This window comes from Streptomyces curacoi, from assembly GCF_001513975.1.
GTDB classification, from domain to species: domain Bacteria; phylum Actinomycetota; class Actinomycetes; order Streptomycetales; family Streptomycetaceae; genus Streptomyces; species Streptomyces curacoi.
In genome coordinates, this window is the sequence record NZ_KQ947986.1 from 1 (window position 1) to 112,209 (window position 112,209).

Sequence of the window (112,209 nt, forward strand, 5' to 3'; positions counted from 1 at the left end):
TCGTCGAACACGGCCTGCTTCTGCTCGTTGTGGAACGACATCAGCGGCATCACCAGCGCCGCGGTGGCGTTGCCGCCGAGGAAGCCGTAGCGCTCCACGAGCACGACGTCGGCGCCGGCGTCGGCCGCCGCGTAGGCCGCCGCGGTGCCGGCCGGGCCGCCGCCGACGACCAGGACGTCCGTGCGGCCCCCGTGGCGGGCCGCACGCGGGGGCAGGGTGACGGTCCGGGCGGGCTTGAGTGGTTCCAGGATCGGCATCGCTTCTTCCCGTCGACTCGGGGTCGGTTGCGGACGGCGCGCTCCGGCGGCCCGGTGGCCCTGCGAGGTCCCGGTGTCACCCCCCGTGGCCCCGCAGATCGGCCGCCCGGGAGCCCGGGGTCAGGATCAGGTCGGCGCCCTCCGCCCGCCGTGCGCCGCGTGCGCCGCCGTCGATGGAGTCCAGGAGGACTCCGCAGCGGGCGCAGGTCTCCCGGGCCAGCGCCCGCAACCCCTGTACCCGGGTGTTGAGGTTCTCCTGCCGTTGCGGGAACTCGTCCCAGAGCCGGTCCACCTCGGCGAGCAGGAGTCCGGCCTGCTCCCGCGCCACGCCGACCAGCGCGGGCGCCCCCGTACGGCGGGCGAAGTCGAAGACCTTGCCGGAGTACGGCAGCGGCAGCACGGGCAGGCCGGAGAGCGCGGCGAAGATCACGACGTGCAGGCGCATGCCGACCACCATGTCCAGGTGGCTCATGAAGCCGAGGACCTGGCCGGGGCTGTAGGAGTTGTGCAGGATGCGGCCCAGGTCGGGGGCGCTCATCCGGGACAGCACGCCGTGGGCGTGCCGGACGTCCTGGCGTTCCATCGGCACGAACACCACATGGGCGTCCAGGCGCCGGGCGAGGAAGTCCGCGACGTCGGCGAGCAGGGCGTGGTAGTCGTCCTCGTCGAGTTTCTCCGCCGCCCGGCCGGGCTCACGCACGGACATGCCGACCAGCCGGGCGCCGAGCGGGAGGCCCTCCTGCCGCATCATCTGCTCGGTGAAGGGTTCCGGGGTGAGCAGCAGCGCCGGGTCGGCGGTGACGGTGAGCTCGCACTCGACGCCGACCTCCTCCAGCACGAGGCGTGACTCCTCGTCGCGTACGACGACCTCGTCCATCTCCGGCAGCACCTTGCGTACGGCCTCCCGGTCGTCGGCCTCGCGCAGCGGGCCCGCGCCGACCGCGTAGGCGAAGGTGGGCACGCCGCGCTCCTGGGCCGCGCGCACCAGCCGCAGATAGCGCCGCGCCTCTCCGTCGTAGAGGATCCCGCCGCCGCCCAGCACCAGCAGGTCCAGTCCGGCCAGGGCGTCGAGGACGGGTTTCTGCGGGACGTTCTCCCAGTCGACCACCTCGTCGGCTTCCGGCTGATGGGTTCGGGTGTGGTCGGCGTTCCGGCTGAAGACGACGAGCCGGGCATGCGGCCGGTGGGCTCGCAGGCAGCTCAGAACACACATCAAAATCGCTTCGTCGCCCATGTTGCACCCGCCGTAGGAGCCGAGCAGGCCGATCCGCAGATCGGACGAGGCAGGCGACGGGTGCTGGTTGATCGTCATCCGGAACTCCCGTTCGAAGGAGGCGGGCGGGACCACTGGGCAGTCCTCGACGACTTCCGCGCCCGGGGACTGCCGGGGTCTTCTGGCTGGCAACACGCCGTCATGGCGTCGGGCCCGGGTTGCCCGGGCCTTTCGGAGGAAACCTCACCTCGGACTTTCCGGGGCCGCCGGTCCGGCACGGCGGCGGGGCACGGGCGAAGAGGTGCGCCCGTAGAGACAGTATGGGTGCTTGCGCACCGGCCGTCCTTTCCGCCGCCGAGCCGTACCGCCGGACGGGTACCCGCTCTGCGGCGGCGATGCGTGTGGGCCGCGCCGTGTCACCGGGGTGAGAGGGGGGTACACGGTCCTGCGCTCGACGGTGCCGGGCTCCTCCCCCGCCCCGGGGAGGGCCGACCGACCGTCCCGTGCGCAGGAGGGACCACGATGAGCCACCACACCCCGTCGCAGGCCGAGGGCGAGCGGGAAGACACCGACACCCCACGGGCCGACCATCCGACTCCGGAGTACACGACACCGTCCCAGGCCGAGGGCGAGCGCGACGACGCCCCCGAGACGACCGAGGACCTCGGCGGCCCGGACATGGACCGCCCCGGCACGCTGTCCTGACGCGGCCGGCACCCTGCTCATCCCACGTACCGGCGGGCCGGCGAGGAACGCCGGGCGCGCTGCAGGGCCGTGAGCCGGTCCTCGATCTCCGGCGGTACCGGGTCGCGCTGGCGCAGCACCCAGGGCAGACCGGCCGCCGCGCGGGCGAAGGCGCGGGCCGAGGCCACGTCGTGCGGGACGGTGGCCATCAGATGGGCCGTACGCCGCAGGGCGGGCAGGAGCGGGCGGCGCAGCCAGGTGAACCAGAGGGTGTTGCGCAGCCCGAGGATTCTGCGTGCCGTGCTGTCCCGCAGCACGGAAGCCTGGTGATGGACGGTCAGCTCCTCGGCGTAGCTCAGCCACCAGCCCTGCCGCTGCAGATCGGTGGCCAGGAGTTCCTCCTCGCCGCCGAGCCACAGCCCCGGGTGGAAGCCGCCCCCGGCGCGGAAGGCTTCGGTGCGCATGACGGTGGCGGCCGCGAGGAAGGAGCCGAGGGCCGGTCCGGGCAGCCAGTCGGGTCCCGTCAGCGGTGATTCCCTGAGTTCGGGTACGACCGGATCCTCCGAGCCGTTCGGCTCCACGAGGATGCGGGCGGTGACCGCCGCGAGCCGTGGCCGTCCGTCGAGCAGGTCCGCCGCGCGCCGCAGGCTGCCCGGTTCCCACCAGGTGTCGTCGTCGCAGAAGGCGACGTAGGGCGTACGGACCAGGCGCACCGCCAGATTGCGGCCGACCGCGCCCAGGTTGCGGGCGGGCCGCAGCAGCAGGACGTCCGGGAACTCGCGCCGCACGGCTTGGGCGGTTCCGTCGGTGGAGGCGTTGTCCGTGACGATGACCCGCGGTCGCTCGGGCAGCTCGCGCAGGCGCCGGAGGGTGTGCAGGAGCTCCGCGCACCGGTTGTGGGTGATCACCACGACGGTCGTGCGGTCGTCCGGCCCGCCCAGGGCGGGGTGCGGTGCGTTCATGCGGGCCTGCTCCCCTCCCCCGGCCCGAGCGCACCGCTCCCGTCGAGCAGGCGGGCCGCCTGCTCGACGTGCGCCGGCAGCGGCGTGCGCCGTGCAAGGGCGGCGGGGAGCCGCGCCAGCACTCCGCGCAGGGCCCGGCGGGCGTCGGGCTCACCGGCGACGGCGGCGGCCGTCAGGCGCGCGCTGGCCCGCAGGGCCACGGGGAGCGGTCGGCGCAGCCACAGGGTCAGCACTTCGTTACGGCGTTCCAGATGGCCGCGGCCGTCGCGCCCCGCCGGATCCGGCTGGTGACGGGCCGTCAGTGAGGGCTCGTAGGTGACGCCCCAGCCGCCGGCCGCGAGGTCGTAGGCGAGCAGGGTCTCCTCGCCGCCGAAGAAGAGCAGCGGATGGTAGCCGCCCGCGGTGAGGAAGGCGTCCCGGCGCACCACGCAGGCGCAGCCCAGGAAGCCGAGCACCGGGCGGCCCGGCAGGTCGGGCTCGGCCGGCAGGGGTGAGGCGGCGAGGACGGCGTTGAGCGGGTCCTCGGCCCCGTCGGCGCCGACCAGGGTGCGGGCGGCCAGCAGGCCGAGGCGGGGGTGCGCGTCGAGCAGGTCGGCCGCCCGGCGCAGCGCGCCCGGTGTCCACCAGGAGTCGTCGTCGCTGAACGCGACATAGGGCGTGTCCGCGTGCCGTACGGCGAGGTTGCGGCCCAGGGCGCCGGTGTTCTCGCGGGGCCTGAGCACCCGGGCGGCCGCCGGGTGGCGGCGCACCGCGACGCAGGTCGAGTCGTCGGAGCCGTTGTCCACGACGATGACCGGGGGCCGCTCCGGCAGGGCGGCCAGGGCGTCCAGGGTGCGCAGCACGCTCGCGGGGCGGTCGCGGGTGATCACCGCGACCGTGACTCGCCCGTCGGGTCCGTCCGCGCGAAGGGGCGGCGCGTCAGGAGCGGACTGATGGGCCACGGATGTCATCTCCTTTCGGTGGCTGCGCGGTCGTCCGGTGGGATGGCAGCAGGCTCAGCGCGGCGGTGACGACTTCCTCGGTGCCGATCCGCAGCAGCTGCGGGTCGGGGACGTCGCCGTGCGGGTCGCCCGGCGGGCCGGGTTTCCACAGGGCGATGTGGTGCTCGGCGCGCGGCGGTCCCCACAGCCGGGGGGACACCGGTCCGAACAGGGTCACGGACGGTGTGCCGTGGGCCACCGCGAGATGCGCGAGGCCGGTGTCGCCGCTGACGACGAGCGCGGCACGGGCGACGAGCGACGACAGCGCGCCGAAGGGCAGCCCGCCAAGCAGCATGTCCCGTGGGGGCAGGTCGGCGCGTTCGGCGACGTCCAGGACCAGCGCGTCCTCGGCGGGTCCGCCGGTGAGGACGACGCGATGGCCGGCGGCGCGCAGCCGCCGTACGACGACGGCGTACCGCTCGGCCGGCCAGCGGCGGGCCGCGGACTCCGCCCCCGGATGGACGACGACGGCGCCCGGCGCCGGGGAGGGCGCGGCCGGCGGGGGCAGCCGTACGTCGTCGGGGTCCGCCGGGATGCCGTACGCCCCGAGGAAGCGGCACCACCGTTCCCGTTCGTGTTCGTCCGGCCGCCACACGGGGGGCCGGACGAGGCCGTGGTCCGGTTCGGCGTACGCGAGCAGCCGGCAGGGTTCGAGGGCGGCCAGTGCGTCGCGGCTCTCGGGTCCGTTGCCGTGCAGGTCGACGGCGATGTCCGGGGGCGGCCCGGTCCAGTGCCGCAGCGACGGCACGCCCCGGCCGGGTGCCTCGGCCGGGAGGACGCTGTCGACGGCTCCGGTGGCCAGGGCGGCCTCGCCGAGTGCGGGCGGCAGCGCCAGCACCACCTCGTCCCGGGCGAAGGCCCGCCGAACGCCCCGCAGCGCGGGGACCCCGGCGAGCAGATCGCCCAGCCCGAGCGCCCGCAGCACCAGCACGCGGCGCCGCTGCGGTGGATCGGTCACCGTGACCTCCGTCCACTGCCCGCCGCCGGGCGGGTGCCCGGCGTGCGCGTGCGTGGGGCCAGGGCCGCTCGTTCGGCGATGCCGGTGGTGGAGCGGCCGTCGAGGTAGGGGAACAGCACGACCTGGCCGCCCCAGCTCTCCACGAGGGGCGCCTCGGGCAGGCTGGCCATGGCGTAGTCGCCGCCCTTGGCCCAGATGTGGGGGCGCAGCTCGGCGAGGAGGCGTTCCGGTGTGTCCTCGTCGAACACGGCGACCGCGTCGACGCATTCGAGTGCGCGCAGCACGCGGATCCGGTCGGCCTCCGGGACGAGCGGCCGGCCGTCGCCCTTGCGCCGGCGTACGGAGGCGTCGGAGTTGACGCACACCACCAGGCAGTCCCCGGTGCGCCGGGCGGCCTGCAGCAGCGCGACATGGCCCGCGTGGAGGAGGTCGAAGCAGCCGCCCGCGGCGACGACGGTGCCGCCGGCGGCCCGTACCCGGGCGGCCGTGCGCAGGGCGTCGTCCGTAGGTTCGCCCTCGGACGGCGGACCGGCCGGTTCGGTCGGCGCGGGGTCCGTGGCGAGGGTCCGGACGCCGCCTTCGGCGACGTAGCGGGTGGCGGCGTGCACGGCGCCCCGTACGGCCGTCTCGACGAGTTCGCCGTCGGCCAGGAGCCCGGCGGCGGTCGCCGCGAACCGGTCCCCGGCGCCACAGGCGTCGCCGTCGGCCGTGACCGGGGACGGCACCAGCAGCGGTGTCGCGCCGTGCGACAGCAGCGCGCCGCGCCCGCCGAGGGTGACCGCCACGGAGGCCGCCCGCCAGGCGCGGACGAGCCGGCCGGCGTCCTGCGCGGCGGTGTGCAGCTCGCTGCCGTGCCCGGCTTCCTCGGTGTCGTCGGCGGGGCCCGCGAAGGCGTGTGCCTCGGCGGCGCACGGCGTCGCCAGCCGGACGCCGGGGACCGGTGGCCGGCCCCGGGGATGCGGATCCCAGACGACGGGCACCCGTGCCGCCGCACCGGCCAGCGCCTCGCGCAGGACATCGGCGGTGCCGCGGCCGTAGTCGGCGACGAGTACGGCTCCCGCCTCGGCGATCGCCCGGGCCGCCTCCCGGGTCCCTTCCCGGGCTCTGCCCTCGCCGTCGTCCAGGCGCAGCAGCGGCCGGCCGTCCGCGAGGACCCGGGTCTTGCTGGACAGGGCTCCGGTGAGGGGCAGTTCCACCAGCTCCAGCCGGTCGGCCAGGAGTTCGCGCAGGGTGGCGCTGTCCGGGTCGTCGCCCAGCGCGGTGACGAGGGTGACCGGTCGGCCGTCGGCCGCCGCGAGGCAGGCGGCGAGCGCGGCGCCGCCGGGGCGGGTGGCGCGCCGGGGGCCGCTGACGACCGGTACGGGCGCGTCGGGGGCCAGCCGTTCGACCCGGCCGCAGACGTCGCGGTCGAGCAGGGCGTCCCCGACGACCAGCAGGGGGGCCGGTACGGTCATGTGGCCTCCTCCTCCGTGAGGAACGCCCAGCGCTCCCGGTGCCGCCGCTCCGTGGTCTCGCCGCGATCGACGGTCCCGTACCGCCGCTCCGCCGCCGCCCTGCGTTCGACCGCCTGGTCGAAGGCCTCGCAGAGCATGTGCACGGCCACGAGGTGCAGCTCCTGCACCGTCGCGGAGGTCGCCGCGTCGACGCACAGAGCGTCGTCGGCGGCGCCCGCCAGCGGGTTGGGCGCCGGGCCGGTCAGGGCCAGCACGGTCATGCCGAGGCGGTGGGCCTCGCGCGCCGCGACGAGCAGGTTGGCGCTGGCGCCGCTGGTGGACAGCAGCGCGAGGACGTCCCCGGCGCGGCCGTGCGCCGCGACCTGCCGGGCGAAGATCTCCTGGACGCCGTAGTCGTTGGCGATGGCGGTGGTGGAGGACGTGTCGGCGTGCAGCGCGAGAGCGGAGAACGGCGGGCGGTCGTCCCGGTAGCGGCCGACCAGCTCGGCCGTGAGGTGCTGGGCCTGGGCCGCGCTGCCCCCGTTGCCCGCGACCAGGAGCCGGGAGCCCGACCCGAGCCGGGAGGCGAGGGAGATGCCCCAGCGCTGGACCACGGGGGCGGCGTAACCGCGGAATCCTTCGAGTGCCTTCATCAGGTCGTCGCAGTGCGTGACGTCGGTGGCGAGTTTCATCGGACGGCTCCCGAGAGTGAGGGGACGGAGGAGACGGCGCTGTAGGCGCGGGTGACGCCGTCGGCCACGCGGTCCCAGGTGTAGCGGGCCATGACACGGCGCCGCCCGGCCGTGCCGTAGCGGGCGAGCAGTCCGGGGTCGGCCAGGAGGCGGCGGATGGTGCCGCTGATGTCGTGGTCGTCGTCGGGCGGGACGAGGACGCCCGTGATGCCGTCCACAACGGTGTCGAGCTGCCCGCCGACGGCGGTGGCGAGGACGGGCGCGCAGCAGGCCATGGCCTCGACCGGCACGATGCCGAACGGCTCGTAGCGGGGCAGGGACAGCACGAGGTCCGCGCTGGACATCAGCTCGGGCATCTGCTCCCGGCTCACCCCGCCCAGGAGCGTGACCCGGTCGGCGACCCCGCACTCGTCGGCGATCGCGCGCAGCCGCTCGGCCTCGGGTTCGGCGAGGAGCAGGGCGGCCTCGGGCCCGCCGGCGATGAGGAGTTCGGCGTCGGGGACGTCGGCCAGGGCGCGGATGGCGCGGTCGAAGCCCTTGCGGGGCACGAGCCGGCCGACGGCGAGCAGCCGCCGGGGCGCGGACGCCGGCCTGCGGGCCGCGGCGACCGGCGCGAACTGCACGGGGTCGACCCCGCAGGGGACGACGGAGATGTGCCGCCGTGACAGTCCCATGGCCTCCAGTTCGGCCACCTCGTCCTTGCAGGTCGCGATGATGCGGCTGCACTCCCGGCCGACGGCGGTCTCGATCGCGATGCGGTCGGGCGGGCTGGTGTCGGCGGCGCCCTGGTAGCGCCTCTTGACGGTGCCGAGCGCGTGGTAGGTCTGCACGACGGGCACACCGAGGCCGCGCGCGCCGGCCAGGGCGGCCCAGCCGGACATCCAGAAGTGGGCGTGTACCACGTCGGGCGGTTCGGTGGCCCACTGCCGGGCCAGGAAGTCCCCGAACTCCGGCATGTACGGCGGCAGTTCGTCCTTCGGTATCGGAGCCGCCGGTCCGGCGGGCACATGGACGACCCGGAACCCGTCGGGTGTGGTGACCCGGTCCGGCAGCCGGGGGTCGTCCCGCCGGGTGTACACGGTGACCTCGTGCCCCCGGCGGACCAGTCGCCCGGCGAGTTGCGCCACGTACACGTTCTGCCCGCCCGCGTCCGGCCCGCCGAGCGCGGCCAGCGGACTGGCGTGCTCGGAGACCATGGCGACACGGCCGGCCGAGGGGTGGGTGCTCATCGGGTGACCTCCTTGATCAGGCGTTCCCAGTCGTCCCGGAAACGCCGCTCTCCGTAGCGGGCCTGTACCGCGGCCCTGGCGGCCTCCCCTGTCAGCCGGGCGTCCGCGGGATCCGCGAGGAACCCGCGCATGGCGTCCTGCAGTACGTCGAGCCGGTTCGAGACCACCCCGGCTCCCTCCGGGACGGCCTCGCGCACCTCGGTGGTGTCCAGTGCCACGACGGGCATCCCGAGGAACATGGCCTCCAGCAGGGACAGCCCGAGGGACGTCCACCGGACGGGGTGGAGGTACATGCGGCAGCGGGCCATCGCCGGGTGCAGGCTGCTCTGGGGCAGGTCGCGGCTGCGGAGGCGGTCGGGCGGCAGTCCGAGGTGGTCCCCGAGCCCCTCGGTACGCATGCCGAAGACGTCCAGCGGCACCGCGCGGGCGAACGTCGGCAGCAGGTCGGTTCCCGTGGTACGGCCGCGCCGTACGGGCTCGTTGACGACGACGGCGGCGCGTGGCTCGTCGCCGGTCCACAGGTGTCCGGGGTCGATGATGCCGTGCTCGATCACCGTGGTCGGGGCCCGGCCGTTGTCCCACATCAGCCGGTTGAAGTGGGTGACGTGCACCAGGGTGATGTCGGTCCGGTCGGCCAGCGGGTGCCGGGTGTCGGTGGGCGTCTCGTGCGGGCTGTTGTGCTCGACGTAGACGGCGGGCACGTCGATGCCCGGGCGGCGGCCGGTCCACCGCCGGGCCAGTTCGATCTCGTGCGGCCGTTGCAGCACCATCAGGTCGATGTCCGCCTCGCGCAGTTCGGCGGGGCTCAACTCCCGTACCGTGGGCGGCCATTGCCATGTTCTGGCCCGCCCCAGACCGTCGGGGCCCCGGTCGGGGGTGACGGGGACGAGGAAGGTGTGGGGGCCCTGGACGAACGACGTCAGCCAGGAGCCGTGCACATGCCAGACAAGGACGTTCATGTGGTCTCCCCCATGAGTTTCTGCACCGCGGCCACGACGTCGTGGGCCGTGACCTCGTCGAGGCACGGATGGCCGGGCACGGGACAGCGCAGGGCCCTGGTGTCGGCACAAGGCGCGTGCTGGTCGCCGAGGAGCACGCTCGGAACGCCGTAGGGCGCCCAGCGCTCCGCCGGGACGACGGGAGCGAACAGGGCCACGACCGGCGTGCCGACGGCCGCGGCCAGGTGGGTGGGGCCGGTGTTGCCGCACACCACGACGTCGGCGGTGCGCAGGACCCCGGCGAGGGTGCGCGGGTCGGTCTTGCCGCCGAGGTCGACCGCGGTGTCGCCGCTGACCTTCCGGGTGAGGCCGGCCTCGTCGGGGCCGCCGGTGACGACGACCCGGTGGCCGGCGTCGGCGAGCAACTCGACGGCCTCCGCGCAGCGTTCGGGGCTCCAGGCGCGGGCGGGCGCGCTGGCGCCGGGGTGCAGCACGAGGTAGGGGCCGTTGCCGGTCAGCGCGATGGTGTCGGGCGGCGGCAGCACGCGCAGCCGGCCGTCGTCCCCCGGGTGCGGCAGGAAGCCCATGGCGGCGGCGGTGTCCAGGGCGGCCTCGGCCTCGTGGCGGCCGGGCAGCCGCCGGTGCCGTACGTCGAGGAGGCGGCCGGGATGGTCGACGCTGTCGGCGCCGATGCGCGGGACGCCGGACAGGCGCAGCAACAGCGCGGTGGGCAGGGGGCTTTGATGGAACGAGGTGAGCACGAGCGCGGCGTCGAACGCCGCGTCCCGCAGGCGCCGTACGAGGCCGTCGACGTCGGCCTCCTGGACGGTGGGCGGGTCGAAGCCCTCCCACGGGGCCTCCCACACGATCACGTCGTCCACGCCGGGCAGCAGCCGCGCGGCGGGTTCGCCGCGGGGGCCGCACAGCATCGTCACCTGGGAGGAGTGCGCCGCCACCGCCCGGACCGCCGGTCCGGCGAGCAGCACGTCGCCGAAGCTGTCGAGGCGTACGACCAGTGTCTTCACGAGCGACCACCCCGCGTCTCGGTGAGGAGCCGCCGGACCGCCGTGAGCAGGTCGGGGGCGGTGCTGGGTGCTGTCTCGACCTCCCCCGGCAGGGTGGCCGCGTTGGGCACGAGCACGCCCCGGGCGCCCGCCGCGCGCGCCGCCTGGACGTCGGTCGCGATGTCGCCGATCACCACGCAGTCCGCCGGGGCCACGCCCAGGCGCCGGGCGGCCTCGATGACCAGTCCCGGGCGGGGTTTGCGGCAGCCGCAGCCGGCCTCGGGCGAGTGCGGGCAGTAGAGCCAGGTGTCGAGGCCGCCGAGCAGGGTGTTCGCGCGGTCGTTGACGCGTCGGACGTCGGTGTCCGTGAGCAGTCCGCGGCCGATGCCGGACTGGTTGCTGACCACCCCGGTCGGGATACCGGCGGCGCGCAGCAGGTCCAGTGCCCGCCGGGCGCCGGGCAGCGGGCGTACGCGGGCGGGGTCGCCGTTGTAGGGGACATCCTCGACGAGGGTTCCGTCGCGGTCGAAGAGAACGGCGGCGACGCGCCCGACGTGTGGGGTCGGCGAGTTCACGGCGTGCTCCTCAGGGGCGTGACCCGCCGGTGGCGCAGCAGGCCGTCGAGCCAGTGGCGGATCGCGAGGGGCGGGATGACCACGCTGGTGGCCACCATGGTGGTGATCTCCCGCGGGGTGCGCGGCCCGGGCTTGATGCGGGCCAGGGCGAACTCGGCAGTGCCCAGCGCCCACAGGGCCGCGGCGGCCCCGGCGGCGCGGCGCCGGCCGGCCAGCGCGAGCGCGGGTGCCGTCAGTGCCATGGACGTCACGAGCGCATGCCGGGGCAGTCGTCCTCGGGGGGCCTGGGCGCGCGCCCACCAGTCGGGGCCGTGCAGTCGGGTCATCAGGGCGTCGTCGGCGTTGCCGCGTTGGGCCCGGACCGACACCCAGGGGTCGGCCGCCCGCACCGGATGGCGTGTCGTGCGCCGGCCCCGGTGCAGCGACCATCCGGCCTCGCACACGCGCAGCGCCAGGTCGGCGTCCTCCCGGAAGGCCCGGCCGAACCTCTCGTCGAAGCCCTGGACGCCCGCGAGTGCGGCGGTGCGGTAGGCCATGTCCGCCGTGGCCCAGGCGGCGTGTTCCAGTCCCGCCGTGCCGCGTTCGAAGTCGGTGGGCCGGCGGTCCTCGGGCAGCGGGACGCGCAGCCGCCCCTGGATGCCGCCGGTGGAGGCACCGGCCGCGGCGAGGTCCTGCGCGAGGCGGCGGGACCAGTCGGGCAGCACCTGGACGTCGTCGTCGAGGAAGACGGTCCAGGGTGTACGGACCGTGCGCCAGCCGGCGTTGCGGGCGGCGGCCGGGCCCCGGCCGCCGGTACGCAGCGTGCGGAGCCGTCCGCGCAGTGCGCCGGCCGCCTCCAGGGGCAGTACGCCGCCGGGGTCGGGGCGGTCGTCGACCACGACGACCTCCTCGGGCGGGTGGCCGGTGGCCTCGGCGAGCGCGCGCAGGCAGTCGGCGAGGCAGGGACGCCCGATCGTCGGGATGACGACGGAGTAGGCGGGAGCACCCGTCATGCGAACACCTTCTTCCGCCGGACCGCGAACGGTCCGAGGGCCAGCAGGTCCACGGGCGCGGAGCCGAAGCACTCCAGGGCGTCGCGCGGATCGTCGACCATGGGCCGGCCCGCGGTGTTGAGACTGGTGTTGACGACGACGGGGAGTCCGGTGCGACGCTCGAACCCGTCGATCACACGCGCGACCAGGGGTTCGTCTCGCCGGTCCACCGTCTGGATGCGGGCCGTGCCGTCCACGTGGACGACGGCCGGGATGCGGTCCCGCCACTCCTCGGCGACGTCGTGCACGAACAGCATGTAGGGGCTGGGCAGCGGCCCGTCGAAGAGCTCCGCGGCCCGCTCGGCCAGGACCATGGGCGCGACGGGACGGAACTCCTCGCGGCCCTTCACGGCGTTGAGGCGTTCCAGGTTGGCCGCGCGGCCGGGGTGGGCGAGCAGGGAGCGGTGGCCGAGGGCCCGGGGCCCGTACTCGCTGCGGCCCTGGAACCAGGCCACGATGCCGTCCGCGGCGAGTTCGGCGGCGACGGTCTCGGCGATGTCGTCGGGTTCCTCGTAGGGCACGGCCGCCCGTTCCAGCCAGGTGCGCAGTTCGTCGTCGCTCCAGCCGCGGCCGAGAGCGGCCGTCGGCATGGCCTCCACGGCTTCCTTCTGGTTCGCGACATGGAGCGCGGCGCCGAGTGCGGTGCCCGCGTCTCCGGCGGCGGGCTGCACCCACACGCGGCTGAAGGGTGTCTCCCGGTGGATGCGGGTGTTGGCGACGCAGTTGAGCGCCACACCGCCCGCGAGCGTCAGCACGTCCTCGCCGGTACGGTCGTGCAGCCAGCGTGCGAGGCCCAGCAGGACCTCCTCCAGGCAGGCCTGCGCGCTGGCGGCGATGTCGGCGTGGTCCTGTGTCCAGGCGCCGCCCGGCACACGCGCCGGGACCAGCGTCCCCCAGGGGACGGGGCGGGCCCGGAAGCCGCCCTGGCCGTCGAGGTGGACGTACTCGCGCAGCTGGTCGAGGAAGCGGGGCTCGCCGTAGGACGCCAGCGCCATCACCTTGAACTCGTCGCTGCTGCGCAGGAATCCGAGGTGCTGGGTGAGGTCCTCGTAGAACAGGCCCATCGAGTCGGGCAGGGACTGCGAGCCCAGCACGGTGAGTTCACGGTTCGCATAGCGGCCGGCCAGGTGGGAGCCGCACTCGCCACGACCGTCCAGCACCAGGACCGCGCTGTCGGGATACGGGGCGGCCTGCCCGGCGGAGGCGGCGTGCGCGACGTGGTGGGCGACGAAGCGGACCTTGTCCTGGCCGAGTCCGGGCAGGGCCTCGGCGAGGAACTCGGGGGCGCGGCGGGCGTACTCCTGACGCAGGTGGTCCCAGGGGTCGTACAGACCCAACTGCTCCGGCGGGCGGGCCAGTTCGGGGTCGTAGGAGTAGGCGACCGCGTCCAGGTCGGACGGGGACAGGCCGGCCTGCTCCAGGCACCATCGGGCGGACAGTTCGGGCAGTTCCCAGGCGGAGAAGGGGACGGGCCGCTTGCCGTGCTTGCGCCGGCTGAAGCGTTCCTCCTCCGCCGCTGCCACTATCTGGCCGTCCACGACGAGAGCGGCGGCGGGGTCATGGAAGAGGGCGTTGATTCCCAGGACACGCATGCGATGCCTCCGTGCGGCGTACGGGAAGGGGCTGTCCTGCCTACGGGGCCGGGTCGCCCGCGGACTGTGCCGTGGCGAAGTGGGCGATGGTCTGCTTGATGCCTTCCTCCCAGGGCACGCGGGGCGTCCAGCCCAGCAGTTCACGCGCGAGGCCCGTGTCGGGGCGGCGTCGCTGCGGGTCGTCGGTCGGGCGGTCGACGTACACGATGCGGGAGGAGGAGCCGGTCAGTTCGACGACGCGACGGGCGATCTCGCCCACCGTGACCTCGTCGCTGCCGCCGATGTTGACGGGGCGGACCGAGTTGCTCGCCGCGACCAGCAGGACTCCCTCGACCGTGTCGTCCACGTAGCACAGGGACCGTGTCTGCCGGCCGTCCCCCGCCACGGTCAGCGGTTCACCGGCCAGGGCCTGGCTGACGAACGTGGGGACGGCTCGCCCGTCGTGCGCGCGCATGCGCGGTCCGTAGGTGTTGAACAGGCGGACGATGCCCGCGTTCGCGTCCTTCTCGCGCACATGGGCGGTGACCAGGGCCTCGGCGAACCGTTTGGACTCGTCGTACACGCTGCGCGGACCGACCGGGTTGACGTTGCCCCAGTAGTCCTCGCGCTGTGGATGCCGCAGGGGATCGCCGTACACCTCGGACGTCGAGGCGAGCAGGAAGCGTGCCCCGTCACGCTCCGCGACGGCCAGCATGTTGCGCGTGCCCAGGCTGCCGACGTCGAGCGTCTCCAGGGGCAACCGGAGGTAGTCGGCGGGTGACGCGGGGCACGCGAAGTGCAGGACCAGGTCGTACGGCCCCGGCAGTCGCCGTGGGGCGTCCGGTGCCGAGACGTCGCACTCGACGAACCGGAATCCGCGCCGGTCCTCAAGGTGCGCGATGTTCTCGCGCGCGCCGGAGGACAGGTTGTCGGCGCAGTCGACTTCGACCTCTGAATTCAGCAGGCGCTCGCACAGATGGCTGCCCAGGAAACCGGCGCCGCCGGTCACCAGGGCACGGTGCCATGTGCACGTCGGGACAGCGTTCATGGGGCTTCCTTCGTCCGCGCGCGCAGGCACAAGGGAGCGACGCCCTGGGCACACCGTTCGGCGCGGTACAAGAGGGGTTTTCGGGGATGCGGAAAGCTTCGCGAGCTTTTCCGGAGCTATGGGCGAGAGTGAAAGAGCATGTCGCTGACTGCGCTGAGCGGCGGAGCCGCTTCGGCGGGTCGCCGTTCTCCGGCGACGCAGAGACCGGGGTTCCCGGGTCAGTTGTTTTCACACGTTGATTCCCACTATGCGCCGGTTCGCAGATGCTCGCGACTCCCCGTGTGAGTGCGCCGACCGCGGGCACTCGGAGCCGCGGCGGATCCGTCCGGACCGCCGCCCAAGGCTGGAGGTGAAGGACATGGGTCATGGTGGGAACGTCATCGACGAGCTGATGACCGATCACCGCGAGGTCGAGGAGCTCTTCGGCCGGATCGAGGGGCTGCCGCCCGGGGCCAAGGACCGCAAGGTCTACGCCGACCAGGCCACGATGGAGCTGGTGAGGCACTCGGTGGCCGAGGAGGAGTACCTGTACCCGGCCGTGCGGGAGCACGTGGCGGGCGGGGACGCCATGGCCGACAAGGAGATCGACGACCACTCCAAGGCCGAGCGGATGATGAAGGACCTGGAGGGGTGCGACGCCGACGATCCCGAGTTCGACCGGCTCATCGGGATGCTGATGAGCGAGGTCCGCTCGCACATCGCCGACGAGGAGCAGAACCTCTTCCCCAAGCTGCGCGCGGCGTGTACCGCTCAGACCCTCGACGACCTGGGCGACAAGGTGCGTCAGGCGAAGAAGATGGCGCCGACCCGCCCGCACCCGTCCGCCCCGGACAAGCCGCCGGCCAACAAGCTGCTGGCCCCGGGAGCCGGCCTCGTCGACCGTATGCGCGACGCGCTGACGGGACGCGGCAAGAAGGACTGAGCGCACCGGGCGGACGGCCGTGCGGGCCGGCCGCCCGAGGGCTGTGAGCAACCACACTCGATCACCCAAATACGGGAGCTTTCCGGGCAGTTGGCCCCCGGGACGGCGGCGCGGCAGGGCAGGCGTCGTCGACTCGGGGGTCCCGTCTGTCACGATGGTCCGCGCCGTGACCGACTCGGTGGAACCGCCGCGCAGTGCAGCCGGTGATTCCGGTTCCCCCCGGTCCCTCCTGTGACTCCTCCTGGTTGTCGAGTACCGCACTGTGTCTTCCACCACCCCTGCCCTGCCCCCGCCTGCGCCGAAAACCGTCTCCGTCCCGTCCAAGGGCGCGTCCCGCTCGCCGTGGCGGTCGCTGAGGTACCGCAGCATGCGCTGGTGGTCCGTCGCCAACTTCCTGTCGAACGCCGGTACGTGGATGCAGCTCACGGTGCAGAACCTGCTGGTGCTCCAGATCACCGGCTCGGCCGCGGCGACGGGTCTGTCGATGTCCGTGCAGGCCGCTCCCGCCCTGTTCATGAGCCTGCTGGGCGGCACCGCCGTGGACCGCTGGCCCCTGAAGCTGACGGCCGCCGTCAGCCAGGCCCTGCTCGGCGCCGTCGCCTTCACCACGGCCGTGCTGGTGGCGCTGGACCAGCTGGACATGACGTCCCTGATGGTGCTGGCCGCCGTGACCGGCGTGATCGCCACCGTCGACGGGCCGGCCTGCGCCCTGCTGGGCAACGACCTCGTCCCGGTGGAGGACGTCCCCTCCGCGATCGGTGTCGGCGCGCTGGTGCACAACGCGGGCCGGCTCGTGGGGGCCGCCCTGGCCGGTGTGACGGTCGGCTTCCTCGGTACGGCCGCCGCGTACGCCGCGAACGGTCTGTCGTTCCTCTTCGTGGCCTCGGTCATCCCGTTCCTGCGTGCGGCGCCCGGCGCGGTCCGCCACGCCGCCCAGGTGCGTGCCGCTCGCGGGCGCGAGCGCGGCGAGCCGGGCCACGACCTGACCGTCCGCCAGGGCCTGCTCTTCTTCGCCCGCCGGCCCCGCCTGGTCGCGCTCGCCGCGGTCACCGGCGTCAGCTCGGTCTTCGGCCGGAACTACGGCCTCACCCTGGCGGTGCTCGTCACCGGACCGCTCGCGGGCGGCGCGGGCTCCTTCGGCACGGTCTCCACGGTTCTCGCCGTGGGCGGCATCCTGGGCGCGGTCCTCGGCGCCCGGCTGCGGCGGCCCTCCGTCCGGCTCGTGGGCACCCTGGCGGCCGCGGGCGGTCTGTTGCAGGTGGCGGCCGGGCTGTCCCCCTCGCTGGCGGTGCTGCTGGTCCTGGTCCTCCCGATGGCCGTCGTGGAGTCCGTCTCGGACACCGCCGGAACCTCCGTACTGCAGACCGACCCGCCCGCTCACCTGCGTGGACGTGTGCTGGGCGTGTGGAGCAGCATCGGCACGGTCTGGGGCCTGGGCGGCCCGCCGGCCCTCGGCCTGCTCATGGAACTGGCCGGGGCCCGCGGCGCCCTGGTGACGGGCGGCCTGATCATCGCGGGCGCGATCGGAACGGGCCTCGCCCTGCGCACCCGCCGGACTCCGACGCCGGTGCCCCTGCCGACGAAGGACGGCGACGTCACGGACCGGGCGGCACTGAGCACGGCTGCCTGACGGGGCGGTGCGGCGGCCGAGCCGTATGTGCGGGGCGTACGGCCGCTGCGGGGCGGGCGGCCCGTGACGCGGGGCTCAGGGGACAGGGCCTGGGCCGGGTCGAGGCGCTCGTGGAGCGCGGGGCTGCCGTAATCGGGCTCAGCGGAGTGCAGGGCGGCCGTAACCGGGCGCAGGCGATGAGTTGCGGCGCAAGGCGGCCGTAACGCGGGGGCCAGCGATGAGGGCCTGGGCCGGGTCGAGGCGCTCGTGGAGCGCGGGGCTGCCGTAATCGGGCTCAGCGGAGTGCAGGGCGGCCGTAACCGGGCGCAGGCGATGAGTTGCGGCGCAAGGCGGCCGTAACGCGGGGGCCAGCGATGAGGGCCTGGCCGGACCGAGACGCTCCCGGAACGCCGCACGAAACAAAGCGGGCCACTCCCCCCCCCGGCTCAGGCGATGAGAGCCTGCCCCGGATCCAAGCGCTCATGGAGCGCCGTGCGGTGCAGGGCGGCCACGGGGGCGAGGAGGTCGGGGTGGCGTAGCAGGGCCGCTGCCTGGCGGTCACGGGTGTCGGGGGACACCAGGCGCCGGAACGCGATCGGTGCGCCGGTCGAGTGGCCGCCGTCGGCGAGCGCGGCGACCGCCAGCCGGGCCAGTTCCTCGTCGGTGAGCAGGCAGGCCGCCCAGCTCGCCACGACCTCGTCCACCCAGGTGCGCCAGGCGAAGTCGTCCGCCTCGTCCTGCGGGGTCGCGTCCGCGCCGGTGATCCAGTCCAGGCCTGCCGAGCCGCCGGGGCCGGCCATCTGGACCAGGGCGGCGTCCGTCGGCGTCGGATAGCGCAGCCAGGCCGCGACCGTGACGGCCTGCCGGGCCTGCACCTCGCCCAGGGCGGCGGCGAGCGCGCCGCCGCACGCCGGGTAGGAACGCGTCAGCCACTGAGTCGTGGCGGCGATGAGCGGGGAGAGATCTGCGAGCACTGCCGGGCCGTCCGAGGTACTGGCGATGAACGGGAATCCCTCAAACGGTAGCCCGTCGTGCCGGACGGCGGACATGCCTGTGACCTCGTGAGCGACGTGGCCTCGCCCACACCGGGACAATCCGAAGCACGGCCGGAACGCGATGGCGGCCTGCGGCGCGTGCCGGCGGACGGGGTGCACGACCTGCTCGAAGAGCAGGAGCAGCTGCTCGGCCTAGCGGATCCCGCCGCCGATCAAGACCACGTCCCACGGACGCTCGGTCAGTGACGTGACGAGGGCGGACTCGGCCGATCCGTCCGACACGACCAGCGTCATGGCCGCGTCGATGCCGTGCTCGCCGAACCGGGCCAGCTCCGCGTCGAGAGCGTCGCGAAGGGCCTTGCCGTCGACGCCGGATATCGCCTGCGGGTCGTACCCGACCACCAGTACTGAGGACATGCGGCCCTATCGGGACCCGTCCGAGCATGATCCACCGGTCGGCGCCCCGCTCAGCCCGCTCGGTCGTCCGGGGGGCCGGCCGTCGCCCGCTCGGGTCCCGCGAGGTGGTAGACGTGGAAGGCCCGGCCGATCACCGGCTGCGCGACGTTGCGCACCTTCACACCGCCGCTGGTCATGCCGTGCTCCGTACCCAGGTGCGCGTGCCCGTGCACCGCGAGGTCGGCGCCCGCCGTGTCGATCGCCTCGGCCAGCAGATAGCTGCCGAGGAAGGGGTAGATCTCGGGCGGCTCCCCGGCCAGCGTGTCCGGCACCGGGGAGAAGTGCGTGAGAGCGATGCGTACGTCGCAGTCCTGACCCTCCAGTTCCTGCAGCGAGGCCCGCAGGGTGTCGGCGCGCCGGCGCGAGTACCTGACGAACTCCTTCATGATCGGCTCACCGAACTCCCCGGCGCACCGCCCCACGAATCCGCCGCCGAACCCCTTCGTACCGGCCACGCCGATGCGCGCGTCACCGTTGCCCACGACGGTCGCCTGCCCCTCCAGGACTCGCACGCCCGCGTCCCGCAGCACGGCGGCGACCTCGTCGGCGAGATCGGCGTGGTGATCGTGGTTGCCCAGCACCGCCACCACCGGGACCGCCAGGCCCTCGATCTCGCGCGCGACCACCCGGGCCTCCTCCGGGGTGCCGTGGCGGGTGAGGTCCCCGGCGAGGAGCAGGACGTCGGCGCAGTCGGGCAGGGTCTCGAACGAGGGGCGGAGCGAGCCCTTGCTCTCGGGTCCCATGTGGATGTCCCCGACGGCCGCTATCCGGATCATTCGACCTCCTCGGCGTGGTCGGGCGCGGAGGTGTCCGCGACCATGATGTCGCTGTGGACGAGGGTTCCCGGCAGCTCCTGGCGGGCCAGGCGCAGGACATCGTCACGGCACTGCGCGGACGGCACGGTGCCGGTCAGCAGGACCGCCTCGCCGCGGATCTCGATCCGCACGCCCAGCTCGCCGAGGTCCCCGGCGGCCAGGTGGTCGGCGAGATGGGCCACCCGGTAGTCCAGGCTCGCTCCGCCGGCGCCGGGAGCCGGGTGTGCGCCGTAGCGGCTCATCGGGACTCCTCCCGTGGGGCGATCACGTTCAGGCGTTCGAGGAGGAAGAAGAACGCGGCGGGCATCGGCTCGTCCCCGCAGGAGCGCCGTACGTCCTCCCAGTCGACCTTCTCGCGCAGGGCGCGGGCCGCGGCGAGCACCGGCCCGAAGTCGCAGTAGTGCTCCGAGAAGGGCTCGATCAGCGCGCGCATGAGGTCGGTCGGCGCCAGGACGGGCATGCGCACCGAGTCGACCGGCAGGTCGTGCGCCCGGGCCAGGATGTCCGTGGTGACCGGCCGGTGGGCCAGCTCGAAGAGGATGTCGACGTCCTGGCCGAAGCACGTCGTCTTGATCAGCCAGTCCTCGGGGGGCGTACGGACCGTGAGGCCGGCTTCGGTCAGTGTGCCGGCCACCGCTTGCGCGTCGGAGCGGCGGATGCAGAAGTCGGCGTCGTGCTGGAGATGGCCGCTGCCGCCGTGGGCGTAGACGGCCACGCTGCCGGCCAGGGCGAACTGGTGGCCCGTGCGTTTCAGGAGCGCGCCGATCTGCTTCGCCGCCTCAAGGATCGCCTGGCTGCGATCGCGGGGCAGGTCCTGGTTGGTGCGCGGCGGCGACTCCTGCGGCGCCGACTCCTGCAGCGGCGGCTCCTGCAGCGCCGACTCGTGCAGCGGAGGCTCCTGCATCGGCGGCTCCTGCATCGGCGGCTGGACCGGGCTCTCCCCTACCGGGCGCAGCTCGGGAACGCCGGGTCGCCGCGCGGGCGTCACACTCTCCCGGTTCTGCGTCATGACGACTCCATTCGCCATCCGGCCGTCCGGCGCAGGTCCCTGCCGGGACCCTGGGCGGGCTCGAAAGCCTCCGAGTACCCGGCACCCGCGATTTCGATACGACACGTCTTCGCCACGGTTCGTCCGGCCCGGGCTCCGGCGTCGCTGCCGGCGTTCGGGTGTGAGGATCCGGTCCTGCGCGGTCGGGAGCGTCGCGCGGGGTGCCGGCGGCGCGGTCACTCCCGCGCGGTCCGGCCGCGACCGAGCGGACGGCGTCGACCCCGGCCACCTTCGAGGGCCCGTTCAGCCCCTACGGTCAACCCGCCTCCGCCGGCGTCCTGTTGACGAAGGAACTGGAGATCGCTGCCCGGGATCGCTCACGCCGCCGTGTAGCCGAGCTGGCGTCTCATATAGGGGGTCATGAGGGTCTTGGCCTTGGCGAGGGTGGTGGTGCGGCTGCCGAGGACCGCCGTCTCACCACCCGGCACGGGCAGCAGGGTCACTCCGTCGGCCGGGCCGAACGGGACGATGAGCGGGGTGCGGTGGATCGGCCGGTAGAAGCGGGGCTCCTTGCGGTGCTTGCCTCCGCTGTTGAGGTAGGCGCGGATGTTGTGGGCGGCCAGGTCCGCCTGGGCGAGCGCGGCGGGCGTGATCTTGAGCTCGGTGGCGTCGTTCACGTCGCCGACCGCGAAGACGTCGAGCCACCCCTGGACCCGCAGTGCCTGGTCGACCTTCACGTGCCCCGCCGCGTTCAGCCAGTCCCCGTGTCCGGCCAGGCGCAGCCAGAGCGTGTTGGGCGTGGTGCCGGTCGCCCAGAAGGAGCGGTCGGCCTCGATGATGTCGCCGCGGGCGTCGCGATAGGTGCCGAAGTCGTTGCCCGGCGCCGTGAAGGCGTCGAGCCGCACCTCCACGTCGTGGGACTCCAGCCAGGCCCGCGCCTTGCGCCCGGCCCGTGCGCTGCCCGTGGAGTGCAGCAGCTCCGGTCCGGAGTGGGCGAGCGTGACCCGGGCGTCGGGCCGGGCGAGACGGATCTCGGCACTGAGCTCGACCCCGGAGGGCCCGCCGCCGACGACCAGGATGTGCTCGGCGGCGGCGATGTGCTGCTGGTGCGTGGCGAAGGACTTCGCCGCCTCCTCGGCGGTGGTGCCGGTGAAGCGGGCCGGTTCCGGATAGTCGGCGCCGGTGGCGATCACCAGCACGTCGTAGCGGAGCCGCTCCCCCGTCGCCAGCGCCACCTCCCGCGCGGTGGTGTCGATGCGGACCGCCTTGCCCACGGCCACGCGGCCGTTGCGCAGCAGCCGGTCGTACGGAATGAACGGGGTGGCCGACCACTCCGGACGCACCCCGGCGCGCAGGGAGGCGATGCGGTGGAAGAAGACCTCCTTGCGGTCCACCAGCGTGACCCGCGCCGTCGTGTCCAGTCGCTTCGCGAGACGGACGCCCGCATAGCCGCCGCCGATCACCACTACGTCGCCGTCGAGCACGCCGAGTCTCCTGTGCTGTGGGGGAAGGACCAGAGAGAGGCGAAGCGTAGCTCTTGAAACTTAAAGAGACTGATGGGGCCTGGTGTGCGTTGTGTGAAAACTGCGGCATGTGAGGTGCGAGCGCCCCGCCCGCATACGACGACGTCCAGGCCGACCCGGTGCGGGGCCGGCCTGGACGTCAGGCGGTCGGCGATCAGACGAGGTCGAACCGGTCCAGGTTCATGACCTTGACCCACGCCTCGACGAAGTCCGTCACGAACTTCTCCTTGGCGTCGTCGCTCGCGTAGACCTCCGCGAGCGCGCGCAGCTCGGAGTTGGAGCCGAAGACGAGGTCGGCACGGCTGCCGGCCCACTTCAGCTCGCCCGTGGCGGCGTCACGGCCCTCGAACGTGGTCTGGTCCTCGGACGTCGACTTCCAGGTCGTGCCCAGGTCGAGCAGGTTGACGAAGAAGTCGTTGGTCAGCGCGCCCGGGGTCTTGGTGAGGGCACCCAGCTGCGACTGCTGGTGGTTGGCGCCCAGGACGCGCAGGCCACCGACGAGGACCGTCATCTCGGGCGCGCTCAGCGTGAGCAGGTTGGCGCGGTCGAGCAGCAGGTACTCGGCCGGCAGGCGGTTGCCCTTGCCGAGGTAGTTGCGGAACCCGTCGGCGGTCGGCTCCAGCGCGGCGAAGGACTCCGCGTCCGTGTGCTCCTCGGTGGCGTCGACCCGGCCCGGGGCGAACGGCACCTCGACGTCGAAGCCGGCGTCCTTGGCGGCCTTCTCCACGGCCGCGGAACCGCCGAGCACGATCAGGTCGGCCAGCGAGACCTTCTTGGCGCCGGAGTTCGCGTTGAACTCCTGCTGGATGTTCTCCAGGGTGCGCAGCACCAGGGCCAGCTGGTCGGGGTCGTTGACCTCCCAGTTGCGCTGCGGCTCCAGGCGGATGCGGGCGCCGTTGGCACCGCCGCGCTTGTCGCTGCCGCGGAACGTCGAGGCCGACGCCCAGGCGGTGGAGACCAGCTGCGAGACGGTCAGACCGGAGTCGAGGAGCTTGGCCTTGAGGGCCGCGATGTCCTCGGCGTCGATGGCCTCGCCCTCGGCCTCGGGCAGCGGGTCCTGCCACAGCAGGGTCTCCTCCGGGACCTCCGGGCCGAGGTACAGCGACTTCGGGCCCATGTCACGGTGGGTCAGCTTGTACCAGGCGCGGGCGAAGGCGTCCGCGAACTCGTCCGGGTTCTCGTAGAACCGGCGCGAGATCTGCTCGTAGATCGGGTCGAAGCGCAGCGACAGGTCGGTGGTCAGCATCTTCGGGCGGTGCTTCTTCGACGGGTCGTGCGCGTCCGGGACGATCTCCGGGGCGTCCTTGGCCACCCACTGGTGGGCGCCGGCCGGGCTCTGCTCCAGCTCGTACTCGTACTCGAAGAGGTTCTTGAAGAACCCGTTGCTCCACTGGGTCGGCGTGGTGGTCCAGGTGACCTCCAGGCCGGAGGTGATGGCGTCCGCGCCCTTGCCGGTGCCGTAGGTGCTCTTCCAGCCCAGGCCCTGCTCCTCCATGGTGGCGGCCTCGGGGTCGGCGCCCACGTGGTCGGCCGGGCCGGCGCCGTGGGTCTTGCCGAAGGTGTGGCCACCGGCGATCAGGGCGACGGTCTCCTCGTCGTTCATCGCCATGCGGCGGAACGTTTCACGGATGTCGCGGGCCGCGGCGATCGGGTCCGGGTTGCCGTTCGGGCCCTCCGGGTTGACGTAGATCAGACCCATCTGGACCGCGCCGAGCGGGTTCTCCAGCTCACGGTCGCCGGAGTAGCGCTGGTCGTCCAGCCAGGTGGTCTCGGGACCCCAGTAGACGTCCTCCTCCGCCTCCCAGACGTCCTCGCGACCGCCGGCGAAGCCGAAGGTCTTGAAGCCCATCTGCTCCAGGGCGACGTTGCCGGTGAGGATCATGAGGTCGGCCCAGGAGATGGACTGGCCGTACTTCTTCTTCACCGGCCACAGCAGACGGCGGGCCTTGTCGAGGTTGCCGTTGTCCGGCCAGCTGTTGAGCGGGGCGAAGCGCTGCTGGCCGGCGCCGGCGCCGCCGCGGCCGTCGCTGATGCGGTAGGTGCCCGCGCTGTGCCAGGCCATACGGATCATCAGCGGGCCGTAGTTGCCGAAGTCGGCGGGCCACCAGTCCTGCGAGCTGGTCAGTACCTCGGCGATGTCCCGTTTCACGGCCGCGAGATCGAGGGCCTTGAACGCCTCGGCGTAGTCGAACTCCTCACCGAGGGGGTTGGCCACCTCGGGGTTCTTGGCGAGGATCTTCAGGTTGAGCCGCTCCGGCCACCACTGACGGTTGCCGCCGCCCTGCGTCGGGTGCGCGGCGCGACCGTGCGCGACGGGGCAGCCACCGGTGCCCTCCGTCTTCGCGTCAGTGACGATCGCATCGGGGTTCTCAGCCATGGGAAACCTTCCGGACTAGGTGGATCACAGCGCTCGGGGTGCGCTGTTGGCGGTGGAACAGTCGGGGCACAGGCCCCAGTAGATGACCTCGGCCTCGTCGATGGCGAAGCCGTGGTCGTCGGACGCGGTCAGGCAGGGCGCTTCGCCGACCTCGCAGTCGACGTCGGCGACGGCACCGCACGACCGGCAGACGACGTGGTGGTGGTTGTCACCGACGCGCCCCTCGTACCGGGCCGGGCTGCCGGCCGGTTCGATACGGCGCACGAGTCCCGCCGCGGTGAGTGCGTGGAGGCCCTCGTACACGGCTTGAAGCGAGACATGACCTACGCGATCACGCACTCCGGAGGCGATGGCCTCGACGCCGAGGTGGTCACCGGCCCGGACGGTCTCCAGCAGCGCTACACGCGCCGCGGTCACCCGCAGGCCGGCACCGCGCAGCTCCTCGGCGGGGGCAGGAGTCTGGGATGCGGTCATGGCGCCAACCTACCGGCATAAACACGAATGATTCAAGAAAACGAATGATGAAAGTTTGGTGAGTGACGCCGGGGACGGGAGCCGGCCTCCCGCGAGGGCGGCTCGCGCACGTCACGGCCGGGGCGCAGCTCACGTACCGCCTCTCGTGTGATCACTCCGCAAGCCATGGCGATTTCAGGCACTTTGCCCGTTTAGCATGCGTGATCCGTTCTCCCGGGCCGGCGCCACCGCGCGACGGGGCCCGGGCGCGGACACGTGTGCCGGATCGCCCGGATCCGATGCCGGCGTGCGTGAGGGGCGACCACCCGGGACCCACCGGCCTTGCGTGCCGTTCGCCCCTGGACGTGCCTCGATGCCGTCCGCCGACGCAAGGAGCGCCATCTCTCGGGCGCCCCCCAACGCGCGAAAAATCATCTCTTCTGACATCGATTCACGCCGTTCCGTCAAGGCCTGGACATGGTCGCAATCCCATCCGTATTCGACGGAGGTACATCGCATGCTCGGAAGACATACCGCGGCTGGTCGCCGCATCGCCCTGACCGCCCTCGGCACCCTCGTCCTCACCGGGGTCACCGCGGCAGCGGCGGCCGCGCCGCCACCCAAACCCGCGCCCGCGTCCGACGCCGCGCAGACGGTCGGTGCCGACCGGCCGCCCGCGGCGCTGCTGCGCGCCCTGGAACGTGACCTCAAGCTCAAGCCGGGCCAGGCGGCCGAGCGGTTGGTCAACGAGGCCGAGGCGGGCGTGCGTGCCGGCCGTCTCCGCAACGCCCTGGGCCAGCGCTTCGCGGGAGCCTGGGTGCGCGGGGCGACCTCCGCCGAGCTGACCGTCGCGACCACGCGTGCCGCCGACGTGTCCGCCATCCGCGCCCAGGGCGCGAAGGCCGCGGTCGTCAAGCGCCCGCTGAGCGAGCTCCAGGCCGTCAAGAAGAAGCTGGACCGGGCCGCCGCTCGCATCGGGGCACGCAACACGCCGGTCTGGTACGTCGACGTTCCGGCGAACCGGGTCGTCGTCCAGGCGACCCAGCGGTCGGCCGCCACCGCCTTCATCGAGGCCGCCGGCGTCGAGAGCAAGGGCGTGGGCGTGCGTGTGTCGACGGTACGGCCACGGCTGCTGGAGGACCTCATCGGGGGCGACGCCTACTACATCGAGAGCTCCGCCCGCTGTTCGATCGGGTTCTCCGTCACCAAGGACCAGCAGCAGGGCTTCGCCACGGCGGGCCACTGCGGCAGCCAGGGGGACAACACCGCCGGCGCCAACATGGCCGAACAGGGCTCGTTCCAGGCCTCCACGTTCCCGGGGAAGGACATGGCCTGGGTGTCCGTCAACAGCAGCTGGACCGCCACGCCCGACGTGGACGGGGAGGACGGCAAGCGGACGCAGATCACCGGCTCGGTCCAGGCGCTCGTCGGGGCGTCGATCTGCCGTTCCGGCTCCACCACCGGATGGCACTGCGGCACCATCAAGCAGCACGACACGAGTGTCAGCTACTCCGAGGGCACCGTCGACGGCGTGACCGAGACGACGGTGTGCGCCGAGCCGGGTGACTCCGGCGGCCCGTACGTCTCCGGCTCCCAGGCACAGGGTGTGACCTCCGGTGGCTCCGGTGACTGCACGGACGGCGGGACCACCTTCTTCCAGCCGATCAACCCGATCCTCAGCGACTTCGGCCTCGTGCTGAAGACCGCGTCCGACCAGGCGGGCACGCCCGCCCCGGAGGACAACGGGGCGGCACAGGCATGGGCCGCGGGCCGGGTCTACGAGGTCGGTGCCACGGTGACCCACTCGGGCGTGCGTTACCAGTGCCTGCAGAGCCACCAGGCCCAGGGTGCGTGGTCGCCGGGCTCCACTCCGGCCCTATGGCAGCGGTTGTAGCAGTCGTCGTACGACTCCTCCGGTGCGGGGCCCGGTTCCCGCACCGGCCGCTCCCCTGCTTCCCTTTTCCGTCACTCCCCCGCGAGCAGCGCGTACGCGGTGGGGACGAAGGAGTCACGGGCGCGGAAACGGCGCGTGCAGAGCCCGACCAGGGCGGTGCCCGTGTCGGGGCGGAAGCCCAGGAAGGCCTGCTGGCCGAGGGTCGCCCCGCTGTGGAAGTACATCGGTCCGCCGTTCGTGGGGTGCCTGAACCACGTCACCGTGTGGACGTGCCGGTGTCCGAGGCCGCGCCGGAGCACGGGTGTACGCACCGCCCGCAGTGCGCCGGGCAGCGGGGAGGCGGCCGGGTCGAGGTGGGCTTCGAGGAAGGTCAGCAGGTCGTGCGGGGTGGCGCGGAGCGCACCCGCCGCCTGGAAGCCGCCGGCGTCGAAGGCGGGGGTGGGCGTGCGACCGTCCTTGCCGTGCCCGACGGCGTCGGTCTTGGGGTCCTCCGCCCGCAGGGCGGTGCCGGTCAGGCCGAGCGGTCGCAGGACGTGTGCGCCGAGCAGTTCCTCCCATGCCGTGCCGGTGGCCGCGGCGATGGCGTGGCCGAGTACGGCGACGCCGAAGTTGGAGTAGTACCACCGGGTGCCGGGCCGCTGCCGGGGGCGCCGGCGCAGGAAGGCGTCGGTCACGGCCTCGGCGGGATAGCGGCCGTAGGGGTTGGTACGCCAGGCGGGCAGCGCCCGTAGGTAGAAGTCGGCGGGCAGGGCGGGCAGTCCGGCCGTGTGCGTGATGAGGTGGGCGAGTGTCACGGGGTCCGCGCCGGTTCGCCGCCCCGGGTCCAGGCAGGCGGCGGCCGGTTCGCCCCCGGAGAGCAGGCCGCGCTGGATGAGCTGGGCCAGCAGCAGTCCGGTGAAGGTCTTGGAGGCCGAACCTATCTCGTAGCGCAGGTCCCCCCGGGGGACCGGCGGGGGCGGGGCGGTGCCACCGCATATCAGGGTGCGGCAGCCCGACCGCGAGACGGCGAACACGACGTCGGGCGCGTCGACGGCGTCGACGGCACGCTCCAGCCGCTCCCGCAGCGTCTCGTCCGGGCCGGGGACGCCGTCCGCACCGGCCTGTTCCGTGTCGTCGGCCAGGTCGCCCGGCCAGGGCGTGGACCGGCCGGTCATGAGGTGGCGTGCGTCAACGCGCTGAGGGCGCGGGAGGTGGCCAGCACCGAGGCGAAGGCGGCGACGAGCGTCGGGTGGTAGACGATGTCGAACACCTCGTCGGGCTCGCCCTCGGGCATGGTCCGCACGGCGGGCATGGCGCCGTCGGGCTGCTGCGCGGCGGCGAAGCCCTCCCAGGCCCGTTCGTCCAGGGTGGGGCGGGGCAGGCAGGCATCGACGACGAGGAGTTCGCCGAGCAGGTCCCAGCGCTTCAGGTCCAGCCAGTCGTCGATCCAGACCGGCAGCCAGGTGGCGAGGTAGTCGGCGATGTCCGGCGGCAGGCCGTCGGGGCGCTCTCCCCAGTCGGTGAGGTGGAACACCGCGTGGGTGACGTCGTAGGCGATGTGCCCGCTGACCGTCCAGGGCTCGGGTGTGCGGGCCAGCCAGGTCGGGCCGACGAGGTCCGCCTCGGGCGGGTGGGGCGTCAGGCCGAAGCGGCGCTGGAACGCGGCCAGTCCGAGGCGCCGGGTCGGGTCCAGTTCGAGGGCCGACCAACTCCTCAGCCGGTGGTAGAGGACGGTGGCACGCTCCACCTCGGGTTCGCTGTACCCCATTTCCTTGTACGGCAGGTACACCTCGAACGGGATGGGCGAGAGCGGCTCGATGCGCTGGCCGCGCACCAGCATGCGGCCGCCGTCCAGGGTGTGCCGCCAGGTGTGGTCCAGCAGCCGGCGCGCCAGGTCGGCCTGCCGTGATCCGGCCACCCCTTCGCGGAACAACACCTGGCAGATCAGGGCCAGTTCGCCGATCGGTTTGAAGCGCTCCAGGAAGCCGACCTCCGGATCGACGTCGGGCTCCAGGCGGAATCCGTCGCGATGGGACCACAGCCATTCCAGGGCGCGGACGCCGACGGTGTGCATCAGACGGGTGTCGGTCATCCGGGCACTCCTTGTCCGCCGTACCGGTTGTGTATGCCGTCCAGGTGCGGTCCGCGGCCGTCGCCGCCGGTGCCGTCGCGCTCGCCGGTGAGGCGGTTGACGGTCTGTGCCGCCGCGAAGGCGGCCATCAGGGTGGAGTGGTAGCACCGCAGGAAGTCCGGCTCCTCGTCCGCTCCGGCAGCGTCCTGTGGGGCCTGCTCCGGGAGCGCGCCGGAGTCGTACTGCGCGCGGGCGATGCGCGTCCACGCGTCCTGCAGGGCGGCGGGGTCGGGCGGGTCCGGCAGGCTCGCCGCCACGATCAGCAGTTCGCAGCTCAGGTCCCACATCCCGGCGTCCAGGCAGGTGTCGAGCCAGGGCGGCAGCCAGTGGGCCAGGTAGGCGGCCAGGTCCGCGGGGACGCCGGCGGGGGTGCGGCCCCAGTCGGTGAGGTGGAAGACGACGTGGGTGAGCGCGTATCCCGAGGAGCGCTCGAACGTCCATGGTTCCGGCAGCCCGCCCAGCCAGGTGCGCCGCAGTGCCTGCGCGGCCTGCTCCGGCCGGTGGATGCCGCTGCGCCGCTCGGCGCGCAGGACGCCGAGCCGGCGGGTCGGTTCCTGCTCGGTGAGGCGCCAGCCGCGGGTGCGGGCCGTCGTGGCGGCCGCGGCCTCGTACCCGGGGTGCCTGAGCCCGGCCGCGGCGAAGACGGAGTAGATCTCCAGGGGGTAGGTGGCGAAGGGCTCCAGCCGCTGGAGCCGGAGGAGGAGTTCGCCCCGGCCGGTCTGCTGCCAGGCGAACCGCAGCAGGTCGGACGCGCAGGCGTACAGCGGGTCCGACGGCGGGGTGTGCGCGCGAACGCTCGTGCAGGTCTGGGCCAGTTCCCCGAGCGGTTTCCAGCTGGTGTCCACGTGGCCGTCCGCGGTGAGCGCCTCCTCGCCCAGGGCGAAGTCGCCGCGGTGCGCAGACAGCCAGGCGAACGCGGCGGCCCCCACCTCCCGGATCTCCCTGACGCCCATGGCCGTCATACGAACGCTCCGGCCGCCCGCATGACCCGGGCCGCCTGCACCTGCAGGGCCACACGCGGGTCACTGCCGCCCATCAGCTCCACGAAGTCGAGGCCCGCCTCAAGCCCTAGGGTCTCGGGCACCTCGGGGAGCAGGGTGAGCCAGCGTCCGGCTCCGGCTGCCTGCTGCCAGTCCCTGCGGCGCACCGCCCGTACGAAGCCGCGGGCCACGTCGACCGGGCGGCGCCGAGCCGCACGGGCCACCGCGCAGTCCTCGCCGGGCACGGCGAGCGGGGCGAGGACCGCGAGCTGGTGCGTCAGCACCTGCCAGGTCGCCTCGTCGAGCCAACCGGCGTCGGGTTCCGCGGCCTCCTGCACGGCGGGCGAGCCGGTGAAGGGCGGGTCGAGCCGCGCCAAGGTGCGACTCATGCCCCAGTGGCTCCACTTGACGGTGGGGCCCGCGTCGGCGCGGGGCGGGAACGCCTCCACCGTCGCCCGGAACGCGGTGAGCGCCTCCGGGGCCGGGGGGACGGGGAAGAGCACGTGCGGCAGCAGCGTGTCCGCTCCCAACACCCGTACGGCCGCGAGGGCGAGGCTGCCCTCCGGGTCGTCCACCGCTCCCGTGCCGGACAAGCGCACGTGGTCTCCGCCACGAAGGGCGGAGACCACGTCGGACGCAAGGTCCTGCACCGCGCCCTGCAAGAGAGCCGAAGTGCCTGACTGCTCCATCAGCCGCTCCCGTCGGTCCGCTCAGCCCTTCTTGGGGCGAGGAGTCGGCGGGGACAGGAACAGCTTGAGGTCTGCGGAGAGGAGCGCCAGCCCGGCGCACTCCCGGCTGTCACGGTAGACGCCGTCGGACTCGACAGGGTCAAGTGCCGCCTCTAGGTCGGTCCGGACGCCCGTTATGTCCTCGATCGCCTTGTCCATGGAAGGCATATCACCATCTCCTCTGGGTCAGCCATAGCCTTCACACCTCAGAGCACCACATGGTCACAAAAAGCGCATCTTTTCCCAATAAACCCGCATGTCACTGATTCGGCATTTTTACTGAGCCGCCAGGGTTCCTCACTGCCGAGCGAAGGACGGAACCTGGGCGAACTGTCCTGTGGCAGGAGCCCCTTGGAGGACGTACGTCAACAGCTCGCCACGGCGACGACCTCGCTGAAGTGCGCGAGCGCGCCGATGAGCCGGGGCGCTCCCACCCTCGACGGTCGCCGCTACGCCGCCTGCGGTTGCAGGAAGCGGGCCAGCAGGTCGTCCAGCGTCACCATGCCGGTGAGCCGGCCCGACCCGTCGCGGACCATGGCGAGCGAGGTCCGGCGCCGGCGCAGCAGGTCGATCGCGTCGGCCACCGTGGTGTCCTCGGTCAGCTCGGGCACCGGGCGGGCCAGCGAGCGGGCGTCGGCGGGTCGTTGCTGGGCGCGGGCGACCAGGACGTCACGGGCGTGCAGCGAGCCGACGACGGTGCCCCGGTCGCGGACCAGGAGCCGGGTGCGGTCGTTGGCGGCGGCCAGCCGGAGGATCGCCTCGGCGCCGGCCGCCGCGTCGACCCAGGAAATGTCGTCGGCCGGCACCTGGAGCTCGCGTACCGGAGTCTCGGGCTCGGTCAGCGAACGGGTCAGCAGGACCGAGTCCGCCTCGCTGATCAGTCCGAGCCGCTGGGACTCCTCGACCAGGTGGGTGAGCTGTTCGCGGTTGTGCACCGAGGCCAGCTCGTCGCGCGGGGTGACGCGGCACAGCCGTACCAGGCCGTTGCTCATCTTGTTCAGCACCCGGATCAGCGGACGCACGGCCCTGACCACGCCCCGGAAGGCGGGCGCGAGCAGCATCGCGGAGCGCTCGGGGTGGGCGATGGCCCAGGACTTGGGTGCCATCTCGCCGACGACCATGTGCAGGAACACCACGACGATCATGGCGACGGCGAACGCGACGCCGTAGCTCAGCGCGTCGGGCAGGCCCAGGTCGTGCAGCACGGGGTCGAGTGCGTGCGAGATCGCGGGCTTGGAGACCGAGCCGAGGCCCAGTGTGCAGACGGTGATGCCGAGTTGGGCGCCGGCCAGCATCAGCGACAGCTCGCGCATGCCGGCCACCGCCGCCCCGGCGCCGCGCCGCCCCTCGGCGGCGGCCTTCTCCATGCGGTGCCGTTTGGCGGCGACGAGCGCGAACTCGGCCGCCACGAAGAACCCGCTGCCGATCAGGAGCAGCACGGTGACGAACAGCGCCATCGGGAAACTCATGCCGGCTCCTCCGCCTTCTGTGCCACCCGCTCGACCCGCACCCGTTCGGGCACGTGCCGGTCCAGGGTGCGTACGTCGATCACCACGCCGTCGCCGTCGGGCAGCGCGACCGTCAGCCGGTCGCCGATGGTCGGGAAGCGGCCCAGCCGGTCCACGACCAGGCCGGCCACGGTGTCGTAGTCCTCCTCCTCGGGCAGCTCGATGCCGGTCGCGTCGGCCACCTCGTCGAGACGGCGCCCGGCATCCACCAGCCAGCCCTCGCCGTCCGCCACCGCGATCTCGGTGACGGTGTCGGTCTCGTCGGCGATGTCACCCACGAGTTCCTCGGCGATGTCCTCGTAGGTGACGATGCCCGCCACACCGCCGTGCTCGTCCAGGACCACGGCGAACTCGTCGTCCCGCGTCCGCATCTGCGCCACGGCGTCCGGCAGCGGCAGGGTGTCGGGCAGCAGCAGCGGCCGACGGGCCGCCGAACCGGCCGTGGTGGCCGTCAGCCGGTCGGCGGCCAGTCCCATCAGCTCCCGTACGCCGAGCACGCCCGCGACGTCGTCCGGATGGTCGCCGAGGACGGGGTAGTTGGAGTGGCCGTGCCGGGCGATCAGGTCGATCGCCTCGGCGGCGGTGGCGTCCTTGCGGACGAAGACGGCGTCGGCGCGCGGGACCATCACCTCGTCCAGCGTCCGGTCGGAGAACTCCAGGGCGTGGTCGAGCAGTTCGGCGGTCTCGCGGGGCAGCTGTCCCTGTTCGTGGGACTCGCCGATCAGGTGGCCCAGCTCCTCCAGGGTGGCGCCGTGGTGCAACTCCTCCACCGGCTCGATACCGGCCTTGCGCAGCAGCCGGTTCGCGGCGCCGTCGAAGATCCGCACCACCGGTCCGACGACCTTCAGGTATGCCAGTGTGGACGCGGCCAGCGACTTCGCCAGCCGCTCCGGGACGGCGATGGCGAGGTTCTTCGGGGCCAGTTCGCCGAGCACCATCTGCACGACCGTGGCCAGCACGAAGGCGAGCACGACGGAGACGCCGCTCACGGCGGCGCCGGGGAGGCCGAGTCCGGACAGGGCGGGCCTGAGCAGCGCGGACACCGACGGTTCGGCGATGAAGCCGACGACCAGGCCGGTCACGGTGATGCCGAGCTGGGCGCCCGAGAGCATGAAGGACAGCCGCTCCAGCACCTTCAGGGCGCGGGCGGCCTTCTTGTCGCCGGCCTCGGCGTCACGGGCGAGGGCGAGCCGGTCGGCGGAGACGTAGGCGAACTCCTGGGCGACGAAATAGCCGGTGCCGGCGGTCAGGACGAAGACGGCCAGCAGGCCGAGTGCGGCACTCAACCAACACCACCCCGCCGCGTGCCGTGCTCAGGGGAAACCTGGCGGGATGGTCGGGGACTGTGCCCCGGAGGGTCCGTCGGTCTGGCGGACACGTGCGCGCTCCTAGTCTCGTTGTTCGTCTGTTCAACGATTCTGGCCGAATCTGTGTTCCCGCCCATGGAGGGCATACGCCATGCGGGGGTGCGTCACCCAGCCGAAGACCCGCTGGACAGCGGGGGTGCACAGCGCGGTCATGACCGCCGCCGCGACCAGCGTGACGGTGATCTCACCGAGGGGCCGCCGGATCCAGGCGGGGTCGTACCAGCCCAGGTACTTGGCGCCCTGGGCGACGAAACCGTGCAGCAGGAAGCCGTACAGGGTGCCGGCGCCCAGCACCGTGCACCACGTCCGGCGTCCGGGCACCCAGGCGAGGAAGCAGACGACCAGGACGGTCGAGCAGCCGAAGGTGACCAGCGTCATCAGGGGCCGTACCAGGCGGGCGCGGCGAGTGCCTCGGCGCTCTCGCTGTGGAAGAACCAGGCGTAGTTCATCCGCGGGACCGCCCAGTACGCCACCGCGAGGGCGCCGGCCCAGACCGGCAGGGCCAGGACGCGCGCCGCGCGGCGGCGGACGAGCCGGAAGTGCTCCGGCCTCAGCAGCAGGCCGAGCACGAAGTACGGCAGGAACTGCAGGACGCGTTGCAGGCCGAGGTCGTTGCCGATGGACGGCGAGAGGGTGGCGAGCATCGCGATGGCGAGTGCGAACGGCAACGGCCACCGCAGGAGCCGCCAGAGCGGGCTGGTCAGCCGCCACAGGAACAGCGCCGCCAGGAACCAGGTCAGATACAGCGGGTCCAGCAGGCTGACGGGGCGGTCGGGGCCGTCACCGGCCCATCGGACGAACAGGGTGTACGCCAACTCGAAGAGGACGTACGGCACGGCGACGCCCCGGACGAGACGTGCGAGGCGCTCGGTGCTCGCGTGCCAGTCACGCGAGAAGTAGCCGCACAGGACGATGAACACCGGCATGTGGAAGGCGTACACGAGCATGTACAGCGCGGTGACGGCCCGGCTGCCCTCGCGCAGGGGCTCCCAGGCGTGACCCGCCGCCACCAGCACGATCGCCAGGTACTTGGCGTTGTCGAACAAAGGGACCCGCTCGCCGGCCCGTCTGGCCGACGCCCGTGCGACCGGCAGCGGTTGCTGCTGTCGCTCCGGTGCGCGTGTGGCTACGGGGACTGGCGTGGCGTCAGCGGACATCGCAGCACCCTAAGCACACGTCCGCACGCCGGCTCAACCTCGCCGTGTGCGAACGCACACCTTATGAGCCACCCCAGGCGCCGGTACGCCCGGGGGCCCCACGCCCAGGCGGCAGAAACCCTCCTGCTAACTTCTACACCACTGTAGAAGTCAGGGAGTGGCCGCTCGACCCGGGCGGCCACCGAACCCCCGTACCCGTTTGGAGTTCTCATGGCCCTGTGGGACCGCATCAAGGAGTCCGCGTCGACGATGCAGACCCAGCTGCTGGCGAGGAAGAACGACCTCAAGAGCGGCGCCTTCCGCGACGCGAGCATGGCCATGTGCGCCCTCGTCGCCGCCGCGGACGGCACCGTCGACCCCTCCGAGCGGCAGCGCGTAGCCCAACTGATCGCCACCAACGAGGTGTTGCAGAACTTCGCCGCCGACGATCTGCGCCGGCGTTTCGAGGAGAACCTGCACCGGCTCACCACCGACTTCGACTTCGGCAAGGTGAGCGTCATGCAGGAGATCGCCAAGGCGAAGAAGAAGCCCGCCGAGGCACGGGCCGTCATCCAGATCGGCATCGTCATCGGGAGCGCCGACGGCGACTTCGACCAGGACGAGCAGGCCGTGGTACGCGAGGCGTGCTACGCGCTCGGCCTGCCGCCGCACGAGTTCGACCTCTGACCGACCGGCATCCGTGCCGGGCGCGAGCGGCGTCCGCCCGGCACGGCCGGTCAGCGGATGCCGTCGGGGTCGAGGTCCTTGCCCACGACCAGGGTGACCACGTCCGCCGTGGCGTCCGGCGCCTGCGTGGCCCTGACTCCGGGCAGCCGGGCGGCAAGTGCCTTCGCCGACTTCTCCAGGCCCGCCGGGTAGGTGACCGTCGTGGTGCCGGTGGTCTCCGGAGCGTTGCCCGTACCGGTGACCGTGAGGCCGGCCTCGCGCAGCTTCCCGGCCACGGTGGCGGCCAGTCCGGAGACTCCGGTGCCGTTGAGGACCTGCACCCGCACGGAGGAGGCGTACAGGGGGTCCTTGGCGTCCGCCTCCAGTCGCTTCTTGTCGACCTCCCTGTCCTTGGCCAGGGAGGTGAACAGCTCGGCGGCCTGCGGGTACTGCCAGACGACGTTGGCCCTGTCGGTGGCCACGTCGGCCTCACGCGGGTAGTTGGGGACCGTGAGGAAGGTCAGGCGATCGCTCGGGATTCCCTTGAGCTCCGACGCGAGGCTGTACAGCGGCTTGATTCCGGCCAGATCGGGGTCCGTGGTCAGGGACTTGGTCGCGGACTGCAGGAAGCCGTAGAGCGCGTTCGGGCTGGTCAGCTTGTCCTGGGCCTTCTCGGCCAGCGCGTCCATGAACTCCTGCTGGCGGCCGATGCGTCCGATGTCGGAGTTGTCGCCGACGCCGTAGCGGACCCGCACATAGCCGAGGGCCTTCTCCCCTCCGACCGTCTGGCAGCCGGGCTCCATGTCCAGGCGGGCCTTCTTGGAGTGGATGGCCTCCTCGGGGCAGACCTCGATGCCGTCCAGGGCGTCGACCATGCCCTTGAAGCCCTGGAAGTCGACGGACATGAAGTGGTCGATGCGCAGGCCCGTGTGCTCCTCGACCGTCTTGATGGAGCAGGCGGCGGCCCCGGCGACCTCGCCGCCTGAACCGCCGATCGCGAACGCCTCGTTGATCTTCGCGTGGTGCGGGTCGGAGGTGCTGCCGTCGCCCTTGTCGCAGGCCGGTATCTCCACCCAGGAGTCGCGGGGGAACGACACGACCGCGGCCCATTTACGGTTCGCGGGAACATGCAGCACCATCAGCGTGTCCGACTGCATGGTGGTCAGGTCCTTGCCGTACTTCGCGTTGGCGCCGTCGCGGCTGTCGGACCCGACGACGAGTATGTTCTTCGAGCCCGGGCTGAGGTTCTCCGGACGGTCCCCGCCGATCTTGTCGTCGACGTCGGCCGACCTGATGTTGTTGTTGAGGTCCTGGTAGACCCAGGCGCCCACCCCGGCGACGCCGAGCACGACCGCCGAGGTCACCCCCGCGCTCCACGCCAGTATCCGCCCCCGCCGCGTCAGCCGGGCCTTCCCCGTATCGCCCGACTCACGTCGACGCTTCCCCGTCCCGCTCATCCGCGCCCCCTCTGTAGACATATGGCCGGAAGCCCGGACCCCTCACCATGAACAGACGACGATCTTCGCAACATCCGTTGCCCGCGACCGCACGAACGCACGAATTTCCCGGCGGAACCGCACGCCGCCCCACGGCCGACGCGACGCCCGATCCCTCGCCCCTCGTTCAAAGAGGCGTCGCCGCCTGCAGGATGAGGACCATCGTCACCGCCGCGTTCGCGGACGACATCGCCGATACGGCCGTCCCGGCGGCGGCGCACCATGCCGCCAGGCCCACCGACGTGAACAGCGACGGCCAGCGGCGCACCGCCGGAGCGGGCCCGAGCAGCGCGGCCACCCGGCGCGGCACCGGCCCAAGCGCCGCGAAGCCCGCCAGCGTCGCGACCGGAGTCCCCCGGGAGACCAGCGCCGCCTTGCCGATCGCACAGGCCACCGTACGACGGCTGCCGACCGCCTGGGCCGCGGTTTCGTCAGCCCACCGTTCCGCGGTGTACGACACGGCCGTACGCAGCGGGCGCAGGAACGGGTTGGCGCGGGCGGCCAGTTGGACGGTGAGCAGGAAACGGTGGTGCCGCGCGGCCAGATGGGCCCGCTCGTGGGCGAACAGCGCCCGGCGTTCGGCGGGTTGGAGGTGGTCCAGCAGGGCGGTGGTCACCACCACCCGGTCCCGGCGTCCGCCCGGCAGCGCGTACGCGTACGGCACCGCGTCGGGGAGTACGGCCACGCCGGTCCCCGGCAGCCCGGCCAGTGCCCGATGGGCACGGCGACGCACCCGGCAGTGCCGCCACAGCGTCCGGCCGCAGGCCGCAACCACCGCGCACAGCGCCGGAATCGCCGCCTTGCCGACGACCTCGTCAGTACGGCACCGCCGCCCGCACCTCGGGGTCCGACCAGCCGTCGGGCAGCGGATTGCCGGGCAGTTGGGCGGTGCCCACCACCATCACCAGGCCCAGGCACACCGTGCTGCACATCGCCATGACCGCGGCGACGCCGGTGAGCAGCCTCGTCGCGGTGCGGGGATGAAGATGCTGCTCGGCCAGGCGGGCGATCGGCCAGGCCGTGAGCGGCAGGACGAGCGGCAGAAAGACGAAGACCCCCATGAGGTGTCAGTTCTCCCCTTCGCTCCGGGCCTGCCCCAGCAGCTCACGCAGCAGCCGCTCGTCGTCCGGCCCGAGGCCCGTGACGAAGCTGGCCAGCACCGCCTCCCGGTCGCTCTCGGCGTCCAGCACCCTGCGCATCCGGTGCGCGGCGAGGCCCGCCTGGTCCGACGCCGGCGTCCAGGCGAAGGACCGCCCCGTGCGCTCCCGGGTCACCGCGCCCTTGGCCAGCAGGCGGGTCAGGATGGTGATCACCGTCGTATAGGCGAGATCCCCGCCGAGCCGCTCCTGCACCCAGCCGGCCGTCACCGGACCGTCCGCCTCCCGCAGGGCCGACAGGACCAGCACCTCCAGCTCGCCCTGCCCCCGCCGGGAACGCCGCCGGTCGTCCGCCATGCCCCGTCTCCCTTCCGCTGCCCCGCACGTCACTGCCCTGCCCCGAGCGATACATCGTAAGGAAAGGTGCGCCGGGCCCGGCCACCGTCCCGGCCGCCGCTGCCGCGCCCGGCTCGGCCGTGGGATGCTGCCCTGCCTGCGTCACCACCTCACCCAGCGCACCGGAAGGACAGAACCCAGATGTTCGGACTGAGCGAACTCGCCGTCATCCTCATCGTCGTCGCAGCCGTCCTCTGCGCGAAGAAGCTGCCCGAACTGGCGCGTTCGGCGGGCAAGAGCGCGCGCATCCTCAAGGCCGAGGCCAGGGCGATGAAGGACGAGGACGAGCCGGCCGAGCACCGGGTGATCCAGGGTGAGGTCGTCGCCCCGGACCGGCAGGGCGCGCAGCGGCGTCGGCAGTGACCGGCGGACATCGGACGCGGGACCTCCGCGGCGGGCGGCGGTCCCACGGCACCGGCCACGGCCGCGACCGGCCCGTGTGGAAGACTGCGAGACCGGAGCCACGGGGAGGAGGGGCGCGGTGACCGCCCGTACGCGACTGTCGCAGGCCGCCGTCGAGGAGCGCGGTGAGACCCGCCGGACCGCCCCGTACGCGCACCGCACCGTGGCCGGCCACAACGCCGTCGTCACCGGCACCGCAAGCCCCACCTCCGCACGCGCGGCCGTGCACGGCCTCCCAGTCTCCGTCCAGACCGTCGAGCCCGAAGAGCCCTCCCTGTGATCCACACCCTGTTCGAAACGCCGAGCACCTACCGCCCCAGCGATGCCGAGATGGCCGCGCCCGTGCCACCGGTCCGGGCCTTGCTGTTCGACTTCAGCAACACCATCTTCCAGATGATCGGCCTGGAGTCGTGGCTGCGCCGGGTCGGCGCCGCCGCCGGCCGCCTGGCCGTGCTGGACGAGCCCGGTGCGGTGGCCGAGATCTCCGGCCAGCTGCGCGCCGCCTCCCTGCTGCCCTCCGTCGTCGCCCTCCAGGAAGGCCGTGACCTCTCCGCCGAACAGCACCGCCGCGCCATGCGGGGCTGGTGGGAGCGGGTGGACTTCCTGCGCGGCGCGGAGGAGGCGGCGTACCGGGAACTCACCGCCCCGGACGCCTGGGTGCCCTATCCCGACACCGAGCCGGTCCTGCGTGCCCTGCGCGAGCGCGGACTGCGCATCGGCGTCGTCAGCGACTTCGCCTGGGACCTGCGCGGCCACCTCGCCCACCACGGGCTGGAGGACCTGATCGACACCTGCGTGCTCTCCTACGAGCAGGGCCGCGAGAAGCCCGACCCGCAGCTGTTCCTCAAGGCCTGCGCCGACCTCGGCGCCGATCCACGCGCCACCCTCATGGTCGGCGACAACCCGGTCCGCGACGGCGGCGCGTCCGCCTGCGGTCTGCGCACCTACATCCTGCCGGCGGAACCCCGCACCGGTGAGCGCGGCCTGGCGGACGTGCTGCGGCTCGTGACCTGACCTCAGGTCCGGTGTGCCCCGCGCCGGAGTTCGTGGGCCTCGGCGAGCAGGAGATAGCTGCTGGCGGTCCAGGTGTAGGCGCGGTCGCGCAGGCCCGTTCCGGTGAGGGCGTCGAAGTTCTCGGCGAAGCCGTGGGTTTCGCACAGGGCACGGAAGCGGGCGCTGATCTCGTCCGCGAGGCGGTGATGCCCGGCGCGGCGCAGGCCGTCCTCGATCAGGACGGTGACCGGGGCCCAGATCGGGCCGCGCCAGTAGCCGTCGGCGAGGTAGTGCGGTGAGGTCGTCAGTTCGGTGGCGAGGCCGTACGGCGTCAGGTGCGCCTTGATGCGGTCCGCCAGCGCGCTGCCGACATCGCCGGGCAGATGCTCGCCCAGCACGACGGGCATCAGGTCCAGCAGGCTGGAGCTGCTCCATGTGTCCCCGGTGGCGACGCCCCGCGCGACGAACCTGTCTTCGGTCCAGAGCTGCTCGAACAGGGCCGTCCTCATCTCCTCGGCCGCCCGCGCCCACCGACGCGCCTCGTCCGGCCGGTTCAATTCCCTGGCCAGATCGGCGAGTTCGCGCAGTTGGAGGACGAGAAAGGCGGCCAGGTCGGCGGTGACGACCACGCGCTCGGGGTCGAAGGTGGTGGCGTTGTCCCAGCCGCTGTCGTTGCCGTGCTGGTAGTGGGCCAGTTCGGCCCCGGGGGCACGTCGTGCGGTGAGCCAGAAGTCCGTCCAGCGTCGCAGCCGGTCGTACACCTCGGCCAGTTCGTCCTGGCCGAGGGCCGTCGGCAGCCGGCGGCGCAGGTGGCCGAAGGCCCAGCCGTGGATGGGCGGTTTGACGAAGTTGTGCAGGACCTCGGAGTGGGTGACCGAGTCGGGCAGGGCGCCGCTGTCGTCCTGGTGGTCGAAGGGCAGGGCGAACTGGTCCCGGGCCAGGTCGGGGCGACCGGGGGCAAGGGCCAGGGCGTTGAAGCAGTGGTCCCAGCTCCAGACCTTGTCCATCCAGTGCTTGGACATCAGCACGGCGGGCCGGGTGACCAGCCCCGCCGGGCGCACGGTCGCCGACCAGACGACGTAGGCGGCGAGTTCGGCGGCCGGGGTGGCGGAGGAGCGCCAGGGGGCCACGGCGTCGACGAAGTCCGCGAACGCGTCCCGTGCGGACTGAACGACGGCGTCAAAGGCCGCCGGGGGCGTGTACGGCGGCCGGGCGGTGTCGAGTTCCTCGATCGCGATCTCCCAGGCGCCGTCCGCCTCCCCGGCCAGGACGAGGCCGCGGTCGCCGCTGCCCAGGGCCTGGGCCCCGGCCGTGTCGGCGACGGTGCCGGCCAGCACGGTGACCCGGTAGCGGCGTCCCGTCTCGTACGACGTGAACACGTACGCGTCCGCGGCCGGGTCGTGGAAGAAGTACGTGCCGCTGAACGGGGTCAGCGCCTGCGCGGCCGCGGCGACGCCGAAACCGAGGCCGCTCCCCCGCAGGCGTACGGTGTCCGGCGACTGGTAGGCGAGGTCGACGCGCCCGGCCGGGCCGGTCCAGCTGAGCAGGGCCGGTGTCGCCTGGACACCGGTCTCGGCGCGCGCACCCGTCGCCGCGTCCAGGGGGACCAGGCGCAGGACGGCGTGCATGCCGTTCTGGTGCGAGACGAGGTGGAGGTCCTCGGCGTATGTCTTCTCCGCCACCACGGGCGAGATGTCGAACCAGGATCCGTATGCGCTGAACGGAATGTCGTGGACGGAGAAGGCCGGGCCGGATCGGGCGGCGGTCATGAAGCGTCACTCGTTTCTTCTCGGGCAGGGGCGGCCGGCCGTCCGGGGTGCGGACGGCGGGAGCCGTGGCGAGGTGGAAGGGGTCAGTCCTTGACGGCGCCGGCGGTCACACCGGCGGCGACGTAGCGCTGGGCGAGGACGAGGATGACCGCGGCCGGCAGCGAGGCCACGACGGCGGTGGCCATGATGGCGTTCCACTCCTGGTTGTTGTTGCCGATGTAGTGGTAGATGCCGAGGGTGATCGGCTCGTGGGCGCCGCCGTTGACCAGGGTGCCGGCGAGCACGAAGTCGGACCAGGACCACAGGAACGCGAACAACGAGACCGTGACGACGGCGTTGCGGCTCATGGGCAGGACGACGGACCGGAAGGTGCGCAGAGGTCCTGCTCCGTCCATCTGCGCGGCCTGGAGCAGTTCGCCGGGGATGCCGGACATGAACGCGGTGAAGATGAGCACCGCGAAGGGGACGGCCAGGGTGGAGTCGGCGACGATCAGTCCGGGGACGGACTGGAGCAGGCCGAGTTGGAGGTAGATGGCGTAGAAGCCCATCGCCATGATGATGCCGGGGATCATCTGCGCGGCCAGCAGGAGGAAGCCGAGGAGGCCGCCGCCGCGCGGGCGCAGCTTGGCCAGGGCGTAGCCGGCGGGGGCGGACAGGGCCACGGTCAGGACGACGGTGCCCAGGCCGATGGCGAGGCTGGTGCCGAGGTAGGGCAACTGCTCGTCGAGGACCGTGCGGTAGCCGGCCAGGGTGGCGTGGGCGGGGAACAGGTCCGGTGGGCTCTTGCGCATGTCCTGGTCGCGGGTGAAGGACACGTTCAGCATCCAGTAGACCGGGAAGAGCATGGTTCCGGTCAGCAGGAGGCCGATGGCCGTCTTTCCCCAGGTGCGCTTGCCGCTGCGGCTCATGACAACGCCTGCTTTCTCTGCACCCGGACGTAGACCAGGCCGAAGACCAGGGCGGCGACGACCAGCAGGTTGCCGACGGCCGCGCCCGGGCCGAAGGCGGGCAGGAGGTTGCCGAAGCCGAGCTGGTAGGACCAGGTGGCGAAGGTGGTGGACGATTCCGCCGGGCCGCCCTTGGTCATGATCCAGATGATGTCGAAGACCTTGAGTGTGTAGACCAGGCCCAGCAGCAGCGTGATGGCGGAGACCGGGCGCAGCAGCGGGAAGGTGATGCGCCAGAACCGCTGCCAGGCGTTCGCCCCGTCGAGGGCCGCCGCCTCGTACAGCGAGTGGGGGATCGACTGCAGGCCGCTGTGGAGCACGACCAGGTTGAACGGGACGCCGATCCAGATGTTCGCGATGATCACCGAGGTCAGCGACCAGGACGGCGAGGTCAGCCAGTTCACCGGGTCGATGCCGACGGCGTGCAGGGCGGCGTTGACGACGCCCGATTCACTGTTGAGCATCCACGACCAGGTGGACGCCGAGACGATCAACGGGAGCAGCCAGGGCACCAGGAACAGGGCGCGCAGGGTCGCCGACAGACGGAAGTGCTGGTTGAAGAAGACCGCGAGGGCCAGGCCGATGGCGTACTGGAAGGCCAGGCACACCGCGGTGAACACCACGGTGTGCAGCAGGGCCGGGGCGAAGGTCGGGTCGTCGAAGACGGTCCGGTAGTTCTGCAGGCCCGTGAAGGGGGCGTCGCCCTGGACGAAGGAGCGGACCGTGTAGTGGCGCAGGCTCAGGTCGAGGTTGCGGTAGAGCGGATAGGCGTAGAAGAGGACGAGGTAGAGGGTCACCGGGGTGAGGAAGGCCCAGGCGGCCCACTGCTGGGAGGCGGGGCGGCGCCGTGCCGGGGGCTGTGCGGCGGGGGCCGCACCGCTGCGGTCGGGCACGGGCCGGCGATGCGGGACCTGTGTCGTGTGAGTCATGGGAAAGGGCCCTGGACCGCGGTCACTTGACGGCGGACTGGGCGGCGCCCAGCGCGTCCTTCGGAGACTTCGAGCCGCTGAGGGCGGACTGGACGGCCTTCCACAACTGCTCGGAGATCTTCGGGTACTTGGTGCCCAGGTCGTCGCTGGTGCGGCCCTTGGCCGCCTTGACCGCCTCGATCCAGGGCTTGAGGTCGGGGTCGGCCGCCACCTGCTTGTCCTGGACCTCGGCGGTGGGGGCGACGTAGGACAGGGTGGTGTCGGTGTCGTACAGGTTCTGGGTGCTGGTCAGGCAGGTCGCCAGCTTCTGCGCGGTGGCGTAGCGGCCGGTGTCGCCCTGGACCGGGATGGTGACGAACTCACCGCCCGTGGGGGCCGCGGCGGTGCCTCCGTCGGCGGCGGGTATGGGGAGGACGCCATAGTCGAAGCCCGCCTTCTTCGCGTTGGCCAGCTGCCAGGTGCCGTTCTCGGCGAACGCGTAGTCGCCGCTCGCGAACTCCTGCCAGCTGGTCGTCTGGGTGTTGTTGAGGACCGAGTTGGGCGCGTAGCCCTTCTTCGTCCAGTCGGTCCACAGGGTCAGGGCGGAGGCGGCCTCGGCGGAGTCGAGCTCGGTCAGCTTCGCGCCCGAGCCCCAGAACCACGGCAGGAACTGGAAGCTGCCCTCTTCGGTGCCGATCGCGGAGAAGGTGATGCCCTTCTTGCCCGCCTTCTTCACCTTGTCCAGAGCTGCCGTCAGCGACTTCCAGTCCTTGACGGAGGCCGGGTCGACCCCGGCCTCCTTCAGCACCTTCTTGTTGTAGTAGAGGGCGAGGGTGTTGGCGCCGATCGGGGTGCCGTAGGTCTTCCCGCCCGACTGGCCCGCGGCGAGCAGGTTGGGGTCCACCTTCGAGGTGTCGAGCTTGTTGTCGTCGGTGCTGGTGAGCACGCCCGCCTCGGCCAGGGTGGACACCACCGGGTTGTCGACGATGAGGACGTCCGCGGAGTTGTCCTGCTGCGCCGCCAGCAGGGCCTTGTTGGACAGGTCGCTGGTGTCGAAGGCGGTCCGCTTGATCTTCACGCCGGCCTGGGTGCCGCAGTCGTCCAGCAGCCTCACCCAGGCCGAGCCCTTGGCGAACTGCGGGTACGGGTCCCAGATGGTGTACGTGCCGCTGTCCGCCGCCTTCGCTCCGGTGCTGCCCGAGCCGGAGCCGCAGGCGGTGGCGCTGGTGGCGACGGCCAGGGCGGTCAGGGCGGCGGCGGTCAGACGGCGGCGTCCGGAGGAGCTGTTCATCGCGGGTTCCTTCTGTTCTGGCATGCGGGTGCCGACTGTTTTCGGCATGCGGGTGCCGAGGCGAGGGGTGGAAAGCGGGCACGCCGAACGGCGCTGAGGGGAGGAGGGTGCTCACAGGGAGGAGGGCGAACCTCTGCTGGGGGTGCGGTCAGGCTGTCGTATCGGGCCCGGCGTCCGGGGTGGGCGGGGCGCCCGCGGGTCCGGTGCTGGCCCGCAGGGAGATGGGGGGCGCGAGGAGGTGGTGCCGGGGTGCCGCGTCGGGCTGGTCGAGCCGCTCCACCAGCAGCTCCACGGCCAGCCGGCCCATGTCGGCGGCCGGTACGTCCGCCGCGGTGAGCTGCGGGGTGACCGTCTCGGCCCAGCGGTTGGCCACGACGCCGGTGACGGAGAAGTCGCGCGGCACATGGCGGCCCGCCTGGGCGAGCCCCCGGTAGAGGCCGCCGAGCGCGGCCTCGTTCAGGGTGACCAGTGCCGTGGTGGCCGGGTCGTCGTGCAGGATCCGCTCCACGCAGGCCTGGCCGGAGGCGGCGTCGTCCCCGCAGCAGTACGTCCGGACCGTCAGCCCGCGCTCGGCCGCGGCCTTCGTGAATCCGTCCAGGCCGCGGTGCGCGGACTCGTAACCGGCCCGCAGCAGTTGCTCGGGGCGGTTGACGAAGGCGACCCGGCGGTGGCCGAGGTCCGCCAGGTGGTGGACGCACGCCGCGGCCAGCGCGGTGTGGTCCAGGCCCACCCACCAGCCGCCCTCGGGACGCGCGGTGCGGCCGATGGCGACGGCGGGGAAGCCCAGCTCGGCCAGGTGGTCGACCCGGTCGTCGGCCAGCCGGATCTCCATCAGGATGGCGCCGTCGACCCGCCGCTCCCCCAGCAGCCGCTGGAAGGAGCGGTCACTGTCCACGCCGCTGGGTGACAACAGCACGTCGTAGTCGTAGGCCGCGGCGGCCTCCACGACACTGCCGATGAAATCGAGCTGCATCCCGGTGTAGTGGTTCCCGGCCGGCGGGAAGACCAGGCCGATCGTGCTGGTGCGCCCGTTGGCCAGGGCGCGGGCGCTGGCGCTGGGCCGGTAGCCCAGCTCGTCGACGACCTGCTGGATCTTGCGGCGCGTCTCCTCCGAAACCGGGCGCTTGCCGCTCAGCGCGTAGGACACGGTGCTGCGTGAGACACCGGCCCGCTGGGCGATCTCACCGATGTTCACGGCGACTCCTTGCTCGAACCGGTTCGACAGCTCGCTCGGGGAGCGCTCGCCGGTCGTCAGGCTGGGGGATGGTGAGGAGGCGCGAGGACCGGTCGTCGAACCGGTTCGCGTGAAGCGACGGTAGGAACCGCACGAACGCCTGTCAACACCCCGGGCCGCCCTTTCGGCTCCCCGGCCGGAGCCCGGCAACTCCTGGCGTCGGGGGGATTGCTGGCCGGATCTCCCGGTGCTAGCTTCGCCGAACCGGTTCGATGAAGCGATCCTTCCGGCGACCGTGGCCCTCGCGTGCGCACAGCCCCCGAGGCGTGGGGCCGCCACCCTCAGCACCTCGATGGCTCCCCGCCATCGTGACCCCTGTGATCGAACCGGTTCGGCACGACGCACTCGCCCCGGACTTCCTCGCCGGAACGGCACGGGGAAGAGCCGCCGGCCGGGATGGGCCGACCGGAACCCGTTACTCAAGGATTGAGGACGCAGTCCATGCCATCCGCTGACAGATCCGCGCGGCGCCGAGCTCCGGCCGCCGTGGCCCTCACTCTCGGCGCGGGCCTGCTGGCCGCACCCGCCGTGCCCGCTCAGGCGGCCGAGGCGCCCCAGCCCGCCGCCCGCTACACCTTCGACCAGGACGACCTCGCCTCGGGCAGGATCACCGACAGTTCCGGCAACGGCCTGACGGCGAGCCTGGTGAACGGCTCCACCGCCCAGTCCGTCCCGGGCACCGAGGGAGGCAGGGCACTGGCCCTGCCCGGCGGGGCGCCCACCTCCGACGGCGCGTATGTCCGCCTGCCCCGGGAAGTGGTCGGCACCGCCGCCGACCTGACGGTCTCCGCGCGGGTGAAGTGGAGCGGCGACAGGTCGTCCTGGCAGCGGATCTTCGATCTGGGAACCGACACCTCCAAGTACCTCTTCGCCACCCCGTACAACAACGGCGGGGTGCTGCAGACCTCCGTGACCACCGGCGGAGGGGGCGCGGAGGCACAGGTGCGCGGTTACGCGATGCTTCCCGCGAACGAGTGGCGGACGGTCACCGTCACCCTGGACAGCTCCGCCCGCCGGCTCACCACCTACCTCGACGGCGTGGCGGTCTCCTCCGTCGAGACCGGCATCAAGGCCAGGGACGTGCTGGCCGCTTCCGCCACGGCCGCCGGCTACATCGGCAAGTCCTTCTGGCCGGATCCGCTGCTCAAGGGCGCGATCGACGACTTCGCGGTGTGGCACACGGCGCTCAGCGCGGAGCAGGTGGCCGGTATGGCCGGGGCCGTGCCGACCGTCCGGGAGCTCTCGAAGACGTCCTTCGAGGTCCGCACGACGACCGGCACCGCCCCCTTGCTCCCCACCGCCGTCCGCTCCTCCTTCTCCGACGGCTACGACCGCGACACGCCGGTCACCTGGGATGCCGTACCGTCCGAGAAGTACGCCCGGCCGGGCACCTTCACCGTGGCGGGAACGGCGGCCGGGCGGGCGGTGAAGGCGACCGTCACCGTGGTCCGCGAGGGGCAGCTCACCGTCGACCTCGGCTCGGACACGGGCGCGTTCCACGGCGGCGCCTCCGGCACCCTCTACGGCGTGTACGGACCGGACGTGCCCACCAACAACCTGATGGCGGGCATGGGCCTGCGCACGGTCTCCACGAAGGCCCAGGACGGTCCTCAGCACCCCGGTGCCGACGCGCTGGAGGTGGTCAAGCCGCTGGCCGACTCCACCGACGGCGACGTGTACATCTACATGACGGACATCCACCGCGGCTTCCCGTACCAGTGGCCGGGCGACACGCCCCAGGAGAAGGTCGGGCTCTACGAGGAGAAGATCGCGAAGCAGGTCGACCAGGTCCTGCGGCTGCCGAAGCAGTACCAGGACAACATCGTCTTCGTGCCGTTCAACGAGCCCGAGGGCAACATGTTCGGCACCGGCGAGTGGAGCTACGACAAGGTCAGCTGGCTCGACGACCCCGACGACTTCTTCGCCGCCTGGGACTCCGCCTACAGGCTCATCAAGGCCAAGATGCCGGACGCCCGCATCGCCGGCCCCAACACCAGCGTCCTGTTCAACCAGGTGAAGGGCTTCCTCACGCACACCCTGGCCGCCGGCACCCTGCCCGAGGTCATCACCTGGCACGAGCTGAGCCACCCGGAGGCGGTGCGCGAGAGCGTCGCCAAGTACCGGGCGTGGGAGAAGGAGCTGTTCAAGGGCACCGACAGGGAGGGCACCCAACTCCCCGTCAACATCAACGAGTACGCCTTCAACTACCACACCTCCGTCCCCGGCCAGATGATCCAGTGGGTGTCCGCGATCGAGGAGTCCAAGGTGGACGCCGACATCGCGTACTGGAACATCGACGGCAACCTGTCCGACTCGGCGGTGCAGTCCAACCGGGGCAACGGCCAGTGGTGGCTGCTGAATTCGTACGCCTCGATGAGCGGGCACACGGTGGAGGTGGCCCCGCCGTTCCCCGGTGAGAACTACACCATGCAGGGCGTCGCCACGCTGGACGAGAAGAGGCGGCAGGCCCGGCTGATCTTCGGCGGTTCCACCGGCAAGGGTCACATCACCTTCGCGGGCGTCCCGAAGAAGGTCTTCGGGGGCCAGGTGCACGCCTGGGTGCGGGAGATCGAGTGGAGCGGGCAGGTCGGCGACTCCTCCGGCCCGAAGCTGCTCACGGAGACGAACCTGAAGGTCGGTGACGACGGCACGGTCGTCGTCGACTTCGGCGACGGCACGCTGCCGAAGCTGAAGGAGTCCTCGGCGTACGAGATCGTCCTCAGCCCGGCCGGAAAGGCGAAGGGCACGCAGTCACCGCCCGTGCGCCGGCAGGCGTCGTACGAGGCGGAGGACGCCGCTCACACCGGGTCCGGCTACTCGAAGAACGGCCCCGAGGGGTCGCCGCGCGACGTGTCGAAGTTCTACACCTCCGGCGGCTACGACGTGGGCGGCCTGCGCACCGGCTCGGACGTCACGCTCGACTTCACCGTGGACGTGCCCGAGGACGGCACCTACGACCTGAGCGTGTTCGCCAACTCCCTCAACACCTTCGACAAGGTGAAGGAGCAGGGCCCCACCAATGTCTTCCTGCGCGTGGACGGCAAGGCGGACGGCGAGCAGGAGCTGCATCTGCCGCTCGGCTACAAGTGGGTGGTGTGGGACCACACCGACACCAAGGTCCGCCTCACCAAGGGCAAGCACACGCTGACGCTCGCCGCGAAGAGCCTCGACGGCAAGCGCGCCACCAAGGGCGACGCCATCGTCGACCGCCTCACGCTGTCCCTGCCGGAGGCTTCGGCCGGCACCCAGGTGTACGAGGGGGAGCTGGCCTGGCCGGCCGGCGGGGCGCGGCCCGTCTACGACCTTCCGAAGCACGCCGCCACCCCCGCCACCGGCTCGGGCGCGGTCCGGCTCCCGAAGGAGGGGACCGCCACGTTCTGGGTCTACTCCCCCGCCGACCGTGAGGCCACGCTCAGGGTGGACACCCTCGGCGGCTCGGGAGCCCGGCTCTCCGTCAACGATCATGACGTCCTGCGCCTGGCCAAGGGCAGGCACAGCGTTGCGGTCTCCCTCTCGGGCGGCGTCAACAAGGTGACGTTGACGGGGGGTTCGTCGGCCACCCTCGTCGACCGTCTCACGGTCACGCCGACCGAGGGCGCGCTCCCGTCGCGTACGTACGAGGCGCAGGACGCCGCGCTCGCCGGCTCGGCCACCCTCGCTCTGCTCTCCCTGGCCACCGACGGCACGGCGATCACCGGGATCGGCGGCGACCCGGGCAACGGCAACACCGCGACGTTCACCGTCGACGCCGACCGGACCGGCCTGTACGCGCTGCGCGTCCGCTACTCCAACCCGGAGCAGTCGGAGGCCACGCACTACAACCCGGACCCGCTCGCCCGCCACGCCGACATCACCGTCAACGGCGGCGACAGCCGGCGCGTCGGCTTCCCGCACAGCTTCCACCAGAACAACTTCTGGGAGCTGACCGTCCCGGTCCAGCTGAAGAAGGGGCGCAACACCGTCGCCTTCCGCTCCGAGGAACGGCCCAACTTCGACGGCACCACATACGCCTCGGACACCTTCCCCGGCGTACTGCTCCGCTCCCGCTACGCGCCGCTGATCGACCGGATCACCGTCGCGCCGTATGCGCGGGAGGCGCGCTGAGGTGACTCACCCCCGGCGGCGAGGTGGCACGCGCGGCGGCCGAACGGCGAGGCACCGCCTCCCCACGCCCCGCCCGGCAGTGCCGGGCCCACCTCGCCGCCGGTGCCGCGAGAGCGGGTTGCCCGCCGCCGATCGCGACAGCACCACGTCCCGGGCCGGGAGACCTTCAACGACCGCCCGGGGCTTTCGCGCGCAGCCGTCCATGATGAGGGCCGGCCCTCCTCGGGACCCATGCCCCACCCGCCGGCCCGAGCGGAAAACTGTCCGCTCGCCCGGCGGCCAGGCAGGCGCCGGCCCCGCGAACAACGGGCCGTGAAGTTGCAGGTCCCGGCCGGCGCTGTGGGGCTGCACCGGCGTGACCAGTTGAAGTACTGGTCCGGTTGTTCGTCGTACCGGGGCGACAGGATGTCGTACATGCCGGGCCGGACATGGCCGTATCGATCCAGGAACGCGGCTTTGTCGAGCGTTTCCCGGCCGTCCTCACGGACATGCCTGCGCCGGCCAGAACGTGTGACGCAGGCAGGCGTTGGAGTCGAAGAGGCAGGGGCCGTGGTCGGCCCGGTCACCGGCGGCCCTCTGCCCGCCCACCATCACCACGGTGGGCGGGCAGACTCAAGCCCCGCGCGGTCGCCGACGCGAACCAGGCGGTGCCGGTCAGGTGCCGGGCTTGGGATACAGCTGGTTCAGCACGGCGAAGTCGTCCGACGACGGGTGCTGCGGGAACTCGGGCACGGACAGGCAGCTGTTGGTGGATCCGTTGTGGTCGAGTCCGAGGGCGTGGCCCATCTCATGGCAGGCGACGCTGCGCCGCGCCGCGTAGGTGTTCGGGGTGACCTGGTCGTTGAGCTTGACCGTGACGCTGCCGTCGACGAAGTAGCCGCCCGACGTGGACGCCTCGGTCACGCCGTACCAGGCGGTCCCGTAATTGCCGCTGTACACGTGGACGCAGTGCCGTCCGCCGCCTGGGCATCCGGCGGTGTGCCAGCGGTAGTAGGCGTCGATGCCGGGGGCCTGGTACCAGTCGACCCGGGCGTCGGTCACGGGCCACGAGTCGCCGCTGTGGTCGAGGAAGTACACCTGCGGGTCGTTGAACGGTCCGTAGGCCCACTTGTGGCCGCACCAGGCGGAGGCGGTGCCGACGAAGGGTGCGCAGCCGGCGATGCCGACGTCGGCGGCACTGTTCGCGTCCTGCACGCCGCGGACGCCCTGGCGGCGCAGGATGCTCCGAAGTTCTTCGCCGGTGACGCCCGGAGCGGGTTCGTAGATTGCGGTGTACGTGGTGCCGTCAGAGCGGGGCTGGATCACGTAGACGGCGTCGTCCGCCGCGGCGCGGGCGGGCGTCTGCCCCGCCGGCGCAGTCGTGTCCGCCTGCACGGCTGGGGCCGAGAGCGCGACGACCAGCGCGGTCACCGCCAGTCCGATCGCGGTTCTTGTTCTTCGCAGCACGGTCCTTCCCCCTATCGCCCGCGGCCGCCTCCCACCGCTTCTTCGCGGCGGGACGCGTGAGCGGCCATGGACAGCGGGCGCAAGACTGGCATGTCCTCGACAAGGAGGAAAGCGTTCCGCGCCCGCCACCACAATTGCCCCGCTCAGCAGAGCTACAGCTCAGGCCCAGGCGGTCACCGGCACGAACGAACTGTCCTGCCGGAACAGGTCCGTCCCGTCCGACCGTTGCACCCGCAGCTGGTAGCTGTAGTGCCGCAGGTAGTAGCCGGGATAGTTGTACGACTCGAAGCGGACCGAGCCGCTCGACGTGCCCGTGCGGGCGATGAACGTGGCGTCCTTGGCGAACGTCGACGTCCCGTCGTTGGCGTCGAAACGGGCCCGGAAGTCCCAGTGGCGCAGATACCTGCCGGACGCGTCCCGGAAGGAGTAGCCGTTCGCGTCGGCCAGGCCCGCCACGACCGTGAACGTCGAGGCCTGCTTCTCGGCGGTGGTGCTGGTGCCGCTGACCACGGGGAGGTTGAGCAGGGAGGACTGCACCTGCCAGTACCGGGTGGAGTAGTTGGCCGACCGGAAGGAGCGGGTGACGTTCCTCGCCAGGGTGGGACCGCCCGAGACGGTCTCCTTGATGACCGTGAAGTGGCGGGCCGTTCCCGAGACGGCGGGCAGGGCGGCCGGGGCGGACCAGGTGGCGAAGCCGTCGTAGCTGTCGCTGTAGTAGTAGGTGCCGTCGCCGTAGCCGTCGAAGAAGAGCCGCCAGCCGCCGTTGTCGAGCTGCACCAGGGCGGGGCCCTCGCGGTAGCTGCCCCAGCCCGCCCAGTCGCCCGTACGGGAGATGCGGTAGGGGCCGGCGAGGTTGGACGCCGTGGCGTACTCGATGTACTTGGTCGTCTCGTTCTTGGTGAAGGCGTGGTAGGTCGAGCCGGTCTTCACGATGAAGGTGTCGATGTGATTCGCGCCGATGCCGGACAGCGCCACCGGTGAACTCCACGCCGTCAGCGCGGAGTTCGTGGCCCTCAGCAGATACGGCGTGAAGATCCACTCGTCGTTGGTGGTCGAGCAGGACACGATGATGTTCACGCTGCCGTCGCTGTCGACGAACCACTCCGGCGCCCAGGCCCGGGAGAGGTTCGCGATCGGGACCGTGTAGTCGTACAGGAACGTCCAGTTGACCCGGTCGGTGCTGCGGGCGAAGCCGATGGTGGTGCTGGTGTCCTGCCAGGTGTGGGTCGTGTAGGTGATGTAGTAGGAGCCGTCGGTGTGCTTGAGGATGCTCGCGTCGCGGATGCGGTTGCTCGGCGGTGTGTACGCGGAGGCCTTGGCCAGGCGGAAGTCGGTGGCGTCGTCCGACTGGTAGACGTTCACGGTCCCGTCGTTGCTGTTCAGGAACGGCACGATGGTGTAGCGCGTGGCCGAGCCGCTCGGCGGTGCCGCCGCCAGCGCCGTGCCGAGCAGGCCGGGGGCCTCGCCCAGGATCAGCGCCGAGGCGGGCAGGGCGGCCATCGCGCGCAGCAGGGTGCGGCGGGACGGGGTGTGGGGACGTCTGGTCACGTGCGGCTCTCCCTACGGTTCAAGGGACAACTCCGAATCCGTGTATGCGACATCCGTGTATTCGAAATGCCGAACGCGGTTCGGGAAGTCGATCAGAAGGTAGGGGTGAGGGTCGGGCACGTCAATGGGTTGCGCAGGAGGAAGCGAGACCTGGGATGAACCGCGGGGGCACACCGGGCGAAAACGTTCCGCCACCACCCTCCGAGAGGTTACCGTTCGGTAGACAACGTCGTCCCGGAGGTGCCCCGTATGACACCTGACCGTGCCGCAGGCCTCGTGGAGTCCGCCCGTGCGCTGGCCGCCGGGGAGGTGACGTCGCGGACGCTCGTCGCGCAGGCGCTCGCGCGGATCGAGGCGACCCAGGCCTCCCTGAACGCCTTCCGGGTGGTCCGGGCGGAGGCCGCACTCGCCGAGGCCAAGGCCGCGGACGTGGAGCTCGCCGCCGGAGTGCGCCGGCCGCTGCTCGGGGTGCCGGTCGCGGTGAAGGACGACATGGACGTGGCGGGCGAGCCGACCGCGTTCGGCTGCTGCGGGGAGTTCCCGCCCGTCGCCGAGGACGGTGAGGCGGTACGCCGGCTGCGCGCGGCCGGGGCCGTGATCGTCGGCAAGACCAACACCTGTGAGCTGGGGCAGTGGCCGTTCACCGAGGGGCCCGCCTTCGGCGCGACCCGCAATCCATGGAACCCGGAGCACACCCCGGGTGGTTCGTCCGGCGGTTCGGCCGCCGCCGTCGCCGCGGGGCTCGTCCCCGCCGCGCTCGGTTCGGACGGCGCCGGCTCGGTGCGGATCCCCGCCTCCTGGACCCACCTGATCGGCATCAAGCCGCAGCGCGGCCGGATCTCCACCTGGCCGCGCGGTGAGTCCTTCCAGGGCATCACGGTCAACGGCACCCTCGCCCGTACGGTGGCCGACGCGGCCCTCCTGCTGGACGCGGCCGCCGGCAACCACGCCCTCGACCCGCACCAGCCACCGGCCGTCGACGCCTCCGCGGCGGTGGGCCGCGACCCCGGCCGGCTGCGCGTCGCGCTCTCCCTCAAGCCGCCGTTCACCGCCGTGCCCGCACGTCTGCAGCCGGAGGTGCGGGCCAGGGTCGTCCAACTCGCCGAGCGGCTGAGCGCGTTGGGGCACGTCGTCGAGGAGGCCGATCCGCCGTACGGTCAGATCGGGCTGACCTTCATCCCCCGCGCGACGGCGGGTATCGCCGAGTGGGCGAGCGAGGCGCCGTCCCCCGCGCTGCTCGACCGGCGCACCCGGGACGCCGCCCGGCTGGGCCGGTTCCTCGGCGGGTTCCCGCTGCGGGCGGCCCGGCGCGCGGAGGCGGTCCTGCACCGGCGTATCGGCGCGTTCTTCGAGTCGTACGACGTGGTCCTCGCGCCCACGACGGCCGCTCCCCCGCCCCGTATCGGCGCGATGCTGGAGCTCGGCGGGTTCGCCACCGACCGCGCGATGATCGCCGCCTGCCCCTATGCCTGGCCCTGGAACGTGCTGGGCTGGCCCGGGGTCAACGTGCCCGCCGGATTCGTGGGCGGCCTGCCCGTCGGCGCCCAGTTGCTCGGGCCGGCGAACAGCGAGCCCCTGCTGATCTCGCTGGCCGCGCAGTTGGAGGCTGAGCTGCGCTGGCAGGAGGCGTGGCCGCCGGTCACGGTCGCCTCGGATTCGCCCGCCGCGTAAGGGGGTTGGGCCCGTACTCTTGGCCCATGGCGGATGCGTCGATGGTCGGGCTCATGGGGCGGGTCACCGGCACGATCGGGCCCGGGCTCGTCGGCGAGGTGATCGTGCGGGTGCGCGGGGGTGCCGAGCACTTCCTCGCCTATCCGGCCACCGGCACGGACCGCATCGAACGCGGCACGGTGGTGATGGTGGTGGAGTACCAGCCGCCGCGAACGGTCTACGTCCAGGCGGCGTACGACAGTTGAGACCACTGCTTCGCAGGTGAGAGACGGCTGCGTCAAGGTTGCCACAAGGATCCGTCAACACCTGTACCTCCGCCTCGCACAGGCGCACACTCCCCTCGTTCGGTGCTGAAAGGGCACCAGGCAAAGGGGGCGAACGCGGATGGTCATCGGCGTCGTGGCGGGGGCGGCGGCAGTCGCCGTCCTGGTTCTGATCGGTGTGTTCAAGATGATGTGGCGGGTCGCGGAGCCGAACGAGGCGCTCATCATCTCCGGTTCCAAGCACCGCACGGAGGGCCTGGAAGAGGGCATGGGTTTCCGTATCGTCACCGGGCGCGGCACGCTGGTGCTGCCCGGTGTGCAGGCGGTGCGCAGGCTGTCGCTCGACCTGAACGAGACGGAGCTGCAGGTGGACTGCGTGACCCACCAGGGCATTCCGCTGAAGGTGCGGGGCGTGGTCATCTTCAAGGTGGGCGACGACTTCGTGTCGATCGCCAACGCGGCCCGCCGGTTCCTGGACCAGCAGAAGCTGATGTCGGAGCGGGTGCACAACGTCTTCGCCGGTCATCTGCGGTCCATCGTCGGCGGGTTGACGGTCGAGGACATGATCCGCGACCGGGAGAAGCTCACCGGTCAGACGCGGGCGGCGTGCGGTACGGAGATGGAGAAGCTGGGGCTCATCGTCGACTCGCTGCAGATCCACGAGATCGAGGACCCGACCGGGTACATCCAGAACCTGGCCGCCCCGCACACGGCGGCCGTCCAGCGGGACGCGCGGATCGCGCAGGCGGAGGCGAACCGGCTGGCCACCGAGGCGGAGCAGCAGTCGTTCGCGCGGATGGCGGAGGCCACCCGGGACAGCGAGATCCTCCAGGCCGGCTACCAGGCCGAGCGCGACAAGGTGGCCGCCAAGGCACGGCAGGCCGGTCCGCTGGCCGAGGCCGCCGCCCGGCAGGAGGTCGTCGTCCAGGAGACACGGGTCGTGGAGCTGGAGGCGCACCGGCGCGAGCAGCAGCTCCAGGCGGATGTCCGTAAGCCCGCGGACGCGCAGGCCTACGAGAAGCGCACCCTGGCCGAGGCCGAGCGGGACGCGCGGATCTCGGCGGCGCAGGCCAAGGCGAAGGAGACGGAGCTGGCGGCCGCCGCCGAGGCCACCCGGGTCAAGACGGCCGCGGGCGCCGAGGCCGAGGCGACCAAGACGCGCGGCGCGGCGACGGCCGCGGCGACCCGGGCCACCGGCGAGGCGGAGGCCGCCGCCGCTCAGGCCAAGGGCCTCGCGCAGGCCGAGGCGACCAGGGCGAAGGGGCTCGCGGAGGCGGAGGCCATCAAGGCCCGCGCCGCCGCCCTCGCGGAGAACCAGGAGGCCGTGGTCGCCCAGCAACTCGCGGAGAACTGGCCGGAGATCGTCAGGGCCGGCGCCTCCGCCTTCGGCAGCGTCGACCACATGGTGCTGCTCAACGGCGCCGACGGGATGGCGGACATGTTCGCCAAGGCGCTCACCATGGGCGGTACGGGGCTGGGGCTGGCCCGGCAGCTGCTCGCGTCGATGAACCAGAACGGGCAGGCGCCGAACGGGGCTTCGCCGCTGGACGGGGTGGCGTCGCCTCGCGCGGCGCGGAAGGTGCCGGTGGACGAGAAGTGACCCGGCGCAGGTGTTCACGGGTGGCAGCCTCTAGGGTGCCCCCGTGAGCACCTCCACCGAAGAGAACGTGCCGGGCCGTCACGGCTCGACAGCCACCACCGAGGCCGATCCCCGCGAGGTCGGCCGGGTACGCACCGAGTACTCCCCCGCCCACGACGGCGACCCGGATCCCGGGGAGATCGTCTGGACCTGGGTCCCGTTCGAGGAGAACGACGGGCGGGGCAAGGACCGTCCGGTGCTGGTGGTGGCCCGGGAGGCGGCGGGGACCTTCCTCGCCGTGCAGTTGTCGAGCAAGCGCCGTGACGGGGACCGTGAGTGGGTCGCCATCGGGAGCGGGCCGTGGGACCGGTCGGGGCGCGACTCCTGGGTGGATGTGGACCGGATCCTGCGCCTCCACGAGGAGGGCATGCGCCGGGAGGCCTGTGCGCTGGACCGGGGGCGGTTCAACCTGGTCAGGCACCGGCTGCACGAGCGCTACGGCTGGCGCTGACGCTCCGGGAACGCCCGTAGGAACGCCTCGCGCACCGCGCTCCCCGGCGTGCGGTCCAGGACGCCGAACACCACCTGCTCGAAGGCCGAGGCGAACCGCCCGCCCGGCCCGAGCAGCCCCCGGAACGCCCCCGCCACCTGCGCCGGGTCGTTCTGGAACACCCCGCAGCCCCACGCGCCCAGCACCAGCCGCCGGTATCCGTGCGCCGCGGCCGTCTCCAGCACGCGCTCGGCCCGGGTGGCGAGCGCGCGCGGCAGCTCGGCCGTGCGCTGCGGGGCCGTACGCCGGACCACTCCCGCGTTCGGCGCGGCGGCGGTCAGGAAGCCGGCGGTGTACGGCTCGTCCAGGAGGCGACCGCGGTCGTCACGGAAGACGGGCACGCCGGGCGAGTGGATGACACGGTCGGTGTAGAACGGGTCTCGGTGGGCGCGGTGGTGGTCGTAGAACGCGCGGGCCCCGAGCAGGCAGGTGTACAGCGCCGAGGCGCGGCACAGGGCTTCCTCCTGGGCCTGGGCGCCGTTCAGATAGCCGCCGCCGGGATTGCGCGCCGAGGCGAAGTTCAGGACGGCCACCGGGCCGGGGAGGCGGCGGGCGGCCTCCAGGCTGCTCTCCCCCGTGACCTCGAAGAACGTCTCCGCCGCGGAGATCCGCGGTACCGGCACCGGGTCCGGGCCGTGCATCCGCGTGCCGGCCCGTGCCGCCTCGGTCGCCGCCCGGACGGACACCTCGCGGCCGTCCGGCGCGCGGTACGCGCCCGCCGCCACGATCTGTTCCGTCTGCTGTGCGATGCCGCGCAGGCGTGCGCTCATGGCGCCACCCCCGTGCGCGCCATGACCGTGCGCCTGCGTCGGCCGCGCGCGATCTCCCCCGTCGTGCTCACACCGGCATCGTGAGCGATGCTGGTCCTGCGGTGCAACAGATTTTCCCGTGCCGTACAGACGGCCGGGAACGACCGGGAAAGGCCCTGCGGACGCCTGGACAGCGGAGATTACGGACCTCGGAACGTATCGGGACGCACCCTTGTGCGAAACGACGCGAGGGTTTTGGGTGGGACGAGTGCGCCGGCCCGCCCACAAGATCCGGGCCGGTGACATCGTGGACTCTCAGGAGGATTTCGCGACATGTCCGATTCGGTAAGTGGCTGTACGGAGCAGCCGCGCTCCGCGGTCACCGAAGCCGAGGTGGAGGCCCTGGTCCGGGGCATCTGCTTCAAGACAGGCCCGCCCCGCACGCTCGGGGTCGAAGTGGAATGGCTCGTCCATGAGCTGCGCCGCCCGCAGCTCCCCGTGACACCCGAACGACTCGAAGCGGCCTACGCCGCACTGCGGACCGTGCCCCTGAGGTCGGCGCTCACCGTCGAGCCCGGCGGCCAGCTGGAGCTGAGCTCGCCGCCCGCCGCCTCGCTGATGGAGTGCATCGGCACCGTCTCCGCCGACCTCGACGCCGCCCGCGCGGTACTGCGCCGGCACGGTCTCGGCCTCGTCGGCATCGGCAACGATCCCTGGCACTCGCCCCGCCGGTTCCTGCGTCAGCCGCGCTACGACGCCATGGAGACGTATCTGGACCGCGCGGGTCCGGCCGGTCGCGCCATGATGTGCACCTCGGCCTCCGTGCAGGTGTGCCTGGACGCCGGTCACGAGGAGCCCGGCCCGCTCGGGCACGGACGGCGCTGGTGGCTGGCCCACCAGCTGGGCGCGGTCCTGGTCGCCGCCTTCGCCAACTCCCCGCTCGCCGGGCACGAGCCCACCGGCTGGCTGTCCACCCGGCAGCTGCTGTGGATGGAGATCGGCGCGGACCGCGCGGGCGCGCCCCCGCTGGACGGCGATCCGCGGGCCGCCTGGGCCCGGCACGTCCTGGACGCACCCGTGATGTGCGTACGGCGGGACGGTGGACCGTGGGACGTCCCGGACGGGCTGACGTTCCGGGAGTGGACCAGGTCGCGGGCGCCCAGGCCGCCGACGCACGAGGACCTCGACTACCACCTCACGACGCTGTTCCCGCCGGTCAGGCCGCGCGGCCATCTGGAGCTGCGGATGATCGACGCCCAGCCCGGCGAGGACGGCTGGATCGTGCCGCTGGCCGTGACCGCGGCCCTCTTCGACGATCCCGAGGCCACCGAGACCGCCTACCGGGCCGTGAAGCCGCTGGCCGAACGCGCCCTGGCGCTGCCCGCGCCGCACAACCCGCTGTGGATCGACGCGGCCAGATCCGGGCTGGCCGACCCCGAACTGCAGGAAGTCGCCCTGGAGTGCTTCGCGGCGGCCCTGGAGGCGCTCCCCCGGCTGGGAGCGACAGCGAAGGTCACGGACGCCGTGGCGGCGTACCGGGACCGCTATGTCGGCGCGGGCCGCTGCCCCGCCGACGACCTGCTGGACGAGCTCCGCGGCACGGACCGCACCCTGATGCACGGGAAGGACATCCGCTCATGACCGACCCCGCCCTCGACGCCGAGACGCTCCGCGAGCGGGCCCTGACCACCCTGATCACCGCCCGTGCCCGTACCACCCTGCTCACCTCCTGCGTCGACGACCCCGACCTCACCGCCCAGCACTCGCCGCTGATGTCCCCGCTGGTGTGGGACCTCGCCCACATCGGCAACCAGGAGGAGCAGTGGCTGCTGCGGGCGGTCGCCGGGCGGGAGGCGATGCGGCCCGAGATCGACGGCCTCTACGACGCCTTCGAGCATCCGCGCGCCGAACGTCCCAAGCTGCCGCTGCTCCCGCCGGCCGAGGCCCGCCACTACGCGGCCGAGGTGCGCGGACGCGTCCTGGACGTGCTGGAGCGCACCGCGTTCCACGGGACGCGGCTCACCGAGGCGGGTTTCGCCTTCGGGATGATCGCGCAGCACGAGCAGCAGCACGACGAGACGATGCTGATCACCCATCAGCTGCGCACGGGCCCGCAGGCCCTGACCGCCCCCGACCCGGACCCGGCACCCCTGTTCACGGGACCGTCCGAAGTCCTGGTGCCCGGCGGTCCGTTCACCATGGGCACCTCCACCGAGCCCTGGGCGCTGGACAACGAACGCCCGGCGCACCGGCGCGAGGTGGCGCCGTTCCACATCGACACCACGCCGGTGACGAACGCCGCGTACCAGGCGTTCATCGAGGACGGCGGCTACGACACCGAACGCTGGTGGGCGCCCGAGGGCTGGGCGCACATCCGGCAGCACTCCATCCACGCCCCGCTGTTCTGGCGCCGGGACGGCAAGCAGTGGCTCAGGCGCCGCTTCGGCGTCACCGAGGTGGTACCGCCCGACGAACCCGTGCTGCACGTGTGCTGGTACGAGGCCGACGCCTACGCCCGCTGGGCCGGCCGCCGGCTGCCCACCGAGGCCGAGTGGGAGAAGGCCGCCCGCCACGACCCCGCCGGGGACCGCTCGACGCGCTACCCGTGGGGCGACGCCGACCCGGCGCCCGAGCACGCCAACCTGGGTCAGCGGCATCTGCGCCCGGCGCCGGCCGGCAGTTACCCGGAGGGCGAGTCGCCGCTCGGGGTGCGGCAGTTGATCGGTGACGTGTGGGAGTGGACGGCGAGCGACTTCCTGCCGTACCCGGGGTTCCAGGCGTTTCCGTACAAGGAGTACTCGGAGGTGTTCTTCGGGTCCGAGTACAAGGTGCTGCGCGGCGGTTCGTTCGCCGTGGACCCGGTGGCCTGCCGGGGCACCTTCCGCAACTGGGACTATCCGATCCGGCGGCAGATCTTCTCCGGGTTCCGTACGGCCCGCTCCGCGGGAGACGTCTGATGTGCCGCCACCTCGCCTACCTGGGTCCCGAGGAGCCGCTCGGCAGACTGCTCGTGGAGCCCCCGCACGGCCTGTACCGCCAGTCGTGGGCGCCCCGGCGGCAGCGGTACGGGACCGTCAACGCCGATGGTTTCGGGGTCGGCTGGTACGCCGAGGGGGATCCGGTGCCGGCGCGGTACCGCCGGGCCGGGCCCGTCTGGGCGGATCTGTCCTTCGCCGATCTGGCCCGGGTCGTCCGGAGCACCGCGGTGCTCGCCGCCGTGCGGGACGCGACGGTGGCGGGCGCCGACGGGGAGGCCGCGGCGGCGCCGTTCGCCGCGGGCCGCTGGCTGTTCAGCCACAACGGCGCCGTGGCGGGCTGGCCGCATTCTCTGGCCCCGCTCGTGCCGAGCCTGCCCGCCGTGGACCTGCTGTCGCTGGAGGCCCGCAACGACTCGGCGCTCGTCTGGGCGCTGGTCCTGGCCCGGCTGCGCGGCGGTGACGACGAGGGGCAGGCGCTGGCCGACACGGTCGTGGAGGTCGCCGAGGCGGCCCCCGCGTCCCGGCTGAACCTGCTGCTCACCAACGGCGAGACCATCACCGCGACCGCCTGGGGCGACACCCTCTGGTATCTGGCCCGGCCCGGCGGCGGCACCGTCGTGGCCTCCGAGCCCTACGACGACGATCCGCACTGGCGGGAGGTCCCCGACCGGACCCTCCTCGTGGCGAGCCGCACCGATGTGCTGCTCACCCCGCTCAAGGACCCGAGCGACACCCTGGCCCCCGCACCTTCCAAGGAGCCCAGCACGTGAGCCCGTTCGTTCTCACCCGCACGCTGCCCGAGGACGCCACCGACGCCGCACTGCGCGCCGACGTCCTGAAGGGCCTGACGAGCACGCCCAAGACGCTGCCGCCGAAGTGGTTCTACGACGCGCGGGGCAGCGAACTGTTCGAGCAGATCACCGAGTTGCCCGAGTACTACCCCACGCGCGCCGAGCGCGAGATCCTCATGGACCGGGCCGGCGAGATCGCCGCGGCGACCGGCGCCCGCACGCTCGTCGAGCTGGGCTCCGGCTCCTCGCGGAAGACGCGGTACGTCATCGAGGCGCTCACCGGGTTGCACACGTACGTCCCCGTCGACGTCAGCGAGAGCGCGCTCGGCCAGGCCGGGCACGCCCTCATCGCGGAGCGGCCCGGACTGGACGTGCACGCGCTGATCGCCGACTTCACCGGGGGGCTCTCCCTGCCGGACACGCCGGGGCCGCGGCTGGTGGCGTTCCTCGGCGGCACGATCGGCAACCTGCTGCCGGCCGAGCGCGCCGCCTTCCTCGCCTCGGTCCGGGCCCTGCTCGCCCCCGGTGACGCGCTGCTGCTCGGTACGGACCTGGTCAAGGACGAGAAGGTGCTGGTCGAGGCCTACGACGACGCGGCCGGGGTGACGGCCGCGTTCAACAAGAACGTCCTGGAGGTGATCAACCGTGAGCTGGGCGCCGACTTCGATCCCGCTGCCTTCGAGCACGTGGCGCTGTGGGACACGCGGAGCGAGTGGATCGAGATGCGGCTGCGCTCCCGCACGGCGCAGACGGTGAAGGTGCCCGCGCTCGACCTCGCCGTGGACTTCGCGGCGGGCGAGGAGATGCGCACCGAGGTGTCGGCGAAGTTCCGCAAGGAGGGTATGCGCGCCGAACTGTCGGCGGCGGGGCTGGAGCTGGCGCACTGGTGGACGGACGGTCAGGGCCGTTTCGCGCTGTCACTGAGCGTGGCGCGGTGACGGACGGCTCGCGCGATGTCCCGCCGTGGGGCACGGTGGAGTGACGCGTGTGAGAGGAGCACCCACATGTCGAACCACACCTACCGGGTCACGGACATCGTCGGCACCTCGCCCGAGGGCGTGGACCAAGCCATCCGCAACGGCATCGCGCGCGCCTCGCAGACCCTGCGCAATCTGGACTGGTTCGAGGTGACCGAGGTCCGGGGACAGCTCGACAACGGTCAGATCGCGCACTGGCAGGTGACCATGAAGGTCGGCTTCCGCCTGGAGGACGCCGAGTAGCACGCCAGACCTCAGGTCCGCCCCTCCCGCTCCTGCGCCACCTTCAGCGCGGCGGACGGGGCGGTCCAGCGCGCCCGTACGACGGTGAACCCGGCCCGCTCGGCGTCCTCGCAGACCAGTTCGTCGTCGTCCACCAGGACCCGGATCTCGCGGGTGGCGGCGAGGCGGCGCAGGATCTCCAGCTTGGTGCGCCGGGCGGGCCTGCGGTCGTCGTTGCGCCGCATGTACACGCGTCCCTCGGGCAGCCCGTGCGCCGCGAGCCAGGCGAGGGTGTCGCGCCGGCAGCGCTCGGGCCGCCCGGTCAGATAGCGCACCTCGCACTCCTTCGCGCTCTCCAGCACCAGCGCGATGCCCTCCGCGAGCGGCGGATCCTGCGGGGCGGCCGCGAAGAAGCCGTCCCAGTCGCGGGGTTTGCGCTCCAGGAAGTGCTGCCGGTGTGCCGTGTCGGCGAGGGTGTTGTCCAGATCGAACACGGCGAGCGGGCGTTTGCTGCTGTCGGTCACACGGCTCACCCTAAGGGCCTGTCCGGCGGATCATGCCGGCGTCGCGGGTTCTGCTCGGCCGGTCAGCGCTGTTCCTTGCCGCCGGCCCGATCCGCCGGACAGGCCCCGGACGGGTCCCGCAACCCGGCAACCTCCGCGCCCCCGGCGGCCACTGCTGTGCGACACGGCACGCAGGCGGAGGCGGGAGGCCCCATGCGCAACACGGCGAGCGGCATGCGCGGTACGGCGATCTGGACGGCGGCAGCGGTGGGCGCGGCCCTGCTGACGGTGCTGGGCCCGGCGAGCGAGGCGTCCGGCGCGACGACCCTGGTGGTGGCGACCGACGGGAGCGACTCGGCGCCGGGCACCGTGGACCGGCCGCTGCGGAGCATCCAGCGGGCCGTGGACCTGGCGAAGCCCGGTGACGTCATCTCCGTGCGCGGCGGCAGGTACGCCCTCACCGACAACATCACCATCACCGCCTCGGGCACCGCCTCCCAGCCCATCACCCTCGGCGCCCACCAGGGCGAGCGCGTGATCGTCGACGGCGAGCAACTGCCCGCCAGTCACACGCCGGTCGGCGGCAGCATCCCGCGGGCCGAACGCGGCGCGATCCACATGGAGGCCTCCCACTGGCGGATCTCGGGCCTGGAACTCGTCAACGGCCCGTACGGCGTCTACTGCGACGGCTGCAACAACAACGTCTTCTCCCGGCTGTCCACGCACGACAACTACGAATCCGGCTTCCAGCTCCAGGGTTCGTCCAGCAACAACCAGATCCTGAACCTGGACAGTTACGGCAACCGCGATCCGCGCAAGAACGGCGAGAGCGCCGACGGTCTGGCCGTCAAGGAGGGCAGCGGAACCGGCAACGTGGTGCGCGGCGCCCGCCTGTGGAACAACGTCGACGACGGGTTCGACGCCTGGAAGTTCGCCTCGCCGATCGTCATCGAGAACACGGTCGCGTACGGCAACGGTTTCAACCGCTGGAACTTCCCGGACTTCGCGGGCGACGGCAATGGCTTCAAGATGGGTGGCGGTACCCCGGCCCCGGCTGCGGGCCATACGCTGCGCAACACCGTCGCGTTCAGGAACGCGGCGCACGGTGTCACGGACAACGGCAATCCCGGCGCCCTGGCTCTGACCCGCAACACGACCTGGGCCAACGCCGGCACCGGCTTCGACGCCGATGTGCCGGGCGGCACCGCCACCCTCACGGCCAACCTGTCCGTCGCCGACGCACGCCCGGCGGCCGTCGGCTCGGGGACGGTCGTCGGCGGCAACTCCTGGAACCTCGGCGGCACTTGGAACGCCGCCTCGGTGCTCAGCACCGACCCGGGCGCGATCACCGGTGCGCGCTCCGCCGACGGCTCACTGCCGTCGGCCCCGAGCTTCCTCGTGCCACACAACGGCGCGGCCGTCGGCGCCCGCTTCTGAACCGCTCGGCCGGGCCGTCCCGACGCGGGATGTCCGCGACAGCCCGGCCGAAAGAAATGGTCCGGACTATTTCCCCGATGCCTGCAATTCGCCTTGCCCGGTTGATTGTTCAAAGAGCCCACTGCCATACTCCGGCTTCCGGCTTCACCGCCGTCCCCTCTTCCCCGTACCCAGAGCCCGCCCCCCCATATATCCGGCATGCCGCAGCAAAGAAGGTGCGCCTGTGCCCGAGTTTTCACCATGGCACGACAATTCCCCCACATACAGTCCCCCCAATAATGGGCCCGCTCCTTCGCAGCGCATATCCGAGGACCCCGAGTTCCACTCGCTGCGCCGCGCCCAGCGCAGGTTCGGGATCCGCGCGACGCTTCTGTCGGTGGGCGGATACCTGCTGTACGTCCTGCTGTCGCATTCAGTCCCCGGTCTGATGAACCAGCGCCTGCTGGGCCATCTCACGCTCGGCCTCACCCTGGGCCTCGGGCAGTTCGTGGTGATGGGCGTGACCGCCTGGTGCTACGTCCGGCACATGCGCGCCCGGGTCGACCCGCTCGCCCGTGGTCTGGGCTCGCGACTGCACCAGCACGAAGCGGCCTCGCTCCGCGCGAGCGCACCTCCCGCCGAGGCGGGGCAGTCCGTCCGGCCCGGCGCCAAGGAGTACCGCACGTGGTGACCCTGTCCGAAGGCATCGTCGACCGGTTCAGCCTGCAGCTGACGCTCGTGCTGTTCCTGTCGGTGGTCGTTGTCACGCTGTTCATGGCGCTGCTGACGGCCCCTCAGCGCGACGAGATCAGCGAGTTCTACCTCGGCAACCGCACCATGTCCCCGCTGCGCAACGGCCTCGCCATGTGCGGCGACTACCTGTCGGCCGCCACCCTGCTGGGCAGCACCGGGCTGGTCGCCCTCACCGGGTACGACGGACTGCTGTACCTCGGCGGCACGGTCGTCGCCTGGATGATGGTGCTGCTGCTGATCGCCGAACCGCTGCGCCGCGCGGGCAGATTCACCCTCGGCGACACGCTCGCCCTGCGCCTGACCCGGCTGCAACGACCGGCGCGGCTCGCCCTGGCCGTGTGCACCCTGGCCATCGCCACCCTCTATCTGGTGGCCCAACTCGTCGGCAGCATGGCCCTGTTGACCCAGTTCACGGGCGAGCCCAGCGCCAGCACACGCACCCTGTGCGTGATCGTGATCGGCACCGTCGTCATCGTGTACGCCGCGATCGGCGGCATGCCCGGCGCCACGGTCATCCAGATCATCAAGGCCGTGATGCTGGTGGCCGGCGTGACGGTCACCGCGGTCATGGTGCTCCACCGCTACGACTGGAACCCGGGCGCGCTGCTGACCGCCGCCGCGGACCACAGCGGAACCGGCACCCGGTTCCTCGAACCCGGGCTGCGCTACGGCGCCAGCACGACCAGCAAGGTCGACTTCTTCAGTCTGCAACTGGCCATCGTCCTGGGCCTCGCCGCACTCCCCCATGTGCTGATGCGGCTGCTCGCCCCGCGCAAGATCGACGTGCTGCGCTCCTCCGTGGTGTGGGCGGTGGGCCTGGTCGGCCTGGTCTGCCTGGGGGCCGGCATCCTCGGCCTCGGCGCCACCGCCGTCGTCGGCCGGGGCACCATCGCGAGCACGGACCCCAAGGGCGACGCCGCCGTCCTGCTCCTCGCCAACGCCCTGGGGGGCGGCATCCTCACGGCCCTGCTGTCCTGCCTCGCCTTCGTCACCCTGCTCGCCGTCGCGGCCGGCCTGACTCTCGCCGCGGCCTCGTCGCTCGCCCACGACCTGTACGGCGAGGTGATCCGCAAGGGCCGCGCGAGCGAGACCGAGGAGCTGACCGTCGCCCGGCTGTCCGCGGCGGTCATCGGCGTCCTCGCCATGATGCTGGCCCTCGTCTCCTGGGGCGCCAACACCGCGACCCTGGCGTTCCTCGCCTTCGCCATCGCCGCGTCCGCGATCCTGCCGACGATCGTGTACACCCTCTTCTGGCGCCGCTTCACGGGCGAGGGGGCCCTGCTCAGCCTCTGGGGCGGCCTGGTCTGCTCGGTGCTGCTGGTCCTGTTCTCCCCCGTGGTCTCCGGCGCCCCCGGCTCGTTCTACCCGGACGCCGACTTCGCCTGGTTCCCGCTGCAGAATCCCGGCATCGTCTCCATCCCGGCGGGCTTCTTCCTCGGCTGGCTCGGCACGGTGCTGAGCGAGCGTCAGGACGCGCGGGAGGACGCGGCCTACGAGGAGTTCGAGGTGCGGATGCTGGTGGGCGCCAAGGAGTGAGACCCGCCGTGACGCACCGCACACCCACCCCCCGCGCGGCGTGATCGACGCACCCCGCATGCTTCTGTCATGCCTACTCGTACGTTCCTGATCGGCGCCGCCCGCGAGCGCCCCTGCACCCTCGTCGTCTGCCGGGGCTGCTGCTGCGGCAATCCCCGCAAGCACCCCCGCACCGACCACGCCGGGCAGGTGGAACGGCTGCGCGCCGCCGGGGCCGAGCACGGCTTCCAGGTCCGTACGACCGACTGCCTGGGCCCCTGCGACCAGGCCAACGTGGTCGTCGTCCAGCCGTCGGCCGCGGGGCGCCGATCCGGCGGGCGGGCCAGGTGGGTGGGTTTCGCGATGGACGACGACTGCACGGAGGAGCTCGTGCGGTGGGCCGCCGCGGGCGGGCCGGGCCTCGCCGAGCCGCCCGCCACGCTGGAGTTGCAGTTCATCCGGCCGCCGCGGGACGCGCGCGTACGCTCGCGTCGCTGATGCGCGGCCGGGCGGCCGAACGAATTGTTAATGGGATCCATTTTCATGTAGCGTCCTCGGTGTTCACCCACCGAGGAGGTCCGTCATGGCTGTCCCCAAGCGGAAGATGTCCCGCAGCAACACCCGCCACCGTCGCGCCCAGTGGAAGGCGAGCACGCCGCAGCTGGTGCCGGTCACCATCGACGGCGTCAGCCATCTCGTGCCGCAGCACCTGGTCAAGGCGTACGAGCGCGGGCTGCTGCGCCCCGAGGGCTGAGCGGGGATGCCGTACGAGAGCCGTCTGCCCGTCACCGTCCTGTCCGGCTTCCTCGGGGCGGGCAAGACGACCCTGCTCAACCACGTTCTCGCCAACCGCGAGGGCCTGCGCGTGGCGGTCATCGTCAACGACATGAGCGAGGTCAACATCGACGCCGCGCTGGTGCGGGGCGGCGAGGCCGCGCTGTCGCGGACCGAGGAGCGCCTGGTCGAGATGACCAACGGCTGCATCTGCTGCACCCTGCGCGACGACCTCCTGGAGGAGGTCGACAGGCTGGCCCGCGAGGGCCGCTTCGACCACCTCCTCATCGAGTCGTCCGGCATCTCCGAACCGATGCCCGTGGCCGCCACCTTCGCCTTCGCCCGCGACGACGGCGCCACCCTCGGCGACCTGGCCCTCCTGGACACCATGGTCACGGTCGTCGACGCCGCCAACTTCCTGGCCGAGCTGGACAGCGGCGACGAGCTCGCCGAGCGCGGCCTCGACCAGTACGAGGACGACGAGCGCACCGTCAGCGATCTCCTCGTCGACCAGGTCGAGTTCGCCGATGTCCTCGTGCTCAACAAGCTGGACCTGGTGGACGACGCGACGGCGGACCGGCTGCGGGCGGCGCTGGGCCGGCTCAACCCCGCCGCGCGGATCGTCGACGCCGTACGGGGACGAGTGGCGCTCCAAGAGGTGCTCGGCACCCGGCTGTTCGACCTGGAGCGTGCCCAGCAGGCCCCGGGCTGGGTGCGGGAACTCAACGGCGACCACGTCCCGGAGACCGAGGAGTACGGGATCTCGTCCACGGTGTTCCGCTCCGAAGCGCCTTTCCACCCCGGCCGCTTGTGGACGTTCGTCACCGAGCGGCTCGACAGCGGCGCGTACGGGAAGGTGCTGCGCTCCAAGGGCTTCTTCACCCTCGCCAGCCGCCCCCAGGTGACGGGGCTGTGGTCACAGGCGGGTTCCGTCGCCCGCTTCGAACCCAGCGCCGCGCGGGACACGGACGCCCCGTACGCGCAGGAGCTGGTCTTCATCGGCACCGGGCTGCGGGCGGAGGCGCTCCGGGCCGCCCTGACCGACTGCCTGACGGCGGACGGCGAGGATCTGCCGGCCGACGACCCGTTCCCGGCCTGGGACACCTACGGCATCGACGACGCCTGCGACCACGAGCACGCCGCCGAGCTCCACGTGTCCGCTCACTGACTCCCCCGGCACCCGCCCGCCTGTTCTGGTGAGGGGCCGGTCCTGCTCGCAGCGCGCGAGAAGGGAGCCGCGGGTGACCGAGCGGACGATCGACAGGGCGGCCGCGGACACCTTGCGGCAGGCCAGGGACGCCGCCGCCCATGAGGCGTGGGCCGAGGCGTACCGGCTGCTGGGCGGCTTGGACGCCGGCCGCCTCAGGCCCGACGATTTCGCCGCGTTCGCCGACGCCGCCTGGTGGACGAGCCGGATCGACGAGTCGATCGTCCAGCGGATGCAGGCCTACTCCGGATATGTGGCGGAGGGGGCGGCCCGGCAGGCGGGGCTGATGGCCTGGCTGCTCTTCTACGAGCACCAGCTCGCGGGACGCACGGCCGTGGCCGCCGGCTGGCTGCGCCGGGCACGGCGGCATCTGCGGGGCGAGCCGGAGTGCGTCGAGCAGTGCTATGTGGCCTGGGTCGATGCCGAGGACGCTCAGCAGCGGGGTGCGTTCGACGAGGCGATGGCCGCGGCCCGGCACATGGCGGGGATCGCGCGGCGCTGCGGCAGCCCGGATCTGCTGGCCATGAGCGTGCAGGCGCAGGCGGGCGTCCTGGTGGCCCAGGGGCGCCTGCGTGACGGGCTCGATCTGCTGGACGACGCCATGTGCTCGGCCATGGCTGGTGAGCTCAGCTCCTTCTTCACCGGCTGGACCTACTGCCTGGGCCTCCAGCAGGCCAAGGCGTGCATCGACCTGGAACGCGCCGCCGAATGGACCGACGCGGCCATGCGCTGGTGCGCGGCCATGCCGGAGGAGAACAACTACCGGGGCCTGTGCCGGGTACACCAGGTCCAGGTGCTGGAGCTGCGCGGCAGCTGGTCCGAGGCGCTGGCCGAGGCCGGACGGACCTGCGAGGAACTGCTGCCGTACGAGCGGCGGAGCGCCGCCGAGGCGGTCTATCTCGTCGGCCAGATCCAGCGGCGGCGCGGAGAGCTCACCGCGGCCGAGGAGTCGTACGACCGGACGCACGAACTCGGCCGCGACCCGCAGCCCGGACTCGCCCTGCTGCGGCTGGCCCAGGGGAAGGCCGACGCCTCGGCCACGGCCCTGGCACTCGCCGTCGCGAGGCGGACGAGAGTCTCGGCGCCGTGTTCGTCGTCGGCCTCGGGCCGCCGGTGCCGTTCCTGCCCGAACGCTGGCACGGGCGACCGCTGTGCGGCATGGTCGCCTGCTGGACCGGTCCGGAGGACGAGGACGACAGGATCCGGGACCGGGTCGCCGCGCTCGGGCCAGTGCTCGGCAGGCACCTGGAGCGCATGCCGTATCCGGTGATCAACACCCTCTTCGACGACCTGGTTCCCGCCGGGCTCCACCACTACTGGAAGGGCTCCTTCACCCGGGGCCTGCCGGACGGCGCCATCGACGCGTTCGTCGAGTACGGGGCCGACACCCCGTCCATCCAGAGCGTGACGGTCGTCTTCCCCCTCGACGGCGCCTGCCACCGGGTCGGACCGGAGGAGACCGCATTCTCCTACCGCGACGCCGACTTCTCGATCGCGCTCAGCCCCACCCTGACCACACGTGAGGAGTGCGAGGCCCAGAAGGACTGGGTGCGCGCCTACCACCGGACGCTCGAACGGCACTCCATGGGCGGTGGGTACGTGAACTTCATGGACAGTGACGACCAGGACCGCGTACAGGCCAACTACCGTGACAACCGTGCCCGTCTGACTGCCCTGAAGCGGCGCTACGACCCGGGCAACCTGTTCCGCCTGAACCACAACATCGCACCGTGAGGAATCCTGCGGCGGCGTCGTTGTTGAACACCGCATGAGCTCCGTGATCGCGGCGACCCGCTTCTCCGTCCTCGACCGCTCCCGCACCCGCGAAGGGCATACCAACGCCGAGGCACTGCGCGACACCGTGGCGCTGGCGCGCGAGCTGGAGGACCTGGGCTATCACCGCATCTGGGTCTCGGAGCACCACGGTGTGCCCGGCGTCGCGGGTTCCGCGCCGACCGTTCTGGCCGCAGCCGTGGCGTCCGCGACCCGCACGATCCGGGTGGGGACCGGCGGGGTGATGCTGCCGAACCACCAGCCGCTGGTCGTGGCCGAGCAGTTCGGGGTGCTGGAGTCCCTCTTCCCGGGGCGGATCGACATGGGGCTCGGCCGCTCGGTCGGCTTCACCGACGGGGTGCGCAAGGCGCTCGGGCGGGACAAGGGGGACGCGGAGGACTTCGCGGCCCAGATCCGAGAGCTGCTCGGCTGGTTCCGCGGCACCTCCCCGACGGGGGTGCACGCACGGCCCGCCGAGGGACTGGCCGTGCCGCCGTTCGTGCTGGCCATGGGGGAGGGCGCGGACATCGCCGCCCGCGCGGGCCTGCCGATGGTCATCGGCGACCTCAGGAACCGGGCGAAGATGCAGCGCGGCATCGATCACTACCGCGACCGCTTCCGGCCCTCCCCCTGGGCGAGCGAGCCGTACGTCGTGATCTCCGGCACGGTCGCCGTGGCCGCCACGCCCGAGGAGGCCCGGCGGCTGCTGATCCCGGAGGCCTGGTCCATGGCGTACTCCCGGACACACGGCACCTTCCCGCCGCTGGCGTCCGCCGAGCGCGTCGAGGCGCTCACGATGACCGGCAAGGAGCGCGGCTTTTACGAGTCCGGGCTCGCCGGGCACATCGCCGGCACCGAGGAGCAGGTCGCGTACGAGCTGGAGACGGTGCTGAAGGAGACGGGGGCGCAGGAGGTGCTGGTCACGACCAGTACGTACGACCGTGCGGCGCTGCTGGACTCCTACCGGCGGCTCGCCCGGATCACCGGCTCGGCGTGATCCGGGCGAGCCTGGGGCGTCGGTTCAGTCCGCGTCGCGCGGGTCGAACGACTCGGTGTCGATCGTCAGCGGCTTCGGGAACGCGCCGGCCACCGACTCCCAGCCCGTCAGCTTGAAGCCGGTGCCCTCCCGGTCGCCGTCCGCCGGGGTGGCCTCGCCGTCGTGGGTGACCAGCAGGCCCTCGGGGAAGGACCGGCCCAGCGGGACGTTGACCACGGTGGAGCCGTCGGAGTGCTGCACACCGTCGGTCGCGGGGCCGTCGGTGACGGCGAAGGAGCCGAGATAGCGGTTGGCGCCCTGGCGCTCGTACACCGCGAAGGTGTTGTCGCCCTGGCTGGAGGCGAGCAGATAACCGGTGCCGTCGGCGGCGTGGTAGATCGTGGCGCCCTCGGCGTCGGCGCTCAGGTGCTCGCCGCCGAAGCCCGGGTCACCGGCGGTGTCGATGACGCACTCCTCTTCCTCGGCGTCGTACGTCCACGGGGTGCCGTACTCGCGCACCCGGTCGATCAGCTCCGGCCGCTCGAACTCCTCGTCGTCGAGGCCGACCCGCCACAGCCCGACGTCCTCCTGCGCCGCGTACAGGACGTGCTCCTCCTGGTCGACGACCATGCCCTCGACCTGGGGGCGGTCGCCGGGGTCGGCGCACGGTGTCCAGTCGGTCCCGTCCGGCAGGGTGAAGGAGGCGGGCAGGTCGAGGGTGTCCTCGGTCCGGTAGCCGATGCGCCCGCCCCGGTCCTCCAGCCGCAGCAGTCGTACGCGGGTCTCCGAGCGGCGCGACACCACCACATACGCCTCGTCGTCGTCGCTGAACGCGGCCAGACCGTAGGCGGTGCGCTGGTCGTCCACCTCGGCCTCGCTCGCGGAGAAGACCGGCGCGGCATCGGCCGCCGTCACGTCCTTCAGCGGGGGACGGCCCGCCGCCACGGCGGCCGGGTCGATCGCGTAGGCCCGGACCCGGTCCCGGCCGCGGTCGCTGACCAGGGCCAGGTCGGTCTTCCTGCCGCCCAGGGAGAAGCCGTAGACGACGTCGACGTTGTTGAAGCGGCCCGGCGCGGTGTCCTCGCCCGGCGCCGTGGGCGCGGCTATGTGCTGCAGGCGCCTGCCGTCGAGGCCGTAGACGTCGAGGCCGGCCTCCTTCAGGGTGCCGATCACGAGGCTGCGCCCCGGGCGGTCGGGGTCGACCCAGACGGCCGGGTCGTCGGCGTCGGCATGGCCGCCCGCCTCGTCGTCGTGGACGGCGGGCGTCTCCACGCGCGCGGCGACGGAGACCGGCTGGGGGGCGGGGGCGCCCGTGACCATCAGCAGCGCGGCGGTCAACGTGCTCAGAGCAGAAGCGCTCACGATACTCCTCGGTGAGAAGAGGGACTGCCGAGACGTTATGGGCAGTCGGTGTGGGTGATCCGACGGCCTCATGAACGCCAGGTGGCCCGCCGCAGGGCGCCCGTCCCGTTCGCATAGAATCGCGGGGTTTGCCCGCGCCCCTCGATCCCCGACCCGCGCCGATCCGCACCGCCCCGGAGCCTTCACCCCATGTCTTCCCCGCACGACCCGTACATCCGCGTCCGCGGCGCCCGTGAACACAACCTCAAGGGCGTGGACGTCGACATCCCACGGGATGTGCTGACCGTGTTCACCGGCGTGTCCGGCTCCGGGAAGTCGTCGCTGGCCTTCGGCACGATCTACGCCGAGGCCCAGCGCCGCTACTTCGAGTCGGTCGCGCCGTACGCCCGCAGGCTGATCCACCAGGTCGGCGCGCCCAAGGTCGGCGAGATCACCGGGCTCCCGCCCGCCGTCTCCCTCCAGCAGCGCCGCTCGGCACCGACGTCCCGCTCCTCCGTCGGCACGGTCACCAACCTCTCCAACTCCCTGCGGATGCTGTTCTCCCGCGCCGGCCACTACCCTCCCGGCGCCGAACGGCTCGACTCGGACGCCTTCTCGCCCAACACGGCGGCCGGGGCGTGCCCGGAGTGCCATGGGCTCGGACAAGTGCACCGTACGACGGAGGAGTTGCTGGTCCCCGACCCGGCGCTGTCGATCCGCGAGGGGGCGATCGCCGCGTGGCCGGGCGCCTGGCAGGGCAAGAACCTGCGCGACATCCTCGACGCGCTGGGCCACGACGTCGACCGGCCCTGGCGCGACCTGCCCGCCGAGCAGCGGCAGTGGATCCTGTTCACCGACGAGCAGCCGGTCGTCACCGTCCACCCGGTACGCGGCGCCGACCGCATCCAACGGCCCTACCAGGGGACGTACATGAGCGCCCGGCGCTACGTCATGAAGACGTTCTCCGACTCCAAGAGCCCGACGCTCAGGGCCAGGGCGGAGCGGTTCCTCACCTCCGCGCCCTGCTCGGCGTGCGGCGGCAGCAGGCTGCGGCCCGAGGCACTGGCGGTGACCTTCGCCGGCCGCACGATCGCCGAACTGGCCGCACTGCCGCTCACGCAGCTCGCGGGCACCCTGGACGGCACTGCGCAGCCGGCTCGCGTCCTCACCGAGGACCTCAAGTCCCGTATCGCGCCCGTCGTCGAGCTCGGCCTCGGCTATCTCAGTCTCGACCGCGCGACCCCCACCCTCTCGGCGGGCGAACTGCAGCGTCTGCGGCTCGCGACCCAGCTCAGGTCCGGGCTGTTCGGTGTCGTGTACGTCCTCGACGAGCCGTCCGCGGGGCTGCACCCGGCGGACACGGAGGCGCTGCTGAGGGTGTTGGAGCGACTGAAGGCCGCCGGGAACACGGTGTTCGTCGTCGAGCACCACCTCGATGTCGTACGCGCCGCCGAGTGGCTGGTCGACGTGGGCCCGCGTGCGGGTGAGCACGGCGGGCAGGTGCTGCACAGCGGGCCGGTGGCGCAGCTGGCGGCGGTCGCGGAGTCGGCGACAGCGCGGTACCTGTTCGACGGCTCCCCAACCGCGGTACGCCAAGTGCGCACACCGAAGGCCCGGTTGAAGGTCGGACCGGTCACCCGGCACAACCTGCGCGGGGTGACGGCCGAGTTCCCGCTCGGGGTGTTCACGGCCGTCACCGGTGTCTCGGGCTCGGGCAAGTCCACGCTCATCGGCGAGATCACCGAGGACCTGGCGGGTGTGGGCCGGCTGGTCTCGGTCGACCAGAGGCCGATCGGCCGCACCCCGCGCTCCAATCTCGCCACCTACACCGGGCTCTTCGACGTCGTACGGAAGGTGTTCGCGGGGACGGACGAGGCACGGGCGCGTGGCTACGGGGTCGGGCGCTTCTCCTTCAATGTGGCGGGAGGGCGCTGCGAGACCTGTCAGGGCGAGGGGTTCGTCGGCGTGGAGCTGCTGTTCCTGCCGAGCACCTACGCCCCGTGCCCGGACTGCGGCGGGGCGCGCTACAACCCCGAGACGCTGGGCGTGACCTACCGGGGGCGGAACATCGCGCAGGTACTGGACCTCACGGTCGAGGCGGCCGCGGACTTCTTCGCGGACACCCCGGCCGCGGCCCGCAGCCTGGGCACCCTGCTCGACGTCGGCCTCGGCTATCTGCGGCTCGGCCAGCCCGCCACCGAGCTGTCCGGCGGTGAGGCCCAGCGCATCAAGCTGGCCGGTGAGCTGCAGCGGGTCCGTCGCGGCCACACCCTCTACCTCCTCGACGAGCCCACGACCGGACTCCACCCGGCCGACGTGGAGGTGTTGATGCGCCAGTTGCACGGGCTCGTCGACGCCGGGAACACGGTCGTCGTGGTCGAGCACGACATGTCCGTCGTCGCGGGGGCGGACTGGGTGATCGACCTGGGTCCGGGCGGCGGTGACGCGGGCGGGCGGGTCGTCGCGACGGGTACGCCGGCGGAGGTGGCACGGGTGGAGGGGAGCGCCACGGCGCCGTATCTGGCCCGTGTGATGCCCTGAAACCCTTGGTGGGCGCGGCACTTGTGCCTCGCCTCGTAGAATCACACTGTGCGTTGATCCTCGGTGCGGCGGCATGTGCCGTCGCGGACGGTGTGGGCGCCCGGACGTTCCGTGGCCGCCCCGGTAGGCATATTCGTCACCCTTTCCCACCGGAGATCACGCATGCCCGCGCAGCAGCCCCTCGCCTACGACGCGTTCGTCGAACTCGCCACGGCCGACCCGGCCGTGGTCGGCCTCGTCCTCAAGGGCTCCCGGGCCCACGACGGCACGGCCACCGAGCACTCCGACCACGACCTGTACGTCGTCCTCGCGGACGGCGCGGCGACGGACCTCCGTCGCTTCGCCGGCCACCGCACACCACAGCTGGATCTGATGATCGTCTCCCTCGGCGAGTTCCGGGCCGCCGGAATGCCGGGACACGAGCGCTACGCCCTCGCGCGGGCGCGGATCGTGCTCGACCGGCTGGACAGCGAGATCGCCGAGATCCTCGCCGCCAAGGCGCGACTCGGCGCCGACGAGGCGTTCCGGGCGGCCGGCGGTTGGCTCGACGCGTACGCCAACTCCCTCTACCGCTCCGTCAAGAACGACCGGGACGGCGAGCCGCTCGCCGCCCGGCTCGACGCCACCGACAGCGTGGGGCACCTCCTGGAGCTGCTGTTCGCCCTGGACCGGCGGCCTCGCCCGTACAACAAGTACCTACGCTGGGAACTTGCCCGCCATCCGCTGCCCGGGTGGGACGGCGACGCCCTGCTGCGGGACGTGGACCGCATCTGCGCGAGCGGCGATGTGGCGGTCCAGCGACGGCTGTTCGCCCGCGTGGAGGCCTCGGCCCGCCGGGCGGGCCACGGGGCGGTACTGGATGCCTGGGGTGAGGATCTCCGGCTGATGCGCCCCCGGTAGTGCGGACCGTTCGGCGGCCCGGGCCAGGCAGCGGCGGTCGGCATGACGGCCCGGCGCGATCGCTTCCCCGACCTGTACCTCGGCCACCAGCCCCCGCGCCGTCGCCACCCGCCACACCGAGGTGAGCAGCGAGTCCTCGCCGACGAAGGCCGCCGCCGTGCTGGGCCCGCCCCCGGCCACCCGGCGGTACCGCAGGTGCACCGGCTGCACGGCGACGCCCGCGTCCAGGGCGGCCTGGAAGGCGGCCCGGCGGAAGCGGCCCTGGGCGCGGCCGCACCAGGTGCTGCCCTCGGGGAAGACGGTGACCGCTTCGCCGGCCCGCAGCGCCTCGGCGATCCGGGCCACCGTCTCGGGCAGTGCGCGGATCCGGTCCCGGTCGATGAACAGGGCGCCGCTGCGGGCGGTCAGCCACCCGGCCACGGGCCACTGCCGGATCTCCGACTTGGCGAGCATCCGGGCCGGGCGTACGGCGGCGAGGAGCGGGATGTCCAGCCAGGAGACGTGGTTGGCGACGAGCAGCAGCCCGCCGTCGGGCACGGCGCCGCCGTCGATGCGTACCCGGACTCCAGAGGCGCGTACCACCCAGCGGCACCAGCGTCCGACCAGTCCCCCGGGGATCCGGGCGGCGAGCGGGCCGGCCAGGAACCCCAGGACCAGCAGGGACAGCACGGCCACGATCCGCAGAACGGCAAGCGGTACGGCCCTGGCCGTGCCCGCCGTGTCCACGCACGCCTGTGGGGTGCAGGGGGCGCTGGGCCGCCAGAGGTTCGCCGCCTCGCCGGGGTGGGCGCCGGTGGTGCCGAGGGCGGGGGTGGTGCGTATGGCCGCCGCCAGGTCGTTCACGCCGGTACCAGGGAGAGGAAGTGCCGCAGATAGCGCGGGTTGACCCGGCGCATCGACAGCAGCACATACAGGTCGGCGACCCCGAACTCAGGGTCGTGCGCCGCCTCGCCGCACACCCAGGCGCCGAGGCGGAGGTAACCGCGCAGGAGGGCCGGGAGTTCGGTGCGGCCGGCGGGGGGCTCACCCGGCGTCCAGGGCCGCAGCGGCCGTACCCGGTACTCCTCCGGGGCCAGGTGCCTGTCCTGCACCCGGTCCCAGGTCGCTGCCGCGAGCGTGCCGCCGTCGGCCAGCGGGATCGAGCAGCAGCCGGCCAGCCACTCGTGGCCGCGGTCGACCATGTAACGGGCGATGCCGGCCCAGATGAGGCCGATGACCGCGCCGTCCCGGTGGTCGGGGTGGACGCAGGAGCGGCCGACCTCGACCAGGTTCGGGCGCAGCGCGTCGATGCGGGAGAGATCGAACTCGCCCTCCGAGTACAGCCGGCCCGCGACCGCGGCCCGCTCCGGCGGGAGCAGCCGGTAGGTGCCGACGACCTGCCCGGAGACCTCCTCGCGGACGAGCAGGTGGTCGCAGTACGCGTCGAAGGCGTCGATGTCGTGGCCCGGCTGCGGGGTGGCCAGCAGGGCACCCATCTCGCCGGCGAAGACGTCGTGCCGCAGCCGCTGGGCGGCGCGCACGTCCTCCTCGTCGCGGGCGAGGCCGACGGTGTAGCGGGTGGGTGCCGTGGGCTGCGGGGGACGTTCGACGGTCAGTACGCCGGTCATGGCTACTCCTGGTCACGGGCCGGGGACGGCTGGCGGAGGACGATGGGGAGCGGTGGGATGTGCCGACCCTGTTCTTCCGATGCCGGTTGGCGTGTGCGTGACCTGTGCCAGGAGAGCGGATGTGCGAATGTTGAACTCGGCGGGCGCCGAAAGGCGAGACGGGGCCGGGGAGCACCACTCCCGGCCCCGCCCGTCCGCACCTGTCGGCGAACGTCTTTCCTTTTCGAGCGCTCTGTGGCGCTACCGCTTGGCCTTGCGAGCAGCTCGCAGCCACTCCTTGTTCATGCCGGTGATGGACATGAGCGGGATGCCCTTGGGGCAGGCGGTGGCGCACTCACCGGTGAGCGTGCACCCTCCGAAGCCCTCCTCGTCCATCTGCGCCACCATGTCCAGCACCCGCGTCTCCCGCTCGGGAGCCCCCTGCGGCAGCACGTTCAAGTGATTGATCTTGGCGGAGGTGAACAGCATCGCCGCCCCGTTGGGACACGCGGCCACGCACGCCCCGCAGCCGATGCACTCGGCGTGCTCGAAGGCGAAGTCGGCGTCCGGCTTCGGCACCGGGGTGGCGTGGGCCTCGGGAGCCGAGCCCGTCGGCGCGGTGATGTACCCGCCCGCCTGGATGATCCGGTCGAAGGCCGACCGGTCCACCACCAGGTCCTTGATCACCGGGAAGGCGGACGCCCGCCACGGCTCGATGTCGATCGTGTCGCCGTCCTCGAAGGACCGCATGTGCAGCTGACAGGTGGTCGTCCGCTCGGGCCCGTGCGCATCGCCGTTGATCACGAGCGAGCAGGCGCCGCAGATGCCCTCACGGCAGTCGTGGTCGAAGGCGACCGGGTCCTCGCCCTTGAGGATGAGCTCCTCGTTGAGCGTGTCGAGCATCTCCAGGAAGGACATGTCGGAGGAGATCCCGTCCACCTCGTACGTGGACATGGCGCCTTCGGCGTCGGCGTTCTTCTGCCGCCAGACGCGCAGGGTGAGCCTCATGCGTAGCTCCGCTGGGTGGGGTGGACGTACTCGAAGACCAGGTCTTCCTTGTGCAGCACGGGAGCGGTGCCCGTACCGGTGAACTCCCAGGCCGCCGCGTAGGCGAACTCGTCGTCCTTGCGGGCCGCTTCACCGTCCGGCGTCTGCGACTCCTCGCGGAAGTGGCCGCCGCAGGACTCGCTGCGGTGCAGCGCGTCGAGGCACATCAGCTCGGCGAGCTCCAGGTAGTCGACGATGCGGTTGGCCTTCTCCAGCGACTGGTTGAACTCCTCACCGGTGCCGGGTACCTTGACGCGCCGCCAGAACTCCTCGCGGATCTGCGGGATGCGCTCCAGGGCCTTGCGCAGCCCGGAGTCGGTGCGGGCCATGCCGCAGAACTCCCACATCAGCTCGCCGAGTTCGCGGTGGAAGGAGTCCGGCGTACGGTCGCCGTCCACGGCCAGCAGCAGGTTGAGCCGGTCCTCGGTCTCGGCCAGCGCCTCCTGCACGGCCGGGTGATCGGCGGTGACCTTCTCGTGGTGCGGGTTGCGGGCGAGGTAGTCGTTGATGGTGGCCGGCAGCACGAAGTAGCCGTCGGCCAGGCCCTGCATCAGGGCACTGGCACCGAGCCGGTTGGCGCCGTGGTCGGAGAAGTTGGCCTCGCCGATCGCGAACAGGCCGGGGATGGTCGTCTGGAGGTCGTAGTCGACCCACAGCCCGCCCATCGTGTAGTGCACGGCCGGGTAGATCCGCATCGGCACCTCGTACGGATCCTCGTCGGTGATCCGCTGGTACATGTCGAAGAGGTTGCCGTACTTGGCCTCCACGGCCTTGCGGCCCATCCGCTCGATGGCGTCGGCGAAGTCCAGGTACACGCCCTGCCCGCCCGGGCCCACCCCCCTGCCCTCGTCGCAGACGTTCTTCGCGGCACGGGAGGCGATGTCGCGCGGGACCAGGTTGCCGAAGGACGGGTAGATGCGCTCCAGGTAGTAGTCGCGCTCCTCCTCGGGGATCTTGTTCGGGGGCCTGTCGTCGCCCTTGGCCTTCGGCACCCAGATCCGGCCGTCGTTGCGCAGCGACTCGCTCATCAGCGTCAGCTTGGACTGGTGGTCGCCGGTGCGCGGGATGCAGGTGGGGTGAATCTGGGTGAAGCAGGGGTTGGCGAACCAGGCGCCGCGCCGGTGGGCCCGCCAGATGGCGGTGGCGTTGGAGTTCATGGCGTTCGTCGACAGGTAGAAGACGTTGCCGTAGCCCCCGGAGGCCAGCACGACCGCGTCCGCGAAGTACGTGTCGATACGGCCGGTGATCAGGTCCCGGGCCACGATCCCGCGCGCCCGCCCGTCGACGACGATCAGGTCGAGCATCTCGGTGCGCGGGTGCATCTCGACGTTCCCCGCGGCGATCTGCCTGCTGAGGGCCTGGTAGGCACCGAGCAGCAGCTGCTGGCCCGTCTGGCCACGGGCGTAGAAGGTCCGCGAGACCTGGACGCCGCCGAAGGACCGGGTGTCGAGCAGGCCGCCGTACTCGCGCGCGAACGGCACGCCCTGCGCCACGCACTGGTCGATGATCTCCACCGAGATCTGCGCGAGCCGGTGGACGTTGGACTCGCGGGCCCGGAAGTCGCCGCCCTTGACGGTGTCGTAGAAGAGCCGGTGGATGGAGTCGCCGTCGTTGCGGTAGTTCTTCGCGGCGTTGATGCCGCCCTGTGCGGCGATGGAGTGGGCGCGGCGCGGGGAGTCCTGGTAGCAGAACTGGACGACGTGGTAGCCCTGTTCGGCGAGGGTGGCCCCGGCGGAGCCGCCCGCGAGGCCGGTGCCGACGACGATGACCGTGTGCTTGCGGCGGTTGGCGGGGTTGACCAGCTTGGCCTCGAAACGGCGCTTGTCCCAGCGCTCGTTGACCGGGCCGGTGGGGGCCTTGGTGTCGACGAGGGGTTCGCCGGTCGCGTAGTCGGTGTATTCAGTGGTCATGTTCAGCTCACCACTCCGGTCATGACGCCCACGGGTACGGCGATGAAGCCGGCCGTGAGCAGCAGCGCGAGGACGCCTGCGCCGGTCTTGAGGGCGCGGTCGCGGGTGCGGCTGCCCGCGCCGAGGGTCTGGGCGGCGCTCCAGAAGCCGTGGCGGATGTGCAGGCCGAGGGCGAGCATCGCGACGATGTAGATGACGTTGCCGTACCAGGTGGAGAAGGTGTCCACGACGTTCTGGTACGGGTGGCCCTCCTGGAAGCCGCCGGAGTGCACGGTGCCGGTGGTCAGGTCGAGGATGTGCCAGACGATGAACAGGCCGAGGATGATGCCGCCCCAGCGCATGGTGCGGGTGGCGTAGGAGGCCCGCGGCTTGCGGTGCACGTACTTGGCGGGGCGCGCCTTGATGTCGCGGCGGCTGAGCTGGTACGCCGAGACCGCGTGGGCGACGACGGCGACGACCAGGACGACACGGATCAGCCAGAGCGTCCACTCGTAGTGCATGAACGGCTCGCCGACCGTGCGCAGCCAGTGGCCGTAGGCGTTGAACTCGCCCGCGCCGAAGTAGATCTTCAGATTCCCGATCATGTGGGCGACCAGGTACAGCAGCATGATCAGGCCGCTGATCGCCATCACGGTCTTCTTGCCGACGGTGGAGTCCCACACCGTGCGTGCCATGGACGGCCGTCGGTCCGTCCGCGTTGCCAGAGCCATGCTCAGGACGTTAGGGCCGGACCACCCCATCGGTCCAAGACATGGTCCAGCTCGTTTCGATAGGCAGCACCTATGCTTGCAGGATGCAGTTCCAGCAGCTCCAGTACTTCGTGGCGGTCGCCGAGACCCGGCACTTCACCCGGGCCGCCGACCTGGTGCATGTCGCGCAGCCCTCGCTGTCGCAGCAGATCAAGGCGCTGGAGCGGGAGTTGGGCGCGGACCTGTTCCTGCGGGCGCGCGGCAACATCACGCTGACGGACGCCGGAGAGGCCCTGCTGCCCCTGGCCCGGCGCATCCTCGCCGACGCGGACACGGCACGGCACGAGGTGCAGGAACTGGTGCAGCTGCGCCGGGGCCGGGTCCGGCTGGGCGCGACGCCGAGTCTGTGCACGGGCCTGCTCCCCGACGTGCTGCGCGCCTTCCACGACCGCTACCCCGGCATCCAACTGATGATCGAGGAGGGCGGCTCGCACGACCTGGTACGGGGGCTCGCCCGCGGCGCCCTCGACCTGGCCCTGGTCGTCCTGCCCCTGCCCACCCCCTCCCCCGCGCTGACCACGGTCGAGCTGCTGCGCGAGGACCTGGTGGTCGTCTCCTCACCCGAGGCGCCCCGCCCGGGCGGCGGACGCCGCACCGTGCATGTCGCCGACCTGGAGGGCGAACGCCTGGTGATGTTCCGGCACGGCTACGACCTGCGCGAACTGACCGTCGCCGCGTGTCGCTCCGCCGGGTTCGAGCCGGACTTCGCGGTCGAGGGCGGGGAGATGGACGCGGTGCTGGGGTTCGTGCGGGCGGGGCTGGGGGTGGCGGTCGTGCCGCGGATGGTGGCCGCGCGCTCCGGGCGCGGGCTGCGCGTCACGCCGCTGGCGCGACCGGGGCTGCACCGGACGATCGCGTTGGCACATCGCAGTGACGTGGCGCCGCCGCGGGCCGCGCGGGAGTTGCAGCGGATGCTGCTGGAGCGGTGAGCGTCAGGAGCCGGTGCGGGTGGTGAGCAGGTCCGGCATGCCGATGCGCTCGTAGAAGTCGGCGCGCACGCCGTCGGCGACATCGCTGACCTTCTCCGAGCCGTCGTCCACCGGGTCGATGGTGGTGCGGAAGGGCCGCTCGCCCTTGGGCGTGCCGACGATACGGACGATGGCGCGGGCGACCTCCGAGACGTCGGCGTCGGCGGGCGCGAGAGCGGCCAGCCGTGTGCCGACGTCCGCCATCAGCCCCGCGTACAGGGTGTCGTACGCCTCCGCGGTGGCCGTGTCCTCGGGGTGCATCGCGTGGGCGAAGTGGTTGGTGCCCGAGGTGAAGGAGCCCGGAACCACGATGGCCGTGTCGATGCCGAAGCGGCTGAGCTCGACCGCGTAGCTCTTGGCCAGGTGGTCCATCGCGGCCTTGGCGCCGAAGTAGGGGCCGAGGTAGGGCGGGGTGCCGCCGTAGGTGCTGGACGACCCCACCCAGAGCAGCAGGCCGTCGCGCCGTTCCCGCATCTGCGGCAGCACGGCGCGGTTGACGCGCTGCGTGGACAGCACGTTGGTGTCGTAGATCTCGGCGATCTGCTCCGGCGTGAACGACTCGGTCGGACCGAGCACCATGTGCCCGGCGTTGTGGACGACGACGTCGATCCGCCCCGCCTCGGCCGTGACCTGCGCGATCGCGGCGTCCACCGACTCCTGGCCGGACACGTCGAGTTCGACGCTGCGCAGCGCCACGCCGTGCCGGTCGGCGTAGGCCCGGGCGTCGGCGACGGCCGGGGCGTTGCGGCCGGTGGTCTGCCGGATCCCGGCGTAGACGATGTGTCCGGCGTCGGCGAGGGCTCGGGCGGTGAGGGCACCGAAACCGCTGGAGGCACCCGTGACGAGGGCGACGTAGGGCATGGCGATCTCCTTGCGGGAACTTGCGAGAACGTGGGAAAAGGGGCCGGAGCACCGGTGTGGGCCGCGCGCTCTCACCGCAGGCGGAATCTCACGTGTGGCGCCCCGGACGGACGGCGGGCCGGCGCGCGGCGGCCCGCTGCCGTGCCGGCCGGCCGGTCGGTCACGCGAAACTGATCACGCTGCGGCCGCGCGCGGACCCGTCGGCCATCGCGTCGAGGACGGACGGTGCCTCGTCAAGGGCGATCGGTGTGACCTCGGGCAGGATCCCGTGGGCCGCGGAGAAGGCCAGGGTGTCGCGCAGGTCGTGGGGTGAGCCGGAGGGGGACGCGGCCACGTGCAGACGGTTGAGGATCATGGGCTGGGTGGGCAGCGTGAGGGGTTCCGAGCCGTAGCCGAGGAGCAGCAGGGTGCCGTCGGGGGCGATGCCGCCCAGGGTGGCGGCGGCCGCGGCAGTGGAGGGGGCGGCGTTGAGGACGAGGTTCGCGCCGCCGTCCCACGCCTTGAGGGCCTCGGCGGGGTCGGACTCGTCGGTGGCGACGAACAGTTCGGCGCCCAGCGCCTTGGCCTGGTCCTCGCCGCGCCGGGAACGGCCCACCACGGCGACCCGGGCCCCCATGGCGACGGCATAGCGCACGGCCAGGGCGCCCACTCCGCCGAGACCCACCACGGCGACCCGGGCACCGGCCTTCGCGCCGCCCTGGCGCAGGCCGTTGAAGGCGGTGAGGCCAGCGCACATCAGCGGAGCCGCGGCCACGGGGTCGAGGCCGTCCGGCAGCGGGGTGACGAAGTCGGCCTTGAGCAGGACGTACTCGGCGTAGCCGCCGTCGGCCACGATGCCGGTGATGCGCTTGCGCGGGCACAGGATCCGGTCGCCGCGCACGCAGTAGTCGCAGTGCCGGCAGGAGTCGTACAGGAACTGGGCGCCCACCACGGTGCCGACCTCGGGCCAGGTCACGCCCTCGCCGACAGCGGTCACCACTCCGGTGATCTCATGGCCGGGGACGACGGGGAACCGGGCGAAGGGGTAGTGGCCGCGCAGCAGGTTCAGGTCGGAGAAGCAGACGCCGCAGGCGGTGACCTTGACGAGGACCTCGCCGGCGGCGGGCTGGGGGACGTCGAGGGTGTCGAGGGCGAGCGGAAGGTTCGCGCCGGTGGCGACGGCAGCACGCATCGCGGGCTCCAGGGGGCTAGGGGTACTCCAGGGAGTTCCTGGTACCTCCGAGTCTTGGGGCCCGCCGCGGTACCGTCCAATGCCTGTCATCGCTCGATTGATGCCATCTCGGCATCGGCGCAGGTCTGGCAGGCGGCCGCGGATCACCGGCCCGCCCTGGCCCCGCTCTACGCCGTTCCCCGCGCCCGCGCGCCCGCCCGCACCGCCTCCACGAAGCTCGTGATGAGCGGTGAGTGACGCGAGCCGTTCCAGGCCAGGGCCACCTGCCCCGGCGGCACGTCGGCGACCGGGACGTACGCGATGTCGGACCGGGGGAACGCGGCCGCGACGGAGTTCGGTACGAACGCGATGCCGCGCCCGCCCCTGACGTATCCGAGGAGCTCCTCCATGTCGTGGAAGGCCGGGCCGTGGCCGGGCCGGGTGCCGTCGGGGCGCGGGTCGGCGTTCCAGACGGCCGACCATGCCTCGGCCGCCTCGGCGTACTCCAGCACGGGGTCGTCGGCCAGGGCGGCGAGGGCGACCTTGGCGTCATGTGCCCGCGGATGGTCGACGGGCAGGACCGCGGTGAGGTGCTCGGGGTAGAGGGGAAGCAGCTCGACGCCGTCGGCTTCGAGGGGCGGCCGCACGAACCCCACGTCGACACTGCCGTCCAGCAGGACCCGCGCCTGGCTCCACCAGCGCAGCCGGACCAGCTCGATGGAGACGTGGGGATGCTGCCCGGAGAACGCGTTCAGCGCGAGGCTGACGTCCGTGCCGAGCATGAAGCCCACGACCAGTGCGTCGTCACCGGCACCGATGCGACGGGCCCGCTCCCGAGCGGCCTCCGCGGCGGAGAGCAGCGCCTTGGCGTCGCGCAGGAACTGCTCGCCGGCCGGGGTGAGCGTCACCTCGCGGGTGCTGCGGGTGAAGAGATCGACCCGCAGGTCGTGCTCCAACTGCCGGACTTGCCGGGAGAGCGCGGGCTGGGTGACGTGCAGGGCGACGGCCGCCCGCCCGAAATGACGGCGCTCGGCCACGGCCACGAAGTAGCGCAGCTTGCGCAGATCCAGATCGATCGGCCCGTCAGGCATGGCTTCACGCTATACGACCGTCAGGAGGCCGTACGGGAGCGGAGAAGCCCACCTCTGTCCCGTACGGCCCCGCCGTTCAGCCCGTCGCGTCCACCAGCGCCAGCTCGTGCAGCCGCTCCGGCGGGCCCGGGCGGGCGTAGTACCAGCCCTGGGCCGTGTCGCAGCCCAGAATCCGCAGCTGCTCGGCCTGGGCGCCGGTCTCCACGCCCTCCACCGTCACCGCGAGGCTCAGGCTGTGGGCCAGGGAGACGATGCCCTCGACGATCTTGAGGTCGACGGGGTCGGCCGGGAACTGCTGCATGCCCTGGGTGAAGGAGCGGTCCAGCTTGAGGATGCTCACCGGCAGGCGGCGCAGGTTGGCGAGGTTGGAGTAGCCGGTGCCGAAGTCGTCCAGGGCGATGTCGACGCCCATCTCGGCCAGCCGGCGCAGGGGCTTGAGCAGGTCGTCGTCGGCGCCGATGAGGGCCGACTCGGTGACCTCCAGACAGAGGGCGTCCGGCGCCACGCCCGCGCGCTCCAGGATGTCGACCGTGTCCTGGACCAGCCCGGGGTGGGTGAGCTGGCACGGCGAGAGGTTGACGTTGATGCGGAGCGGGCCCGCGTCGTCGTGGCGTTCTCGCCATTCGCGCGCCTGGCGCACCGACTGCTCCAGGACCCAGCGGCCGAGCGGAACGATGAGTCCGGTGTGCTCGGCGAGCGGGATGAACCGGTCCGGGCCGAGGATGCCGTGCTGCGGGTGCAGCCAGCGCACCAGGGCCTCCGCGCCGCGCACGCTGCCGTCGCCGAGGTGGACCAGCGGCTGGTACTCGATGAAGAACTCGCCCCGGTCCAGGGCGGTCGGCAGCGCCGTGGTCAGCCCGTGCCGGGTGATGGCGTGCGCGTCGGCGACGGGGTCGGCCAGCTCGAAGCGGTTGCCGCCGGCCGACTTGGCCCGGTACATGGTGATGTCGGCGCTGCGCAGCACCTCGGCCGGGCTGCGCTCCCCGGCCGGGCCCTCGACGATGCCGATGCTGCCGCGCACGGTCAGCTCCCGGCCGTCGACGCTGATCGGGGCGATCAGCGCGTTCATGATCCGGGAGGCGAGCTCGTCGACCTCGCGCTCGGTGTCGGGACCGGTGGTCAGCGCCACGAACTCGTCGCCGCCGAGCCGCGCGACCATCTCGCCGGGCGCGGTGGCGCAGGACTGCAGCCGGTCGGCGACCTCGACGAGCAGCCGGTCGCCGGCGGCGTGGCCGAGGCTGTCGTTGACGGTCTTGAAGCCGTCCAGGTCGAGGTAGCACAGGCCGAAGCGCTGGCCCTCGCCGGCGTTCAGCGCCTTCTCCAGGCGTTCGAAGAAGAACGTGCGGTTGGGCAGCCCGGTGAGCGCGTCGTGCGTGGCCTCGTAGCGCAGCCGCAGGTTGAGCAGGCGCCGCTCGGTGGTGTCCTCCATCAGGGCCAGCTGGTACTGCGGGTTGCCGTCGGCGTCGCGCAGCAGGGAGACCGTGAGGTTGGTCCACAGGACGGTTCCGTCGGGCCGGTAGAAGGCCTTCTCGACGTGGTAGTGCTCGCGCTCGCCGCGGACGAGTTCGTCGTAGAGCTTCCAGGTCTGCGGCGCGTCCTCGGGGTGGGTCCACTCCATGACGTTACGGCTGCGGACCGTGTTCTCGGAGAGGCCGAACATGCGCAGCAGCGCGCCGTTGACCTGGAGGACTTTGCCGTCCAGGTCGGCGATGCCGATTCCTATGGCCGCGCCCTCGAAGACCGCACGGAAGCGTGCCTCGGTGGCGTGCAGCGCCTGCGCCACCACGCCCTGCGCCTTGAGGGCCGCGGCCGAGATCGCCTCCTGCTCGGCCAGCGTGCGCTCACGCAGCGCCTGGGCGAACCCGGCGGCCATGGCGTGCTGCAGCCGCGCGGAGCGCGCCCGCAGGTCCTCCTGGTTGCCGTCCGTGCCGCAGTAGAGCACGAGGTAGGCGTCCACGCAGTCCAGCGAACGGCTGAGCGCCTCGGGGTCGGTGCAGTGCGCGGCGACGAGCGCGGCACCGACCGCCTTGCCCGCGTTCGCGTCGAAGGTCCTGGCTCGGAGCGCCTCGCTCAACCGCCGGGCCAGCGGCAGCAGTTGCTGCTCGAACTCCGGCCGGGTCGACGACGTCGAGGTCACCGGGAAGACCGCCCGGCTCCAGATCGTCGCGAACCGGCGCAGTCTGTCCTCCGGCCCGTCCGGCCCCGCGCTCACGCCGTACGCCCCACGCCGGCGAAACCGGAGAAGGCATACGGATCCTCGTCCTCCGGTGCGGTGTCCGGCCGCCAGTGCGGCATCGGCACCAGTCCGGGCTCCACCATGTCGTACCCCTCGAAGAACCGCGCGATCTCCTCGCGCGAGCGCATGATCAGCGGGTTGCGAATGTCCTTGTATACGTCGACCGTGCCCTTGGCCCGCTCCTCGGGCAGCGGGATTCCCTCGTACGAGGCATGCGTGAGCACCAGCAGGCTGCCGGGCGCGAGTGCGTCGCGCAGCTCGGCCACCGCCCCGTACGGGTCGTCCTCGTCCTCCACGAAGTGCAGTATGGCAACGAGAAGCAGGGCGACCGGCCGGTTCAGGTCGATGAGGCGCTCGACCTGCGAACTGCCCAGGATGTCCTGCGGCTTGCGCAGGTCCGCGGCGACGACGTCCGTGTCGTCGTTGCCCGCCAGGACCGCCTGGCTGTGCGCGACGGCGACCGGGTCGTGGTCGACGTACACCACGTGGGCGCCGGGGCTCGCCGCCTGGGCCACCTCGTGGACGTTGCCGAAGGTCGGTATGCCGGAGCCGATGTCCAGGAACTGGGTGATGCCCTCGTCGACCGCGAAGCGCACCGCGCGGCGCATGAACGCCCGGTTCGCCTGCATGATCTTGGGGAGCCCCGGCATGAACTCCATGGCCTTGCGGGCCGCTTCCCGGTCGACCTCGAAGTTGTGCGAACCGCCCAGGTAGTAGTCGTAGATACGCGAGACACTGGGCACCGAGATGTCGATGCTCCGTGGGGCCCAGGCGGGACGCTCCATCTATCTCTCCAAGGCGTAGGCGATCCGGTGTTCGAGCTGAGGCTACTGATCGCCCGCCAAAGGAGCGAGCGGAAACGGAAATTGACCATCCGTTCCCGGTCACTGCCAGCGGCACGTGCCGAATTGATACCCCGCACACCCTCTGCGAAAAGCATCCGAAGCATTCCACAGAGCCGCGAATCATGGCGAAAGAGCATGAAGAACCAGGGTGAATGACGGCAAACCGGTCCGCCCCCTGCGCGTGGAGCCTCAGGGGGCGGACCGGTGGGTGTGATCCTCTACTGCTCCGACGCGCCGACCGGCTTGCCGTCGGGGCGGATGGCGAACCAAGTGCCGCCCACGCCCTGACCGTTGGTGTCACCGGGCTTCTTGTCGCCCGCGAAGGTGTAGATCGGTACGCAGTCGATGGACTGCTGCTTGATGCCGTCGGGGCGGTCGAAGACGACGTAGCCCCGGTTGGGGGTGGACCCCTGCAGATCGATGCCCTCGGTGTCCTCGGCGTCGACCGGGGCGACGACGGGCCACTTCTCCAGGCAGTCGCCGGTGCACTTGGTGGACATCGGCCACTGCGTGTCCTTCATGAAGCGGTAGACCGTCATGCCGTTCTTGTCGATGACGATCTCACCGAGCTTGGGGTCCTTGCGCGTGGACAGACCGGGCAGATCGGCAGCCCCGGCCTCGCCTCCCGCCCCGCCTCCCGCCTTCTTGCCGTCGGGCGCGAGGGCGTACCAAGTGCCGCCCACGCCTTGGCCGTTGACGTCACCGGCGTTGAGGTCCTTCGCAAAGCGGTACGCCGGCCAGCCGTCGACCGTCAGCTGCTTGGTGCCGTCGGACCGGGTGACCGAGCCGAGCAGTGCCTTGTCGATGCCGGCGCCGGCCGTGGCATCGTCCGCGGGGACCGGCGGCCACTTCTTGGCGCAGTCGCCGTCGCAGTTCGACTTGGCCGGGTCCGCGGTGTCCTTGTCGAACCGGTAGAGGGTCAGACCGGCGCTGTCGGTCAGCACCTTGCCGAGTTCCTGACTGGTGGCAACGGACAGCTCACCGGCCGTGGCGGCCTGCGTGGCGGAACTCTCCTGGCCCGCCGCGCCGGCGTCGAAACCGGAGCCGTTCCCGAGGCCGGTACCGGCGCTTCCGTAATCCCCGGCCGCGGCCGTGGCACCGACGTTCTGGCTGCTCGCCGGCGGGGCCGTTTCCTGTCCACATGCCGTCGTCAGCGCCAGTACAGCCACGGCGCTCACCACGAGCGAGGCGCTCCGCCACGAGGTCTTCATTGTCAACTCCCCATAATCACAAGGGTGTTGCAGCGCCCTGCTGCGCCGCCGCACGACATGGGGTACGCACGAGAGCCACGCCCGTGTTCAACGGACGCACAAATTTCTTTCCGAAAGCTGTGACACCGGCCCTCCGAAAGCTGTGACACCGGCCCTCTCGCCCCGCACGCGCGTGCGCCTCGCCGGTTACGCGCAAGCCCCCTGATCAAACCTTTCGTGAGCCATCCGTCGCCCGTTCGGGGCAATCCGCCCGCGCTCCGGCGCACGAGAGCGAGCGCTGGGCACAGGATCTTCGTCGTGCATGGACTCGAACCGACCCAATCCGCCTTGGCGAAACGGGCGTTGACGGTGGTGACGCTGACCTGGCTACTGCTGGCGGCACCGGCCGGCGCGGCGGTGGCCGACGTCTGCGCCTACGCCGACACCGGCCCGGACGGCACACAGGCGGTGGCGGTCGTCGGCAGCCTCACCTGGCCGACTCCCCCACAGTGCCCGGCGCCGACACCGACCCCCACACCCACCCCGACGCCCACGCCGACCCCGACGCCGGATCCCCCACCACCGCCACCACCCCCGAAACCCGAGCCCACGCCGAAACCCGAGCCCCCGCCTGTCCCGCCGCCACCGCCCCCGGCGACGCCGACTCCCCGGCCCGCGCCGCCCCGCCTGCGGCCGGCCCCTCCACCGCCGCCCGCACCCGCCCCGGCCCCCACCCCGGAGAAGTCGGTCAAGCCCACGCCGAGTCCGTCCATGACACCTGTGCGGTACCCGCCCCACCGCGCCACCTCGCACAAGCGGCCGGCGCACGACGCCCCGTCGCCCCTCACCTTCGTCCTGCTCATCGCGGCACCGGCGATCGTCGCCGTCGCCGCGCTGCGTCCGCGCTGAACCTGGAGGCATGTCTTGCCGGAATGGCTTGTTCTCACCCTCGCGATGCTGGCCGCCTGCGCCGTGGTGGTCCTCATCACCTTCGTACGGCACCGCACGGCCCCCGAGGACGAGGATCCCTCCGAGACCCCGGACGTCATCGAGTACATGACGATGTGGATCGGCGTGGTGTACGCCATCGTCCTGGGCCTGGCCATCGCCGGCGTGTGGGAGGGCCGCAGCGCCGCCCAGGACCACGTGCAGGCCGAGGCGCTGGCGCTGCACGAGATCTCGGAGCGGGTCCGGGTCTATCCGGCCGACGTCCGCGACCGCATCCGGGACGATGTCAACACGTATGTCGGCCACGTCGTCACCACCGAGTGGAAGACGATGGCCGAGCACGGCGAGGTCACCGAGCGCGGCACCGAGCTCCTGCAGCGCGTCCGCGAGGACGTCACCGACTACGAGCCCAGGACGGACTTCGAGGCCCAGGCCTACCAGCCGCTCGTCGACCAGGTGACGGCCGCGGACCAGGCGCGCAACGCCCGCGCGAACTCGACCGGGGAGACCATGCCGGGTGTGGTGTGGTTCGGGCTGCTGACCGGTGGCGTCGTCACCATCGGCATGGTGTTCGCACTGCAGATCCGGCGTACGACCCGTGAGCTGGTCCTCGCCGGGCTGTTCTCCGCGCTGATCGCGTTCCTGCTCTTCCTGATCTGGGACTTCGACGCGCCGTACAGCCGTGGCGTCACGGCGTCGGCGGAGCCGTTCCTGGATCTCTTCCCGCACGTCAAGGGCTGACAGGCCCTCAGCCGACGGGCCGCCGGGGGGTGACGGCGATCGCCGCCCATCCCCTGGGCGGCCCATGTGTCTGCCCCATTCGCCCGACAGCGATCGCGCGGGTGTGCGCGTCTTCCTAGCGTTTCGGTCATCGAGGTGCATGTCCGGCGCGAGCGGAACAGGTCCGCAGCTGCTCCTCGGGGATCCGGAGGAAACACCATGCGCGCGATACCCGCCGCGTCGGCCGCCCTGCTGGGCGTCGGCGCCCTCGTCATGACCGCCCCCGCCGCCCAGGCGCACGGCGACACCTCCGGTTTCCGGGGCAGTGTGCTGCCCGCCGTCATCGCGGCCGGCGGTCAGGTCACGCTGCGGGCGACCGGCTGCGAGCAGAGCGTGACCGTCTCGTCGGCGGTCTTCGACACGGTCACCGTTCCCCGGGGGCGGACGACGGCCGGGGTCAGGGTCGACCGGGACGCCGAACCGGGCGCCGTGCACGAGGTGTCGTTCTACTGCGGCACCTTCTGGCAGAGCGTCGACCTCACCGTCGCCGGCGGCCGGCCCGTCACCGCGGATCACCCTCGACGGGGTGTGCACGCGGGTGAGGGCGGCAGCCTCGCCGGGCTGAACCTGAAGGAGATCGGACTGGGCGCCGCGCTCGTCGTGGCCTCGCTCGGAACGGCGTACCAGCTCTCCCGGCAGCGCGCCGACGAGGACGGCGACGGCACCTGACACCACGGCCCGGCGTACGGGGCTTCGCCCGGCCCATCCGTACAGGTCTTCGCCCCGATCCCCACGTGGGGGCCGGGGCGAAGGCCGGTGAGCGTGCGACCGGTAGGGCGAAGGGCAGCAGGTCAGGTCCGCTTCTCCGCTCGCCGCCGCATCCAGAAGACCCCGCCACCGATGACGGCCACGGCAATGAGCCCACCTCCGATGGCCATGTCCGTCGGGGTCGCCCCCGTGGAACTGCTGCCGCCGAGGCCGCCGCGGACGCCGCCGATGACGGTGAAGGCGTTCGGGTTCGTCAGGGTCCTGCCGCCGCAGTTGACCGTGATGCTGTGCGCACCCGGCCTCGCGTGGCGGCTGACCGTCGCCGTTCCCTTCGCCGTGCTGCCGCCGACCGGGGTCAGCGGCGTGGACCCGAACGCGTCCGAGGTCGCGGTGCCGCCGTGCGGGCAGCCGTCGACGGTGATGGTCAGCTGCCCGCCGCGGGCGATGACGCTGGGCAGGGCGACGATGTTGCTCGGTCCGAGCATGCCGTCCCGGGCGACGGCCGCCGGGGCGGCGAGGCCGAGAGCGGCGACCGCGGTGGCAGCGGCCGCCAGGGCTCGTGTAGTGCGCATGTGATCCTCCGCGGAAGACGCCCCGGGAACCGTTCCCGGTCGATCGGCGAGAAAGCGCCTCCCAGAAAGACCCTCAGATGCGCTGCGCGAGGCCGCATTTCGGCGATGGTCCGTCCTGGTGAGAGGACACGCCGACCGATGACCCCACAATCGGATATTGCCGCAGGTCACGGACCGTCAGAATTTTCCGGTCGGCGGCAACTCGGATGGCGCACCGAAAGGGCCGGGCCCACCCGTTCGTATCTGCCCCGTCGCCGGTTCCGCGCGCCGGACTTAGCGTTCTCGTATGCGCGAATGGCGTGGCGACGGCCGCGTCGAGAGGGGAAGTGGAATGTCTGGGTCCGAGCTGGCCGAAGAGGAGGAGCGGCGCAGGAAGCGTGCTCCTTGGGGCGTGATAGCGCTTGTTCTGCTGACCGGTCTCGCACTCATTCGCAACGGCTCGGGGGAGTTCGACGAGGGGCCGCCGCAGCCCGCGTCGGCCGCCGCCGCGGACAGCCGGCTGCCCAGCGGCGTCTTCGCCGGGATCGCCCAGCCGCTGCCGTACTCCCTGCCGGACCGGGTCAGCATCCCCTCGATCCAGGTGGACGCGCCGATCATCCCGGTGGGTCTGGACGTGGACGGCTGGGTCGGCGCCCCGCCGCCGGAGGACCCCAACCTGGCGGGCTGGTTCACCGGCTCGGTCTCCCCCGGCGAAAAGGGCACATCAGTGCTCGTCGGCCATGTCGACAACCATCAGGGGCCGGCTGTTTTCTACGGTCTCGGGGCCCTTGAGCGGGGAAATCGCGTCGAGGTCGCCCGCAAGGACGGAAAGACGGCCGTATTCGAGGTCTACGGGGTCGAGGTGTTCGAGAAGAACAATTTCCCCGGTGACCGGGTCTATGCCTCGAAGGGGAACGCCGAACTGCGGGTCATCACCTGCGGCGGCGGTTTTTCGCAACAGAACGGCTATGACGGGAATGTCGTCGCCTTCGCCAGTCTCGTCGAGGTCCGCTGAGGGGTCTTCCCGGCTGAGGGTTCTTCTCGACTGAGGGCTCTTCTCAGCGCGGCGGGCGAAAGCCGTCAGGTGTCCTGCCGGGCGGGGACGGTGACGTAGTACCCGGCATCCAGCAGCTGGGGCAGATAGGCGCGCAGCGCCCGGACGCTCTGGGAGCGGTCGCCCCCGGCGTCGTGGGAGAGCACCACGACGCCGGGGGCGGCGCCGTTCTCGACGCGGTCGACGATCCGGTGGGTGCCGGGGGTGGTCCAGTCGAGGGTGTCGACCGTCCAGGCCAGCGGTTCCATGCCCAGTTCGGCGCCGAACTGGAAGGTGGTGCGGTTCCAGGCGCCGTAGGGCGCGCGGAACCAGGCGGGGCGTTCGCCGTACGTCTCCTCGATGATGTCGCAGGTGCGCTCCATCTCGGCGTGGATCCGGGCGCGGCTGAGCCGGGTGAGCAGCGGGTGGGACCAGGTGTGGTTGCCGACGACATGGCCCTCTTCGGCCATCCGTGCCACGAGCTCCTTGCTGTCGGCGACCATCTCGCCGCACACGAAGAACATCGCGCGGACGTCGTACTCGCGCAGGATGTCCAGGATGTACGGGGTGTAGCGGGGGTCGGGTCCGTCGTCGAAGGTCAGCACCATGGTGCGGCCGCGTCCGGACACACGCAGGAACGGCTTGTGCCTGACGAGGAGCCGGCGGGGCGCCGCGCGGGGCGGGCCGTACCCCATCAGGGGCTGGAGGCGGTAGGTGGAGGGCTTGAGCGCGCGGTGCGGCCGCGGGCCCGCGGCCGGGGCGGGCGCCCGGACCGGCTCGTCGCCCGCCAGCGTCTCGAACAGCCCGGCGGCGCCGGCGGCTCCGACGGCGGCGGCACCGGCGAGCAGCGCGCGGCGCCGGGTGAGCGGACGGGTGGGCAACTGATCCTTCGTCATGACTCATCAGTCGCCCGGTGAGGGACCGACGCACCACGACGACACCGGTTCGGCGGCAGGAAAACGCCCGAGCGGACCAGCCGTGGCGCCCATGACACCCGGTCAGCGGCGGCGCACCAGGGGGAACGGCAGGGTCTCGCGGATCGTCAGGCCGGTGAGGAACATGACCAGCCGGTCGACGCCGATGCCGAGGCCGCCGGTGGGCGGCATGGCGTACTCCAGGGCGTCGAGGAAGTCCTCGTCGAGTTCCATCGCCTCGGGGTCTCCCCCGGCGGCGAGCAGGGACTGGGCGGTGAGGCGGCGGCGCTGTTCGACCGGGTCGGTGAGCTCGGAGTAGGCGGTGCCGAGTTCGGTGCCGAAGGCGACCAGGTCCCAGCGCTCGGCGAGGCGGGGGTCCTGCCGGTGCTGACGGGTGAGCGGGGAGACGTCGGTCGGGAAGTCCTTGTAGAAGGTGGGCAGCTGGGTGTTCTCCTCAACGAGCCGCTCGTACATCTCCAGCACGATGTCGCCATGGCCGTCGTCGCCCGTGTACGGCACGCCCGCGCGGTCGCAGTGCCGGTGCAGCCGGAGCAGCTCGGTGTCGGGGCCGATCTCCTCCCCCAGTGCCTCGGAGATCGCGCCGTACACCGTCTTGACCGGCCACGGCCCGGAGATGTCGTACTCCGTGCCGTCCTTGCGGGCGACCGGCGATCCGAAGGCGGTGGTGGCGGCGCGCTGGACGAGTTCGCGGGTGAGGTCGAGCATCACGTCGTAGTCGGCGTACGCCTGGTAGGCCTCCAGCATCGTGAACTCGGGGTTGTGCTTGTAGGAGACGCCCTCGTTGCGGAAGGTGCGGCCCAGCTCGAAGACCTTCTCCAGGCCGCCGACGCACAGCCGCTTCAGATACAGCTCGGGCGCGATACGCAGGTAGAGGTCGAGGTCGTAGGCGTTGATGTGGGTGTGGAAGGGGCGGGCGTTGGCGCCGCCGTGGATCTGCTGGAGCATCGGCGTCTCGACCTCCAGGAAGCCGCGCTCCAGCAGGCCCTGGCGCAGGGCCTGGACGGCGGTGGAGCGGGCGCGGACCACGTCGCGGGCGGCGGGGCTGGAGACCAGGTCGAGGTAGCGCATGCGGACCCTGGCCTCGGGGTCGGCGAGGCCGCGGCGTTTGTCGGGCAGGGGGCGCAGACACTTGCCGACGAGCTGCCAGGAGGTGACGAAGACGGTCGGTTCGCCCTGGTCGCTGCGGCCGGCCAGGCCGGTGGCGGTGATGAGGTCGCCGATGTCGGTGTCGGCGGTGAAGCGGTCGAGGGCGGCGCCGGAGTCCTTGCGGGTGAGGGCGAGTTGGTGGTCGCCGGACCAGTCGCGCAGCACGACGAAGACGATGCCGCCGAAGTCGCGCACCACCATGACGCGGCCGGCGACGGTGACCTGCTCGCCCTCGCGGACCTCGGCGAGGGCGTGGGTGCGGGCCGGGACGCCCACCGGGTAGGGGTCCACGCCGCCCGCGCGCAGCCGGTCGAGGGTGTGGTGCCGGATGCGGACCTGCTCGGGCAGGCCCGCATCCGGCCGGGCGGCCCCGGCCTCGTCCCCTCCGGCGAGGCCGAGCGCCGCCAGCGAGGGCAGTCCTTCGGTGGTCGCGGGACGCGGTCCGTTTCTCGGGTGCCCCTTTCTGCGGAGCTTGTGCAGGGACGGTACGGAGACGAATCCCTCGGCGATGCCGGACGCGAGTCCGATGCGGGCGAGGGAGGCTGCCTCGCCGTAGCAGAGGAAGCGCGGGAACCACTGAGGGCGGTACTTGGCGTTGGAGCGGTACAGGGCTTCCAGTTGCCACCACCGGGAGAAGAACAGCAGCAGGCGCCGCCACAGCCGCAGCACGGGGCCGGCGCCGATGCGGGCGCCCTCCTCGAAGACCGAGCGGAAGACGGCGAAGTTCAACGAGATCCTGCGCACACCCGACTTGGGCGCCGCCGCGCACAGTTCCGCGATCATGAACTCCATGACGCCGTTGGGGGCGGCGCGGTCACGGCGCATCAGGTCCAGGGAGATGCCGTCCCTGCCCCAGGGCACGAAGGAGAGCAGGGCGAGCAGCTCGCCGTCCTCGCCGAGGGCCTCCACGAGGAGGCAGTCGCCGTCGGCCGGGTCGCCGAGGCGGTCCAGGGCCATGGAGAAGCCGCGTTCGGTCTCGGTGTCGCGCCAGGCGTCGGCCTTGTCGATCACCCCCTCCATCTCCGCGTCGGTGAGGGCGGAGTGGCGGCGGATACGGCAGTGGGCGCCGGTGCGGCGGACGCGTCGGACGGCCTGCCGGGTAACCCGCATGTCGCGGCCGTCGAGGTCGAAGTCCGGCACGTGCAGGATCGCCTCGTCGCCGAGCTGGAGGGCGCCGAGTCCGGCGCGCGCGTAGGCGGTGGCGCCTTCCTCCGAGGCGCCCATCGCGGCGGGCACCCAGGCATGTCGGCGGGCCGCGTCCAGCCAGACGGCGATGGCGTGCGGCCAGGCCTCCCGGTCGCCGACCGGGTCGCCGCTGGCGAGGCACACACCGGCCTCGACGCGGTAGGTGACGGCGGCCTTGCCGCTGGGTGAGAAGACGACGGCCTTGTCGCGCCGGGTGGCGAAGTAGCCGAGGGAGTCCTGGTCGCCGTAGGCCCCGAGGAGGGCGCGGATGCGGGCCTCCTCGTCGTCGTGCAGGGCGGCCTCCATGCGCTGCGAGCGGAACAGTGTCGCGGCGGCGTTCAGCAGGGCGAGCGCGCCGAACAGGCCGAGCAGGAAGAACAGGGCGCGAGGGGGCCGTCCGTCGAAGGAGGCGCCGGAGACCAGGCCGCCGCACACCCGGTCGGCGGCCCACGCCAGCCGCTCGCCGCGCGCCAGCGTGCCGGGGAACAGCTCCACCAGCCCCCAGCCGACCAGGACCCCGGCGGCGAGCCCGGCGACCAGGACGCCGAGGGCCCGTCGTACGGCGCCGTGGCGGGAGGCGGCGTAGAACTCCTTGCGGGCGACGATCAGCAGGATCAGGGCGAGGCCGCACACGATCAGGGATGGGACGGAGTCCGCGTAGTAACCGAGCCCCGCGCCGAGGGCGTCGGTCAGCACCAGCAGTCCCAGATAGACGACGACCAGCCACCAGGCGATCTTCTTGCGGGCCGCCGTCGCGGCGGCGAGCAGGAAGAGGAAGACGGCGTAGGCGAGGTTGGCGCTGACGGGGACGATGAGCTGGTCGAGGGTGCGCACGACCGGGCGGAGCCCGGTGCGCAGCGGCGGGATGAGGGCCAGCAGGACGCAGAGGAGTCCGAGGGCGCCGAAGAACGTCGCGAAACCCTCCGGCACCCGGCTGAGGAGGCCGTTCCCGGCCGGCCGTATCGGGCCCCCGGTGTCCTTCGCCGGGGCGGCCTCCACGGTGGCACTCATGTTCCGACTGTAGGAAGCCCCCGGCGTCCTCGCCCGTCGAGCGTCCCGCCCGGCAGCGGGACCTGCGGTTTCCGATAGCCTCCGTGCCGTGACGGAACAGCACTCGCACCGGTTCGAGCGGGGCACCGACGGGCCCAAGGTCATCGTGGTCGGGGTGGACGGCTCCGACTCCTCGCTCCGCGCGGCGGCCTACGCCGGAGGTCTGGCCAGACGGCAGCACGCGCTGCTCGCCGTCGTGTACGTGCAGCCGGTGATGGCGGCGGGAGCGGCCCTCGGGGCGCCGGTCGCGGAGACGGCCGACGCGATCGCCGAGGACCTGATCGCCCAGATCCGGGACGCGACCGAGCGGGTCAAGGGGATATTCGACGTCCGCTGGGAGTTCCACACCCTCCGCGGCGACCCCTACAGCGGCCTGGTCCAGGCCGCGGACGACCTGAAGGCCGACGCCGTGGTGGTGGGCGCCTCGGAACAGGCCGGGCACCGGATCGTCGGTTCCGTCGCGGTGCGGCTGGTGAAGGCCGGGCGGTGGCCGGTGACGGTCGTGCCGTAGGCCCCGGGTCGTGGGTCGCCGGTCGGTGTACGGGAGTCGTCGACGAACGCGCCCCGGCGACGGGGCTTGCACTACCTGTACGACGATCCGGCGGAGCGTGGAACGGTGTGGCTGCGGGTGGAGCCCGCGTCGCTCAGCGCGCAGGACCTGAGTTGCGTGGCCGCGCGCTGAGCCGACGGGCGTCAGAGAGAGCGCAGGAAGTCGAGGAGGATGCCGTTGAACTCCTCGGGCTTCTCCATGTTGGGGTAGTGCGAGGTGCCCTCGATCAGCACCGAGCGTCCGTTGCGGACGGTGCGGGCGTAGCGTTCCGCGTCGGCGATGAGGTCGGGCGCGTCGAGCGCACCGTTGACGGTGAGCACCGGGACGTCGATCTTCGGTACGCGGGACCAGGTGTCGGTCATGGGAACGTGCCAGTTCCGCTCGCCCGGCGTGTGCTTGGAGAGGGTGTGCAGGGCCATCTCGGTCACGCGTTCCAGGATGCCCGGGTCGACCTCGTCGGTCGTGCGCCGCGGACCTGCGACGGCCTGGCGGAACCCCTTCAGCCAGCCCTCGACGTCGCCCGAGTGCAGCATCCGGGTGGACTCGGCCATGAACTCCCGGGGCTGCGGGTCCGTGTACTCGAAGTCGCTGACCGACGCCCCGCTCAGCACGATCCCCCGGACCAGCTCCGGGTACTCGATCGCGGTGTCGCCGGCGATGCCCCCGCCCATCGACACACCGACCAGGGCCGCGGGGCCCGCGTCGAGGTGGCGCAGCAGGTCGGCGAGGTCGTCGGCCCAGCGGAAGGGCTTGGTCGCGTTGGCGGTGAATCCGTGGCCGCGTACGTCCACCGCGATGACGCGGTACTCGGCGGCGAGGGCAGGTATCTGGGCCTCGAAGACGCGATGGTCGACGAAGCCGGAGTGCAGCAGGACCACGAGGTCCCCTTGTCCGGCGTCGACGTAGGCGATGTCCCCGTCGGCAGATGCGAAGAAGCTGAGTTCCGAAGCAACTCTCATGACAACCAAGGTGTCATCTTTCCCGCAACTTGGCAACCAAGGTGTCATGATGGCGGGGTGAGCGATCTGGACAAGCCACTTCCCCCCGACGAACTCGGCCACCGCCTCACCGAGGTCTTCGACCTGATCGGCCCCCTCTACCGGCGCGCCCTGCGCAAGGTCGAGCAGGGCGAACAGGTCGAGGGCGCCTCGGTCGGCGTGCGCACCGTGATGGATCTGCTGCGCCGGCACGAGGCGCTCACGGTGCCGCAGATGGCGCGGGCCATGGCCCTGAGCCGGCAGTTCGTGCAGCGCATGGTCAATGAGGCGGCGGCCAAGGGCTGGGTGGAGATCACCCCCAACCCGGCGCACCAGCGGTCGTCCCTGATCCGGCTCACGGAGGAGGGCCGGGCCACCATCGCCGCGATCCTCGGCCGTGAGCACCACCTGAACCGGCAGGTCGGCGGCGACCTCACCGACGCCGAGGTCCGGGCGTGCGTCCGGGTACTGAGGGAGATGCTGAAGACCTTCGACCACGAGGACGCGGACTGACCTACTCCCCCATCACCAGCCCGTCCTTCCCCGCCCCCCGGCTCAGCACCACGTCACGGATCCGGTCCCGCACGCCGCGTACGTCCGCGCCCTGGGCGAGCGCCCGGTTGAGGTTGACCACGCGGCCGGCGTCGATGTCGAACAGCTGGGGGATGAACTCGGCCTTCGTCACTTCCCAGCGCCCGCCCGCCCGGCCGGGCGGTGTGAAGGTGAAGCGGGCGAGGGTGGACTGGTTGCCCCGCGGGTCCTGTACGCCCTGGTGGTTGTACATCGCGCCGGCGACCTGGTCGCCCATCCCGTAGACCACCCAGGTGCCGTTGACCTTCTCGTACGCCTGGGGGACGTGGGCATGGGTGCCGAGGATCAGGTCGATGACGGGTCGCTCGTCGTCACGGGCCGAGGTGAGTCCGCGGGCCAGGTTCAGCTGCTGGTCGTCGGGCGCGTCCTGCCATTCGGTGCCCCAGTGCAGCGACACGACGACCACGTCGGCGCCGGCCGTCCGGGCGGCGCGGGCGTCCGCCAGGATCTTGGCCTCGTCGATGAGGTTGACCGCCCAGGGCTGCCCCGGCGGGAGCGGAAAGCCGTTGAGGCCGTACGTGTAGGCGAGGTGCGCGACCTTGGCCGGACCTGCGCGCAGCACCGTCACCTCGCGCGCCTCGCCCTCCGTGCGCGCCGTTCCGGCGTGCCGTACGCCTGCCTGGTCGAGGGCGTTCAGAGTGCGCAGGATGCCGGCGGCGCCGTCGTCGAGGCTGTGGTTGGAGGCCGTGGAGCAGCCGTCGTAGCCGGTGGCGGCCAGGCCCCGGGCGACCTCCGGCGGGGACTTGAAGGTGGGATAGCCGGTGTACTTGCCGTTCGCCCCGTACACGGTCTCCATGTGACACAGCGCCAGATCGGCGCGCGAGACGACGGGTTGGACGCCGGAGAGCATCGGGCGGAAGTCATAGCCGGAGCCGCCCGCGTCGTAGCGGGCACGGTCGATGACCGAGGTGTGCGGGAGGACGTCGCCGGAGGCGACGAGCGTGAAGCCGCGCGGGCCCTTGACGGAGGGGCCCGAGCGCCCTGGGGCCTCGCGGTTGTGGGCCTGGCAGGCTGCCCCCGCGGCCAGGACGGTTGTCAGAGCGAGGGCCACAAGTCGACTGCGTGCAATCATCAGCTCACCCCGTGTGGTCGTATATACGGACCAATAGGTACGAATCTGTGCCCACCCGCAAACAATCCGGCAACCTCCGTTAGCCCGTCCGGCGCGCCCCGGGATGCGGAAGGGACCGTTCGTCGAACCGTTCGCCGACGCGATCGACCGTCCGCCGCAGATCCGTGTGCGTGCTCTGTCCCGTCGGCAGCCGCCTGCGATGCCATACGGCCATGACGGCCGGAACCACCCTCACGAACGGGACGACCGCCGAGCACGAGCTCGCCGCACTGCAGCGCGAGCACGGCCGGCCCCTCTTCGCGCTGCTGCTCCGGCTCTGCGACGGCGACCGGCAGCGGGCCGAGGACCTCGTCCAGGAGACCCTGGTGCGCGCCTGGCAGCATCCCGAGGCACTGCGCGCCGACGACTTCGACTCCGTACGGCCATGGCTGCTGACCGTCGGGCGGCGGCTCGCGATCGACGCGCGGCGGGCCCGGCTGGCACGCCCGCCGGAGGTCGGGGACGCGATCCTGGAGAACGCGCGGGTGATCTCCGACCACGCCGAGCGGGCCGCCGAGATGCTCGATGTGCGCGAGGCTGTGAAGACACTCACTCCCGAGCACCGTGAAGTCCTGGTGCTCGTGTACTTCCAAGGGGCCAGTGTTGCGGAGGCCGCGGAAACCCTCGGTATTCCGCCCGGTACGGTGAAGTCCCGCGCTTACTACGCGCTGCGCGCCCTGCGCAGGGTGCTTCCGGGTTACGCGGCCGACCTGCGGTGAAACCAATGGCTGAGTCAAACCTCCGTAAAGCGCCTTGCTGAAGACACCGGTTGAGTAATCGGCTGTCCTCATCCGTGTTCCGGATTGGGCCCCCAGGGCCCGACGGCCCCGGGTCGGGCGACGCACTCACCGGAGGAAGGCAGGAAGGGATGCTGCACAGAGGTCAAGAGAGCACGGACGGCACCGGCGGCGGTGAACTGACCGTCCCCATGGCGTGGTTGTACGCCGAGTACATCGCCGACGAACTGCTGCGCACCGGCGATCTCATGCCGCCGACGTCCTTCGAGTTCCGCGCCGGGCGTGACGCCCTGGCGCTGACCATCTTCCTGTCCGACACCGACGGCGAGCTCTCCGGCATCCGGGTCGTGACCCAGCTGGAGACCTGGCTGTCGCTGACGGCCTACGACCAGCCGTGGCAGGACTGGGTGCGCGAGCGCATGGCGGGCCTCGCGGCCGAGGCGGGCGAGTCCGGCGGGCCCGCGCCCGACCTGGAGCTGGCCGAGGCGGCCTGGCGCTGGCTGCAGGAGACCGAGCTGCTCGCACCCGATCTGAACGCGGTGCCGGGCGGCGGCGCGGTGGTCGGTGAGGACGAGGGGCCGAAGGTGTGGACGCCGGCGTGGCAGCTGGGGCTGCCGCTCGGACACCTCGCCATCCATCTTTTTTAAGTTCTTTTCGCCTCGGACCAATCCTCGGCGCCGGCCGCTCCGAATCCTTTGGTTGCGATTCGGTGTGCGGCTTGAGTGATTCGACTGTCTGGTGCGTACCAGTGGGTGCAAGGAGTAACCCACCCCGCACCCAACGGCACGAGGATTCGGCATGAGGTCCCTGGAGAGGCATCGCGACGTCGCCGCGTACGCGCTCGGCGTGCTGAACGAGGCGGAGGCGTTCCGCTTCGAGGACCACCTCATGGAGTGTCCGCGCTGCGCGGCACACGTGACCGAGTTCGGGCCCGTCACCCGCCAGTTGATGCTGTACCGGCGGGCCACGCCCCGGTTCGTGCACCCCATGGCCAAGCCGGGCCCGCAGATGCTGAACCGGCTGCTCGAAGCGGTGGCGGTCCGCCATCGTGCCCGGCGCCGGCGCATGCTGTACGCCGTGGCCGCCTCGGTCGTGATCGCCCTCGCCGGGCCCGGCGTCGCGGTCATGGCGGGCGGCGACGACAGCGCCGTGCGGGTCGTGGCGGCGACCGACGAGCGGTCGGGTGTGTGGGCGCAGGTCACGACGGAGAACGAGGTCTACGGCAGCCAGGTGGAACTGAAGGTGAAGGACGGGGCCGGGCCGCGCGCCTGCCACCTCGTCGCCATCGGCCGGGACGGCTCGGAGGAGACGGTGACCAGTTGGTCCGCCGCCCACCACGACGCCCGTGAGAACACCATGACGGGCGCCTCGGCGATGCACACCGACGAGATCGTGCGCTACGAGGTGCGGACAGCGGGCGGGGAGCATCTGGTGACCCTGGAAGCCCCGTTGAGCCGCTGATCCGGTGCCGGCCTACTTCAGCAGTCTCGACAGTCTGCGGTCCGCCAGCGGCTTCCCGCCCGTCTGGCAGGTGGGGCAGTACTGGAGCGAGGAGTCGCTGAAGGAGACCTCGCGGACGGTGTCGCCGCACACCGGGCACGGTTCGCCGGTGCGGCCGTGGACGCGCAGGCCGCTCTTCTTCTCGGCCTTCAGGCGTCCGGCCGCCACCCCGCGCGAACGCTCGACCGCCTCGGTGAGGGTCGTGCGCAGGGCCTCGTACAGCCTCGACGTCTCCTGCGGGGTCAGGGACGACGCCAGCTTGAACGGGGACATCCGCGCCGCGTGCAGGATCTCGTCGCTGTAGGCGTTGCCCACCCCGGCGATGAGGCTCTGGTCGCGCAGGGCTCCCTTGAGCTGCCGGCGCTCGTCCTTCAGCAGCGCCGCGAACCGCGTCTCGTCGAAGTCGTCGGCGAGCGGGTCGGGGCCCAGGCGGGCCACGCCCGGGACCTGCCGCGGGTCCTGGACGACGTACACCGCGAGGCGCTTTTGGGTGCCCGCCTCCGTCAGGTCGAAGCCCGCGCCGGTCTCCAGGGCCACACGCAGCGCGAGCGGGCCCTTGCCGGGGCGGGGCATGCCGCTCGGGAGCTCGTCCTTCCAGTGCAGCCAGCCCGCCCGGGCCAGGTGGGTCACCAGGTGCGGGCCGTCCGCGGTCTCCACGTCGAGGAACTTGCCGTGCCGGTGCACGGCGGTGACCTCATGGCCCTCGACGGCGGTGACCGGCGGGTCGTACGTCTTCAGGACGCTGATCGCGACGGGCAGCACGCGCACGATCTCGTGCCCGACCAGGTTCTCGGTCAGGAAGTCCTTGAGCGCTTCGACCTCGGGGAGCTCCGGCATACGTCCAGAGTGCCACCGGAAACCGAAGTGCTCAGGTCCGTTCCGGCACCACGAACTCGCACCACACCGCCTTGCCGCCGCCGCGGGCCTCCACGCCCCACACGTCCGTGAGCAGGTCGACCAGGAGCAGACCGCGGCCGGAGACGCCCGACTCCCCCGCCTCGCGGCGGCGCGGCAGGGCGCTGGAGGAGTCCTCGACCTCGACGCGCAGCCGGCGCTCGGAGCCGGTGAGGACCCGCAGGGTCACGATGGCGGAGCCCTCGGTGTGCATCAGGGCGTTGGTGATCAGCTCGTCGGCGACCAGTTCGATCTCGTCGGCCCGCTCGGCGGCGCCCCAGGCGCGCACGGCGGCGCGGATCATGTGCCGGGCGCCGGTGAGGGCCTCGGGGTCGCCGGGGGCGACATGCTGCTGGAGGCGCCCGCCGGGCTGCGCGGCGTCCAGGAGGCGGCGGCGGAGCAGGAGCAGGGCCACGTCGTCGTCACCGCCGCGTTCGTCGGCCACGTCGATCAGGCGGTCCGCGAGGTCCCGTACGTCGTCCGGGCCGGTGGCGATGAGGGCGGTGAGGGTGTGCATGCCGTCGTCCAGGTCGGCGCCGGGCTGTTCGACCAGGCCGTCGGTGCACAGCAGGAGGGTGTGGTCGGCGTCCAGCTCCAGGGTGCTCACCGGGTACTCGAGCCGCCCGAACTCCGCGGACAGGCCGAGTGGCAGCCCGCCCTCGACCGGGACGCGCCGGCAGGCGCCGCCGGGCTCCCTGATCAGCGGGTCGATATGGCCCGCCCGGACCACCTGCACCACGCCGGTGGACAGGTCGGCCTCCGCGTACAGGCAGGTGGCGAAGCGGTCGGTGTCCAGTTCGTGCAGGAACACCGAGGCGCGGGCCATCACCGTGGCCGGGGTGTGCCCCTCGGCGGCGTAGGCGCGCAGGACGATGCGCAGCTGGCCCATGACGGCGGCGGCGTGGGTGTCGTGGCCCTGGACGTCGCCGATGACGGCACCGACCCGGCCGCCCGGCAGCGGGATCAGGTCGTACCAGTCGCCGCCGATGTCCCGGCCGAGGGCGCCCGCGGCACCGGCCGCGCGGTAGCGGACGGCGACGTCGGCGCCGGGGACGCTGGGGATGGTGCGCGGCAGCATGGCCTGCTGGAGGCCGGTGGCGAGGTCCTTCTCCTGTTCGTAGAACATGGCCCGCTGCAGGCTCTGCGCGATGCTGCTGCCGAGGGCGACGAGCACGTTGCGGTCCTCGGTGGAGAAGCCGTCGCGGTCGCTGTAGAGCAGGCCGATGGCGCCGATCGGCCGGGCCTGGGCGATCAGCGGCAGATAGGCGGCGGCGGTGATGTTCAGGTCGGTGATGTGCGGCCAGAGGATCGGGTAGCGGGCCGCGAACTCCTCCGGCGACTCGATGAAGCGCGGGGTGAGGGTCCGTACGACCTCGCTCATCGGGTACGGCTCGTCGATCCGGGTGACCAGGGTGCCGGGCACGAAGCTGCCCGCGGGGCCCTCGGCGACCAGCCGGATCCGGCCGGCCTCGACCAGGCCCATGACCAGGCTGGTGGCGCCGAGGTGGGTCAGGCCGTGGGTGTCCTTGAGGACGTCGATGACGTCCTGGACGGTACGGGCGTGGGCGAGTGCGGCCGTGGTGAGCTGGACGACGTTGGTCTGCCGGCGGCGGGCCTCGTCCTCGGCCGCCTGTTCGCGCCGCTCCTCGCTCTCGGCGAGTTCGTCGGTGGCGTCCCGGACGATGCCGATGATGCGGCGGGGGCGGCCCGTCTCGTCGCGGCGTATGTAGCCCTGGGTGTGGGTCCAGCGCAGGGTGCCGTCGCGGCAGCGGATGCGGAAGTAGGCGCCGTAGTTCTCGCTGCCGTCCTTCATGGCCTGGGCGACCAGGCCGTCCAGCCGGTAGGCCTCCGGCGGCGGCACCCGGACCGCCAGGGTCGCGGGGTGTCCGTCGAACTCGTCGGGGCGCAGGTCGAAGACCTCGTGGGCCTGGGCGTCCATGTGGAAGAGACCGGTGTCCAGGTCCCAGTCGAAGCTGCCCATGCGGTTGAGCGCCAGGATCGGATCCGGGTGGGCGGGCCAGTCGTCCGGGAGTGACAGGGCGCTCGCTCCCCGATCAACCATGGGGCCACCTTGCCAGGATTTGCCGGATTCTTCGACTGGGGCGACGGAACCGCTTTCGCTGAACACCGGGGACCACGTCTCCTGCGTCGGTCAGCCGTCGAAGACGTCGGTGGGGCTGCCGAAGATGCTGTCGGAGCTGTCCGGGGCGTCGGGGATCAGCCCGCCGCCGTCGGGCAGGTCGGGAGTGTCCGGGACGGCGTCGGGGCCGACCTCCTGCGAGGAGCCCGGGGAGGTCTCCGGTGCGGTCCCGGAGTCGGGCACGCCGGTCTCTTCGGGTGACGTGAGTCCGCTGTCGGGGCGGGCCGTCGAGGGCGGCGTCGTGACGGTGGCCGTGGGGCAGTCGGCGGGCCCGGCCTTCGGCGTGGCCGGGGGCGGCTCGGTCCGCATGTCGTCGGTGGCGCCGGGGGTGACGGTGACCGTCGGGGTCACACAGTCGGCCGGCGACTCCTCGGGGGAGGTGCGCCCGCCGGACGGGGTCGCGCTCTCGCCGGTGGGGGGCGTGCCGTCCTCGCCGGGCCAGTCGCTGGAGGCGCTGTCGTGCGGGTTGGGGACCGGGGTCACCGGCTTCGGCCGCGGCAGGGCGTGGTCGCGGTCGTGGCCGCGATGGCCGGTGGGCCGCTCGATCCAGGTGTTGTGGGTGATGTCGATGATCGTGATGTTGGTGATCACCTGGGTGGCCGGGGCCACCACGATCACCTGGTTCGGCCGGTACCCGGGCCAGGGCCGGCCGCTGACGGCCTGAGTGCCCTTCACTTCGGCGGGCGGGGCGAGCGGGTTGCCGCAGGCGCAGCGGACGCGGGGCACACCGCGGCTGTCGACGAGCACGGCGGTGCCCGCCTGCAGGACGGACTGGTGGTGGGTCCCCCGGCCGTCGCGGAAGCCGTGGTTGGTGACCCGGGTGTCGGCGCGCAGCACGACCGAGGTCAGGCCGCGCAGATAGCCGGGGATCGAGGTCTGGGGGATGCCCGCGGCCTGGGCGAAGACACGGCCCCTGGCCTGGTCGGAGGTGAGGTGGGCGATCTGCCGCGGGACATCACAGCTGCCGGTCCCGTGGGTGCCGGCGTAGAGGCCGGGCGTGCCGCCGGACAGGGACTGCGGTCCGGTTCGCCCGGAGCGCGCCGGCGAGGGCGTTCGGGTGACCGGGGACGGGGCGGCCGTCGAGGTCGCTGTCGAGTCCGTGAAGGGATCCGGTCCCTGCTCCGCCGCGGGCTGGAGGAAGACCTTCCCGCTCGGTTCCTTGTCCTTTTCGTCGTTGCCGCCGCAGCCGGCGACGACGAGGGCCGCCGAGAGTGCGCAGGCCGTGACGAGGGTTCCGGTAGGTGTCCGCACCACGCCCTCCCGCCTTCTTTTCTGGCAGTTCGTCACTATTGTCTGTTTCACTCGCTCGGGTTACGCAAGCCGAGAGGTGGTATACGCAGAGTCACCTGGGTCTGCGGCGGGACAATGGGGAGAAAGGAGCGCACGGGTCGTGGAGTGGTTCATCGCACCGGACTACTGGACGAGCCGGCTGGTCTTCCAGCGGGCCCTGGCCGGCGTGTATCTCGTCGCGTTCCTGACCGCGGCCCTGCAGTTCCGGGCGCTGATCGGTGAGCGAGGCATGCTGCCCGTGCCGCGCTTCGTCGAGCGGGTGCCCTTCAAGGCCGCGCCGAGCCTGTTCCAACTGCGCTATTCGGACCGTTTCTTCGCCGGCTGCGCCTGGTCGGGCTGCGCGGTGTCGGCGGCGCTGCTGGCCGGGCTGGACTCCGTCGTCCCCCTGTGGGGCGCCATGCTGCTGTGGCTGATCCCGTGGGTGCTGTACCTGTCGATCGTCAACGTCGGCCAGACCTGGTACTCGTTCGGCTGGGAGTCCCTGTTGCTGGAGGTCGGCTTCCTCGCCGTCTTCCTGGGCAACGACGAGGTCGCTCCGCCGATCGTGGTGCTGTTCCTGCTGCGGTGGATCCTCTTCCGCGTCGAGTTCGGCGCGGGCCTGATCAAGATGCGCGGCGACGCGTGCTGGCGGAAGCTGACCTGCCTGGAGTACCACCACGAGACCCAGCCGATGCCGGGCCCGCTGAGCTGGTTCTTCCACCATCTGCCCCGGCCCCTGCACCGCGTCGAGGTGGCCGCCAACCACATCACCCAACTCGTGGTCCCCGTCCTGCTCTTCACCCCGCAGCCGATCGCGACGGCCGCCGCCTCGCTGATGATCGTCACCCAGCTGTGGCTGGTTCTGTCGGGCAACTTCTCCTGGCTGAACTGGATCACCATCGTGCTGGCCCTGTCGGCGGTGCGGTTCCCGAGCGATCCGCCGGCCGTGCCCGACGCGCCGCTGTGGTACGAGGTCGTGGTACTGGCGGTCGCCGCGCTGCTCCTCTGTCTGAGCTACCACCCGGTCGCCAACATGATCTCCCGCCGCCAGGTCATGAACCGCTCCTTCGACCCGCTCCACCTGGTCAACACCTACGGCGCGTTCGGCAGCGTCAGCAGGATCCGCTACGAGGTGGTCATCGAGGGCACCGCCGACGACGTACCGCGCGCGGACTCGGACTGGCGGGAGTACGAGTTCAAGGGCAAGCCGGGTGATCCCCGGCACTGGCCGCGGCAGTTCGCGCCGTACCATCTGCGGCTGGACTGGCTGATGTGGTTCGCCGCGCTGTCGCCCGCGTACGCCGGATCGTGGTTCGGCGCACTGGTGGAGCGGCTGCTGGAGAACGACCGCGACACGCTGAAGCTGCTGCGCCGCTCACCGTTCCCGCCCGACGAGCCGCCCCGCTACATCCGCGCCCGGCTCTTCCTCTACCGCTACACGACCTGGCGCGAGCTGCGCGAGACAGGCGCGTGCTGGGAACGGACCTATGTGCGGGAGTATCTGCCGCCCACGCGGTTGGCGGGCGTGACTCAGAGGCTGTAGACGCGGGTGGCGGGGCGACTCAGAGGCTGTAGACGCGGGTCGCGGTGGTTTCGAAGATCCGCGTACGATCGGCCGGGCCGGTCAGCTCCTCCGCCGTGGCGAGCACCTGCCCGTACGACGCCGCCAGCGTGCACACCGGCCAGTCGGAGCCGAACATCAGCCGGTCCGGGCCGAAGGCGTCCAGCACCACGTCGGCGTACGGGCGCAGGTCGTCGACCCCCCAGGAGGCGAGGTCGGCTTCGGTGACCATGCCGGAGAGTTTGCAGACGGTGTTGGAGAGGGCGGCCAGGGAGCGGACGGCGGTTTCCCAGGGTTCGAGGGCGCCGGAGGCGATGGGTGGTTTGCCCAGGTGGTCCAGGACGAAGGTGAGGCCGGGGTGGTCCGCGGCGGCCTTGACGCACGCCGGCAGCTGGTGCGGCAGCACGACCAGGTCGTAGACCAGCCCCGCCTCTGCCACGGCGGCCAGTCCGCCCCGTACGTCCGCACGCAGCAGCCACTCCGGATCGGGCTCGCCCTGGACCTGGTGCCGGATGCCCTTCAGGTACGGCCCACCGGGCAGCTCCCGCAGCCGGGCCAGCTCCTCGGCGACGTCCGGACGGGTGAGGTCGGTCCAGCCGACGACGGCCGCGATCAGCTCCTGCTCGGCGGCGAGGGCGAGGAACTCCGGGGTCTCCTCGGCGGCGGTGATCGTCTGGACGAGGACCGTACGGTCGACTCCGGCCGCACGGGCCTCGGGGGCGAGGTCGGCGACGGTGAAGTTCCTTCTCAGCGGATGGAGTTCGGGACCGGTGATCCAGTCCTGGTCCCGGACGGAGAGGTCCCAGACATGATGATGGGCATCGATGACCGTCACGGCAGCTCCCATACGACGGGCAGGCCGGCGTCCGCGCCCTCGCCGGAGTAGTCGTGCACCACGTCGAGCAGCTCGGCCATACGAGCCTGCCAGGCCACGTTGGCCGGGAGTTTCTCCAGCTCGGCGAGGAGGCGGCCGTAGTCCTCGCACTCCAGGACGTGGAAAAGGTCGGTCCCGCTGCGCCAGATCGTCCAGGCGGAGGCACCGGCGGCCCGGATGGCGTCGGTGAGTTCCCTCGGGACCTCGCGGTGGGCGGCCTCGTACTCGGCGACGCGGTCCGCGCGGACCTTGGTGTGCAGGGCGACTCTCATCACGGCTCCTCGGCGGGCACGGGGGCGTCGGGCGGCAGGAGGCCGGTGTCGCGCAGCTCCTGCCAGAGGGCGGCGGGCACGGGCGCCGCGAACTGGTGGGCACAGTCGACTACTTCGTGTGCCGAGCGGGCGCCGACGAGGACGCTCGCGACCGCGGGGTGGGCTGCGCAGAAGGCCAGGGCGGCGGCGCGCAGCGTGGTGCCGTGGCGGTCGGCGACCGACTTCAGGCGCAGGGCGCGGTGCAGCAACTCGGGTGTGGCGGTGGCGTAGTTGTAGGTGGCGCCCGGTTTCGGGTTCGCCAGCAGGCCGGAGTTGAAGGCGCCGCCGATCACGACCGAGGTGCCGCGTGCCTGGGCGGCGGGCAGCAGTTCGGTGAGGGCCCGCTGGTCGAGCAGCGTGTAGCGGCCGGCGCACAGCACCACGTCGACGTCGGTGTCCTGGACGAAGCGGGTGAGCATCTCCGCCTGGTTCATGCCGGCGCCGATCGCGCCGACGACGCCCTCGGAGCGGAGTTTCTCCAGCGCCGGGTAGCCCTCGCGGAAGGCCCACTCGGCGTGGTCGTCGGGGTCGTGGAGGTAGACGACGTCGACGCGGTCGAGGCCGAGCCGTTCCAGGCTGGCCTCCAGGGTGCGGCGTACGCCGTCCTCGCTGAAGTCCCAGACGCGGCGGTGGGTGGCGGGCACGGCGAAGCCGTTCGCGAGGTCGTCGCCGCCCTCGTCCGAGGGCTCCAGGCGGCGGCCCACCTTCGTCGAGACGGCGTACCGGTCGCGGGGGCGTTCGCGCAGGGCCGCGCCCAGGCGGCGTTCGGACAGGCCTAGGCCGTAGTGCGGGGCGGTGTCGAAGTAGCGGATGCCGCGCTGCCAGGCGGCGGCCACCGCCTCGTACGCCTGCTCCTCGCCGACCTCGGTGTAGAGGTTGCCGATGCCGGCGGCGCCGAAGGCCAGCTCGCTGACCTCGACGCCGCTGCCGCCGAGCCGCTTCACCGGCCCACCGGCCGCAGCCGCAGGCCCTGCATGCCGCCGTCGACGGCGAGGGCGGTGCCGGTGGTGGCGCCGGAGAGTGGGCTCGCCAGGTAGGCGATGGCGCCCGCGACCTCGGCGGCCGAGACGAGGCGGCCGGTGGGCTGGCGGGCCTCCAGGGCGGCGCGTTCGGCGGCCGGTTCGTCGGCGGCGTCGAGCAGGCGGCCGACCCAGGGGGTGTCGGCGGTGCCGGGGTTGACGCAGTTGACGCGGATGCCCTCGCGGACGTGGTCGGCGGCCATGGCGAGGGTGAGCGAGTACACGGCGCCCTTGGTCGCGCTGTACAGGGCCCGCTGCGGAAGTCCGGCCGTGGCCGCGATGGAGCAGGTGTTCACGATCGCCGCGTGTGACGACTCGCGCAGGTGCGGCAGGGCCGCCCGGGCGACCCGCACCATGCCGACGACGTTGACGTCCATGACCCGGTGCCACTCGGCGTCGTCGTTGTCCTCGACGGTGCCCTGGGCGCCGATGCCGGCGTTGTTGACCACTACGTCCAGTCCGCCGAGCCCGGCCACGGCGGCGGCCACGGCCTC

102 protein-coding genes and 4 pseudogenes (1 of these 106 only partly in view) are annotated in these 112,209 nt (G+C 72.2%); 40 read left to right on the top strand and 66 right to left on the bottom strand.

The features are described 5' to 3' along the window. A partial coding sequence (locus tag AQI70_RS09745) for an FAD-dependent oxidoreductase (RefSeq protein ID WP_159042642.1) occupies positions 1–257 on the bottom strand: 257 nt, incomplete at its 3' end. Between the two features lie 76 nt (positions 258–333). Further along, positions 334–1,569 (bottom strand): polysaccharide pyruvyl transferase family protein, encoded by a 1,236-nt coding sequence (locus tag AQI70_RS09750; RefSeq protein WP_062148212.1) that lies wholly within the window; start codon positions 1,567–1,569, stop codon positions 334–336. Between the two features lie 423 nt (positions 1,570–1,992). Between AQI70_RS09750 and AQI70_RS09755 the strand changes: the two genes are divergently transcribed. Next, complete coding sequence (locus tag AQI70_RS09755; protein ID WP_062146600.1) at positions 1,993–2,175, top strand: hypothetical protein; 183 nt, start codon at positions 1,993–1,995, stop codon at positions 2,173–2,175. 17 nt (positions 2,176–2,192) lie between these two features. On the opposite strand, the gene AQI70_RS09760 is transcribed toward AQI70_RS09755, so the two are convergent. Genes AQI70_RS09760 through AQI70_RS09815 form a run of 12 tightly spaced genes read right to left on the bottom strand, consistent with a single transcriptional unit; the run spans position 2,193 to position 14,575 of the window. Beyond that, on the bottom strand, positions 2,193–3,116 hold the full coding sequence (locus tag AQI70_RS09760) for a glycosyltransferase family 2 protein (RefSeq protein ID WP_062146602.1): 924 nt from the start codon (positions 3,114–3,116) through the stop codon (positions 2,193–2,195). After that, positions 3,113–4,066: a glycosyltransferase family 2 protein gene (locus tag AQI70_RS09765; protein ID WP_062146604.1), complete on the bottom strand. Its 954-nt coding sequence runs from the start codon at positions 4,064–4,066 to the stop codon at positions 3,113–3,115. The genes AQI70_RS09760 and AQI70_RS09765 overlap by 4 nt, the downstream gene beginning before the upstream one ends. After that, positions 4,035–5,054 carry a glycosyltransferase family 9 protein gene (locus AQI70_RS09770; RefSeq protein WP_244181556.1) on the bottom strand — a complete coding sequence of 340 codons (1,020 nt, stop codon included), beginning with the start codon at positions 5,052–5,054 and terminating at the stop codon, positions 4,035–4,037. Before AQI70_RS09770 ends, AQI70_RS09765 begins: the two co-directional genes overlap by 32 nt. Next, on the bottom strand, positions 5,051–6,508 hold the full coding sequence (gene rfaE2, locus AQI70_RS09775) for a D-glycero-beta-D-manno-heptose 1-phosphate adenylyltransferase (protein WP_062146606.1): 1,458 nt from the start codon (positions 6,506–6,508) through the stop codon (positions 5,051–5,053). The genes AQI70_RS09770 and rfaE2 overlap by 4 nt, the downstream gene beginning before the upstream one ends. Further along, positions 6,505–7,179 carry a D-sedoheptulose-7-phosphate isomerase gene (locus AQI70_RS09780; RefSeq protein WP_062146608.1) on the bottom strand — a complete coding sequence of 225 codons (675 nt, stop codon included), beginning with the start codon at positions 7,177–7,179 and terminating at the stop codon, positions 6,505–6,507. The genes rfaE2 and AQI70_RS09780 overlap by 4 nt, the downstream gene beginning before the upstream one ends. Then, positions 7,176–8,408, bottom strand: coding sequence for a glycosyltransferase (locus AQI70_RS09785; RefSeq protein ID WP_062146610.1), 1,233 nt, complete (start codon positions 8,406–8,408; stop codon positions 7,176–7,178). The genes AQI70_RS09780 and AQI70_RS09785 overlap by 4 nt, the downstream gene beginning before the upstream one ends. Continuing rightward, the gene (locus tag AQI70_RS09790; protein ID WP_062146611.1) at positions 8,405–9,367 is read right to left on the bottom strand and encodes a glycosyltransferase; all 963 of its coding nucleotides are present in this window, start codon (positions 9,365–9,367) and stop codon (positions 8,405–8,407) included. The genes AQI70_RS09785 and AQI70_RS09790 overlap by 4 nt, the downstream gene beginning before the upstream one ends. Further along, the gene (locus AQI70_RS09795; protein WP_062146613.1) at positions 9,364–10,371 is read right to left on the bottom strand and encodes a glycosyltransferase family 9 protein; all 1,008 of its coding nucleotides are present in this window, start codon (positions 10,369–10,371) and stop codon (positions 9,364–9,366) included. The genes AQI70_RS09790 and AQI70_RS09795 overlap by 4 nt, the downstream gene beginning before the upstream one ends. Beyond that, complete coding sequence (locus AQI70_RS09800) at positions 10,368–10,925, bottom strand: D-glycero-alpha-D-manno-heptose-1,7-bisphosphate 7-phosphatase (protein ID WP_062146615.1); 558 nt, start codon at positions 10,923–10,925, stop codon at positions 10,368–10,370. Before AQI70_RS09800 ends, AQI70_RS09795 begins: the two co-directional genes overlap by 4 nt. Then, positions 10,922–11,917 carry a glycosyltransferase family 2 protein gene (locus tag AQI70_RS09805; RefSeq protein ID WP_062146617.1) on the bottom strand — a complete coding sequence of 332 codons (996 nt, stop codon included), beginning with the start codon at positions 11,915–11,917 and terminating at the stop codon, positions 10,922–10,924. Before AQI70_RS09805 ends, AQI70_RS09800 begins: the two co-directional genes overlap by 4 nt. Further along, positions 11,914–13,548, bottom strand: coding sequence for a carbamoyltransferase family protein (locus AQI70_RS09810; protein ID WP_062146619.1), 1,635 nt, complete (start codon positions 13,546–13,548; stop codon positions 11,914–11,916). The genes AQI70_RS09805 and AQI70_RS09810 overlap by 4 nt, the downstream gene beginning before the upstream one ends. A 40-nt stretch (positions 13,549–13,588) precedes the next feature. After that, positions 13,589–14,575, bottom strand: coding sequence for an NAD-dependent epimerase/dehydratase family protein (locus tag AQI70_RS09815; protein WP_062146621.1), 987 nt, complete (start codon positions 14,573–14,575; stop codon positions 13,589–13,591). Positions 14,576–14,933: 358 nt separating this feature from the next. On the opposite strand from AQI70_RS09815, the gene AQI70_RS09820 reads away from it, so the two are divergent. Both AQI70_RS09820 and AQI70_RS09825 read left to right on the top strand, forming a co-directional pair. Continuing rightward, positions 14,934–15,497 carry a hemerythrin domain-containing protein gene (locus tag AQI70_RS09820; protein WP_062146623.1) on the top strand — a complete coding sequence of 188 codons (564 nt, stop codon included), beginning with the start codon at positions 14,934–14,936 and terminating at the stop codon, positions 15,495–15,497. 367 nt (positions 15,498–15,864) lie between these two features. Beyond that, positions 15,865–17,127, top strand: coding sequence for an MFS transporter (locus tag AQI70_RS09825; RefSeq protein ID WP_062146625.1), 1,263 nt, complete (start codon positions 15,865–15,867; stop codon positions 17,125–17,127). 425 nt (positions 17,128–17,552) lie between these two features. Here AQI70_RS09825 and AQI70_RS09830 read toward each other — a convergent pair whose 3' ends face one another. The 8 genes and pseudogenes from AQI70_RS09830 to AQI70_RS09865 form a co-directional block, all read right to left on the bottom strand. Then, positions 17,553–18,080, bottom strand: a complete 528-nt coding sequence (locus AQI70_RS09830; protein WP_062148219.1) for a hypothetical protein — start codon at positions 18,078–18,080, stop codon at positions 17,553–17,555. Between the two features lie 120 nt (positions 18,081–18,200). Continuing rightward, positions 18,201–18,518: pseudogene (locus tag AQI70_RS09835) on the bottom strand (hypothetical protein); the annotation flags it as partial. 50 nt (positions 18,519–18,568) lie between these two features. Then, positions 18,569–19,333: a metallophosphoesterase family protein gene (locus tag AQI70_RS09840; RefSeq protein WP_062146627.1), complete on the bottom strand. Its 765-nt coding sequence runs from the start codon at positions 19,331–19,333 to the stop codon at positions 18,569–18,571. Next, positions 19,330–19,614 (bottom strand): BON domain-containing protein, encoded by a 285-nt coding sequence (locus AQI70_RS09845; protein ID WP_062146629.1) that lies wholly within the window; start codon positions 19,612–19,614, stop codon positions 19,330–19,332. The genes AQI70_RS09840 and AQI70_RS09845 overlap by 4 nt, the downstream gene beginning before the upstream one ends. Then, positions 19,611–20,381, bottom strand: coding sequence for a hypothetical protein (locus AQI70_RS09850; RefSeq protein WP_167358897.1), 771 nt, complete (start codon positions 20,379–20,381; stop codon positions 19,611–19,613). The genes AQI70_RS09845 and AQI70_RS09850 overlap by 4 nt, the downstream gene beginning before the upstream one ends. A gap of 356 nt (positions 20,382–20,737) precedes the next feature. Continuing rightward, positions 20,738–21,844, bottom strand: coding sequence for an NAD(P)/FAD-dependent oxidoreductase (locus AQI70_RS09855; RefSeq protein ID WP_062146633.1), 1,107 nt, complete (start codon positions 21,842–21,844; stop codon positions 20,738–20,740). Positions 21,845–22,037: 193 nt separating this feature from the next. Then, entirely contained in the window at positions 22,038–24,260 is a 2,223-nt protein-coding gene (gene katG, locus AQI70_RS09860) for a catalase/peroxidase HPI (RefSeq protein WP_062146635.1), read from the bottom strand. A gap of 24 nt (positions 24,261–24,284) precedes the next feature. After that, entirely contained in the window at positions 24,285–24,734 is a 450-nt protein-coding gene (locus AQI70_RS09865) for a Fur family transcriptional regulator (RefSeq protein WP_003995960.1), read from the bottom strand. A 496-nt stretch (positions 24,735–25,230) separates the two neighbouring features. Between AQI70_RS09865 and AQI70_RS09870 the strand changes: the two genes are divergently transcribed. Then, positions 25,231–26,607 (top strand): alpha-lytic protease prodomain-containing protein, encoded by a 1,377-nt coding sequence (locus AQI70_RS09870; protein WP_062146637.1) that lies wholly within the window; start codon positions 25,231–25,233, stop codon positions 26,605–26,607. 71 nt (positions 26,608–26,678) lie between these two features. On the opposite strand, the gene AQI70_RS09875 is transcribed toward AQI70_RS09870, so the two are convergent. The 8 genes and pseudogenes from AQI70_RS09875 to AQI70_RS09910 all read right to left on the bottom strand — a co-directional run bounded on the left by AQI70_RS09875 (position 26,679) and on the right by AQI70_RS09910 (position 34,457). After that, complete coding sequence (locus tag AQI70_RS09875) at positions 26,679–27,761, bottom strand: serine hydrolase domain-containing protein (protein ID WP_062146638.1); 1,083 nt, start codon at positions 27,759–27,761, stop codon at positions 26,679–26,681. Next, entirely contained in the window at positions 27,758–28,678 is a 921-nt protein-coding gene (locus tag AQI70_RS09880) for a DUF6895 family protein (RefSeq protein WP_062146640.1), read from the bottom strand. Before AQI70_RS09880 ends, AQI70_RS09875 begins: the two co-directional genes overlap by 4 nt. Further along, complete coding sequence (locus AQI70_RS09885; protein WP_062146642.1) at positions 28,675–29,679, bottom strand: DUF6895 family protein; 1,005 nt, start codon at positions 29,677–29,679, stop codon at positions 28,675–28,677. Before AQI70_RS09885 ends, AQI70_RS09880 begins: the two co-directional genes overlap by 4 nt. Next, complete coding sequence (locus tag AQI70_RS09890; RefSeq protein ID WP_062146644.1) at positions 29,676–30,386, bottom strand: hypothetical protein; 711 nt, start codon at positions 30,384–30,386, stop codon at positions 29,676–29,678. The genes AQI70_RS09885 and AQI70_RS09890 overlap by 4 nt, the downstream gene beginning before the upstream one ends. Positions 30,387–30,407: 21 nt before the next feature. Beyond that, complete coding sequence (locus AQI70_RS09895; protein ID WP_062146646.1) at positions 30,408–30,593, bottom strand: hypothetical protein; 186 nt, start codon at positions 30,591–30,593, stop codon at positions 30,408–30,410. Positions 30,594–30,874: 281 nt separating this feature from the next. Beyond that, entirely contained in the window at positions 30,875–31,894 is a 1,020-nt protein-coding gene (locus AQI70_RS09900) for a hemolysin family protein (RefSeq protein ID WP_062146648.1), read from the bottom strand. Continuing rightward, positions 31,891–33,219 (bottom strand): hemolysin family protein, encoded by a 1,329-nt coding sequence (locus tag AQI70_RS09905; protein WP_062146650.1) that lies wholly within the window; start codon positions 33,217–33,219, stop codon positions 31,891–31,893. The genes AQI70_RS09900 and AQI70_RS09905 overlap by 4 nt, the downstream gene beginning before the upstream one ends. Positions 33,220–33,342: 123 nt before the next feature. Then, positions 33,343–34,457 (bottom strand): annotated as a pseudogene (locus AQI70_RS09910) (acyltransferase family protein). 210 nt (positions 34,458–34,667) lie between these two features. Here AQI70_RS09910 and AQI70_RS09915 point away from each other — a divergent pair. Beyond that, positions 34,668–35,123 carry a tellurite resistance TerB family protein gene (locus tag AQI70_RS09915; protein ID WP_062146652.1) on the top strand — a complete coding sequence of 152 codons (456 nt, stop codon included), beginning with the start codon at positions 34,668–34,670 and terminating at the stop codon, positions 35,121–35,123. 50 nt (positions 35,124–35,173) lie between these two features. Here the strand turns inward: AQI70_RS09915 and AQI70_RS09920 are convergent, their stop codons facing one another. The 3 genes and pseudogenes from AQI70_RS09920 to AQI70_RS09930 all read right to left on the bottom strand — a co-directional run bounded on the left by AQI70_RS09920 (position 35,174) and on the right by AQI70_RS09930 (position 38,052). Beyond that, positions 35,174–36,559: an LCP family protein gene (locus tag AQI70_RS09920; protein WP_244181558.1), complete on the bottom strand. Its 1,386-nt coding sequence runs from the start codon at positions 36,557–36,559 to the stop codon at positions 35,174–35,176. 166 nt (positions 36,560–36,725) lie between these two features. Then, positions 36,726–37,659, bottom strand: a pseudogene (locus AQI70_RS09925) (M56 family metallopeptidase). 6 nt (positions 37,660–37,665) lie between these two features. Then, positions 37,666–38,052 carry a BlaI/MecI/CopY family transcriptional regulator gene (locus AQI70_RS09930; protein WP_062146655.1) on the bottom strand — a complete coding sequence of 129 codons (387 nt, stop codon included), beginning with the start codon at positions 38,050–38,052 and terminating at the stop codon, positions 37,666–37,668. A gap of 180 nt (positions 38,053–38,232) precedes the next feature. Here AQI70_RS09930 and AQI70_RS09935 point away from each other — a divergent pair, with 180 nt between their 5' ends. From AQI70_RS09935 to AQI70_RS09945, 3 genes are all read left to right on the top strand, one after another. Beyond that, positions 38,233–38,454, top strand: coding sequence for a twin-arginine translocase TatA/TatE family subunit (locus tag AQI70_RS09935; RefSeq protein WP_062146657.1), 222 nt, complete (start codon positions 38,233–38,235; stop codon positions 38,452–38,454). 118 nt (positions 38,455–38,572) lie between these two features. Further along, complete coding sequence (locus AQI70_RS09940; RefSeq protein WP_062146659.1) at positions 38,573–38,773, top strand: hypothetical protein; 201 nt, start codon at positions 38,573–38,575, stop codon at positions 38,771–38,773. Next, positions 38,770–39,507, top strand: coding sequence for an HAD family hydrolase (locus AQI70_RS09945; protein ID WP_062146661.1), 738 nt, complete (start codon positions 38,770–38,772; stop codon positions 39,505–39,507). Before AQI70_RS09940 ends, AQI70_RS09945 begins: the two co-directional genes overlap by 4 nt. A 2-nt stretch (positions 39,508–39,509) precedes the next feature. Here the strand turns inward: AQI70_RS09945 and AQI70_RS09950 are convergent, their stop codons facing one another. The 5 genes from AQI70_RS09950 to AQI70_RS09970 form a co-directional block, all read right to left on the bottom strand. Continuing rightward, positions 39,510–41,255 (bottom strand): amylo-alpha-1,6-glucosidase, encoded by a 1,746-nt coding sequence (locus AQI70_RS09950; RefSeq protein ID WP_062146663.1) that lies wholly within the window; start codon positions 41,253–41,255, stop codon positions 39,510–39,512. A gap of 83 nt (positions 41,256–41,338) precedes the next feature. Continuing rightward, positions 41,339–42,163 carry a carbohydrate ABC transporter permease gene (locus AQI70_RS09955; protein ID WP_062146664.1) on the bottom strand — a complete coding sequence of 275 codons (825 nt, stop codon included), beginning with the start codon at positions 42,161–42,163 and terminating at the stop codon, positions 41,339–41,341. Then, the gene (locus tag AQI70_RS09960; RefSeq protein ID WP_062146667.1) at positions 42,160–43,131 is read right to left on the bottom strand and encodes a carbohydrate ABC transporter permease; all 972 of its coding nucleotides are present in this window, start codon (positions 43,129–43,131) and stop codon (positions 42,160–42,162) included. Before AQI70_RS09960 ends, AQI70_RS09955 begins: the two co-directional genes overlap by 4 nt. Positions 43,132–43,153: 22 nt before the next feature. After that, entirely contained in the window at positions 43,154–44,401 is a 1,248-nt protein-coding gene (locus tag AQI70_RS09965) for a sugar ABC transporter substrate-binding protein (protein ID WP_062146669.1), read from the bottom strand. Between the two features lie 148 nt (positions 44,402–44,549). Next, a complete protein-coding gene (locus AQI70_RS09970; RefSeq protein WP_062146671.1) occupies positions 44,550–45,596 on the bottom strand; it encodes a LacI family DNA-binding transcriptional regulator in 1,047 nt (348 codons plus the stop codon). Between the two features lie 480 nt (positions 45,597–46,076). Here AQI70_RS09970 and AQI70_RS09975 point away from each other — a divergent pair, with 480 nt between their 5' ends. Continuing rightward, positions 46,077–49,739: a LamG-like jellyroll fold domain-containing protein gene (locus AQI70_RS09975; protein WP_062146672.1), complete on the top strand. Its 3,663-nt coding sequence runs from the start codon at positions 46,077–46,079 to the stop codon at positions 49,737–49,739. Positions 49,740–50,393: 654 nt separating this feature from the next. On the opposite strand, the gene AQI70_RS09980 is transcribed toward AQI70_RS09975, so the two are convergent. Both AQI70_RS09980 and AQI70_RS09985 read right to left on the bottom strand, forming a co-directional pair. Then, positions 50,394–51,185, bottom strand: coding sequence for a matrixin family metalloprotease (locus tag AQI70_RS09980; RefSeq protein ID WP_159042643.1), 792 nt, complete (start codon positions 51,183–51,185; stop codon positions 50,394–50,396). A 159-nt stretch (positions 51,186–51,344) separates the two neighbouring features. Beyond that, positions 51,345–52,733 (bottom strand): glycoside hydrolase family 43 protein, encoded by a 1,389-nt coding sequence (locus AQI70_RS09985; protein WP_062146676.1) that lies wholly within the window; start codon positions 52,731–52,733, stop codon positions 51,345–51,347. A gap of 249 nt (positions 52,734–52,982) precedes the next feature. Here AQI70_RS09985 and AQI70_RS09990 point away from each other — a divergent pair, with 249 nt between their 5' ends. From AQI70_RS09990 to AQI70_RS10005, 4 genes are all read left to right on the top strand, one after another. Then, positions 52,983–54,404 (top strand): amidase, encoded by a 1,422-nt coding sequence (locus AQI70_RS09990; RefSeq protein WP_062146678.1) that lies wholly within the window; start codon positions 52,983–52,985, stop codon positions 54,402–54,404. A gap of 26 nt (positions 54,405–54,430) precedes the next feature. Then, positions 54,431–54,649, top strand: coding sequence for a hypothetical protein (locus AQI70_RS09995; RefSeq protein WP_208607332.1), 219 nt, complete (start codon positions 54,431–54,433; stop codon positions 54,647–54,649). Between the two features lie 139 nt (positions 54,650–54,788). Next, positions 54,789–56,267, top strand: a complete 1,479-nt coding sequence (locus AQI70_RS10000; protein ID WP_062146680.1) for an SPFH domain-containing protein — start codon at positions 54,789–54,791, stop codon at positions 56,265–56,267. Positions 56,268–56,310: 43 nt separating this feature from the next. Then, positions 56,311–56,757, top strand: a complete 447-nt coding sequence (locus AQI70_RS10005) for a type II toxin-antitoxin system PemK/MazF family toxin (RefSeq protein ID WP_062146682.1) — start codon at positions 56,311–56,313, stop codon at positions 56,755–56,757. Here the strand turns inward: AQI70_RS10005 and AQI70_RS10010 are convergent. After that, positions 56,742–57,566, bottom strand: a complete 825-nt coding sequence (locus tag AQI70_RS10010; RefSeq protein WP_062146684.1) for a TIGR02452 family protein — start codon at positions 57,564–57,566, stop codon at positions 56,742–56,744. The two genes, AQI70_RS10005 and AQI70_RS10010, sit on opposite strands and share 16 nt — an antisense overlap. 312 nt (positions 57,567–57,878) lie before the next feature. On the opposite strand from AQI70_RS10010, the gene egtA reads away from it, so the two are divergent. The 5 genes from egtA (at position 57,879) to AQI70_RS10035 (ending at position 62,534) form a co-directional block, all read left to right on the top strand. Then, positions 57,879–59,186: an ergothioneine biosynthesis glutamate--cysteine ligase EgtA gene (gene egtA / locus AQI70_RS10015; protein ID WP_062146686.1), complete on the top strand. Its 1,308-nt coding sequence runs from the start codon at positions 57,879–57,881 to the stop codon at positions 59,184–59,186. Next, a complete protein-coding gene (gene egtB / locus AQI70_RS10020) occupies positions 59,183–60,502 on the top strand; it encodes an ergothioneine biosynthesis protein EgtB (RefSeq protein ID WP_062146688.1) in 1,320 nt (439 codons plus the stop codon). Before egtA ends, egtB begins: the two co-directional genes overlap by 4 nt. Beyond that, positions 60,502–61,293 (top strand): ergothioneine biosynthesis protein EgtC, encoded by a 792-nt coding sequence (egtC, locus tag AQI70_RS10025; protein ID WP_062146690.1) that lies wholly within the window; start codon positions 60,502–60,504, stop codon positions 61,291–61,293. Before egtB ends, egtC begins: the two co-directional genes overlap by 1 nt. Continuing rightward, positions 61,290–62,252: an L-histidine N(alpha)-methyltransferase gene (egtD, locus tag AQI70_RS10030; protein WP_062146692.1), complete on the top strand. Its 963-nt coding sequence runs from the start codon at positions 61,290–61,292 to the stop codon at positions 62,250–62,252. The genes egtC and egtD overlap by 4 nt, the downstream gene beginning before the upstream one ends. A 66-nt stretch (positions 62,253–62,318) precedes the next feature. Next, positions 62,319–62,534, top strand: coding sequence for a dodecin (locus AQI70_RS10035; protein WP_062146694.1), 216 nt, complete (start codon positions 62,319–62,321; stop codon positions 62,532–62,534). 11 nt (positions 62,535–62,545) lie between these two features. Here AQI70_RS10035 and AQI70_RS10040 read toward each other — a convergent pair whose 3' ends face one another. Beyond that, positions 62,546–63,037, bottom strand: coding sequence for a phosphatase domain-containing protein (locus AQI70_RS10040; RefSeq protein WP_062146696.1), 492 nt, complete (start codon positions 63,035–63,037; stop codon positions 62,546–62,548). Positions 63,038–63,229: 192 nt separating this feature from the next. On the opposite strand from AQI70_RS10040, the gene AQI70_RS10045 reads away from it, so the two are divergent. The 9 genes from AQI70_RS10045 (at position 63,230) to AQI70_RS10085 (ending at position 71,451) form a co-directional block, all read left to right on the top strand. Beyond that, positions 63,230–64,453, top strand: a complete 1,224-nt coding sequence (locus AQI70_RS10045; protein ID WP_208607333.1) for a right-handed parallel beta-helix repeat-containing protein — start codon at positions 63,230–63,232, stop codon at positions 64,451–64,453. A gap of 223 nt (positions 64,454–64,676) precedes the next feature. Further along, positions 64,677–65,123: a DUF485 domain-containing protein gene (locus AQI70_RS10050; RefSeq protein ID WP_062146698.1), complete on the top strand. Its 447-nt coding sequence runs from the start codon at positions 64,677–64,679 to the stop codon at positions 65,121–65,123. After that, positions 65,117–66,721, top strand: a complete 1,605-nt coding sequence (locus AQI70_RS10055) for a solute symporter family protein (protein ID WP_062146700.1) — start codon at positions 65,117–65,119, stop codon at positions 66,719–66,721. Before AQI70_RS10050 ends, AQI70_RS10055 begins: the two co-directional genes overlap by 7 nt. Before the next feature lie 69 nt (positions 66,722–66,790). Further along, positions 66,791–67,198: a (2Fe-2S) ferredoxin domain-containing protein gene (locus AQI70_RS10060; protein ID WP_062146702.1), complete on the top strand. Its 408-nt coding sequence runs from the start codon at positions 66,791–66,793 to the stop codon at positions 67,196–67,198. An 85-nt stretch (positions 67,199–67,283) separates the two neighbouring features. Further along, positions 67,284–67,454, top strand: a complete 171-nt coding sequence (rpmF, locus tag AQI70_RS10065) for a 50S ribosomal protein L32 (protein WP_003996023.1) — start codon at positions 67,284–67,286, stop codon at positions 67,452–67,454. A gap of 6 nt (positions 67,455–67,460) precedes the next feature. Then, positions 67,461–68,642, top strand: a complete 1,182-nt coding sequence (locus AQI70_RS10070) for a GTP-binding protein (protein WP_062146704.1) — start codon at positions 67,461–67,463, stop codon at positions 68,640–68,642. A gap of 73 nt (positions 68,643–68,715) precedes the next feature. After that, complete coding sequence (locus AQI70_RS10075; protein ID WP_244181560.1) at positions 68,716–69,951, top strand: hypothetical protein; 1,236 nt, start codon at positions 68,716–68,718, stop codon at positions 69,949–69,951. Further along, on the top strand, positions 69,936–70,415 hold the full coding sequence (locus AQI70_RS10080; protein ID WP_244181562.1) for an FAD-binding oxidoreductase: 480 nt from the start codon (positions 69,936–69,938) through the stop codon (positions 70,413–70,415). Before AQI70_RS10075 ends, AQI70_RS10080 begins: the two co-directional genes overlap by 16 nt. A 34-nt stretch (positions 70,416–70,449) precedes the next feature. After that, positions 70,450–71,451 carry an LLM class flavin-dependent oxidoreductase gene (locus tag AQI70_RS10085; protein ID WP_062146706.1) on the top strand — a complete coding sequence of 334 codons (1,002 nt, stop codon included), beginning with the start codon at positions 70,450–70,452 and terminating at the stop codon, positions 71,449–71,451. Between the two features lie 24 nt (positions 71,452–71,475). Here AQI70_RS10085 and AQI70_RS10090 read toward each other — a convergent pair whose 3' ends face one another. Beyond that, complete coding sequence (locus AQI70_RS10090; protein ID WP_062146708.1) at positions 71,476–72,792, bottom strand: phytase; 1,317 nt, start codon at positions 72,790–72,792, stop codon at positions 71,476–71,478. Positions 72,793–72,981: 189 nt separating this feature from the next. Between AQI70_RS10090 and AQI70_RS10095 the strand changes: the two genes are divergently transcribed. Then, the gene (locus AQI70_RS10095; RefSeq protein ID WP_062146711.1) at positions 72,982–75,312 is read left to right on the top strand and encodes an ATP-binding cassette domain-containing protein; all 2,331 of its coding nucleotides are present in this window, start codon (positions 72,982–72,984) and stop codon (positions 75,310–75,312) included. Positions 75,313–75,474: 162 nt separating this feature from the next. Next, a complete protein-coding gene (locus AQI70_RS40760) occupies positions 75,475–76,212 on the top strand; it encodes a hypothetical protein (RefSeq protein ID WP_062146713.1) in 738 nt (245 codons plus the stop codon). A gap of 255 nt (positions 76,213–76,467) precedes the next feature. On the opposite strand, the pseudogene AQI70_RS40765 reads toward AQI70_RS40760, so the two are convergent. The 5 genes and pseudogenes from AQI70_RS40765 to AQI70_RS10125 form a co-directional block, all read right to left on the bottom strand. Then, positions 76,468–77,055, bottom strand: a pseudogene (locus AQI70_RS40765) (lysophospholipid acyltransferase family protein); the annotation flags it as partial. After that, positions 77,052–77,819, bottom strand: coding sequence for a GNAT family N-acetyltransferase (locus tag AQI70_RS10110; protein WP_062146715.1), 768 nt, complete (start codon positions 77,817–77,819; stop codon positions 77,052–77,054). The pseudogene AQI70_RS40765 and the gene AQI70_RS10110, both read right to left, overlap by 4 nt. 240 nt (positions 77,820–78,059) lie before the next feature. Further along, complete coding sequence (locus tag AQI70_RS10115; protein WP_003996032.1) at positions 78,060–78,806, bottom strand: succinate dehydrogenase/fumarate reductase iron-sulfur subunit; 747 nt, start codon at positions 78,804–78,806, stop codon at positions 78,060–78,062. After that, on the bottom strand, positions 78,803–80,755 hold the full coding sequence (locus AQI70_RS10120) for a fumarate reductase/succinate dehydrogenase flavoprotein subunit (RefSeq protein WP_062146717.1): 1,953 nt from the start codon (positions 80,753–80,755) through the stop codon (positions 78,803–78,805). The genes AQI70_RS10115 and AQI70_RS10120 overlap by 4 nt, the downstream gene beginning before the upstream one ends. 2 nt (positions 80,756–80,757) lie before the next feature. After that, positions 80,758–81,429, bottom strand: a complete 672-nt coding sequence (locus AQI70_RS10125; RefSeq protein WP_062146719.1) for a succinate dehydrogenase — start codon at positions 81,427–81,429, stop codon at positions 80,758–80,760. A gap of 119 nt (positions 81,430–81,548) precedes the next feature. Here AQI70_RS10125 and AQI70_RS10130 point away from each other — a divergent pair, with 119 nt between their 5' ends. Next, on the top strand, positions 81,549–82,433 hold the full coding sequence (locus tag AQI70_RS10130) for a LysR family transcriptional regulator (RefSeq protein ID WP_003996035.1): 885 nt from the start codon (positions 81,549–81,551) through the stop codon (positions 82,431–82,433). Between the two features lie 3 nt (positions 82,434–82,436). On the opposite strand, the gene AQI70_RS10135 is transcribed toward AQI70_RS10130, so the two are convergent. The 6 genes from AQI70_RS10135 to AQI70_RS10160 all read right to left on the bottom strand — a co-directional run bounded on the left by AQI70_RS10135 (position 82,437) and on the right by AQI70_RS10160 (position 89,866). After that, positions 82,437–83,333, bottom strand: coding sequence for an SDR family oxidoreductase (locus AQI70_RS10135; protein WP_062146721.1), 897 nt, complete (start codon positions 83,331–83,333; stop codon positions 82,437–82,439). A gap of 160 nt (positions 83,334–83,493) precedes the next feature. Beyond that, positions 83,494–84,504: an alcohol dehydrogenase catalytic domain-containing protein gene (locus AQI70_RS10140; RefSeq protein WP_062146723.1), complete on the bottom strand. Its 1,011-nt coding sequence runs from the start codon at positions 84,502–84,504 to the stop codon at positions 83,494–83,496. Positions 84,505–84,671: 167 nt separating this feature from the next. Next, a complete protein-coding gene (locus tag AQI70_RS10145) occupies positions 84,672–85,574 on the bottom strand; it encodes a LysR family transcriptional regulator (protein WP_062146724.1) in 903 nt (300 codons plus the stop codon). Positions 85,575–85,650: 76 nt separating this feature from the next. Continuing rightward, positions 85,651–87,786 (bottom strand): putative bifunctional diguanylate cyclase/phosphodiesterase, encoded by a 2,136-nt coding sequence (locus tag AQI70_RS10150; RefSeq protein ID WP_062146726.1) that lies wholly within the window; start codon positions 87,784–87,786, stop codon positions 85,651–85,653. After that, complete coding sequence (locus AQI70_RS10155) at positions 87,783–88,595, bottom strand: SAM-dependent methyltransferase (protein WP_062146728.1); 813 nt, start codon at positions 88,593–88,595, stop codon at positions 87,783–87,785. The genes AQI70_RS10150 and AQI70_RS10155 overlap by 4 nt, the downstream gene beginning before the upstream one ends. Before the next feature lie 278 nt (positions 88,596–88,873). Further along, the gene (locus AQI70_RS10160) at positions 88,874–89,866 is read right to left on the bottom strand and encodes an SCO0930 family lipoprotein (RefSeq protein WP_062146730.1); all 993 of its coding nucleotides are present in this window, start codon (positions 89,864–89,866) and stop codon (positions 88,874–88,876) included. Positions 89,867–90,163: 297 nt separating this feature from the next. Here AQI70_RS10160 and AQI70_RS37210 point away from each other — a divergent pair, with 297 nt between their 5' ends. The 3 genes from AQI70_RS37210 to AQI70_RS10170 all read left to right on the top strand — a co-directional run bounded on the left by AQI70_RS37210 (position 90,164) and on the right by AQI70_RS10170 (position 92,242). Next, positions 90,164–90,754, top strand: a complete 591-nt coding sequence (locus AQI70_RS37210) for a hypothetical protein (protein WP_079051232.1) — start codon at positions 90,164–90,166, stop codon at positions 90,752–90,754. Between the two features lie 15 nt (positions 90,755–90,769). After that, a complete protein-coding gene (locus tag AQI70_RS10165) occupies positions 90,770–91,534 on the top strand; it encodes a bestrophin-like domain (RefSeq protein ID WP_079051233.1) in 765 nt (254 codons plus the stop codon). 198 nt (positions 91,535–91,732) lie between these two features. Next, a complete protein-coding gene (locus AQI70_RS10170; RefSeq protein WP_062146734.1) occupies positions 91,733–92,242 on the top strand; it encodes a hypothetical protein in 510 nt (169 codons plus the stop codon). A 122-nt stretch (positions 92,243–92,364) separates the two neighbouring features. Here the strand turns inward: AQI70_RS10170 and AQI70_RS10175 are convergent, their stop codons facing one another. Then, positions 92,365–92,853, bottom strand: coding sequence for a hypothetical protein (locus AQI70_RS10175; RefSeq protein ID WP_062146737.1), 489 nt, complete (start codon positions 92,851–92,853; stop codon positions 92,365–92,367). 331 nt (positions 92,854–93,184) lie between these two features. On the opposite strand from AQI70_RS10175, the gene AQI70_RS10180 reads away from it, so the two are divergent. Continuing rightward, positions 93,185–93,847 (top strand): class F sortase, encoded by a 663-nt coding sequence (locus AQI70_RS10180; protein WP_062146739.1) that lies wholly within the window; start codon positions 93,185–93,187, stop codon positions 93,845–93,847. A gap of 65 nt (positions 93,848–93,912) precedes the next feature. Here the strand turns inward: AQI70_RS10180 and AQI70_RS10185 are convergent, their stop codons facing one another. Further along, on the bottom strand, positions 93,913–94,761 hold the full coding sequence (locus AQI70_RS10185) for a polysaccharide deacetylase family protein (protein ID WP_062146740.1): 849 nt from the start codon (positions 94,759–94,761) through the stop codon (positions 93,913–93,915). 102 nt (positions 94,762–94,863) lie between these two features. Next, entirely contained in the window at positions 94,864–98,142 is a 3,279-nt protein-coding gene (gene lysX / locus AQI70_RS10190) for a bifunctional lysylphosphatidylglycerol synthetase/lysine--tRNA ligase LysX (protein ID WP_062146742.1), read from the bottom strand. Positions 98,143–98,230: 88 nt separating this feature from the next. Here lysX and AQI70_RS10195 point away from each other — a divergent pair, with 88 nt between their 5' ends. Continuing rightward, a complete protein-coding gene (locus AQI70_RS10195; RefSeq protein ID WP_062146744.1) occupies positions 98,231–98,692 on the top strand; it encodes a universal stress protein in 462 nt (153 codons plus the stop codon). Between the two features lie 182 nt (positions 98,693–98,874). Here the strand turns inward: AQI70_RS10195 and AQI70_RS10200 are convergent, their stop codons facing one another. Then, positions 98,875–99,690: an alpha/beta fold hydrolase gene (locus AQI70_RS10200; RefSeq protein ID WP_062146746.1), complete on the bottom strand. Its 816-nt coding sequence runs from the start codon at positions 99,688–99,690 to the stop codon at positions 98,875–98,877. Positions 99,691–99,747: 57 nt separating this feature from the next. Here AQI70_RS10200 and AQI70_RS10205 point away from each other — a divergent pair, with 57 nt between their 5' ends. Beyond that, on the top strand, positions 99,748–100,221 hold the full coding sequence (locus AQI70_RS10205) for a MarR family winged helix-turn-helix transcriptional regulator (RefSeq protein WP_062146748.1): 474 nt from the start codon (positions 99,748–99,750) through the stop codon (positions 100,219–100,221). Between the two features lies 1 nt (position 100,222). Here the strand turns inward: AQI70_RS10205 and AQI70_RS10210 are convergent, their stop codons facing one another. After that, positions 100,223–101,371, bottom strand: a complete 1,149-nt coding sequence (locus AQI70_RS10210) for a CapA family protein (RefSeq protein WP_062146750.1) — start codon at positions 101,369–101,371, stop codon at positions 100,223–100,225. A gap of 212 nt (positions 101,372–101,583) precedes the next feature. On the opposite strand from AQI70_RS10210, the gene AQI70_RS10215 reads away from it, so the two are divergent. The 3 genes from AQI70_RS10215 to AQI70_RS10225 all read left to right on the top strand — a co-directional run bounded on the left by AQI70_RS10215 (position 101,584) and on the right by AQI70_RS10225 (position 103,608). Next, positions 101,584–102,129, top strand: coding sequence for a sigma-70 family RNA polymerase sigma factor (locus AQI70_RS10215; protein WP_062146752.1), 546 nt, complete (start codon positions 101,584–101,586; stop codon positions 102,127–102,129). A 149-nt stretch (positions 102,130–102,278) separates the two neighbouring features. After that, positions 102,279–102,794, top strand: a complete 516-nt coding sequence (locus tag AQI70_RS10220) for a hypothetical protein (protein ID WP_003996053.1) — start codon at positions 102,279–102,281, stop codon at positions 102,792–102,794. A 151-nt stretch (positions 102,795–102,945) separates the two neighbouring features. Next, positions 102,946–103,608: an anti-sigma factor family protein gene (locus AQI70_RS10225; RefSeq protein WP_062146754.1), complete on the top strand. Its 663-nt coding sequence runs from the start codon at positions 102,946–102,948 to the stop codon at positions 103,606–103,608. 12 nt (positions 103,609–103,620) lie between these two features. Here the strand turns inward: AQI70_RS10225 and AQI70_RS10230 are convergent, their stop codons facing one another. The 3 genes from AQI70_RS10230 to AQI70_RS10240 all read right to left on the bottom strand — a co-directional run bounded on the left by AQI70_RS10230 (position 103,621) and on the right by AQI70_RS10240 (position 107,935). Continuing rightward, a complete protein-coding gene (locus AQI70_RS10230; RefSeq protein WP_062146756.1) occupies positions 103,621–104,484 on the bottom strand; it encodes an Fpg/Nei family DNA glycosylase in 864 nt (287 codons plus the stop codon). A 31-nt stretch (positions 104,485–104,515) separates the two neighbouring features. Continuing rightward, positions 104,516–106,603, bottom strand: a complete 2,088-nt coding sequence (locus AQI70_RS10235) for a SpoIIE family protein phosphatase (protein ID WP_062146758.1) — start codon at positions 106,601–106,603, stop codon at positions 104,516–104,518. Positions 106,604–106,693: 90 nt separating this feature from the next. Continuing rightward, positions 106,694–107,935 carry a DUF6777 domain-containing protein gene (locus AQI70_RS10240; protein ID WP_341845948.1) on the bottom strand — a complete coding sequence of 414 codons (1,242 nt, stop codon included), beginning with the start codon at positions 107,933–107,935 and terminating at the stop codon, positions 106,694–106,696. 136 nt (positions 107,936–108,071) lie between these two features. Between AQI70_RS10240 and AQI70_RS10245 the strand changes: the two genes are divergently transcribed. After that, positions 108,072–109,493, top strand: a complete 1,422-nt coding sequence (locus AQI70_RS10245) for a lipase maturation factor family protein (protein ID WP_062146760.1) — start codon at positions 108,072–108,074, stop codon at positions 109,491–109,493. A gap of 19 nt (positions 109,494–109,512) precedes the next feature. Here AQI70_RS10245 and AQI70_RS10250 read toward each other — a convergent pair whose 3' ends face one another. The 4 genes in view from AQI70_RS10250 to AQI70_RS10265 are tightly spaced (each overlapping or abutting the next) and all read right to left on the bottom strand, a layout consistent with a single transcriptional unit that may run on beyond the window. After that, entirely contained in the window at positions 109,513–110,358 is an 846-nt protein-coding gene (locus tag AQI70_RS10250) for an amidohydrolase family protein (RefSeq protein ID WP_062146762.1), read from the bottom strand. After that, positions 110,343–110,657 (bottom strand): L-rhamnose mutarotase, encoded by a 315-nt coding sequence (locus AQI70_RS10255; RefSeq protein ID WP_062146764.1) that lies wholly within the window; start codon positions 110,655–110,657, stop codon positions 110,343–110,345. Before AQI70_RS10255 ends, AQI70_RS10250 begins: the two co-directional genes overlap by 16 nt. Further along, entirely contained in the window at positions 110,657–111,640 is a 984-nt protein-coding gene (locus tag AQI70_RS10260) for an aldo/keto reductase (protein WP_062146766.1), read from the bottom strand. The genes AQI70_RS10255 and AQI70_RS10260 overlap by 1 nt, the downstream gene beginning before the upstream one ends. After that, positions 111,637–112,209 carry the 3' portion of an SDR family NAD(P)-dependent oxidoreductase gene (locus AQI70_RS10265; protein WP_062146768.1) on the bottom strand. The gene runs 183 nt beyond the window's last position, so 573 of the gene's 756 nt are visible here — the last part of the coding sequence; its start codon lies off the right edge, out of view — the gene reads right to left on this strand; the stop codon is at positions 111,637–111,639. Before AQI70_RS10265 ends, AQI70_RS10260 begins: the two co-directional genes overlap by 4 nt.

Bases quoted from the DNA above. Each gene is read 5' to 3' on its own strand.
- rpmF (WP_003996023.1), top strand. From the start codon at position 67,284: ATGGCTGTCCCCAAGCGGAAGATGTCCCGCAGCAACACCCGCCACCGT.
- rfaE2 (WP_062146606.1), bottom strand. From the start codon at position 6,508: ATGACCGTACCGGCCCCCCTGCTGGTCGTCGGGGACGCCCTGCTCGAC.
- AQI70_RS10235 (WP_062146758.1), bottom strand. From the start codon at position 106,603: ATGGTTGATCGGGGAGCGAGCGCCCTGTCACTCCCGGACGACTGGCCC.
- AQI70_RS10125 (WP_062146719.1), bottom strand. From the start codon at position 81,429: ATGGCACGCACGGTGTGGGACTCCACCGTCGGCAAGAAGACCGTGATG.
- AQI70_RS10080 (WP_244181562.1), top strand. From the start codon at position 69,936: ATGCCGTATCCGGTGATCAACACCCTCTTCGACGACCTGGTTCCCGCC.
- AQI70_RS09950 (WP_062146663.1), bottom strand. From the start codon at position 41,255: ATGACCGCCGCCCGATCCGGCCCGGCCTTCTCCGTCCACGACATTCCG.
- AQI70_RS10045 (WP_208607333.1), top strand. From the start codon at position 63,230: ATGCGCAACACGGCGAGCGGCATGCGCGGTACGGCGATCTGGACGGCG.
- AQI70_RS10130 (WP_003996035.1), top strand. From the start codon at position 81,549: ATGCAGTTCCAGCAGCTCCAGTACTTCGTGGCGGTCGCCGAGACCCGG.
- egtB (WP_062146688.1), top strand. From the start codon at position 59,183: ATGACCGACCCCGCCCTCGACGCCGAGACGCTCCGCGAGCGGGCCCTG.
- AQI70_RS09935 (WP_062146657.1), top strand. From the start codon at position 38,233: ATGTTCGGACTGAGCGAACTCGCCGTCATCCTCATCGTCGTCGCAGCC.
- AQI70_RS09900 (WP_062146648.1), bottom strand. From the start codon at position 31,894: ATGAGTTTCCCGATGGCGCTGTTCGTCACCGTGCTGCTCCTGATCGGC.
- AQI70_RS09995 (WP_208607332.1), top strand. From the start codon at position 54,431: ATGGCGGATGCGTCGATGGTCGGGCTCATGGGGCGGGTCACCGGCACG.
- AQI70_RS10085 (WP_062146706.1), top strand. From the start codon at position 70,450: ATGAGCTCCGTGATCGCGGCGACCCGCTTCTCCGTCCTCGACCGCTCC.
- AQI70_RS10115 (WP_003996032.1), bottom strand. From the start codon at position 78,806: ATGAGGCTCACCCTGCGCGTCTGGCGGCAGAAGAACGCCGACGCCGAA.
- AQI70_RS10180 (WP_062146739.1), top strand. From the start codon at position 93,185: ATGTCTGGGTCCGAGCTGGCCGAAGAGGAGGAGCGGCGCAGGAAGCGT.
- AQI70_RS09990 (WP_062146678.1), top strand. From the start codon at position 52,983: ATGACACCTGACCGTGCCGCAGGCCTCGTGGAGTCCGCCCGTGCGCTG.
- AQI70_RS09885 (WP_062146642.1), bottom strand. From the start codon at position 29,679: ATGACGGCCATGGGCGTCAGGGAGATCCGGGAGGTGGGGGCCGCCGCG.
- AQI70_RS10110 (WP_062146715.1), bottom strand. From the start codon at position 77,819: ATGACCGGCGTACTGACCGTCGAACGTCCCCCGCAGCCCACGGCACCC.
- katG (WP_062146635.1), bottom strand. From the start codon at position 24,260: ATGGCTGAGAACCCCGATGCGATCGTCACTGACGCGAAGACGGAGGGC.
- AQI70_RS10095 (WP_062146711.1), top strand. From the start codon at position 72,982: ATGTCTTCCCCGCACGACCCGTACATCCGCGTCCGCGGCGCCCGTGAA.
- AQI70_RS09955 (WP_062146664.1), bottom strand. From the start codon at position 42,163: ATGAGCCGCAGCGGCAAGCGCACCTGGGGAAAGACGGCCATCGGCCTC.
- AQI70_RS10175 (WP_062146737.1), bottom strand. From the start codon at position 92,853: ATGCGCACTACACGAGCCCTGGCGGCCGCTGCCACCGCGGTCGCCGCT.
- AQI70_RS10035 (WP_062146694.1), top strand. From the start codon at position 62,319: ATGTCGAACCACACCTACCGGGTCACGGACATCGTCGGCACCTCGCCC.
- AQI70_RS10200 (WP_062146746.1), bottom strand. From the start codon at position 99,690: ATGAGAGTTGCTTCGGAACTCAGCTTCTTCGCATCTGCCGACGGGGAC.
- AQI70_RS09895 (WP_062146646.1), bottom strand. From the start codon at position 30,593: ATGCCTTCCATGGACAAGGCGATCGAGGACATAACGGGCGTCCGGACC.
- AQI70_RS40760 (WP_062146713.1), top strand. From the start codon at position 75,475: ATGCCCGCGCAGCAGCCCCTCGCCTACGACGCGTTCGTCGAACTCGCC.
- AQI70_RS10010 (WP_062146684.1), bottom strand. From the start codon at position 57,566: ATGAGCGCACGCCTGCGCGGCATCGCACAGCAGACGGAACAGATCGTG.
- AQI70_RS09975 (WP_062146672.1), top strand. From the start codon at position 46,077: ATGCCATCCGCTGACAGATCCGCGCGGCGCCGAGCTCCGGCCGCCGTG.
- AQI70_RS10145 (WP_062146724.1), bottom strand. From the start codon at position 85,574: ATGCCTGACGGGCCGATCGATCTGGATCTGCGCAAGCTGCGCTACTTC.
- AQI70_RS09805 (WP_062146617.1), bottom strand. From the start codon at position 11,917: ATGACGGGTGCTCCCGCCTACTCCGTCGTCATCCCGACGATCGGGCGT.
- AQI70_RS09865 (WP_003995960.1), bottom strand. From the start codon at position 24,734: ATGACCGCATCCCAGACTCCTGCCCCCGCCGAGGAGCTGCGCGGTGCC.
- AQI70_RS09750 (WP_062148212.1), bottom strand. From the start codon at position 1,569: ATGACGATCAACCAGCACCCGTCGCCTGCCTCGTCCGATCTGCGGATC.
- AQI70_RS09785 (WP_062146610.1), bottom strand. From the start codon at position 8,408: ATGAGCACCCACCCCTCGGCCGGCCGTGTCGCCATGGTCTCCGAGCAC.
- AQI70_RS09765 (WP_062146604.1), bottom strand. From the start codon at position 4,066: ATGACATCCGTGGCCCATCAGTCCGCTCCTGACGCGCCGCCCCTTCGC.
- AQI70_RS09780 (WP_062146608.1), bottom strand. From the start codon at position 7,179: ATGAAACTCGCCACCGACGTCACGCACTGCGACGACCTGATGAAGGCA.
- AQI70_RS09760 (WP_062146602.1), bottom strand. From the start codon at position 3,116: ATGAACGCACCGCACCCCGCCCTGGGCGGGCCGGACGACCGCACGACC.
- AQI70_RS10250 (WP_062146762.1), bottom strand. From the start codon at position 110,358: ATGGGAGCTGCCGTGACGGTCATCGATGCCCATCATCATGTCTGGGAC.
- AQI70_RS10160 (WP_062146730.1), bottom strand. From the start codon at position 89,866: ATGAAGACCTCGTGGCGGAGCGCCTCGCTCGTGGTGAGCGCCGTGGCT.
- AQI70_RS10210 (WP_062146750.1), bottom strand. From the start codon at position 101,371: ATGATTGCACGCAGTCGACTTGTGGCCCTCGCTCTGACAACCGTCCTG.
- AQI70_RS09960 (WP_062146667.1), bottom strand. From the start codon at position 43,131: ATGACTCACACGACACAGGTCCCGCATCGCCGGCCCGTGCCCGACCGC.
- egtC (WP_062146690.1), top strand. From the start codon at position 60,502: ATGTGCCGCCACCTCGCCTACCTGGGTCCCGAGGAGCCGCTCGGCAGA.
- AQI70_RS09845 (WP_062146629.1), bottom strand. From the start codon at position 19,614: ATGAGCCGCTACGGCGCACACCCGGCTCCCGGCGCCGGCGGAGCGAGC.
- AQI70_RS10215 (WP_062146752.1), top strand. From the start codon at position 101,584: ATGACGGCCGGAACCACCCTCACGAACGGGACGACCGCCGAGCACGAG.
- AQI70_RS09790 (WP_062146611.1), bottom strand. From the start codon at position 9,367: ATGAACGTCCTTGTCTGGCATGTGCACGGCTCCTGGCTGACGTCGTTC.
- AQI70_RS10185 (WP_062146740.1), bottom strand. From the start codon at position 94,761: ATGACGAAGGATCAGTTGCCCACCCGTCCGCTCACCCGGCGCCGCGCG.
- AQI70_RS09870 (WP_062146637.1), top strand. From the start codon at position 25,231: ATGCTCGGAAGACATACCGCGGCTGGTCGCCGCATCGCCCTGACCGCC.
- AQI70_RS10170 (WP_062146734.1), top strand. From the start codon at position 91,733: ATGCGCGCGATACCCGCCGCGTCGGCCGCCCTGCTGGGCGTCGGCGCC.
- AQI70_RS10255 (WP_062146764.1), bottom strand. From the start codon at position 110,657: ATGAGAGTCGCCCTGCACACCAAGGTCCGCGCGGACCGCGTCGCCGAG.
- AQI70_RS09850 (WP_167358897.1), bottom strand. From the start codon at position 20,381: ATGACGCAGAACCGGGAGAGTGTGACGCCCGCGCGGCGACCCGGCGTT.
- AQI70_RS09875 (WP_062146638.1), bottom strand. From the start codon at position 27,761: ATGACCGGCCGGTCCACGCCCTGGCCGGGCGACCTGGCCGACGACACG.
- AQI70_RS09880 (WP_062146640.1), bottom strand. From the start codon at position 28,678: ATGACCGACACCCGTCTGATGCACACCGTCGGCGTCCGCGCCCTGGAA.
- AQI70_RS10060 (WP_062146702.1), top strand. From the start codon at position 66,791: ATGCCTACTCGTACGTTCCTGATCGGCGCCGCCCGCGAGCGCCCCTGC.
- AQI70_RS09930 (WP_062146655.1), bottom strand. From the start codon at position 38,052: ATGGCGGACGACCGGCGGCGTTCCCGGCGGGGGCAGGGCGAGCTGGAG.
- AQI70_RS09815 (WP_062146621.1), bottom strand. From the start codon at position 14,575: ATGAACGCTGTCCCGACGTGCACATGGCACCGTGCCCTGGTGACCGGC.
- AQI70_RS10230 (WP_062146756.1), bottom strand. From the start codon at position 104,484: ATGCCGGAGCTCCCCGAGGTCGAAGCGCTCAAGGACTTCCTGACCGAG.
- AQI70_RS09820 (WP_062146623.1), top strand. From the start codon at position 14,934: ATGGGTCATGGTGGGAACGTCATCGACGAGCTGATGACCGATCACCGC.
- AQI70_RS09915 (WP_062146652.1), top strand. From the start codon at position 34,668: ATGGCCCTGTGGGACCGCATCAAGGAGTCCGCGTCGACGATGCAGACC.
- AQI70_RS09825 (WP_062146625.1), top strand. From the start codon at position 15,865: ATGCGCTGGTGGTCCGTCGCCAACTTCCTGTCGAACGCCGGTACGTGG.
- AQI70_RS10135 (WP_062146721.1), bottom strand. From the start codon at position 83,333: ATGCCCTACGTCGCCCTCGTCACGGGTGCCTCCAGCGGTTTCGGTGCC.
- AQI70_RS09920 (WP_244181558.1), bottom strand. From the start codon at position 36,559: ATGAGCGGGACGGGGAAGCGTCGACGTGAGTCGGGCGATACGGGGAAG.
- AQI70_RS10120 (WP_062146717.1), bottom strand. From the start codon at position 80,755: ATGACCACTGAATACACCGACTACGCGACCGGCGAACCCCTCGTCGAC.
- AQI70_RS09810 (WP_062146619.1), bottom strand. From the start codon at position 13,548: ATGCGTGTCCTGGGAATCAACGCCCTCTTCCATGACCCCGCCGCCGCT.
- AQI70_RS09840 (WP_062146627.1), bottom strand. From the start codon at position 19,333: ATGATCCGGATAGCGGCCGTCGGGGACATCCACATGGGACCCGAGAGC.
- AQI70_RS10070 (WP_062146704.1), top strand. From the start codon at position 67,461: ATGCCGTACGAGAGCCGTCTGCCCGTCACCGTCCTGTCCGGCTTCCTC.
- AQI70_RS09965 (WP_062146669.1), bottom strand. From the start codon at position 44,401: ATGAACAGCTCCTCCGGACGCCGCCGTCTGACCGCCGCCGCCCTGACC.
- AQI70_RS10225 (WP_062146754.1), top strand. From the start codon at position 102,946: ATGAGGTCCCTGGAGAGGCATCGCGACGTCGCCGCGTACGCGCTCGGC.
- AQI70_RS10000 (WP_062146680.1), top strand. From the start codon at position 54,789: ATGGTCATCGGCGTCGTGGCGGGGGCGGCGGCAGTCGCCGTCCTGGTT.
- AQI70_RS10140 (WP_062146723.1), bottom strand. From the start codon at position 84,504: ATGCGTGCTGCCGTCGCCACCGGCGCGAACCTTCCGCTCGCCCTCGAC.
- AQI70_RS10155 (WP_062146728.1), bottom strand. From the start codon at position 88,595: ATGGAGCGTCCCGCCTGGGCCCCACGGAGCATCGACATCTCGGTGCCC.
- AQI70_RS10220 (WP_003996053.1), top strand. From the start codon at position 102,279: ATGCTGCACAGAGGTCAAGAGAGCACGGACGGCACCGGCGGCGGTGAA.
- AQI70_RS09890 (WP_062146644.1), bottom strand. From the start codon at position 30,386: ATGGAGCAGTCAGGCACTTCGGCTCTCTTGCAGGGCGCGGTGCAGGAC.
- lysX (WP_062146742.1), bottom strand. From the start codon at position 98,142: ATGAGTGCCACCGTGGAGGCCGCCCCGGCGAAGGACACCGGGGGCCCG.
- AQI70_RS09755 (WP_062146600.1), top strand. From the start codon at position 1,993: ATGAGCCACCACACCCCGTCGCAGGCCGAGGGCGAGCGGGAAGACACC.
- egtA (WP_062146686.1), top strand. From the start codon at position 57,879: ATGTCCGATTCGGTAAGTGGCTGTACGGAGCAGCCGCGCTCCGCGGTC.